We start from the raw sequence: 115,343 nt of genomic DNA, 5'->3' as shown, positions 1-115,343 counted from the left end.
CACGAGGCACAGCCCGCATAGCACGAGCAGCATCAACTGAAACGTCGGCCGGTGGCCGTCGGCCAGCGCGCGCTCGACTTCGATCACATCGGCAGAACGGTGGAGTTCGCTCATCTTTCGCTTCCTGCGGAACGGGGATAAAAAGGCTGGAGCAAGAATTTACGCATAGTAAAACAGATTCTGATTAGTGAAATTAACGTAAACCCTCGATCAGGCATCGATCGCCACACGAATGGCGAAATCCATATCAGTATTTGGTGCATGAAAGAGCGGCTGCCGCTGCTACCATCGAAGCGTGCGGCGCCCGGCCGCGATCCAAGTCCGCTCCCCACCCACGTATTCATGATCCCGCTGACCATTCCCGAACTCGTCGAACGCGCTTCCACTCACCCGTTTCTCGGCGAGCATCTGAGAATGGGCACAGGCCCGCGCAGCGGCGAAGCCATCGCGACTTACGGCGACGTCGAACTCGGCAGCAGCTACGAGCCGATCTTCGACATTTCGGTGCATGCGCTCGCGCAGTCACTGTCGTCGTCGCCGGATAGCGCGGACCGTTTCGGCGATGAACTCGGGGTCCAGGCCGTCACGCAACTGGCCGACGGCACCCCGCTCGACAGCTTCGACCCGTTCGACCACGTGCCCGACGACCAGCAACTGGTCGCGCTCGACCGGATGTCGCGCGCGATGCACGCCGTCAACTTCTTCGGCCCGCAGCGGCACGGCCTGCTGTTTCTGCGCGTGCACGAACGGCTGCTGAAAAGCGTGCGGTACGACCACGGCCGGCATTTCTCGGCTGTGCTGATGTCATTCGGGTTGAATCCGTCGCGAGTCGTGATCGAGTTGCCGCCTGCGGCGGTCGCGCATAAGACGTTTCTTGGTTATCTGACCAAGAGTTATCAGCACTACGGATTCAAGGTGGCCGGCAATCTGCCCAACGCGGGGCAGATCCTGTCCGTGTCGGACATGGCGAGGTTGGACTTCATCAAGATGGACGCCGCTTCGGCGTTGCGCGATTCGATGGTGAAGCCGCTGGTCAGCTATGCGAATCGGCTAAAAATTCCGTTGATCTTCAATCGCGTGGCGACTGAGGCGCAGTTCGATCTGCTGCAGCAATACGATGTGCGATTCGTGCAGGGGCCGTTGTTCGTCGTGCACGCGAACCGGGCGGCTTAAGCTCGCTCTGGGGCCGGCCCCAGACGCCGCGCCAATGCTTTCAGACGCGGCGCGACCAGTTCCCGAAACACGCGCTCCCGCATCGACGACGCCGGGCCGCTGCAGCTCAGCACCAGCAGCCGCCCATCGCGCGGATCGCTGAACGGCACGGCCACGGCATTGACGTCATCGTGCCAGTCGCGAAACGAATAGCAGCAGCCCTCGGTCGCGAACGCGTCGATCTCCGCTTGCGCCTGGACCACCAGTTGCGCGCCTTCGTCGCCCGCTGCCCGCTGCAGTTCGGCGAGCAGCGCGGCGCGCGCGTCGGCGGATTGCACGGCCAGATATGCGCGGCCCATTGAGCTCGTCAGCATCGACAGCTTCGACCCGGATGCGAGCCCGAGCGTGAGCGCCGTCTCGCTGCGAATCGTCTCCAGATAGATCATGTCCAGACCGTCCCGGCAACCGAGCGACACGGCCGCGCCGACCTCGCGCGCGAAGTCGCGCATATGCGGACGCGCGAGTTCGAGCGTGTCGGTGCCGGACAGCAGCGCAAAACCGAGCGACAGCACGCCGGCATCGAGCGCGTACTTGCCGAGCGCCTCGTCGAAGCGCAGGTAGCCGAGCACCGTTAGCGTGTACGCGAGGCGGTTCACCGTCGCCTTCGGCAAGCCCGTGCGCTCGACGAAGTCGCGGTTACCCAGCAGCGTCTCGCCCGGACGGAAGGCGCGCAGGAGATCGAGCCCGCGAGCCAGCGCGACGACGAATTTGCGCTCGTCGACGGGATCGGCGATGCGCTCAGACGCGGACGTTGGGGATGTTATGGATGCAGGTTTCGACATCGGGTGCTAAACTCAGTCGTCGTTTTGCAAAACATTGTTTCGCAGAGCGGAACTCAAGTCAAGCACGAGATCAGCATGCGGCGTTTCGGTGCGCCGCGCTGATCGGTCCAGGAGATACGTCATGGCAGCCGCCGCGCAGTTCAATTGGGAAGACCCGCTGCTCCTCAACCAGCAGCTCACGGAAGAAGAACGCATGGTGCGCGACGCCGCGCACGCCTACGCGCAGGACAAGCTCGCGCCGCGCGTGCTCGAGGCGTTCCGCAACGAGAAAACAGACGCCACGATCTTCCGCGAGATGGGCGAACTCGGCCTGCTCGGCCCGACCATTCCCGAGCAATACGGCGGCCCCGGTCTGAACTACGTGAGCTACGGCTTGATCGCGCGCGAGGTGGAACGCGTGGATTCAGGCTACCGGTCGATGATGTCGGTGCAGTCGTCGCTCGTGATGGTCCCCATCTTCGAATTCGGCTCCGACGCGCAAAAAGACAAATATCTGCCGAAGCTCGCGACGGGCGAGTGGATCGGCTGCTTCGGCCTGACCGAACCGAATCATGGCTCCGACCCGGGCAGCATGGTCACGCGGGCGAAGAAAGTCGACGGCGGCTATTCGCTGTCCGGCTCGAAGATGTGGATCACGAATTCGCCGATCGCGGACGTATTCGTCGTCTGGGCGCAGCTCGAAACGGACGGCAAGGATGAGATTCGCGGTTTCATCCTTGAGAAAGGCTGGAAGGGTTTGAGCGCGCCTGCGATCCACGGCAAGGTGGGCCTGCGTGCGTCGATCACGGGCGAGATCGTTCTCGATGAAGTGTTCGTGCCGGAAGACAATCTGATGCCCGGCGTAAAAGGCTTGCGCGGACCGTTCACCTGTCTGAATTCGGCGCGCTACGGCATTGCATGGGGCGCGCTCGGCGCGGCGGAAGACTGCTGGCACACCGCGCGTCAGTACACGCTCGATCGCAAGCAGTTCGGCCGGCCGCTCGCCGCGAACCAGCTGATCCAGAAGAAACTCGCCGACATGCAGACGGAAATCACGCTCGGCCTGCAAGGCGTACTGCGCCTGGGCCGCATGAAGGACGAAGGCACGGCCGCCGTCGAAATCACGTCGATCATGAAGCGCAATTCGTGCGGCAAGTCGCTCGACATCGCGCGGATGGCGCGCGACATGCTGGGCGGCAACGGCATCTCGGACGAATTCGGCGTCGCGCGGCATCTGGTGAATCTGGAAGTCGTGAACACCTATGAAGGCACGCATGACATTCACGCGTTGATTCTCGGACGCGCACAGACGGGCATTCAGGCGTTCTTCTGACGCCCGGCGATTCGCCGCGAAACTTCGGTAATGCAGTCAGCAAAAAGCCCGCGTTCTCAACGAACGCGGGCTTTTTTGTTCGAGCCGTGCAAGCAGCAGACGCTTACTTGTTCGGTTGCGGCGTCATGCGCAGATACGGACGCAGCGCCTTGTAGCCCTTCGGGAACTTGCGCTTGATCTCTTCTTCGTCCTTCAGCGACGGCACGATCACGACGTCGTCGCCATGCTTCCAGTTGCCGGGCGTGGCGACCTGATAGTTGTCCGTCAGTTGCAGCGAGTCGATCACGCGCAGCACTTCATCGAAGTTGCGGCCCGTGCTGGCGGGATACGTGATGATCAGACGCACCTTCTTCTGCGGATCGATGATGAACAGCGACCGGACCGTCAGCGTAGCGTTCGCGTTCGGATGAATCATGTCGTACAGTTCCGACACCTTGCGGTCGCCGTCGGCGAGAATCGGAAAGCCGACACTCGCGGCCTGCGTCTCGTTGATGTCCTTGATCCACTCGCTGTGCGATTCCTTGCTGTCGACGGACAATGCAATCGTCTTCACGCCGCGCTTGTCGAATTCGCTGGCGAGCTTCGCAGTCAGGCCGAGTTCGGTCGTGCAGACGGGCGTGAAGTCGGCGGGGTGCGAAAACAGCACGCCCCAGCTGTCGCCGAGCCATTCGTGGAACCTGATGCGGCCAATGCTCGACTCCTGCTCGAAATCGGGTGCGACGTCGCCAAGACGTAGACTCATAGTGCAGCTCCTTGAAGTTGTTCGAATGATTTGCCCGTCCAGCCGGACGAGGGGTACAAATTAGAGCATACGGGATCAGGACCTGCACTTCTAACGAACATTGGCTGCAACGCTTATCAGGTTTTGTAATTTTCTTCCGGATGTACGAAACTTAGCGGGACAGATCAACTCCATCAAACGGTGGCGTGTTCTGCAACACGTTGAGCGGGACGGTCCGAAGCGGGCAATATGAAACGCCCGCGACGTTCGGGAACGCTTCATGCAACGGCGTTCGGGCATTGCGCGCTTCGCGCGTAGCCCATGACGCACGGTCAGTCGTAAGGTCCACTGGCTCGCCAGCGGCCGTTTCTTTGGTTTACGATTCACGCGTAGCGTGCACGAAGGGAGCAGTCAATGTCGGAAGTCAACAAGGAGAGATTGATGTCGGATATCAAAACCGTACTCGCAGACGCGGAAGATCTGCTGAAGCAGGCCGCGAGCGCCACCGGCGAACGCGCTTCTGAACTGCGCGAGACGGCGCTCTCGCGTCTCAAGCAGGCGAAGGAAAAGGCAGCCGACGTGCAGGTCGTGGTCGTCGAGAAAGGCAAGAAGGCGGCTCGCGCCACCGACGACTATGTCCACGAACATCCGTGGGCGTCGATCGGCATTGCGGCTGGCGTCGGCGTGCTGGTGGGCCTGCTGATCAATCGCAAGTAACGCACCGACGCGCGTGACAGCGCGCGTGAAGCAGCCAGCCGCGGGAAGGTCAAGCGGCCGGCGCGCTTCGCTGACAGGCGGACGGGCGCATGCGCCCTGTCCGCACCTTCTTCGCGCATCCTCGCGCGCAACACGCTGAAGCCATGATCGATACACAAACGCAGAGCGGGGACCGCGGGCCATTGCGGCGCATTCTCAGTTCGTTCTTTTCGATCCTGCAGACGCGGCTCGAACTGATCGGCATCGAGCTGGCCGAAGAAAAAGACCGGCTGCTGATGGTGCTGTTCATGGGGCTGGCCGCCATGATGCTCGCAACCATGGCGCTGATCGCACTGACTGCGCTGATCGCGATCGCCTTCTGGGACACTTACCGGTGGCAGTCGCTGGCGGGCATCACGATCGTCTATGCCGTCGCGGCGATCGGCTGTGCGTTGCGGGCGCGCAGCGGCTTGCACAACTCGCCGATGATCTTCGAAGCCACGCTCAACGAATTCGAGAAAGACCGCGAGATTTTCCGCAAACGCTGAACGCAGCGCAGCTCTTTTCGCTGTCCATTGCCATCGATCAACCATGAGCCAGGTCCATTCCGAGAACGCATACCGCAGCGGCCGACCGACCGCCAAAGACTTGAGCGCGCCACATCTGCGCGCGTTGCGCAAGGAGTTGCTGATCGTGCGCGCGGACGTCGAGCGCATGGAACTCGCGCAGGCGACGCTCGACCTGCGCACCGCCGTCACGCATTTCAGCTGGCTCAAGTTCATCGTGCCGGGCTTCGCCGGCGCGATGCCTTGGGGACGCCGGCACGGTGCGTCGGCGGGGATCGGCGCACTGCTCAAGGAATACCCGCTGATCAGTTCGATCGCCTCGCTGGTGCTCGCCAAGCCGATCCGCAACACCGTATTCGCCACTGCGAAGCCCGCGCTCAAATGGGGCAGCGTCGGCCTCGCCGCGTGGGAAGCGTTTCGCATCTACCAGCAGGTCAAGCGCGAATCGCGCAAGCCAGGAGCATCGACGGCTGCATCTGGCGACGCCGATATGAGCCCGCCTTGACAGGTCGCGCCCGTTGTCTCGCTTCATCGGCTAACGCGCGCTCCAGCAATCGTCGGGGTCAGCGCTCGCGGCGCTTCTGTTCGACTTCGAGCCTGTGGCATCGAGTATGAAGGTGCCGCACGCATCGCCTGCCATCGGGCCGTTCTCCAAAGGCTGAGCTTCCAGCGCATAGCCGCCGTTCGAATCGTCCGCAGACAGAATACGCAGCCGATACACGGCCCTCCCGCCCTGCGGCGCCTGATCGAGACCGGACGGCAATGGCGCGCCATCCACATGGGCGGCAGACTCCGCGAACTGCGCCGCGCGATAGAGCGCGGACGCTGCGTCCGTTCTGTGCGCTTTCGCGATATGGCCGCGATATGACGGGATCGCGAAGCCAGCAAGCGTCGCCGCGATCGCCAGCGCGACGATCAGCTCGAGTAGCGAAAAAGCGCGACGATGGGTTTTCATTGCAACAGTCATGACTGGATAAGCACTCAAAAAGGGCGCGCCGCAATGCGCCGCCAGTGTTTTTCGATCGTGCCGCCTTCGATCACCAACTCCAGTTGCAGCCACATCTGCGAATCCGCCTTGCGCCCATAACCTCTCGCGGTAATGAGCCAGGCTTGCGCGCCTGCACGGTTCGCCAGTTGCCACTGTTCGATCAGGCATTGCGGCGCGCGAAACGATAAGGTGGTCGGCCACGATGCGAACGGCGCGACTGCACTGGATTCGAAGATCGTTTGCGACTTCCAGCCGACTGGCTCGCCGCCGAAGCCCGGCATGCCCGCGAGCGAACCGTTGACGGCGTTGCGCGCGCACGCCGACAGCGCCGAGTCCGCTGCGTGCAGCGCGATCAGATGGTCGGCCATTCCTGCCGCGTTTCGTGCGCCAGCCACCGATTGCTCGAACCACGCGGCCGAGGTGGCGAGCATCATCGCGGCAATCAGCAGCACGACGGGCAGCGCAATGCCCCGGTCGCGGGGATGCCGGTGCAACCGTCGCCGATGCCTGCATGGCGAAGCGATCACGCTGCATTCCCCTCGTTGTTGCGTATCGCGACGCGCCGCCAGAATGCCCGCCTCCCGCGCGCATCGGCACTGAGCGCGGACACACCATCGCAATCGACATAGCGCGACTGTGACGTCTGCGGCGCGCCTCGAACGAGCACGCACACATCGACGGCGACGACACTCGCCCATTGCGCAGGCAACAGCTGCGCCGCGTCCGTCGCAGACAGTGCGCCCGCAAGCCAATACCGCAAGCGCACGCGCTCGACGCCTTCGACAAGCGGCTGCGACGAACTCGCCTTCCCCGTTCCTTCGCAGTACAGCTCGGGCTCGCCCGTCGAGCCGCTGGTCTTCGCAAAGAAGCGGTTCACGACGGATACGCCCGGCGCATCGGCATCCGTCTTCGCGATGCCCTGCCCAAGACAGTCGGTCGTGAGACCTGCGGTGGACGGCCACGTCGAAACGTTGTCGGCCACGTAGCGCACCGCGACGCCGTCCGAATGCGTTGCAAGCGATTCGCAGGTGAGATTGTCGTCGGCGCCGATCGGCCTGCCGCCCGTGCAGCCGAACAACCCGGGCCGTGCGGCAAACGTGCGCGGCATGTCGGCGGGAACGAAGGCCGCCATCTGCAACTGCTCGCCGATCAATGTCAACGCGGCCATGCCCGCGTCGTGGATCTGCGCTGCGTCGGCGGCCTGCGCGAAGGCGATTCGCTGCGAGCGGTAAAGCGACACCGCGCCCGCTGTCACGATCAGGCCCAGCGCCATCGCTATCGTCATTTCGAGGAGCGTGTGGCCAAAGTCCACGCGTCCGCCGCATGTACGCGTGCAGAGAGCAAGCGACTTCATCGGGAAAACGCCATTGCGACGCATTGAACGCCTTGCGGCACGTCTGCATCGCCGCACGATGCAGGCATGTCGATCATGTCGCCCGGATGCGCCGCCTTGCCCGGCACGCTGTCCCGCCAGGCCCATGTCCCGCGGGCGAAGGAAAGATCGGCGCCGCCACTCGTGCCCGCATCGCCCTGTGGCAACAGGCTCGCGGCACGCGTTCGCCATTGCGAGATTGCCGCATCGTTGCGATTCGGCGCGCGCGCCGCCTCGGCGATCGCATCGGCGACGAGTGCGGCCTGCTCGCGATAAGACCTTGCACGCGCGTCGCGCGCAATCGACAACTGCACGGCAATCAGACCAAGCACGGTGACGGCCGTGACGGTCACCGCGACGAGTACTTCAAGCAGGCTCTGACCGCGCTGCGAGACAAGACGGGCGCGCGTCATGCCGCCGCTCCGCACGCGCCGTCGACAATGCGCGCCCGCCCACCCGCCGCGATGCGGATGCAGCGCCGCCACTCTTTGCCTTGCGTCGCCTTCGATTCGACACGCGGGCCGATATCGAAGCTGCGAAAGCTGCCGTAGGCCTGGCCCGCGGGTGGCGTGAAGGTGAGATTGGTGAGTGCGCCGACGATGCTGACGGGCGCAAGGTCGGGCTGTGCACGCAACGGATAGAAGCCGCCGCCGTGCTCGATCATCACGGCCCACCCACAAGACCAGTCGACGACACCCGTTTTGCACGGCTGCCCCGCCGCGAGACAGTGCCGCGCGGCATCGATCCGGCACACGGTCACGCGCGCGCCGCGCCGCAATGCCTCGCCGCGCGCGTAACTGAGCGTGGACAACAGCGCGCGGGCGCGCGCGTCGACCTGATCGCGCACGCGCCACCCAACGAACGACGGCACCGTCAAAGTCGCGACGATCGCGAGCAATGCGATCACGACAAGCGTTTCGAACAGCGTGAACCCACGGCTCGCGGGCCGCGTATGAGCATTCCGTTTCATCAGCATTCCTCGATTTCCGCCAAGAATGCGACGACTCTAACGATGCCCAACGACGCCCACAATTAGCCGGATGGCCAGGTGGCGGACGCACGAATCCCTGCACGAGAATGTCCGTGCATCAGGTGAATTCGCGGCAGAACTTCAGGGAGAGAAAATGCAGATGCGCGACAAATCAGCGCTTGCGGGAAGGCTTCGCGGGCGCAGCGGGAGCGTTCATCCGGCGAAACTCTTCAATGACGTCCTCGAACTCGGAGACGTCTTCAAAACGCCGGTACACGGAAGCAAAGCGCACGTACGCGATGGTGTCGAGGGCGCGCAGCTCGTTCATCACGAGCTCGCCCAGTTTTTCGCTGCGCACTTCGCGCTCGCCGCTGCCGAGCAACTGATACTCGATGCGCGACGCGGCTGCGTCGATGGCGTCGGCAGCAACTGGACGCTTGCGCAGCGCCAGTTGCATGCTCGCGACGATCTTGCGGCGGTCGAACTCCGTGCGGCTGCCATCCTTCTTGACGACCGAGGGCAACGCCAACTCGACCCGCTCGTACGTCGTGAAACGCTTGTCGCAGGCCGGGCAGCGGCGGCGGCGCCGTATCGCGGCGCCATCTTCGGACACACGCGAGTCGACGACCTGTGTATCGTCATGCCGGCAGAAGGGGCAGCGCATGGCGGCTTAGCGGTAGACCGGGAAGCGCTGGGTCAACTCGGCGACCTGCGCGCGCACGCGTTCGATCGTAGCCGTGTCTTCCGGATTGTCCAGCACGTCGGCGATCAGGTTGCCGACCTGCTCGGCTTCCTTCGTGCCGAAGCCGCGCGTGGTCATGGCGGGCGAACCGAGGCGGATGCCGCTCGTCACGAACGGCTTTTCCGGATCGTTCGGAATCGCGTTCTTGTTCACGGTGATGTGCGCCGCGCCCAGTGCCGCTTCCGCTGCCTTGCCCGTGATCTTCTTGGCGCGCAGGTCGACCAGCATGACGTGGCTTTCCGTGCGGCCCGACACGATGCGCAGACCGCGCTTGACGAGCGTTTCGGCCAGCACGCGCGCGTTGTCGACCACGTGTTGCTGGTACTCCTTGAATTCCGGCGCCAGTGCTTCCTTGAACGCCACGGCCTTGCCCGCGATCACGTGCATCAGCGGTCCACCCTGGATGCCCGGGAAAATGGCCGAGTTGATCTGCTTCTCGAACTCCGCCTTCATCAGGATCACGCCGCCGCGCGGGCCGCGCAGGCTCTTATGCGTGGTGGTCGTGACGAAGTCGGCGAACGGCACCGGGTTCGGGTACACGCCCGCGGCGATCAGACCGGCGTAGTGGGCCATGTCGACCATCAGGTACGCGCCAACCGACTTCGCGATCTTCGACAGGCGCTCGAAGTCGATGCGCAGCGCAAACGCCGACGCGCCCGCGACGATGATCTTCGGCTTGTGCTCCTGGGCCAGCTTCTCTGCGGCGTCGTAGTCGATGTCTTCGGCTTCGTTCAGGCCGTAGCTGACCACGTTGAACCACTTGCCCGACATGTTGACGGGGGAGCCGTGCGTCAGATGGCCGCCGTGCGCGAGGCTCATGCCCATGATCGTGTCGCCCGGCTTGAGCATCGCGAAGAACACGCCCTGGTTGGCCTGCGAGCCCGAGTTCGGCTGGACGTTCGCGGCTTCGGCGCCGAACAGCTGCTTCACGCGGTCGATAGCCAGCTGCTCGACGACGTCGACGTATTCGCAACCGCCGTAGTAGCGCTTGCCGGGGTAGCCTTCGGCGTACTTGTTGGTGAGCTGCGAGCCCTGCGCGGCCATCACGGCCGGGCTCGTGTAGTTTTCCGACGCGATCAGTTCGATGTGCTCTTCCTGACGGCGGTCTTCGTCCTGGATTGCCTTCCAGATTTCCGGATCGACATTGGCGATGGTGCTTTGGGCTTTGTCAAACATGCTGGTTCCGTTAAGTGTGTTCAGGTTGACCGGATCGTGCGCAGGTCGTGTGCCGGGAGCGTATTAGGTACGCAGCACTGCTGGCCACCGCTGATGGTGGGAGCCTTGACGTGGCGTATGAAGGAGGTGCCGCACACGCGAGTCAGGACAACCACCGGCAGCGCAAACGACGGCGCGCGCGAAACATGGCTGCCCAGGCGAACGGCAAAACGGCACCCTGCGCTTCACGGTGGGACGCTCCACCTTGAACCCGTCAGGCTTGACAGCATGGGGTTCTATCGCCAGTCACGCAGGGGTGAGCGCGTTAGTTTATTGGAACCGGGTCGAATAGGCAACCGAGGCAACCGCTCCCGCCAGCGCGCCGCCACGGCAGCCAGAAGCCCCGCCCAGCCACGGCAGCGGCTGCCCGGCAGCCCGCCCGAACGTGCCTTCGCGCGGCGGGGTCATTCTTGCCGCATCGCCGCATTGGAAGTAGGCTTGTGGCCTTTCTTCACCGACCAGGGAACAGCAATGATCGTGTTCGTCACCGGCGCGTCCGCAGGGTTCGGCGCCGCTATCGCCAGGGCTTTCGTCAAGGGCGGCCATCGCGTGGTCGCGACCGCGCGCCGCAAGGACCGCCTGCAGGCACTCGCCGACGAACTCGGCGAGAACCTCCTGCCCTTCGAGCTCGACGTGCGCGACCGCGCAGCTGTCGAAGCCGTCCCCAACGCCCTGCCCGCCGACTTTGCCGCCGTCGACGTGCTCGTCAACAACGCCGGCCTCGCGCTCGGGCTCGAACCCGCGCAACGCGCCGAGCTCGACGACTGGACGACGATGATCGACACCAACTGCACGGGCCTCGTGCAGGTCACGCGCGCCTTCCTGCCGGGAATGATCGAGCGCAGCCGCGGACATGTGTTCAATCTGGGCTCGGTGGCGGGCACGTGGCCGTATCCGGGCGGCAACGTGTACGGCGCGACCAAGGCGTTCGTGCGCCAGTTCAGCCTGAACCTGCGCGCCGACCTGCACGGCACGCCCGTTCGCGTGACGGACATCGAACCGGGCCTGTGCGGCGGCACCGAGTTTTCGAACGTGCGTTTCCGCGGCGACGACGAGAAAGCCGCAGGCGTCTATCAGAACGTCCAGCCGCTCACGGCCGAAGACATCGCCGACTCGATCTACTGGATCGCGACGCGCCCCGCGCACGTCAACATCAATACGATCGAGCTGATGCCCGTTGCGCAGTCGTTTGCCGGCCTGAACATCCACCGCGGCTAGGTTTCGCGGGCGCGCCGCGCCGGCTGGACCGTGCGACACCGGCGCGGCGCCCGTCGTGCAGGCCGAACGCGACCAGGCACGAAAGTGCCCGAAAATGCGGCGCGCTTTTGCGTTCCGGTAAAATGCGCGCCATGAATATGTCTGACAGTCAGTCCGGCGCGGAAATCGGCTTTATCTGGCCGATTCGCGTGTATTACGAAGACACCGACGCCGGCGGTATCGTGTTTTACGCGAACTACCTGAAGTTTTTCGAGCGCGCGCGCACCGAATGGCTGCGCGCGTGCGGCGTCGATCAACGCAAGCTGGCCGATGAAACGGGCGCGCTGTTCGTCGTGCGCAGCACCGCGCTCGACTATCGCGCGCCGGCCCGGCTCGACGACATGCTGCGCATCGTCAGCCGGATCGAGCGGCTTGGCCGCGCATCGGTGGATTTCGCTCAGGAAGCCTGGCGCGACGACACGCTGCTGGCAACGGGCACGATCCGCGTCGGCTGTGTCGACTCGCAATCGATGAAGCCGGCCGCCATTCCTCCGCCGGTCCACGCCGCATTGCGGCGCGAACCGGGTCCCAGCGTGTCAACGGCGAGTATCTGAGCGTCGTTGTTAGCTGGACAGTGAACTCGTAACGGTCACAACAAGACCAAGCATGGTTCGGCGAAGAACCCGCCGAAGCTTCCGGTTTGCCAACAGCATGCCAACCGAACGCTTCGACCCACCTTGCAGCCGGACGCCGCACCCGGGACGTTACAACGAACCTCTATGAACACTACACAAGATCTGTCGATCATTTCCCTCGTTCTCAACGCGAGCCTGCTGGCGCAGGCAGTGATGGCGCTGCTGTTGCTGCTGTCGCTGATGTCGTGGACTTTCATCTTCCGCAAGTGGTTTGCGATTCGCCGCGCGCGGGCGCAGACTGAGCGCTTCGAACGCGATTTCTGGTCGGGCGGCGACCTGCAGGCGCTGTATCAGAGCGCCGCGAACAACCGTCACACGATCGGCGCGCTCGAACGTATTTTCGAGTCGGGCATGCGTGAGTTTCTGAAAGGCAAGGAAAAGCGTCTCAACGATCCGGGCGCGATTCTCGACGGCGCGCGCCGTGCCATGCGCGCCGCCTTCCAGCGCGAAATGGACGTGCTCGAAGCCAACCTCGCGTTCCTCGCATCGGTCGGCTCGGTCAGCCCGTATATCGGTCTGTTCGGCACGGTGTGGGGCATCATGAACGCGTTCCGCGGCCTCGCGAACGTCCAGCAGGCCACCCTCGCGAACGTCGCGCCCGGCATTGCCGAAGCGCTGACGGCAACGGCCATCGGCCTGTTCGCCGCGATCCCCGCCGTGGTCGCCTACAACCGCTACGCGCACGATATCGACCGCCTCGCGATCCGCTTCGAAACCTTCATCGAAGAGTTCTCGAACATCCTGCAACGCCAGGCCCATTAAGGAGTCCACGATGGCCGGTTCAGTCCGTTCCAGCATGCGCGGCAGCCGCTCGCGCCGCGCCATGGCCGACATCAACGTCGTCCCGTACATCGACGTGATGCTCGTGCTGCTCGTGATCTTCATGGTGACGGCCCCGCTGGTGGCGCCGTCTATCGTCAACCTGCCGACTGTCGGCGGCGCCGCGCCGCAGCAGCAGACGCCGCCCGTCGTCGTCAACATCAAGGCGGACGGCAACATGAACGTCAAGTACAAGGACGACGCGGGCGCGACGCAACAGGAGACGATGACGCAGGCCGATCTGCGCAGCTTCGTCACCGACCGTCAGGCCTCGCATCCCGACCAGCCCGTCGTGATCGCCGCCGACAAGACCGTCAAGTATGAAGTCGTGATGAACGTGATGTCCGACCTGAAGGCTCGTGGCGTCAAGCGCGTTGGATTGCTCGTCAAATCGCAATGACCCGCCAGAAAAACGCCTACCCGCTTCGACCGCCGCGCGAGCGCGGCACGTGGCGCGCGTTCGCGCTCGCCGCGCTGATGCACGTGCTGCTGGGGTTCTTCCTGTATCACGGCATCCACTGGCAGAACAGCACGCCCGCGGGCGCCGAAGCCGAATTGTGGACAGAAGTGCCCGACGTGCCGGCGCCGCGTCCCGTCGTGCCGCCGCCCGCGCCCGTGAAGCCCGCGCCGCAGGTCAGCGACGAACAGGCCGATATCGCGCTGCAGGAAAAGAAGCGCAAGCAGCAGGAAGCGCAGCGTCAGGCTGAACTTGCCGAGCAGCAGCGCCAGCAGAAGTTGCAGGCCCAGCAGGAAGCCGAGGCGAAACGCCAGCAGCAGCTCGCCGCCGACCAGGCAGCAGCGGCCGCCGCCGCGAAGCTCAAGCAGCAACAGCAGCAACAGGCCGACAGGCTCAAGCAGCAGCAACTCGCCCAGCAGAAGCAGGAGCAGTTGAAGAAGCAGCAGGAAGAGCAGAAGGAACAGCAAAAGGAACAGGAAGCGAAGCAGGCGCAAGCCGAGGCGCAGGCCAAGGCTGACGCGGCGAAGGCCGCCAAGGCGAAGGCTGCCGCGCAGGCCGCCGAAGCCGCGAAACAGAAGGTCGACGCGGAACGGCGTCAGCGCCTCGCCGCGCTGCAAGGCATGGCGGGCGGCGAAGGCTCGACGGGCAACGGCCTCGCGAAGAGCGGCACGGGCAGCGGCGCGGGCGGCAACGCCGCGTCGCCGGGCTATGCAGAGAAGGTTCAGCGCCGCGTGCGTCCGAACATCATCTGGTCGGGTGATACATCGGGCCTGCAAACGGTCGTCTCCGTGCGCTGCTCGCCGACGGGCACGCTGCTGAGCGCGACCGTCACTCGCAGCAGCGGGAACCAGGCGTGGGACGACGCCGCACTGCGGGCCGTCCAGCGGTCGGATCCGATGCCGCAGGACATCGACGGCAAGACGCCCGGCAGTTTTACGATCACGCTGCGTCCGGCCGCCTGACGCAGGCGTTTCCGTTTCGCACGCTGTCGCGGGTGGACCGGGAACGAAATCTGCGTAGGCCGGTCTGTTTGTAGTCGTGAAGTGTTAGCAATTCGTTTTTGGGGAACCTATACAGAATGAGTTTGATGACCAAGCTAGGCCTGCGAGCGCTCGTCGCATCGTGTCTGATCGCCGCTGGCGGTGCCGCCCATGCACAACTCAACGTCCTCGTGACGGGCGTCGGGTCCACCCAGTTCCCGATCGCCACGGCAAATTTTGCCAACGAGGCCAATTCTCCCCAGCAGATCAGCACGATCGTCCGCCAGGACCTTCAGCGCAGCGGTAAATTCACCAATATCGACGCCGGCAGCGCACCCGTTTCCGAAGGCGATTCCGTCGATCTCGGCGCATGGAAGGCGAAAGGCGCGAACGCGTTCGTCGCGGGCAGTGTCACCAAGCTGCCGAACGGCCAGTACCAGGTGCGCTTCAAGCTGTACGACACCGTCAACCAGCAAAGCCTCGGCGGCCTTGAACTGGTTAGCCCGGAAAGCGGCCTGCGCATGAGCGCGCACAAGGTTGCCGACTACATCTATGCGAAGCTGATGGGCGGCCGCGGCGTGTTCGCGACGCGCCTGTCGTACGTGATCAAGACGGGCAACCGTTATCAGCTGCAGATTTCCGACTCCGACGGCCAGGACGCGCATATCGCCCTCTCCAGCCCCGAGCCGATCATCTCGCCGGCATGGTCGCCGGACGGCACGAAGGTCGCGTACGTATCGTTCGAAAAGAAGAAGCCGATCGTCTACATCCACGACCTGCCCACCGGCCGCCGCGTCGTCGTGTCGGACCAGAAGGGCAACAACAGCGCGCCCGCATGGTCGCCCGATGGCCGCACGCTCGCCGTCGCGCTGTCGCGCACCGGCAACACGCAGATTTTCGCCGTCAATGCGGACGGCAGCGGCCTGCGCCGCCTCACGCAAGGCAGCGCGATCGACACCGAGCCGTCTTACTCTCCTGACGGCCAGTCGATCTACTTCACCAGCGACCGTGGCGGTCAGCCGCAGATCTACAAGATGCCGGCCGGCGGCGAGTCCGCAGGCGGCGCGCAGCGCGTGACCTTCACGGGCAACTACAATACGAGTCCGCGCGTGAGCCCGGACGGCAAGCAGCTCGCATACATCTCGCGCACGGGCGGGGGCTTCAAGCTGTATATCCAGGATCTGCAGTCGGGCGTCGCGACGGCGCTCACCGACACCACACATGACGAATCGCCAAGCTTCGCGGCGAATGGTCAGTACATTCTTTACGCCACTCAGGTGAACGGCCGTGGCGTGTTGGCCGCAGTATCGACCGATGGTCGGACGCGGCAGGTCCTGTCCGTTCAGGGAGGCAGCGTACGCGAGCCTTCCTGGGGCCCGTTTATGCAATAACACACAAGGAGAGTGAAGCATGATGTCCAAACTTCGTATCGCGTTTGCCGTAGGTATGGTCGGTGCACTGGCTGCATGTCATTCGGGCGTCAAGCTCGACGAAAACGCCAACAAGGGTGGCGCGACGGGCGCGCAGCCTAATCCGAACGATGTCGCCACGGTGAACGTCGATCCGTTGAACGATCCGAATAGCCCGCTGGCCAAGCGCAGCATCTATTTCGACTTCGACAGCTACTCGGTCAAGGACGACTACCAGCCGCTGCTGCAGCAACACGCACAGTATCTGAAGAGCCATCCGCAACGTCACGTCCTGATCCAGGGCAACACCGACGAGCGCGGCACGAGCGAATACAACCTGGCACTCGGCCAGAAGCGTGCTGAAGCTGTTCGCCGTTCGCTGTCGCTGCTGGGCGTTCCGGATTCGGAAATGGAAGCTGTGAGCCTCGGCAAGGAAAAGCCGCAAGCTACGGGTCATGACGAAGCATCGTGGGCGCAAAACCGCCGCGCGGACCTCGTCTATCAACAGTAATAGGTGACAAGCCGTATGACGCCCCGTTTCTCCTGGCTGCGCATGGCCGCAGCCGCCTGCGTCGCGGGAACGGCCGTGATGGCCCTGCCCGCGCATGCAGGCATGTTCGACGACGATCAGGCTCGCCAGGCGATTCTCGATCTACGCACCAAGACCGAGAGTCTGTCGAGCCAGTTGTCAGCGGCTCAACGCACGATCCTCGATCAGTCCAACCGTCTCGACCAGCTGAACCAGCAGGTCGCGACGCTGCGCGGGCAGAACGAGGACCTCGCCAACCAGGTCGGCACGTTGCAGAAGCAGCAGAAGGACTACTACACCGACCTCGACGGTCGTCTGAAGAAGTTCGAGCCGCAGCAGCAGACGGTCGACGGCGTCGAGGGCTCCGTGCAGCCGGGTGAAACGGACGCGTTCAACGCGGCTTCGCAGCAGTTCCGCAGCGGCGACTTCAAGAACGCCGCGAACTCGTTCCGCAGCTTTATCGCGAAGTACCCGCAGAGCCCGTATCAGCCCACGGCGCAGTACTGGCTCGGCAACGCGCTCTATGCGCTGCGCGACTACAAGGGCTCGACGGCCGTATGGCAAGGCGTCGTGCAGAAGTATCCGCAGCATCCGCGGGCGCCGGAAGCACTGCTGGCCATCGCGAACAACCAGCTCGAACAAGGTCAGAAGGCCGCCGCGAAGAAGACGCTCGAACAGATCGTCGCGCAGTACGGCGGCTCGGATGTCGCGCAATCGGCGCAAAGCAAGCTTTCGCAGATCAAGTGATGTTTGTGCGTCCGGCATGAGCCGGGCGTCTGCCATGTCGGTGTGCTGAATGCAGTAAAACGCGCAGTGTCGACGCTTGATAACCGATACGCGCGCCTCTCGCCGGAAAGCCCGGGACTTCACCGTTCCGGGCTTTTCTTTTTGGGTGGATCGCTCGTTGGTCGGCCCGCGTCGGTTGACACGTTTTGGCTCGGCCGATATAATTCCGCTTCTCTTTTGGGTCGTTAGCTCAGCTGGTAGAGCAGCGGACTTTTAATCCGTTGGTCACAGGTTCGAATCCCGTACGGCCTACCAAAAGATTTAAGGGCTTAGCTTCGGCTAGGCCCTTTTCTTTTCCCGCGGCCGTTTTGTCATGCCAATCGACTGCCGCCCGCCATTCAGCGCCCCGCCGTCAACGCGTCCGGTCAACGCATTCGCCCTGCCAGCTACCTGCCAGCCGCGTCATTCCGCACGAAAAAATTACCCACTGCGAATTTCATCCCATTAAGACTACGCCAAAATTACGGGATAGATTCAAATGCGGAGCGTCATTTACAGCCAATAAAAAGGCTAATTAAATCCGAATGTCGCCGCCAAACAATATCTTTTAAACCGCTCGTTGCGCCATACCCAACACCTCAATTCCGACGTCAAACCCTTGCCTGGCCTGCACCAGACGCATGCATCGCGATAACCTGCACGCACCGTTTCAGCCATATCCCAATCGAAATTCAAAAAGAATAGTATTTTCCCGACAATAAACCCTTCTCCGTAGTCAATTTCAGCCAATTAATCTGCGTAAGCGAATTGTCTACTGCATAATCCAACCGACCTTCAATCATCAGCGCATCTCTAACCTGAAAAGGGTTGATCCGGTGACCGACAAACTGCTTACGGATTGGAGTACTGCGTCGCTGGGAAAAAGCACGGCGGCCGCTGACAAGCGGACCGTGTTCTACGTGCAGCCGTTGATCGCGCACTACCGGATGGAGGTCGTCGAATCGTTGAACCGGCTCTTTTCGGTCAAGCTTTTTGCCAGTTCGGCCGGGATGGAATCGAACGGCTTTTTGCGGGAGAACCCCGCCTGCGAGGAGTTCGTCGAAACGCAGATCAGCCACTTCTTTTCGCCCGGCATCAACATGCAGCGGGAAGTCGTCGGAAGAATCGTGCGCGAGCGCCCTGCTGCCGTGCTGATGTTCGCGGACATCCGCTATCTGTCGCTCTGGCTCGCGCTGATGGCCGGTCGCGCGATGCGCATTCCCGTCCTGATCCATGGTCAGGGCCTGTACCGGCATGAGGAAGACGTCGGCATGATCCGCGCGCTGTGCTACCGGATCGCCGTCGCGCTGTCGACGCAGTACATCTGCTACACCGACGCGTCCAAGCGTTCGCTGGAAAGCGTCGGTTGTCCTTCAGGGAAACTGATCGTGGCCGATAACTCGCTGACTGTCGAACATACCGTCGATCCCGCCGAAAAGTCGGGCAAGGAGACGGGCATCCTGTTTCTTGGCCGGCTGCGCGACGACTCGAACGTCGGCGCGCTGATCGAGGCCGTCGGCCGTCTGCGCAGCGAGGATCATCAGATCACGCTGCACCTGGTCGGCGGCGGCAAGCACAGCGCGCAGCTCAAGCGCGTGTACGGCGACCGCGACTATGTCATCTGGTACGGACCGGTATTCGACGAAAGCCGCATCGCGGCGATCAGCCGGCTTTGCCGCATCGGCTGCTATCCGGGGGCGGCGGGCCTGAGCGTGGTCCACATGTTCGGGTTGAGCCTGCCGCCGCTCGTTCACGACGAGCTACCGCGGCATATGGGCCCCGAGCCGGGCTATGTCGAAGAAGGCAGCACGGGGTTCTTCTATCCGCGCGAAGGCGGCGTCGATGCGCTCGCTGACACGCTGCGGCGGGTGTGGACGATGTCGCCCGAAATGATGCGCGCGGCGGGCGCCGCCGCCTACTCGAAGTATCAGCAGCTGAATTCGCCGACCCTCGGAAGAAAGCTGGCCGAGATCGTTCGCGCGTCGCTGAAGCCTTGACTGGGCCTTGAACAAAGCCCTCGGCACCTTTTCATCTCGCGTTCCTGGCAAGCCAACCTAAGCCCGCGCGCCGATCACCTGCTGCGCCACGGCCAGATAGCGCTGCGCCGTATCCTGCAGCGTCAAGCCCGCCAGCGACCTCGGCACCTTGGGCTGCGCCAGGGCCCCCAGCAGCGCGGCGGCGTAGGCGGCCGTGTCATCGGTATCGACGAGTTGCACGCAAGGCAGCGTCTTCGCGAACTGGAACGGCGCGATCGTACTCGCGACGACGGGAATCCCCGACGCCAGCGCCTCCAGAAACGCAATGCTGTGCCCTTCCGAGCGCGACGGCATCGCGAACACGTTCGACGCACGCAGTACGCCGCTCACGTCCGTATGCGGACCATCCACACGCACCCGGCCTTCGAGCCCGAGCTTCTTCACCAGATCCTCGATCGCGGCCAGATAAGCCGGGTCTTCGACCACGCCGTACAACTGCAGCCGCACATCCGTCACCTGCGCCGCGACCTCGCGAAACGCATGCACCGTCTGCAGCTGGTTCTTCACGGACGTGTACCGGCCGATCTGCACGATCTGCGGCGGCGCATCGCCCCGGCCCGGCCGGTCGTCGAATGCAAAACGTGACATGTCCACGCCGTTCGGGATCATCGTCAACAGCGGATGCGAGCCGACGCAGTCCGTATAGTCCCGCAAGTTCGCAGGCGAGACGCCGATCACCGCCCGCGCCCGCGACGACAGCACGCGCTCGACATTGCGAAACAGCTTGCGCTCGAAATCGTTGACGGCGGAATGCATCACGTAGATGACGGGCACCTTGCTCGGCAGCGCGCGCGCATAGAACGCGGGGATCGTCGCATGCGCGAACACGACGTCGGGCCGAAAGCGCCGCAGCACGCCCGCCAGATGCATCAGCTTGCCGGGCAGGCTCGGGCGCTTCGTCGGGAACACGCACTCGACGCCGTGGCTCTCCAGCTCGCGCGTGAACGGCGCGAAGTCGGGCCGCTCGGGCAACAGCGCCGTCACGCCGACCACGCTGCCGTCGCGCTGCTGATGGATCGCGAGATCCTTCGCCAGCACTTCCGCGCCCGACAGACGCGGCTCCAGCACGAGATGAAGTATCCGCATCACATCACCCTCGCGGTGCGATAGGTCATCCAGGCAGCCGCCGAACTCAGGCCGAGCGTCATCGCCCAGGCGATACCCGTGACGCCCCAGTAATGCGTCGCCGGCGGCACGCAGGCGAGCAGCACGAACACCTGGATCACCGACGCCTGCGTCGTCGCCTTCGCATCGCCGACGGCCCGCAGATACGACACCAGCACCGCAATGAGCGCGCCGATCGCCATGTTGATCACGAAGATCTTGAAGAGCGGCACGGCGGGCAGCCAGGCCGGGCCGAGTATCAGCGCGAAGAGCCAGTGCGCCGCGAGCCGCAGCACGATCACGACCACCACCAGCCCCAGCGCGATCACGCCGATATAGCGTCTGAAGAGCCGCGCGGCGGCATGCGGATCGGCGCGATGGCGCGCGGCGAAGGTCGGAAACAGGTATTGCGACATCGCGATCGCGGCATCCGCGAGCAGCATCTGCGCGAGCCGCGACGACATCTGATACGCGCCGAGTTGCGCGGGGCCGAGCAGCTTGCCGACCACCACCTTGTCGAACTGGTTGAGGACCAGATTGACGACGCTGCCCGCCCAGATCCAGCGGCTAAAGCCAATGTAATGACCGATACCCGACCAGCGCAGGCGGATAGGCGGACGCGGTTTCATCGTGATCCACGTGAGGGACGTCTTCAGCGACTCGCCGACGATCATCCCGAGCAGCACCGAGTACGCACCCGCGCCCGCCAGCGCGAGCGCCAGCCCGCAACAGCAGTCGACGAACGCCGCCGAAACCTCGATGATCGCGACGTGCTGGAAGCGCCGCTCGCGCTGCACGACGTAATAGGCGGGCGATGCGATGCCGCGCAACAGCGGCAACAACGCGGCCAGTTGCAACAGCAGCAGCGCGCCGCCGAGATGGAACTGGTTGTTCATCAGCGGCGCAATCGCGACGAGGGCCGCGCCGATCACCACGCCGCGTGTCGCCAGCGTGGTCCAGACAGCGCCGAGTTCATCGCGTGTCGGCGCGGCCTGCCCCTGGATGACGGCCTGCGACAGGCCCGTATCCGACATGGCTTCCGCAATCGCGACGGCGAGCAGCGCGACGCTCACGCTGCCGATCGCCTCCGGCCCGAGAATGCGGCCGATCGCGAGAAACTTGACGGCAACGAGCCCGCGCATCAACACCTGCTGCAACAGCACCCATGTCGCCGCGCTCGAACCCAGGCCTGCCCTGAACGAAAACGCCGGTAGCCTCATCGTCCGCAATGTTTTTCTCCAGTGTCGATCAGAGTTAGCGCCTCACCGCCCTCAACCCGTCGGGCATACCATGCGTGCCGCAGACACAACCTGTCCGACAGCTCACGCACGCCGTCCCTCAAGGTAACCCGCCGCACCCGCTCACGGACGCCATCTGCCAGTCAGATTCGGCAACCCTCCCCCTCTGACTGTCCGTTGTCGCCAAACAATTGGCGAAAATGTCGGTTCGCGCCGAAGACGTAATGCTAAGGTGAGCGCAAGGCTGCTCCTTAAATCGCCATGGAACGCGCAACCCATCTCGTGTCCGTTGAAGCCCCCATCGCAGATGCTGCGAGACTCGGCTATGTCGTCATCATCGAGCCCAATTTCACCGGGCACCGGTGGCGCTATGTCGAGTGGATCGCGCAGGCCTGCCTCGAGGCCGGCTATCCCGTGCTCGTCGTCACCGAGAACTCGAACGAAGATCATCGGCTCGCGCGCGAGATCATGTCGGCAAGGCGCGAAGACCTGCAAATCGCCTTCGTCGACACGGAAAGCCGGCGTCACAGCCGCGGCCTGAAACGTTTCAGCTACGCCCGGTTTCATGCCTATTTCAAACTCGCCTACGACTCGGTCAAGCGTGCGGAGCGCGTGCGTCTCGTCGTCGTGCCGTATGTCGATTACTTCTTTCACGCGCTGCCGCTGCTCGGCTCGCCGTTCGGCAAGACGCCGTGGATCGCGATCACGATGCGCGCAACGTTCCATCACCGCAAAGTCGGCGTGCGCACGCCGGGGCGGCCGCTCGTCAATACGCTGAAGTCGCTGCTGTTTCGCCGCGCGGTGCATACGAGAGGCCTGCGCGCGCTGCTGTCGATCGATCCGACATTGCCCGAATGGGTCGGCCGTGCGACGCCGAAGCATGGCGCATCCGTCGAATACGTCGCCGATCCGTTCCCCGATGCGAAGGCCGAAGACCCCCTCGTCGCGCGCGAGCGTCTCGGGCTCGATCCCGCTGGCCGCTATCTGCTCGTCTACGGCTCGATCAGCGAACGCAAGGGCATCTGCGAGCTCGCCGAAGCGCTGGCGGGCATGAAAGACGCGCCGACGCTCCTGCTCGCCGGCGAACAGGACCCGGAAGTGCGCGGCTTCATGCGCGCGTTCATACCCATCCTGAAACCCGCGCCTGTGATCCTCGATCAGTTCATTTCGAACGAGATGGAGCGCGATCTGTTCTCCGCATGCGACGTCGTCTGGCTCGGCTACAAGGGCCACTACGGGATGAGCGGGGTGCTCGTGCAGGCGTATCGCTTCGACAAGCCCGTGATCGCAACGAGTGACGGCCTGATCGGCTGGTTCTGCCGCGGCGGGCAACTCGGGCCGTGTCTCGACGACCTGTCGGCGGCGTCGATCACGCACGCGCTCGGCGAAGTCGCCGCGCAATGGCAGCGTGGCGACAGGCACCAACGTCCCCTCGATCATCTGCTCGCACGCAACACGCTCGGTCAATTCAAGGAAACGCTGCGCCAGACGATCACGGCCGCCATCGAAACGCGCGTCTGATACGGCGCGCAATTTGAGCGGCGATCCCGTTTGTCAGCCTGCGTACGGGCTCACGGCTCAATCCGATGTTTCGCTGCTCACCCGCTCGATCCGTTTCGCGCGCGCGACGCGCGGCAGCAGCACCTGACGCGCCCATTGCGCGCAAGGCCGCTCGATGCGCGCCGCGCTGATCCGCGCGGCCACATAGCTCGCGCCACACGCGAACACGGCGGCAATCATGAAACCGAGCACGGGCACGCGATGGTCGAGTGCATCGAGCGGTGTCTTCAACGCAACGCGCACGACCAGAATCACGACGAAGCTCCAGATGTACAACCCGTAGCTGTTTTGCCCGAACGCGGCGACGATTCGCGCGCCCGGATAGCTGCGCGGCAGTTGCGCGAGCAGCAGCAGCAACGCGGCCGCCGCGCACGCGGCGACTGTCGGCGCGAGCCAGTGCGCAAGACCAAGTCCCGAACCCGTCACGTACAGCAGCGCGAGCAGGACCGCGCAGGCGGCGAGCGTGCACGCGATGCCGAACATCGACAGCTTCACGCCGTCGCGCAACAGAAGCCGCTTGCCATAGCGCGCGAGCATCAGGCCGATGACGAAGCACGGCAGTTGCGTCGGCGGCCAGTAGTAAAGGAACGAGTTGTTTTCGACGGTGCAGACGTCGTCGGCGCAGGCGCCCGCGGTCAGCGCGACGGCGCTGATCACCAGCAGCGCGAGCGAGGCGCGCCACAAGCCGCGCCGCGTGCGCGTGGCGATGAAGATGAGCGGCGCGAACAGATAGAAGCACATCTCCACGCCGATCGACCAGCCGCCCGGCACCACCGTATTCACGGCGCCGGGCACCCAGGCGTGGATAAAGACGAGATTCGCGACGACATCGGCCACGCCATGCGGCGCCGTGACCTGCGTATCGAAGCGACCCGCCAGATGATTGCCGAGCGAATACACAGCAATCGCGACGTAGTAAAGCGGCGCGATGCGAAAGAAGCGCTTGATGTAGAAGCGCCGCGCGATCAGCGAGCGGTCGTCGCCGAAGCGCCTGGTTTCTTCTTCGAGCGTCAGCATGATCGTGACGGCGCTGATGACGAAGAACAGCTGCACGCCGTATTGCCCCATATCCGACACGGCTTGCAGCCACGCAGGCAGCGCGGGCATGAAAAGCGCGAGATGCACGACAATCACGCCGACGATGGCGAACGCGCGGCCGGCGTCGAGCGCGGCGACGCGAGCTTCATCGTGCGACGCGGCCTTGCAGACGGACGCGTTCGCTGCCGTGGCGACCGGGGCTGCGTGCGCGGCAGGATGCGCAGCCCCCGGCGCGCGCGCGCGGGTCCGCTCCACGCAGCGGCTGCCGATGCGGTCAAGCCATGTCAGCGTTCCTGTGAAGCTCACGCAAATCCTCCCCTTGCGAGCCGGATGCTTCGCTCGCCTGCGCGCACGCGACGCGTGCAGCACGCTGCTGCGATGAATGGGCCGGAATCAGGACAGCTGCCCGCCGACGGGCATTTCCTCGCGCACCGATGCGTTGCGCCTGGCCGGAAACAGCGCATTGCGCAGCCGCAGGAACGGGTACTCGACAGCGCGCGTCATCACGTAGCCCGCGATGATCGCGACAGCAGCCTGGGCGGCCAGTGCGACGAACCAGATCGCGGCGGGCGGCAACCCGAGCGCCGTCGCCTTGCGGATCACGATGTCGCCGGGCGCGAGCGCAAGCGAATGCCACAGGTAGATGCCGTACGAGTACACACCGAGCCACGCCACCGCGCGATATACGCGCGAATCGCGCACCTTGCCCGAGTGTTCGAGCATCAGCACGATGAACGCGCAAAAGCCGATTGCCTGAATCGTGTAGCCGATGCTTTCATCGAGCGGCTCATGCTTCGTCGCGAGCACGAGCCATGCGACCAGCACGGCCACCATGGCCAGCAGCCAACCCGTGCGCTTCGCGATGCCTTGATAGATATCGGGCTTCATCCAGTAGATCGCGGCGAGAATCACGCCGTACAGCAGACTGTCGATCCGGTACTGCGTATAGAAGAACGCGGCCTGCAAATCGCCGCCCGCGACTTCGAGGCAACGCGCGATCAGCACGATCACGCAGATCCCGCCGAGCACGCTGACGATCGATCCGGCGCGCATCTTCCAGCGCGCGAACAGCAGCAGCACGGCGGGCAGGAACAGATAGAAGTGCTCTTCGACGGCGAGGCTCCACGTCTGCGCGATCGACGTGCCAAAGTAGTTCTGCAGGTGCGTCAGGTTCTGCCACAGGAATGTGTCCAGCGGATGGCGGCCGGCAATCGAATGAAACAGGATCAGCACGTAGTAAGCAGGCCAGATCTTGAACATCCGCCGCACGATAAAGCGGCGCGCGTCGATGTGACCTGTCTCCGCATATTGCCGCAGCAACAGCCCGCCGACCAGAAAGCCGCTCAGCGTGAAAAACAGATTCACGCCCTCTCGGCCGAAGCTCTTGAGCGGATACTCGATGATCGAGATCAGCGCGCTGCCTGTCTGATTCACATGAAAGTGATAGCCCATTACCGCGATGATCGCGATGCCGCGCACGAAGTCGAGCTCGACCGACCTGCCTCGCATCATCGATTGCGCGCTGCCGAATAGCTTCATGCCTGTTCCCCTTCGACGTCGTTTGCTGGTCTTTGTTTGTGAGCCGCCACGCGGAGAGCCACTGCCTTTCGTAATCATCCGTGCCTTCAGTGCCCGGCGCGTTCGATGCGATCCACGCATGCTTGAACTGGCACTTTGCGCACGATATTCCAACCATGTTGCTTGCTCGGCCGCGCGCCCGTACGCCAAGTTGCTGCCCTTATCGGACAGCCTGGCCGCGCGCACGGAACCGTCCTACCGGACGTTTCTGGCGCATCGTTTGACCCCGCCAGAACCCAGGCGTATTACGCCTGCTCCGGACTTCGCACAAGGCGCTCCATTTATATTCAGACTGAACAGTGGCGTGCGCCGCCCTGCCACGATGAACATATCGCACCGGGAGAGGGAGAATCGTCGATGCGCAACAAGTACGCTACGTTGTGGATCTGGATGTGCTTGTGCCCGCTCGCGCTCGACTACAAGGCACCGGACGCGGACTCGGGCCACGCCGCGCAGATCCTGCTCGTCGCGCCGACTTTCGCAGCCGCGCTCGCGCTGATTTTCATCGCGCCGCGTTTTCGCGACGCGTCGCCGTTGCGCCGCTTCGTCACGCTTTGCCTCGCGCTGAGCGTGCCCGGCAGCCTGATCTCGCAACTCGTCCAAGGCAACGATTTCGGCAACTATCTGCGCGTCGTGTTGCCGTTTCTGCTGTTTCTGCTCGGCTATGCGATGGCGTGCCATCCGTGGCATGAGAACCGCATCGGGCAGATGGAAAAGGCCCTGTTCTGGGCGAATCTGATCTGTCTGGTCTTTACGTTCGTCTTCGGCATTGCGACGGGCGGCGGCATGGGCGGCATCGCCGACGTGCGCTTTCGTATCGTCTCGGTGACGCTGCTCGGGCTGCAAGGCGTGCTGCTGCACGAGTTCGTGCTGGCGCGGCGCTTTTCGCCGTTCATGCTCGCGGTGTTTCTCGGCACGGTGCTCGTCGAGCTGCTGAGCGTGACGCGCAGCCTGCTAGTCGGCACAGTGCTGCTGTTCATGATGGCTGCGTGGATGAGCGCCCCGTCGCTCCGTTATCTGGTGCGCTCGGCCATACGCGCGTTTATCGTGAGCGTCCTGCTCGGCGCGATGGGCGCGCTCGCCGTACTGAGCATGCCGTCCGTCAGCGAACACTGGATGCAGCGCTTCACGGCCGCCTCCAATACGCAGACGGGCAAAGACCCGACGACGATCACGCGTCTTGCCGAAATCAAGGACCAGTTCGACCAGGTCACGTCGTCGACGCAATCGCTGCTGCTTGGCGAGGGGTACGGCCATTACTACCGCTATTCGCCGCAATATTTGCCCGATCTCGCGGGCCAGATCAGCGAAAAGGACTTCTACGCGATCCGCGAATGGGCGGCGGGCCACAACTTCTGGATCTATCAGCTGTTCGCGGGCGGCCTGCTGTTCGGCCTCGCGCTGCCGCTCGCGGTACTGGTGACGCTGGGGCACTGCGCGCTCGCCTACCGGCGATGGCGCGCGAAAAGTCCCGGTGCGCCGCTTTTGCCCGTGTTCGGCCGCTCGATCCTGCTGCTCGCCGCGCTGCCGGCCCAGTCGATCGGCGGCAATCCGCTCGGCCCGCGTTTCTCGGGGCTCGTATTCGGCGTCGCCCTCGGTTTGACGGTCGCGACGTATTGCCGTTTGCATCGGCAGCTGGACGCGAAGACGCGCCTGAAAGTGGCGCCGGTGGGGCCGCCGCCGTCGGCACGCGCGACAGCCGTCGCGCAGAAACCGCCGACCCGACCGCCCGCCCAGCCGCCCCGCCCCGCGCCGTTCGCGTCGGCCGCCGCGCGAGGCGCGCTGAAAGACGCAACAGGGTCAGAACCGTACGACGCAGACCGCACGCGCGATCTGCGTCAGCGAGGCATGCCGGCGTCCGCGTGACGTGCGCTGCGGCGCATGTCGTGCATCACGCGGATTGCCTCGCGCTTCATCGCCCGGCTGCGCCGGTCCTTTTCGCACTACGCCGTGTATTCGCCAATGAAAATTCTTCATCTACTTTCGACAGTCGACCCGCGGGCAGGCGGGCCGACTGAGGGTGTACGACAGAGCGGCGTCGCGATGGCGTCGCTGGGTCACGAGGTCGAGGTCGCGTCGCTCGATGCTGCCGATGCGCCGCATGTGCGCGACTTCCCGTTGCCCGTGCATGCGCTCGGTCCGGGACGAAACTACTACGGCTTCACGGCCGATTTCGTGCCGTGGCTCAGCCGCGAGGCGCAGCGCTTCGATGCCGTGATCGTGCATGGACTGTGGCAATACCATGGCTTCGGCGCATGGCGGGCGCTGCGCGCGTCGAAGGTGCCGTACTACGTGTACACGCACGGCATGCTCGACCCGTATTTCAAGCGCACTTACCCGCTCAAGCATCTGAAGAAGTGGGCTTACTGGCCGTGGGCAGAATATCGCGTGCTGCGCGACGCGGCCGCCGTGATCTTCACGACGGAAGAAGAGCGGCTGCTGGCGCGGCAGTCGTTCTGGCTGTATCGCGCGAACGAACGGGTCGTGCCGTTCGGCACCAACCCGCCGCCGCCGCATGCACAGGCGTTGCGCGAAGCGTTCCTGAGCACGTATCCGGCCCTGCGCGGCAAGCGGATCGTGCTGTTTCTCGGGCGCATCCACGAAAAGAAGGGCTGCGATCTGCTGATTCACGCATTCGCCGACCACGCGCAGCGCGACCCCGAGGCGCATCTGGTGATTGCGGGTCCCGACGCGACGGGCTGGCAGCGGCCGTTGCAGGCGCTCGCGCGCTCTTGCGGGATCGAGGAGCGGATCGCGTGGCCGGGCATGCTGCAGGGCGATCTGAAATGGGGCGCCTTCTATGCGAGCGATGTATTCGCGCTGCCGTCGCATCAGGAGAACTTCGGCGTGGCCGTGGCGGAAGCGTTGGCGTGCGGCCTGCCCGTGCTGCTGTCGGACAAGGTCGGGGTATGGCGCGAAGTGGAGAACGACCACGCGGGCTTCGTATCGAGCGACACGATCAACGGCACGCAGCGCAATCTGCTGAACTGGCATTCGCTCGATGCCGCCGCGAAGGGAAACATGCGCGAGCAGGCGCGCCGGACATTCGAGGCGCGCTTCGGCATCGAGAGCATGATCGATTCGTTGACTGCGCTGCTGCTACCGCAACCTGCCGCCGCACCTCGCGCCGCCGATCAGCAGTCGCCGCAGAATACGCCTGGTGCGATGCCGAGGAAAGTGCCGGCGCAGAGGGAGCCGTCGGTGAATTGAGCGTGCCTTGCGCTTTCGCACATTGCCAGACGTTGCGAAGGCGCCAATGAAAAATCCCGCGATGCGAATCGCGGGATTTTTATCGTTACGTGTGCGTCGTCGCGGGTATCGAAGCCCTCACATCGCCTCATTCCCCCCCGCCCGCACCAGCGACTGCGCGGCGATCGGGAGCTTGCCCAATTCGGCATTCGACACGCCAAACCGCAGGCTCCCCGCCGCGTCGCCGATGGGCAGAACCGTCGCCGTATCGGGCTTGCCCAGCCGCTGCGCGAGATGCTCGCCCAGCCGCAACGCGAGCGCTGAAATGGTGATTGTCGGGAAGTTTGCGCCGACCGTCGGAAACACCGAGCTTCCTGCGACGTACAGATTGCTCACGCCATGCATCTTGCAGTCGCGATCCACCACGCCTTCGCGCGGCGAATCGTGCATCCGCGTCGTGCCCATGTGATGCCATGTGCCTTCGAGCTTCGCCGGCAACGACGCACGGCCCTGCAGCGGCTCGTCGAGTTCGACTTCGGCGACGCCCATCATCTTCAGTTCGTCGGCGAGCAGCTGGAACGTGCGGTCGAACGTGCGCTGTACCAGCTCCGTGAGCCGCCAGTCGACTCTCACGCGCGGCAGGCCCAGCGCATCCTTGCGGTCCGACAGCGTGACGCGGCTGTCGCGGTTCGGCTCCGCTTCGACGATCGCCTGCAGCTTCACGTCCGAGATCAGCGCGCGCAACTGCAGCAGACGCGTGAGACCGAAGCCGACGGTATCGACGGGATGCGCGGCCATCGTCAAATAGTCGTCGCGCGCGACGCGGCCCGGCTGTTCCTTGCGATGCAGCGCCTCGCGGCAGCGGATCAACGCCTCCGATCCCGCACTGCCTTCGCCGAAGAAACGCGAGAAGAACCAGACGCGCGAATTGAGCAGCTTCTCGCGCTTGATGACGTCGTGCGTCAATGCGAACTGCGACGAGATATGCGTGCCGTGCGCCGCAACGGCGGCGTTCTGATAGTGATACTTGATGTCGTACAGCTTGTTGCGCGACCACTCCTTCGTGAACTTGACCGTGCCCGTCATCAGGCGCGGATGGTCCATGAAGAAGCGGCCCACCAGATCGTGTCCGTTGCCGAGTCCCGCTGCCTGCACCTTGTTCGACGCCAGCAGCAGCCGCGCGTTTTCGATGCCGCCCGTCGCCAGCACGAAGACCTTGGCATTCACGCGAATGCGCTTGCCCGTGAGCGTCGCGACATCGACGCCCGTGACTTCGGACGCCTGCGCATCCGTATCGATGTTCACGACGTTCGCATACAGAAACACCCGCACGCGGTCCGAGCGCCGCAATACCTCGCGATACACCTTGCCGAAACGCACGGGCGGGCTGAACTGCGAAATGGTGTCGCGCACGTTGCCCGACATCATCGGATAGCGGCGCACGTCGTGCCGGTTGATCTGCTGCTCCCACCACGCCGGATCGAAATTGTGCGGGCCGAGCTTGAGAAGCGCATGCGTGCGCAGATAGTACGGCGCGAGTTCCTCGAGACCGAACGGCCAGCCGCTATGCGCGACCCAATCCTTCTTGTCGAAGTCCCATGGATCGAGCGGACGGCACCAGCCACCCCAGCAATTGCTGCTGCCGCCCAGGTAGCGGCTGCGGCACCCATCCGCGAAGGTGTACGGAATGCCGACGTTCTCGCCGCGATAGAGATCGCGCGTTTCGTCGTCGGCCTTGTAGCCGCCGCTTTCGAGCACGCAGCAGTCGATGCCGGCGCGTTCCAGTTCCATCGCGAGTGTGATACCCGCGACACCTGCCCCGATGATGCATACCGTCGTCGACACAGCGACGCCCTGCTCGACACTGCGGGTATCGATAAACATCCCCTGCTCCCCAGCTTGTGTTCTGTTCGTACCTTGTACGGCCGCGTCCAGCTTCGTCCGTTCTGGCCCCCCGCCGCGCACGCGAGCCAGGCTCCTCATGCGTCAACGCCCTGTGGGTTTGCACGAGCGGGGCGCTGCGCACGCATACTGCATTCCCGCGCCAGCCAGTGCTTACGTAGGATGATGGCTCCGCGTAAGGCAGTCTATCCGCCAACTTCGCGCTTCCGGCAGACAGAACCATGCATCCTGTGCCAGTTACGAGGGGCGTCCCACATCCGCGTCGAAGCGCTTGCGAATAAAGCGGCAAGGATTGCCGCCATACACGCCTTCCGCGTCGAGCGAGCGGTGCACGACGGATAGCGGAGTCACGACCGCCGAGCGGCCGATCGTCACGCCCATCTGCACGACGCACTTCGACGAGATCCACGCGCCATCCTCGACGACGATGGGCGCGACGCGCAAATCCATGTTTGTTCGCATCTCATGCGAGCCCGCGCTGAGAAAGCTGCCTTGCGATATGCAGACATTGGAGCCGATGTGGATCGGCGCCTGGTTGTAGAGCCACACGTCGACGCCGAACCAGCAGTTGTCGCCCACGGTGAGATTCCATGGCGCCTTCACCCGCACGGGATGCACGAAACGGCAGTTCGCGCCGATCTTCGCGCCGAACAGCCGCAGCAGCGCCACGCGCACCGACGACACGGGCAACAGCTTGTTGTTGATCACACACGCCTCGATGAAGAACCAGATCAGCTCGATCAGAAAGCCGCGCGACGCGACGTAGTTGCCCTTGCCCGCCAGGCTCAGGTCGATCACGCGGCCTGGTGCAGAGGGCGGCGTGTGCGGCGCGGCATGCGGGTCGTTCATGCTCGCTGCCCGGCTGCCCGCGCCCCGACTGTCCGCGGATCGTTCCATCGCGGAGGTGATCGAGTTATCCATGGTTTTCTCCCGTCGATGAACGCGCCTCGAAGTCCGTCCAGCACTTCGGCCCTTGTATCCGCACGGCGCGCCTTGTCCTGATCGATTATCTGGCCCATGCGCGCCGATGGACGGCCGCTGTCCGCGCCGTGCGGAGTTTTGGCGGATCGAAGCAGAGTGTCCGTATCACCATGGCAGCATGGCTTCATGACGTTTGCAGGAGGACGACGACAATGGCTGCTCATCTTCGCTCGCGGCAACGCCCGGCGCGCGTGCACCCGTTGCGCGTCGGATTGCGCTCGCGCGCGCTGCTGCTCGCCGCCGTGCTGGCGTCGGCGCTCGCGTCGATGCCGCACGCGCACGCGCAGGACAACCCGGCGCAAGGCAACGGCCAGAATGCCGCCGCGCCCAAGGGCAACGGCAATGCCAATGGCAATGGCGCGCCGGCCCGCAAGACCGCTGCGCAGCGCACCCAGGACGACGCGCAGCGCCTGCTCGGCGGTCCGTCGACGTCGCTCGGCGGCTACGACCCCGGCGGCGCGACGCCCGACTCGCAACGCGACGCACTGCTCAACAGCGAGCGCATGCGCGTTGCCAAACCGAACACGCAGGCGATGGGCGGCCCCTCCTCCGCAGGTGGTGGCGCGGCGCCTGCGGCTGGAGGCGCGATCCGGCGTCCCGCGCGGGGCGCGGCAGCAGGCGGCGCAGCCGATAACGGCGGCGTGGCGGGTGTCGCGGCACAACGCGCCGCAGCCGTGAATGCCGCCAACGCGGGCGGCGGCACCACGGTGTACAGCAGCCCGTATAGCGAGCGCTCGGGACGGGAAGTATTCAAATCGCCCTGGTAATCAGGCACGACGCGAACCACCGGCAATCAGCCCGACGTCCCAAAAACCGAAGGCCGCATACGAACCGCTGAGAGCGGTTCGCATGCGGCCTTTGATCCATCTCCGCGCAGTTGACGCGCGTCACTCCACTTCCGACTTCTCGACGTGCGCCGGCAAGATGGGCCCGTTCGTCATGGGCGCCGCCGCCGGCTTCGGGCCTGGGACTGCCTCGCCCGTCAGCAGCGCGAGGCGGGTATCGAGCGTGAGCAGCGAGGAAAGCGGCGACAGCATCGTCTCGGCGTAACGCCGGCCCGCCGCGCCAATGGCCGCGCGGCGCGCGCCGTCGCCGGCGAGCTCCGCGATGGCGTCGGCGAGTTCGCCGGTGTCCTCGGGCGGCACGATCATGCCGTTGTTCGCGACGGCTTCATAGAGCGCCGTTCCGGGGCGCGCCATCGCGATCACCGCGCCGCCGCTCGCGAGCATGCCCGTCAGCTTCGACGGCATCACGAGATCGGCGGCATCGCCGCGCTGGGGCAACACGTGGATATCGGCGACATTCAACAGCTCGTTCAGCGACGAGGCCGGTTGCAACGGCAGGAACCGGCAGTTAGGCAAACCCTCGCAACGCTTGAAGAGATCGTCCCGCGCCGCGCCGTTGCCGCAGAACACGAAGGTGATGTCGTCTCGCGCGGCCAGCGCGCGGGCCGCGTCGGCAAGCGTCTCGAGACCCTGTTTCGCGCCCATGTTGCCCGAGTACAGCACGACCGTATTGGCCGCCGGAATGCCGAGCGTCTCGCGGTATTCGCTCACGCGGCCAAGCGGAAAGATGTCGCGCGTGTCGACCCAGTTCGGCAGAAACTCCGTTTTGGCCGCGTCGACGCCCTTGTTGACCGCTCGCTCGACCATCTGGTTCGTGATCGACGACACGACGTCGAAACGCTTCAGGACGAACCGCTCGATCCCGTATGCGATGCGCGCGGCGCGTGTGCTTTTCAGCAGGCCGAGATCGAAGGCGGCATCGACTTCGTAGTCCTGGACATGCAGCCACGCCTTCGCGCCCGTCACGCGCGCGAGCGCCAGCGCGCCCGGCGCACAGGCCATCGTGGGGGCGATCAGCATCACGGCGCCAGGGCGCCAGGCGATTTGCCTCGCAAGCAGCGGCAGCGACGACAGCGCGAACGAAGCGAGATGCAGCATCCGCTTCAGGCCGCTTGGCTTAGGCGGGACCCACAACGGCGCGCGCCAGATGCGCACGCCGCGGATGGTGTCGCGTCGATAGCGCCACATGGAGTAGCCGTTCGCGACCTTCCAGTCCGGATAGTACGGGGGCGCGCACACGACGCGCACTTCGTGGCCGCAGTCGGCCAGCATCTGCGCCATTTCGGCGGTGTACTTGCCTGCGCCCGAAAGCTCAGGCGCGAAATTGAGACCATAGATCAGGATCTTCATGTTTGACTTCCACGACGACTGTCCGTCATGCGGCAGCGCACAGCGCTACGCCCTCCCCGTTCGGCACTCCCGACGCGGCTCGGCACGCTCACGCCGGGGCCGCGCGTTGCTTCGCTCTCAACTCCCCAGCATCAATGCGCAGCCGCGCGCGATATTGGCCGCCGCTGACGGCGGGTCGAAACGCCGGATCACGTCCATGCAGCGTTGCGCCGATGCCTGCGCGTCGGCGAATGCCTCCGTTGCCTTCAGCAGCGTGCGCTGCAGCCCCGCGCCGTCGCCCGCCGTGAACGCATAGCCGCTCACGCCTTCGTGCACGAGTTCGGGCACGCAGCCGCAACTCTCGCTGACGACCACCGGGCAGCCATGCGCCAGCGCCTCGTTGACGACGAGGCCCCACGGTTCGCTGCGGCTCGGCAGCACGAGGCACGTCGCGCCGTAGTATTCGCGCGAGAGCGGTTCGTCCTGCAAGCTGCCGACGAACGTGATCGAGCGGTCCAGGCCCAGCTCGGCGACGCGCTTGCGCAAGTCTCGTTCGAGCGGTCCCGTGCCGACGATACGCAACTGCGGATCGGGCAGACGCTTCGCGATTCCCGCAAACGCGTCGATCAGCGTCGTGATGCCTTTCTCTTCGGACAGCCGCCCGACGAACAGAAACACGGGCGCATTGCCCGCCCGGTACTGCATGCGCTCGGCGAGTGCGCGCTCGGGCGAGAACGTGACGGGCAGCGCGGCCGCCTGACACGGAATGAAAATCTTCTCGCGCTTCGCGCCGAGCGACATCAGATAGTCGCGGCTGCGCTCGCCGAAACCGAAGTAGCCGTCGCAGAGCGCGAAGAACACACGCTTCGGCACCGACGTCAACAGACGTTTCGGGCGATCGCGCGCCGTCGAATCGCAGAACACGGCACGGCGCTTGCCCGTCACCACGCACGCGGCGAGCATCGCCCAGTACTCGGGGCGGTGATAGCCAGGCAGCACGATCAGGTCCGACTTCGCCTTCAGCACTTCCCAGACAAGACGCTTCGTCAGTTGCCAGCGCGGCACGTCCTCGTAGCAGCCGTCGAAAAGCTTGTGCATCGGATAGCGATGAAACGAATAGTCGACGTCCGAAAAGCCGATTCGATCATGTTCCGTGTCCGCGATCTGCACCATCGAGTAGCGGATCGCGCCCGATGCCGAGATGCTGTGCAACGCGGAGAACACGGCGCCCTTGTGCCGTGACCACACAACGTTATGAAAGATCGTGACTGACGCACTCATTTCTTACGGTCCTTATTCGATCGAAACTGTCGTTTCTCCCAGCAAAAAAGAACGGACGTCGCCCTTATCCCGGTCCCGGGCAACGTCCGTCACCAGGAGCGGCTCATCAGGCACGCGCGGCCATCGCGAACGACGGCGCAGCGTATCTTTCCCCTTGCTTCTCTACGAACTTGTCTCCGTACTTCTCCTCATACTTCGCGGCGAATTCGCGATACGTATTCGCGATCCCGTCCGCGAGGCCAATGCTCGCGCGCCAGCCCATCTGCGCCAGCTGCGACACGTCGAGCAGCTTGCGCGGCGTGCCGTCCGGCTTGCTCGCATCGAACTGCAACTGGCCTTCGAAACCCACGACGTCGCAGATCGTCTGCGCGAGTTCGCGAATGCTCAGGTCCTCGCCGACGCCGACGTTGAACACGCCCGTGTTCACATCGTGCTCGAGCACGAACAGCGTCGCGGCGGCCAGATCGTCGACATGCAGGAACTCGCGGCGCGGCGTGCCGCTGCCCCATACGGTCAACGATTCGTCGCCGTGCAGGCGCGCCTCGTGCGCCTTGCGGATCAGCGCGGGCAGCACGTGGCTGTTCTTCAGGTCGTAGTTGTCGTTCGGACCGTAGAGGTTGGTCGGCATCAACGCGACATAGCGCGTGCCGTACTCGCGGTTGTACGCGTCGCACAGCTTGAGACCTGCGATCTTCGCGATCGCATACGCGTCGTTGGTCGGCTCCAGTTCCGAGGTCAGCAGATACGATTCGCGGATCGGCTGCGGACACAGCTTCGGATAGATGCATGACGAGCCGAAGAACACCAGCCGGTCGACGTTCGCGCGATACGCCGCGTGAATCACGTTGGTCTCGATCACGAGGTTCTCGTAGAGAAACTCGCCGGGCTGCGTCGAGTTCGCCAGAATGCCGCCGACGCGTGCTGCCGCGAGCAGCACGACGTCGATCTGCTCGCTCTCGAAGAAGCGGTTGACGGCCGCCTGGTCGGTCAGATCGAGTTCGGCATGCGTGCGCGTGACGAGGTTGCGATAGCCGCTCGCCTCGAGCTTGCGCACGAGCGCCGAGCCGACCATCCCGCGATGCCCTGCGACGAAGATGCGTGCGTTCTTGTCCATGGCGTCACTCGTGATGTTCCAGCGCCTTGAAACCGGCCAGCGTGACGAGCGCATCGCGCCGCGCGATCTGGTAGTCCGACACCACCATTTCCTTCACGAGCGTCTCGAACGAGGTGGTCGGCTGCCAGCCCAGCTTCTGATGGGCCTTCGACGGGTCGCCGAGCAGCGTCTCCACTTCCGTCGGACGGAAGTAGCGCGGATCGACGCGCACGATCACGTCGCCCGGCTGCACGCGCATTTCGCTGCGATTGCGGCGCTCGACATGTTCGACGATGCCCACTTCATGCACGCCCTCGCCTTCGAAGCGCACCGTGATGCCGAGCTCCGCCGCCGCACGCTGCACGAACTCGCGCACGCTGTACTGGACGCCCGTCGCGATCACGAAGTCTTCGGGTGCTTCCTGCTGCAGCATCATCCATTGCATCTCGACGTAGTCGCGCGCATGGCCCCAGTCGCGCAGCGCCGACAGATTGCCGAGATAGAGCTCTTCCTGCAGGCCGACCGCGATGCGCGCGATGGCGCGCGTGATCTTGCGCGTGACGAAGGTTTCGCCGCGCACGGGCGACTCGTGGTTGAACAGAATGCCGTTGCACGCGTAGATGCCATACGCCTCGCGGTAATTGACCGTGGTCCAGTACGCGAACAGCTTCGCGACGGCATACGGGCTGCGCGGATAGAACGGCGTGGTCTCGCGCTGCGGCACTTCCTGCACTAGACCATACAGTTCCGACGTCGATGCCTGATAGAAGCGCGTTTTCTTCTCGAAGCCGCAGATGCGGATCGCTTCGAGCAGACGCAGCGTGCCGAGGCCGTCGGCATTGGCCGTGTATTCCGGCTCTTCGAACGACACGGCGACATGGCTCTGCGCCGCGAGGTTATAGACTTCGTCGGGCTTGACGCGCTGGATGATGCGCGTGAGGCTCGTCGAATCCGTCAGGTCGCCGTGATGCAGTTGCAGGCGCTGGTCCGGGTCGTGCACATCGCGGTAAAGGTGGTCGATCCGGTCGGTGTTGAACAACGACGAGCGACGCTTGATGCCATGCACCTCGTAGCCCTTGTCGATCAGCAGCTCGGCCAGGTATGAGCCGTCCTGGCCGGTAATGCCCGTAATCAAGGCAACCTTTCGAGTCATCGTATTCTCCTAGGTGGAACTGAGCCGGCGCATCGGCGCCTCGCTCCGATCCCGTGCGTTTAGCCTGCGATACTCTCGTAACCGTAATAGCCGCCGCGATAACCCGAGCCGATGAAAGCGCCCGCCTGCGGCACGTCGGTCAACAGCACCCCCTGCAAATCCACGCCGCCATTGCGCAGGCGCTTCGCGGTTTCCGCGAGCTCGCCGACTGGATGGCGACCGTGGCGAATCACCAGCAAAGTTGTCCCCACGTGCTTGCCGATCACGGTCGAATCGGTGACGGCGAGCACGGGTGGTGTATCGATAATGATGAAGTCGTACTGCTTCTTCAGCTCGTCGAGCATCGTTTCGAAACGCTTGCTCATCAGCAGCTCCGAAGGATGCGAGGGCAGCGAGCCCTTGGTGAGCACGTCGAGGCCCGGCAAGACGTCGCGCTGGATCGACGATTGCAGGTCGCCGCCGCGCAGCACGTCAGAAAGACCCGGCTGATGCTGCAGACCGAAGTGCGAGTGCACGTCGCCGCGCCGCATGTCGCCGTCGATCACGAGCGTGCGCTTGGCCGTCGAAGCGACGAGCGCCGACAGGTTCACCGACAGGAACGACTTGCCCGCATCCGGGCGCGAGCCCGTCAGCATCACGACGTTGTTCTGCTTGTCGTCGACGGAGAGCTGCAACGACGTGCGCAGATTGCGCACCCCTTCCACGGCGATATCCTGCGGCGCCTGTTCGGCGAGCACGTGCAAGCCGCGGCGGCGCATCATGACGTCCTGCTGCAGGCGCAACTGCTGCTCGCTGCGCGGCACCACCGCGAACACGGGCACGCCCAGTGCGGCTTCGAGCTCGTCCGGACGTTCGACCCCGCCATACAGCGTCTTGCGCACGAACGCGAACACGATGGCGATAAAGAGACCCGCGCCGAAGCTGATCAGGATCACCAGCACGCGTTTCGGACGCACAGGGTCGTCGGCCGCCTCGGCAAAGTCGACGATGCGTACGTCGCCCACCTGGCCCGCCTTCGCGATGCGCAGTTGCTGCGCGCTGTTGAGCAGGTTCGTGTACAGCTCGGTATCGACGTGCACGTCGCGCAACAGGCGCAACGCTGTCTGCTCGGTGTCGGGCAGCGTCTGCACGCTCTTGCCCATCTTCCCGAGATTGCCTTGCAGCGCGGCGATTTGCGCGTCCAGTGCGGCGACGGCCGGGTGATTCGCGGTAAAGCGTTGCGACATTTCCGCGCGCTGCGTTTGCAGGTCGACGAGTTTGGTCTTGTTATCGACGATCTGCTGCAGCAGCAGCCGGCTTTCTTCGCTCAGATCGACAGTGCCGTGCTGATTGCGGAACGTGTTGTAACGCTGCTCGGCGGCATCGAGTTCCTTGCGCAGCTGCGGCAACTGCTGGTCGAGGAACGCCAGCATGTGCTCGGCTTCCGTCGAACGGCTCTCCACATCCTGGCGGATGAACTCGCGCGCCATGCTGTTCATGATGTCGGCCGTGAGCTTCGGATCGTGACCTTCGAGGCTCGCGCGGATCACGCCCGACTGCAGCGTCGATTCGCCGATATCCATCGCCTTCTGCAGCCGCTCGACGGTGGTCAGCGTCGACCCGCGCGTCAGGTCGTAACGCGTGCCCGGCGCACCCGTCATTTCATCGACGCGCAGCGTAATCGGTCCAGCCGGCGTTTCGCGCACGACGTTCTCGCCGACGCGTCCTTCGAGAATCGCGACGCCGTCGGGATTGTTCAGCACGAAGTCGCCATTCTGGCCGGCGATCAACGTGAAGTCCTTGTCGTACATGTCCTTCGCCGTGTCGAAGCGCGACACCTTGATGCTCTCGTTGCCCCACGCGTAACTCGGCAACTGCAGCGCCGGCGGCAGCTTGATGCCCCACTTGCCGTTCATCAGCGGTGCGAGCAGTCCGCCGACGAAAGGCAAGGTGTGCGGCCGCGCGGCGATGTCGAGGTGCAGCGACTTGACGGTCTCCTCGGTCACGAGCCGCGACTTCATCAACTCGATCTCGGCCGCCGTCGACGGCTTCGTGTCGAACATGCCCGTCAGCGGTTGCAGGCCGTCCTGCTTGTTGTTGTTATCGGCCTTGTCGACCACATGAAACAGCACGTCCGCACGATAGACGGGCGTCGCGATAAATGCATACGCGGTGCCCAGTGCCGTGATGGCCAGCGTGATCATCAGAATGGAGCGCCAGTTCGCGACGATGGCCTGCAGGTAATCCGTCAGATGCATCTCGTCCGAACTGACATCCGTATAACGATTGTCAAAGTTGATAGCCATTTGCTTGATCCATCAAAAACCGACAGTGTCGAAAGCGCTGCATGCTTCACCCCGTTACTGCATCCGCAGACCTGCCGCTTACTTCGCGAGCAACGCGGCCGTCACACCGGCGTTGATTGCCGGCAGCAGCAGCGTCAACACACGGTTAAAGCGCACGAGGCTGTTGTTGTCGACATAGACGACATCCTTCGGCTGCAGCTCGAACTGGTTCGCGAGCAGCATCGAAACGGGCGAGGTCGTGTCGAGGTGATAGATCTCTGGCTTGTCGCTCGTCGAATTGCGGATGACGAAGGTTTGCTTTGCGTCAGCCGTGTTCGGGTTGAAGCTGCCCGCCTGCGACAGCGCCTCCGACAACGAGAGCTTGCCGTCGCGCATCGGCAGAATCGTGGCGGGCTTGTTCACTTCGCCCATCAGATAGATGCCGTTCTCTTCGCGTGCCGGCACGCGCAGCATGTCGCCCGGTTGCAGATAGATCGAGGTTGGCGCGCGGCCGCGCTTGATCAGGTCGGGCACGTTCAGGTCGTAGGTCACGCCGTTGCGCACGAGTTCGAGACGACCCTGGTCCGCGTTCGCTGTGAAGCCGCCCGTGCGGTTAATCGCTTCCGTCAGCGACATGGGGATGTCGTTGATCTGCGCGGGTCCGGGCGCGTGCACTTCGCCGTCCACATACACCTGCGACGAGCGGAACGATGACACACGCACGGTCACTTCAGGCTTCGAATAGACGACGCTCAACTTCTTGTACAACTCTTTCTGCACCGTCGACGCGTCCTTGCCGCCCACATGCAGCGTGCCCGCATACGGGAACTGGATGTTGCCGTCGGCATCGACGAGAAAGCCGAGCCCCGGATCGTTCTTGTTGCCCGATGCCTGCGGCTGTCCGAGCGCGGCGGCCAGCTCGGGGTGATCCCAGACGGTGATCTGCAACACGTCGCCGGGGCCGATCTTGTAGACGGGCGGCTTGTTGCTGAAGAGACCGACCGTCTGCTGGCTCAGATCGGTGGTCTGGCCTTTCATCTTCCGCACAAGCGACAGATTGATATCGGTGATGGGAATCTGGATCTGCTGCTCGGCCTCGGTGCTGTACTCACCGCCCGTATCCGGTAGCGCGGCAGGCGTGATCATCCGTTGTCCGGGTGCGAGACCGCAGGCGGAAAGCAGCAACGTCATCGACAGCACTAACGGCGCGTACACGCCTGTTCGAATGCGGTTCATGGCAGTTCCTCCTAACACGGGAGCTTGGTCCTTTTTCATTGGCTTGCTCCCCGTCTCAATACGCGTTGGTATGAATGAAGCCTTTGACGATCGTGGCGCCGATAATCCGCATATCGAGCCAGAACGTCCAATGCCCCAGGTAATACAGGTCATGCGCGACCCGCCGCTCCATCTTTTCGATGCGATCGGTTTCGCCGCGAAAGCCGTTGATTTGCGCCCAGCCTGTGATACCCGGCTTGATCCGGTAACGATGGATGTAGCCGGCCACGACCTTCTGATACAGATCGTCGTGTTCGAGTGCGTGCGGGCGTGGCCCGACCACGGACATGTCGCCGCGCAGCACGTTGAAGAACTGCGGCAGCTCGTCGAGACTCGTGCGGCGCAGGAACGCACCGACCCGGGTGATGCGCGGATCGCCCTTGGTCGCCTGGCTGACCTTGCCGGCTTCCTCGGTGTGCACGCGCATCGAGCGGAACTTGTAGATCTTGAAGACGCGGCCGTCGGCGCCCTTGCGCTTCTGCCGGAAGAACACCGGGCCGGGCGACGACACCTTCACGGCAATCGCAATCGCGATCAGCAGCGGCGCGAGTCCGATGATGGCGGCCGCGGCGAACACGCGGTCGAACAGGTCCTTCTTGAACAGCGCGCGCGACGACAGCGGCGACGCGACGAGGTTGATCGCGGGCACGCCGAGCAGCTCGATCACGCTACTGGTGTCGAACAGCGCGAGGCTGCGCACGTCCGGCATGAAGCGGATGTTCACGAGATCGTTGCGGAACTCGGTGACGAGGCGAAAGATCGTGCGCTCGTCGGTGAGCGATAGCGCGAGCCATAGTTCGTGGACGTCGTTGGCGCGTACGTAGTCGGCGAACGCCGCCTGCGAATCGAAGCACGTCACCCGCGGGTTGGTGAGCGGCGATTCTTCGGGGTGCGTGTTCAGGACGGCCGTGGCGCGAAAGCCCGTGGCCGGCTGCGATTCGACGCGGCGCAGGATCTGGTCGCAATGGCCGCCGCTGCCGACGATCGCCACCTGATGCAGATTCCAGCCGAGGCGCCGCGCACGGGCCAGCACGGCATGCGCGATCAGCCGCCACGCAATCAGCAGGCCGCCCGCCATCGCCGTCCAGTACGCGAACCAGAGGCGCGACACGATGTCGATCCGGTGCAGCGAATACATCAGCGCGAGCGCGCAGCCCTGCACGACGAGCCACGCGAGCGCCACCTGCCCGGCGAGCGCGAGCTTCGAGCGGCCGCGCCAGGACACGTAGACGCCGAACGCCGGGAACATCGCCAGCGCAAAAGCCGCGGAAAAGAGAACGAACGCGTCGTAGAAGCCGCGCTGTGAAAATTCGTCGAAGCGGATCTGCGATGCGACGATGGCGCCTAGAAGAATCAGCGCCACGTCCGCGACCCGCGCGAAAAAGTCCTGTAAGTCCCGCATATCGGTCACCCTGCCATTCGTCGTTCGTTACCTGCTCTCCGGGTGTTGCGTGGGGTGTTGCCCATCACGCCGCCGCGCGCCTAACTGGCGGCGTGAGTCGGGTCCTGCCCCGTGCCCTGACTCTGGTTCTGGACCTGAAGCGGCCCTGCGCCCTGCAACGGCTTCTGGTCTTGCGCCTGTTCGCAGCGGCCGTACGTGTCGTCGAAGCGCACGATGTCGTCCTCGCCGAGATACGAGCCCGACTGCACCTCGATGATTTCGAGCGGCACCTTGCCCGGGTTCTCCAGCCTGTGGCGCACGCCGAGCGGAATGTAGGTCGATTCGTTTTCGCTCAGCAGGAACTGCTCGTCGCCACGCGTGACGAGCGCCGTGCCGCGCACGACGATCCAGTGTTCGGCGCGGTGGTGGTGCAGCTGCAGCGACAGCTTCGCGCCCGGCGTCACGACGATGCGCTTCACCTGGAAGCGGTCGCCGTGATCGATCGAGTCGTAGAAGCCCCACGGGCGGCGCACCTTGCGATGCGCGTCGGCCTCGGGCGCTTTCTGCGCCTTGATGCGCGCGACCAGCCCCTTCACGTCCTGCACGCGCGAACGGTCGGCGACGAGCACGGCGTCCGCCGTTTCGACGACCACCACATTGGTCGTGCCGACACACGCGACGAGCCGTCCGTCCGAGTGCGCATAGCTCGATACCGCGCCTTCGAACATCACGCGGCCGCGCCCGACGTTGCCGTTCTCGTCCTTCGGCTGCGCGGCCCATACGGCGTCCCACGAACCGAGATCGGACCAGCCCGCGTCGAGCGGCACGACCACGCCCGCCGAGGTCCAGCCCACCGTCGCATTCAGGCGTTCCATCACCGCGTAGTCGATCGAATCGGCGGGCGAGCGCGTGAATGCGTCCGCCGCCGGGCGGAACGTGGTGCCGTCCGTGTGCCCTTGCACGAACGACGCGAGACACGCCGCGTGCATGTCGGGCTGCAACGATTGCAGCGTCGCGAGCCACACGCTCGCGCGCACGATGAAGATGCCGCTGTTCCACCAGTACGTGCCTTGCGCGAGGTATTGCTTCGCGAGTTCGGCGGCGGGCTTTTCGACGAAGCCGTCGATCTCGCGCGCCTCGTCATCGAGCTTCCGGCCGACGCGGATATAACCAAAGCCAGTTTCCGGCGCGCGCGGCGGCACGCCGAGCGTCGCGATCGAGCCGCGCTGCGCATGGCGCGCGGCAACTTCCAGCGCGCGCTGCAATGCGGGCACATCGGCGATCGCATGATCGGACGGCATCACGACGAGAATCGCATCGTCGCCGTTCGCACAGGCGAGCGCTGCCGCCAGCGTGAGCGCCGGGGCGGTGTCGCGCCGCGCGGGCTCGACCACGAGACGCGGCGTGCAGGCGTTGCACGTCAGCTGCTCGGCGATCACGAAGCGATGCTCCTCGCCGCACACGACGATGGGCGAATTCGACACGGTCCAGCCAGCCGGGAAGCCTTCCATCCGATGCACGGTGTCCTGCAACAGCGACTCCGAACCGACGACTCCGATCAGCTGCTTCGGAAAGTTTTCACGCGACATCGGCCACAGGCGCGTGCCCGATCCGCCCGCCAGGATCACCGGCACGATCTGCGTGCACGCTGGCAGCGCGCCGGCGGTTGTCGCCGCATTGGTCGGATTGTTCTGGTCGATCAACATATTTGGATTCCTTAATATCTGCCACTTAACGCCTGGCGTGAGGACCTGGAACACACTTCGGATCTTGGCCGGTGGCTAGATGCCGGCCTCGCGCCGGGTCTTCATCCGGTATTCCGTCGGCGAGACTTTCATCCGCTTGCGGAAGATCTTGGCGAGGCGATCGCCGTTACCCATTCCCGTGCGCCGCGCGATCTTGTCGACAGGCAGTTCGGAATCGGTCAACAGGCTGCAGGTAATCGCGAGCCGTGCGTGCAACAGGTAGTCGGACGGCGTGACGCCCACTTCCATCTTGAAGCGACGCAGGAAATTGCGTTCGCTCATCGCGGCCACCTGGGCCGCGTCCGCGATCGAAATCGAGCGCTGACAATTCTCCTGTAACCAGCGCGCCGCGGCGCGCACCTTGTCCGCGGGACTCTTGCCCGTGCTGTCGCCCAACAGCGACATCAGGCTGTCGCCGGCGTCGGGCATCAGGCGTTCGGCGACGTTGCGCGCGACGTCGATGCCCAGATCGCGCTTGATCAGCATCAGCGCGCTCTTCATCGACTCGAGACGATCGTTCGCTTCGCTGCCGTTACGTTCATCGCGTTCTTCGCGCACGTTGTAGCTGCCGAAGTCGCGTTGCTGCTGAATGCCGTTGATGCATGCCGCTTCGAGCAACGAGCGTCCTTCGCCGATCGGACGCACGGTGCTGGTGTTCGCATGCACGCGCCGCAGCCAGGCAATGAGCCGTTCGTCGCGGGCCGCGGTACGCGCACCCTTGCCGCCCGCGACGAACAATGCATCGAAGCCCATGTAATGACGTGCGTCGAGTCCATCCGTCCAGACGCGAATCGACGACGAGCAGGTAATGTTTCCGCCTGCAGCCGAGAGGAAACTCACGTCATACGTCCAGCTGTGACTGGCGGATGAAGACAGTTCGTTAGCAGCGTGAAAAACTTCCGCGACGATGCCTGCGCCAAGAAGAGAACAGCCGTCGAAAAGCAGAATTGCAATGTGGCGTGTAGCGGCTGCATAGTGCGCGCTGCGCTCAGGCGCTCGCACCCAGCCAACCATTGGAGATTCCAGACTTGCATACGCCATGACTCTTCCCCCTTGACCATTCCGGCGTGGAAAGAACTAGATAAATGCATGCGATGTGCAGTGCATCATACGCATTAAAAAAACAATCCCGGCAGCTACTGACTGAAACTGACGATGTATTGGCGTATTCGGTCCGTTGGATGCTAACCGGCTTTCAGCCCGCATTTAACAATCAGATAAACCGATTATTACGGGCCCGTATTCCACTGCTAATTCGCCATTTCATACGACGAACCCCGCTTACGCCCAAAGCACCGCCAGGCTTGACACAAAGCCTTACAAATTGTTGCAATTACATTTTCTTCATACCAATAAAACAGCAATTTTTTCGGTTTTACATTTAACTGCCGCAATACTTACCCGAACGCATACCTGGTTATCCTCATTCCCAGTCAATTGCCAGTTTGCTAATATGAAATGACAGCCTTATTGATATGATGAAATTGCGCGCACAAGGGCACGAATTAGGAATTATAAGAACGGAAATGCCACGCCAAATAATTTCTTCTATTCCTTTTTGAGTGGCGCCATAAATAAATCAATTAATGTTTCAAACGCGAAACATTGGGCCCCAGTGCGAGGCGCAATGGCGCTAACCAGGTGCAGTCAAACCGCGGTTTTGGCGAGCCATTCAGGTTCATTCGGACACGCGCACACCGCCTTCCGGCGTTGCGGCCCTTATGCGGCGTGACTTTGCTGCATTAGTCGAATCTCGCCACGAACAAGCGTCGCGACGACGCAACATTCGCATCGATCCGCCAGTGAAGTTGCGCCCATGCACTAGGAAACGTCCAATTCCTGCTAACTCACCGGTGTAATCTGGGTCGCTCGATATGCGCGTAACCGGTCATCAATACCGTTTGGGGGAAGAATGACTGATGGCGATAACATTATCGGTAAGAGATGCGCATTGGATTTTTCACCGCATCTTTCACGCAATGCTTCGTTCAGCTTGCGAGCGGCCATGCTACTCGTATCCGTTGCGATAGCGAGCGGCTGTGACAATGCATCGGCCGATAACGAACAGGCTCCTGCTAACTGGACGCATTGCGCGGACGAGCGCGGCAGGTGCAGTTTCAGCGGCACGCGCGACGTCCGTTACGGCAGCGAGTCGCACAATACGGTCAAGTCGCTGACGAACGGCACGCCTTGCGACAACGGAATATTCGGCGACCCCGCGCCTGGCGAACTCAAGCAATGCTGGATCGCGGGCGCACCCGATGCAGCCAGCCCTTCCGCTTCCGCCAAAGCCAAAACTGCATCCACCAACGACACGTCCGACGACAACGGATGGCCGATGAAAGCGCCGCCTCGTGCGAACGATTCTCAAGGACTCCGTTGTAACAAATCGTCCGACGTGGCGGCGGCGAACGCACAGGGCGATCTCATCGACGCGGACACACCCGGAAGCGACGGCACGCGCCTCTTTCCGCTCGACCGTTCGTTCCGGATTGTCATCACGACACGCGCGCCGCGCGACGACAAGCTCGCGTGGAAAGTCCGCGACGCATGGGGCACCGTGCAGGCAAGCGGTACGTATGGCGTCGCGCAAGGCGCGCGTCAGGTGACCTTGAATTGCGAGTCTTCGCTAGCGGGATACTTCGCATTGTCGGCATCGCTGGAGACGGCGCATGGGCAATTGGCGGCGCGCGGCACGCGCCCGCTCGGCATCGCGACCTTCGGCGTGCTGCCCGATGTGTCGGCGAGCGTGCCGCCCGTTCATTACGCGCACGCGGACCTGCATCGCTTCGGCGGCCAGGGCGGCGCGTTCGTCGGACCCGGCCAGCGCTGCTGCGACGGCGACGGCTATCGTCCGCTGTATACGCGGCTGGGCCTCACCTGGGTCAACGACAACCGCAACTGGTACAAGGAAGAACCGGATCGCGCGGACACCTTCAATCCCGCCACGCGACAACTCGCGCCGTTCTTCCGCAAAGGCGACCTGCTGCGGCTGATCCAGCTCGATGGCTTTCCTGGTTGGGCAAGTCCCACGGGCAAGCAGACGCATAGCTATCTGCCGAAGTCGACGGACGCGCTGCGCGAATACATGCAGCGCGTCGGTACTGAATCGAGCCGCGTGCGCAGCACGGTCTTTCCGACCCAATCGAGCAACTACTATCAGGTGACATGGGAGCCCGATCCGGCAGGCGGCCTACCCTGGCGCGACACCGATGCGAATTTCGTCCAACTATATAAGTCCGTGCATGAAGGCATTCATGCGACCGACCCGAACGCTGTCGTGATGGGCCCCACGTTTGGATCGGTGGTTGGCAATATCGAATGGCTCAAGCGTCTCGCGCCGCTCGGTCTGCCCAGGTATCTCGACGGAATCGCCATTCACGGCTACTACGATCCGGGCGGCAACAGCCCGTCGCATCCGCCCGAGCGCCTGATGAACGACAGCAATCCGCAACAGGCGCAATACGCGCTGCCGAACGCGATGCGCGCCCTGCGACGCGTGATGACGGAACAGTACAAGCCAGGCGCGAAGCTGTTCGCAACGGAGACGGGGATCAGCTACGACGTCGGCGAAGAGTACGGCCCGCGCTATCCGCCCAACGATGTGCTGTACGCGCAAGGCGCCGTCGTCGCGCGGACGCATCTGATCCTGCTCGGCGAAGGCGCCGACATGACCTACATCTTCTATTCGAACGACTCGCCCGCTGCGACGCCGGGCTACGGCGTGTTCTTCGACCTCGAACATCCGAAGGGCGCCTTCGGTCCGAGCACGGTCAGCCCGAAGCCGGCCGCCTCCGCGATTGTCGCGATGACGCGGCTGATCGACGGCACGGCTACGCTCGGGCCCGTCAAGCGCACGCCCGCAGGCGTCTACGCGTACGCATTTCAACGCCTGAACAACGGCAAGATCGTCACGGCCGCCTGGACGCACGACAACGCCAGGTGGAACAAGTCGACTCACTTCGATCCGACAGCGGGCGTTGCGTGGCGTCTTCAGGTCGATGCGCCGGGCACGGCAGGCAAGGTCACGGTGTTCGACATGATGGGCAATCCGGCGAGCATCCCGTACGAAGATGGTTACGTGTCGCTCGCGCTGACGGAGACGCCCGTGTATGTGGTGTCGTCGAATGCGGCCGTGATGAAGGCCAACGTCACGACGCCTGCGGGTTATGTCGCGCCATGACCATCGTCATCGCCTTGATCGCGCCGTGACGAAAGCGTGCACAAAACGGCGCATAACCCACGCCCACGCGCCCCATTTCACTTTGGCCATACAAGACGGCATTTAGGCGTCAGACGACAGAACCGCGTTTTATTGCTGCGTCTAGACTCTGTGCAATGCTGCAAGCCGCGCGAAATGCGCGCGTCACGTAGCGCAAACCATCGAGGCCATGACGACGGAGCGGTGGAATGACCGGTTTGGGCTGGATCATGGTGATGGTGGTCGCAATGCTGGCGTCCTGGCTGCTGCTTAGCGTGGGCGTCGCCGTTGCCATCGCCCTTCTGTTCGGTACCGCGTCGCGGCTGTTCGCCAGCGATCACGATCAATAGACAGGCAAGCCGGCCGAGCACGCCGGCCGCCCGTCACACGTGCGAAGCGTGTGACGCGGCATCGTGCTGCATGCCGTTTCGCTGCATCCATTAAACAAGACTACATGACGAGAGAGAGACATGGCCGCCACGTGTGCCGATTATCTCGAAGCAGGCGATTTTCTCCAGGTCGTCAAGATGACACCGCTCGTGTCGATCGACCTGATCGTGTCCGACTACGCGGGGCGAGTGCTCGTCGGGCATCGGCGCAATCGCCCGGCGCTCGGCACCTGGTTCGTGCCGGGCGGGCGCATCTGCAAGAACGAAAGGCTCGACGCGGCGTTCACGCGCATCGTCGACGCGGAACTCGGCATCTCCGGCATGGAGCGCGCGGCCGCGCGTTTCGGCGGTCTGTTCGAACACCTTTATAAAGACAATTTCGCGGGCGCGGAGAAGATCACGACGCACTACGTCGTGATCGCGTACTTCCTGACGCTCGAGAACACGGCGTCTGTCGGGCGCTTCGACCAGCACAGCCGCTATATCTGGCTCACGCCCGAAGCGCTGCTCGCGCGCGACGACGTGCACGAAAACACCAAGGCGTATTTCCGCTGAGTCCGCCGGCAACGTTCGCCGGCGGGCCGTGTCTTTTCACCATGAATGCGGCGCGGTAGTTCGCGCCGCCACGCCGCTTGCGCGCGCCGGAATCAGACCCGGCTCAACAGTTCGCCCAGCTCTTCCTGGACGCCCTCGCCGTTCGCGCCGGGTTCGCCTTGCATACGGCCGCGCAAATAGGCATCGAACGCATCTTTCACCTCGGGATGGCGCAACGCGAACTCGACCGTCGCCTTCAGGTAGCCGAGCTTGCTGCCGCAGTCGAAGCGCTTGCCGTGGTACTGGTACCCGAGGGCCTGTTCCGAGCCGAGCAGCGACTGGATGGCATCCGTGAGCTGGATCTCGCCGCCCGCACCGGCTCGCTGGCGGCGCAGGTGATCGAAGATCGCGGGCATCAGCACGTAGCGGCCCACGACGCCGAGATTCGACGGCGCGTCCTCCGGCGCGGGCTTTTCGACGATGCCCGACATCTTGAAGAGCCGATCGTCCCAACGCTTGCCGTCGATCACGCCATACGAGCGCGATTCCTGCTTGCCGATCTCCTCGACACCGACAATCGAGCAGTGATAGTGATTGAACAGGCTCACCATCTGCGACAGAACGGGCGGCTCGCCGTCGAGCAGGTCGTCGGCGAGCATCACGGCGAACGGCTCGTCGCCGACCAGTTTTTCCGCGCACAGCACCGCGTGGCCGAGCCCGAGCGGCTCCGGCTGGCGCACATAGCAGCATTCGACGTGGCTCGGCTTGATGTTCTGCACCAGTTCCAGCAAAGCGAGCTTGCCGCGCGCGAGCAGTTCGCACTCGACCTCGTAGGACTTGTCGAAATGGTCTTCGATTGCGCGCTTGCTGCGCCCCGTGACAAAGATCATCTCGGTGATGCCCGCCGCGATCGCCTCTTCGACCGCGTACTGGATCAGCGGTTTGTCGACGACGGGCAGCATTTCTTTCGGGCTCGCCTTCGTCGCGGGGAGGAATCGGGTGCCGAGTCCGGCCACGGGAAACACCGCCTTGCGTATGCTAAGCATGCTCGCGCCTCTTTTGAGTGGTTTGATAAGCATCGATACGCCAGCGTATTCCGCGAATATCGAGCCGATCTGCCAACTTCTCGGTATTTTCCGACTCAAACCGCCAGTGCTTAAAAACCTGGGCCTATGATGGACCCAAGGCACGCAGACCTTCATTCTTTCGCCGTCCTCGGCACTGGAGACAGACGATGCGATATGAGCACGCGGTGAGTCGATGGATGGATTCAACCTCGTCGAGCGCAGTCGTCAATGTCGGGCACATGGTCAAACGTATCGGCATTCTCGTTTTTGAACGATTTCCGCTGAGCGACGTGTGTCTGCTCGCTGACGCATTCCGACTCGCCAACGAAGCACAGGCCGATCAATCCGGCCCCGAGGGTGCCAGCATCGAACCCTCCTATTCGATCGTCATGCTGTCCGAAATGGGCGGCAGCGTCGTCAGCAGCTGTTCGCTGCGCGTGTGGACGGAGAGCCTCAATGGACCGCTGCTGAACGGCTTCGATACGCTGTTCATCGTCGGCGGCCCGGGCGCGTCGCGCGCGAAGGCGAACGAGCGTCTCATCCGGCGCCTCCGCGCGATCGCGCCGAAAATCCGCGTCGTCAAGGCGCTCGACGAAGGCCTCGGCGTGCTGGCGGCCGCCGATCTCGCTTTCGAGCGGCGCGGCTGGCGCAGCATGTCGGGCCCAACCGACGACTCCGGCCAACCCGTCGCCCCCGTCGTGAACGACACGCAATGGCACATCGAACCCGGCGCCTCGATCGACGTCGACGCGCCCGTGCGTTCGATCGCGGCGGCGCTCACGGTCATCAAACGCGATCACGGCACGCCGATCGCACGGCTCGTGTCCGAGCGCGCGCTGTCGGGCACGTCGCGGCGCCTCGATGCGATTCTCGACGACGACGAAAAAAAGGGCATCACCCGCAAGATCACGACGGCCGCGCACTGGATCCGCGAGAACTACACGCGTCACATTTCCGTGGCGGAAGCCGCCGAAGTCGCGAAGATGAGCGAGCGCAATTTCCTGCGGCGCTTCAAGGCGCAGGTGGGGCTCACGCCGTCGGAATACCTGCTGCGCGCCCGGCTCGACGCGAGCTGCCTGCTGCTGACGGAGACCGACATGTCGATCGACGGGATCGCACGGCGCTGCGGCGTGCGCAGCGGCGACGGACTCGCGAAGATCTTCCGCAAGCGCCTGTCCATTTCTCCGACCGACTATCGCGCGGCACATCGGCACAGCGTGTCGAAGAGCTGATCCCGGCCGCGCGCCGGTCACCATTCCCGTATTTGGGACGATGCGTTGCGCATCAACGCGGGCATGAGCTAATAACAAAAATAACGTTGGTGGCAGCGGCCAGGCGCCCTTAGGATTCGCCCTTTTGCGCGTTTTGCGCCCAGCCGCATGTCCACCGTTCTCGCGCCCGAAACAGGCGTCGCGCAAGCATCTTCCCGCGCGCACAACAAGCCTGTCATCCGTTCCGCCGCCGATGTCTCGGCACTCGTCAACCAGGGCGCCGCCATTGGCAGCGACGCGCGCATCGTCGTCGCGATCGCGCTCGGCGGCGTGTTTCTCGATGCCTACGATCTCGGCGCCCTCGCCTTCGGCCTCAAGGACGTCGCGCGCGAATTCTCGCTGACGCCTGCCGGCACCGGCTTCGTCGCTTCGGCGATCACGTTCGGCGCGATCGTCGGCGCGTTTCTCGGCGGCTTTCTGACCGACCGCATCGGCCGCTATCGCGTGTTCATGGCCGACATGTTCTTCTTCGTGATCGCCGCGCTCGCCTGCGCGTTCGCGCCGAACGCATGGGTGCTCGGCGGTGCGCGTTTCGTGATGGGCCTCGGCGTCGGTATCGACCTGCCCGTTGCGATGGCGTTTCTCGCCGAGTTCTCGCGGCTGCAAGGCAAAGGCAACAAGGCCTCGCGCGTCGCGATGTGGTGCCCCGTCTGGTATGCCGCAATCAGCGTGTCGTATCTGCTCGTGCTGGCGTTCTATGCGACCTTGCCGGAGAGCCATCAGCCGCTGCTATGGCGTCTGATTCTCGGCTTTGGCGCCGTGCCCGCCATTGTCATCATCCTGATCCGCAGCCGCTATATCAGCGAGTCGCCCGTGTGGGCAGCGAATCAGGGCGACCTGAACGGCGCCGCGCAGATTCTCAAGCGCTCGTACGGCATCGATGCGGAAGTCGCGCAAGACGCCGCGGCCAACGCGAAACAGAGCCATGTGCGCACGGCGTCGTGGAGAAACTACGGCACGCTGCTCAAAGGCGTCTATCTGAAGCGCACGGTGCTCGCGACGGTCATCGCGATCGCGTCGTCGTTCGCGTATAACGCGGTCGCGTTCGGCTTGCCGGTGATCATCTCGAGCTTCCTCGCGCAGTCGATGCTCACCACGATCCTCGCGTCGCTCGTGCTCAATCTCGCGTTCGCGTTCGTCGGCGGCATCATCGCGGTGCGCACGGTGCCGAAGTTCGGCGCATGGAACATGACGGTGCTCGGCTATGCGTGCCAGCTGGTCGCGCTGGTCGGTCTGGCCGTCGTCGGCAAGCCGGCGGGCAGCGCGCAGGTTGCCACCGCGATCGCGATGCTCGCGCTGTTCCTGTTCGGCCAAGGGTTCGGTCCGGGCTCGCACAGCATGACGTTCGCTTCGCTGAGCTATCCGACTTCGCTGCGCGGCGTCGGCGTCGGCTTCAATCAGACGCTGATGCGCGCGAGCTCGACCGTCTCGCTGTTCCTGTTCCCCGTGCTCGCCGCCGCGCTGCATACGCGCGTGTTCTGGATCATCGCCGTCGCACCGCTGTGCGGCCTGATTGCGTTGCTCGCAATTCGTTGGGAGCCGTCGGGCTACGACGTAGACGCGGAAGACTTCGCGCCGGCCGCGTCGCTCGGGCAGTAGCGCGCTTCCGACGCCGGGCGGGACAGCGGGAGATTCGCTGTCGTCGTCAGATCGACAAGGGTCTCCGGGCAACCGGAGACCCTTTTTTACATTTGGCGGCGCAAACGTTGAGAAAACGCATCGCGTGTCGTGCGTCGCCAACGCCTTGTTCTGGAGTCCAGATATTTGCATTTATCGAGATGGAAAGACGTGCAATGATCGCGCCGCCATGCCCAAGTGGTGAACGCACATCGACGTCACCTTGCGAGCGGGCATTCGTAAAAGAACGTTTTCATCTCAAGGTCATGGTCAATTTCCTGCTCGATCTGATTTCGAACCTGATCATCCTCGCCGCGCTGCTGACGGCATGTTGCGTGATCAACTGGATGAGGCCCGATGCGAAAGTGGACGGCTATCTGGTGTTCGTGGTGTTCGTCGCGATAGCACTGCTGTTCGATGCGGCGTTGACCTTTCTGGTGTTCGCCGATTCGCAGGCGCGCTATGGCAAGTTCAGCACCATGCAAGCGTTCATTCCGCGCCTTGCCGCGTACGCGACGGCAAGCGGCATCGCCATCGGCCTGTCGCGCATGCGCAGCCGCAAGGCAGCCGGGCGCGCCGGTGCGCACACCGTGATCCGCACGTCGCCTTCCGCCAATTGACGGCGACGGGCGCAGGCCGTTCCCAGCCGGGAATATCTCTTGCTCACGGCCGCGCCATCGCCTATAACAGTCGATGATTGCAAGCGGCGGCAACAGCGCCGCCGTTTCTCGCATATCGGGCAACCTGCCCGCTCAAGCCGTTCGCCGTACGGATAACAACGTCGTGTAGCACAAGCGATGGACGCGGCGTCCGCCCTGCTGGTCCGCCTCGCGTCCACTGCGCAGTCGCACGCACGCAGTCAGTCATACGAACCGACTCAAGCGAGGGAATCGTGGATATCGAAGCCGTACGCGTCTTTCTGATGACCCGAGGCATCGACTTCGGGACCGAGGTACTCGGTGCAATCGTTCTGTGGATCGTCGGGCGATGGGTCATCGGGCTCGTCATCGGCCTGCTGCGCAAGGTGCTCGCGCGCAACAGCAAGGTCGATCCGACGCTCGCGCACTACCTTGGCTCGATCCTCGGTGGGCTTCTGAACCTGATCCTGATCCTCGCGATCTTGCAGGTGTTCGGCGTGCAGACCACCTCGTTCGCCGCGCTGCTCGCGGGCCTCGGTCTCGCGATCGGCACCGCGTGGGGCGGTCTGCTCGCGCATTTCGCGGCGGGCGTCTTCATGCAGGTGCTGCGACCGTTCAAGGTCGGCGATTTCGTGACGGCGGGCGGCGTGACGGGCACGGTTCAGGAACTCGGCCTGTTCGGCACGACGATCATCACGCCCGACAACGTGCTGACCATCGTCGGCAACAACACGATCTTCTCGGGCGTCATCTCGAACTTCAGCGCGCAGCCGGTGCGGCGTGTCGAGCTGACCGCGAAGGTCGCGAACGGCGTCGATCCCATCGATGCAGCGAACCGGTTGCGGGCCGCCATCACGAAGATTCCGAATGTGTCCGAGAGTCCGCCGCCTGATATCGAAGTGCTGTCGTTCACGCCCGAAGGTCCGCTGCTATGCGTGCGGCCTTACACGCACAACGACAACTACTGGCAGGTGTATTTCGACACGAATCGCGCGATCGTCGATACCTTCCGCGAAGCGGGCTATCCGACGCCGGAAACGCCTGTCGTGCGCCGTGTGGCGTCCTAGCGTTGCCGTTGCGATTGATCGGGCTGACCGATCGGGTCTTGTGCGCAGCAGGCATCGCGTGGGGATGCCTGCTGCTCGCCTTCGTCATTGCCCGGTGTTGTTACCGGCCGAGCGCTCCGGCTGACGCTTGCTGCGCATGATCTTCCACAACGCGCCGAGCGCGACGGGCACGATGGCGGCGCCGATGCCGACCAGCACGATCACATTCAGATACTGGCGGATGAACGGAATATTGCCGAAGAAGAAACCGAGCAGCGTCAGAAGCAGAACCCAGAACAGCGCGCCCGCGACGTTGAAGATCTGGAACCGCTTGACGCTCATCTGCGACGCGCCCGCGACGAACGGCGCAAAGGTCCGCACGACGGGAATGAAACGCGCGAGCACGATGGTCTTGCCGCCGTGGCGCTCGTAGAAGTTGTGTGTCTTGCGCAGCGCCTCGCGATCGAGGAACCGTTCGAGCACGGGTATGTGCGACTCGAACACCTTCGGCCCGATTGCTCGGCCAATCATGTAGTTCACCGTGTTGCCGAGTATGGCCGCCACCAGCAGCAGCACGATCAGCAGCTCGATGTTCATTTCGCCCGTCGCGCAGAACGCGCCGCCGATGAACAGCAGCGAGTCGCCCGGCAGGAACGGCAACACGACGAGGCCCGTTTCGCAGAACACGATGAGGAACAGTACCGCGTAGACCCACGCGCCGTACTGATGGATGAAGACTCCCAGAAACTTGTCGATGTGCAGGACAAGATTGACGAATTGCAGCAGCGTGTCCAAAGGTCGTCCTTTTAAAAGCAGATGGCTGGCATGACGGGGACGGCGGCCCGTCTCGGCGGCGCGGTCCCGTATGGCGCGCCTCGTGCAGGTCACGGCAGTGACGAAGCATCCCGAGGCAGGAAATTGACCGCGCCATGATACCGAAAGTGCCATGACGACCTTAAAAAATGTCGTCCGTTGTCTGCGCGTTCAGACGATCTACGACGAATCGCTATAATTTCGCCATGTCCGCAATCCCCGAATCCTCCGAAACGCGTGCCGACGCGCCCGCCGACGCAGATGATGCGCCGGCTCCCGCGTCCAGCCGCGACGCGAGCGCAACCGAAGCCGCCGTCACGCCTCGTCCGCTGCGCGCGATCCAGCCGTTGCCCGACCAGCTGATCAGCCAGATCGCCGCGGGCGAAGTGGTCGAGCGGCCGGCGTCGGTGGTGAAGGAATTGCTCGAAAATGCGCTCGATGCGGGCGCGAAGACGCTGCGCATCCTGCTCGACGAAGGCGGCGTCAAGCGCATCTCGATCACCGACGACGGCTGCGGCATTCCCGAAAGCGAGCTCGCGCTCGCGCTGATGCGTCACGCGACCAGCAAAATCCGCTCGCTCGCCGAGCTCGAAGCCGTCGCGACGCTCGGGTTTCGCGGCGAAGCGCTGGCGTCGATCGCGTCGGTGTCGGATATGCACATCACGAGCCGCACCGAGAGCGATTCGCACGCGACGCGCATCGACGCGCAGACGGGCGCGCTGTCGCCCGCGGCGGGCACGCGCGGCACGACGATCGAAGTGCGCGAGCTGTACTTCAACACGCCCGCGCGCCGCAAATTCCTCAAGAGCGAACAGACCGAGCTGGGACATTGCCTGGAAATGATCCGGCGCGCGGCGCTTGCGCGGCCCGACGTCGCGATTTCGGTGCTGCATAACGGCCGCGCCGTCGAACACTGGAACGCCAGCGATCCCGCCACGCGCGTCGCGAAGATTCTCGGCGAGACGTTCGCGACCGCGCATCTGCCGCTCGACGAATCGGCGGGACCGCTGGCCGTTTACGGCTGCGCCGGTCTGCCGACCGCGAGCCGCGGACGCGCCGACCAACAGTATTTCTTCGTCAACGGCCGCTTCGTGCGCGACAAGCTGCTCACGCACGCCGTGCGCGCCGCCTATGAAGATGTGCTGCACGGCGACCGTTATCCGTCGTATGTGCTGTTCCTCGATCTGCCGCCCGAGGCCGTCGACGTGAACGTGCATCCGTCGAAGATCGAAGTGCGCTTTCGCGATTCGCGTTCGATTCACCAGTTCGTGTTCCATGCCGTGCAGCGCTCGCTTGCGCGGCACGCGGGCGCATCGCCGGAAACGACGTCGGGCGGGCACGCTGCGCGCATCGAGCCGATGCCTTTTCCGACGCCTGCAGCACCGGCAACGTCCGCGACGCCCGGTTCATTTGGCTCGACGCCGCTCGGCGGCGGTTTCCGCGTCAGCGATGGCGGCAGTTCACAGCCGGGCAACACCTGGCTGCGCCAGGCGCGCATGACGCAAGGCACGCTGCCCGTCGCGCAGCCGCTCGCGCTCTACGACGCGTTGTTCGGCCGCAAGGACACGGGCGCGGGCACGCCGCAAGGCACGACTTCTTTCGAACTGCGCGACGCGGCGGATTCCGTCGGGAATGACGGTGCGTCTGCCAGTTTTGCGGGTTTCACGGGTTTGGCGCCTCAGTCGGCCATCGCACCGCAAAGCTTCGACGCGAACGACGAGCAGCCGCTCGGCTTCGCGCTTGGCCAGATCCACGGCATCTACGTGCTTGCGCAGAACGCGCGCGGACTGGTGATCGTCGACATGCACGCGGCGCACGAGCGGATTCTGTACGAGCAGTTCAAGAACGCGCTCGTGGACCGCGCGATCGCCGTGCAGCCTTTGCTGATTCCTGTTTCGATGCCGGCTGACGGGGTCGAGATCGGCGTCGTCGAAGAGGAGCGCGAGACGCTCGATGCACTCGGCTTCGATCTGGCCGTGCTGTCGCCGACGAGCATCGCGATTCGTGCCGTCCCCGCGTTGCTGAAGGATGCCGATTTGCAGGCGCTGGCGCGCGCGGTGCTGTCCGATCTGCACGCGTACGGCGGCTCGCGCGTGCTGACCGAGCGCCAGCATGAGTTGCTCGGCACGCTCGCCTGCCATCACGCGGTGCGCGCGAACCGGCGCCTCACGCTCGACGAAATGAATGCGCTGCTGCGCCAGATGGAAGCGACCGAGCGCGCGGACCAGTGCAATCATGGGCGGCCGACGTGGTATCAGTTGACGCTTGCCGATCTGGACCGGCTGTTCATGCGCGGACAGTGAGCGGGGCCGTTTTGCACTTCCGCTTACGTTTGTCATCACGCCTGCCATCACGCCTTTCATGACGCAGCACGCACCCCAACCGATCGCCTGCCTGCTCGGCCCGACCGCGTCCGGCAAGACGGCGGCCGCCCTGGCGTTCGCGGCGCGCGCGCCTGTCGAGATCATCAGCGTCGATTCGGCGCTGGTGTATCGCGAGATGGATATCGGCACGGCGAAGCCGTCGGCGGAGGAACGCGCCGTCGCACCTCACCATCTGATCGACATCGTCGATCCCGTTGACGCTTACTCAGCCGCCGATTTCCGCGCCGACGCATTGCGTCTTGTCGGCGAGATTGTTGCGCGCGGCAATGTGCCGCTGCTGGTTGGCGGCACGATGCTGTACTACAAGGCGTTGACGCAGGGTCTGAACGACCTGCCCGCCGCCGATCCCGACGTGCGCGCGACGCTCGACGCGGACGCCGCGCGCGACGGGTGGCCGGCGCTGCATGCGCGCCTCGCGGCTGTCGATGCCGTGACGGCTGCGCGCCTCGCTCCGAACGATTCGCAGCGCATCCAGCGCGCACTTGAAGTGTTCATGGTGACGGGGCAGCCGATGTCGGCCTTGCTGGCCGCGCCCGCGCGCGATGATGATGCCGCACGGCTTTATCGATTCGTTCCGATTGCGCTGGAACCGTCTGACCGGAGTGTGTTGCATGCGCGCATTGCGGCGCGGTTCGATGCGATGCTGGCGGGTGGGTTTGTCGATGAGGTGAAGCGGCTGCGCACGCGCGGGGATTTGCATCCCGGGTTGCCTTCCATGCGGTGTGTCGGGTATAGGCAGGCCTGGGAGTATCTCGATGGTGAGACCGATTACGACACCATGCGGGATAAGGGCGTCTTTGCGACGCGGCAGTTGTGTAAGAGGCAGCTTACGTGGCTGCGGGGGATGTCGGAGCGGGTTGTGGTGGATTGTTGTGCTGTTGATGCTACTTTGCTTGCCTTGCAGGCTATTGAGCGAGTCGTTGGCTGAATTTTTTTCGTCTGCGAGGCGGGGGGGTTTGCTTTGGCTTTGCGCTGGCATCCGCTCTACGTTAGCTTGCTTCAGGCGTCGCCCCTGTGCGGGGCGGCACCTACTTTTCTTTGCCGCCGCAAAGAAAAGTAGGCAAAAGAAAGCGGCTCACACCGCCAATTCTTGACGTTTGCCCACGGGCCCCCAACGGCCCTACGCTTCACACGCCAGTACCGTGGCTGGTGCTCGTTGCCAACGCTTCGAATCAACGCCTCACCCGCTTCACGCACCTGCGTTTCAGCACGCCGCGCCAGACAGTCCGCCGCCGCCCAGGTGGCAAACTGTGTGTCGGCTTTCGCGCCATAAGTGCACCACTCCGGACCGATAGCGCACGCGTCCCACCCGGTAGGAGCGCTATCTCATACAACGCGACAACCTACATACAGTTTGCCACCTGGGCGGCATATACCGTCCGCTGCCGCTTGACCGGGTACGGGTATTTGAAGCGGGTGAGGCGTTGATTCAGCGAGTTGGCAACGCGCACGAATAAGGGCGTTGCCGCGTGAAGCGTGGGGACGTTGGGGGCCCGTGGGCAAACGTCAAGCGCTGGCGGTGTGAGCCGCTTTCTTTTGCCTACTTTTCTTTGCGGCGGCAAAGAAAAGTAGGTGCCGCCCCGCACAGGGGCGACGCCTGAAGCACGCTAACGAATCGCGGATGCCAGCGCAAAGCTCCCCAAAAAAGAACCGCACCGCTAGCACAGCAAAACACCGCCCCCGGATGCCAGCGCAAAATCAACCAAGACCTACAACACCCAACCAAAAGCAAAAACAACAAAACAAAAAAGCCGCCCAACACCCGCCGGACGGCTTCATAAACCCTGCCTGGAAGGCAACTCAAACCACTACAGTCTGCGCCTCGCCTTCCTTGCTATCACGCACGACCCCGATCTTCCAGACCTGCTCGCCAGCAGCGGAAAGCAACCCCGTCGCCTTATCCGCGTCAGCGGCAGAAACAATAACCGCCATCCCGATCCCGCAATTGAACACCCGATGCATCTCCGCATCAGCCACCCCGCCATGCTTCTGCAGCCAGGCGAACAGCGGCGGCAGCGGCCACGCACGATGATCCAGCTCGGCCGTCAGGCCTTCCCTGAGCACGCGCGGAATATTCTCCACGAGCCCGCCGCCCGTGATATGCGCCATGCCCTTCACTTCAAGCTGCTGCATCAACGCCAGCAAAGGCTTCACATAAATATGCGTAGGCGCCATCAGCGCATCAGCAAGCGAACGCCCATCGAAATCGGCATTCAGATCCGGCTGGGCGCGCTCAATGACCTTCCGCACCAGCGAAAAACCATTCGAATGAATACCGCTCGACGCAAGGCCCAGCACCACATCGCCCGGCACGATCTTGCTGCCGTCGATGATCTTGCTCTTTTCCACCGCGCCGACCGCAAAACCCGCCAGGTCGTACTCGCCATCCGGATACATGCCCGGCATTTCAGCCGTTTCGCCGCCGATCAACGCGCAACCAGCCAGCTCGCAGCCCTGCGCGATGCCCTTCACGACCGTCGCGGCCGTGCCGACATCCAGCTTGCCGCACGCAAAGTAGTCGAGGAAAAACAGCGGCTCGGCACCCTGCACCAGAATGTCGTTGACGCTCATCGCGACGAGATCCTGGCCAACTGTGTCATGCTTGTTCAGCTGGAACGCCAGCTTCAGCTTCGTGCCGACGCCGTCCGTGCCCGATACGAGCACCGGCTCCTTGTACTTCTTCGGCACCTCGAACAGTGCGCCGAACCCACCAATGCCGCCCAGCACGCCGTCGCGCAGCGTCTTCTTGGCAAAGGGCTTGATCGCGTCGACCAGGGCGTCGCCCGCGTCGATGTCCACGCCCGCGTCGCGATACGACAAACCTTGGGCCGAATCAGGGGAATTCGGGGCGGATTTCGGTTGATTCATGGGGGGAGAGCTCGAAGGTCGGTAAAATGCGATTTTACCCGATGCCGGCCGCACGGCTGGAATTTGAGACGCCGACACGACACCTGGGAAACCCGCTTTGCAGCAAAACAGTCCGATCCTCACGCCGTATCAGCGCCGCGCCTTTATCTGGCTTGCCATTGCGCTCGCCGTCGGCATTCTGCTCTGGCTGTTGAGTCCCGTGCTCACGCCGTTCCTGCTCGGCGCGATCCTCGCGTATATCCTGCAGCCGGGCGTCGCGTGGATGACCCGCCGGCACGTCCCGCGCGGCATCGCCGCACTGCTGATGATCCTGTTCTTCGCCTTGATCGTCACGCTGCTGGGGCTGCTGGTGCTCGGCGTCATCCAGAAGGAAGTGCCGCAACTCAAGCAGCAGGTGCCGTCGTTCTTCTCGCATCTGCATGGCTGGCTGCAGCCCAAGCTGGCGTTGCTGGGCATCATCGATCCGCTCGATTTCGCGAGCATCCGCGACGTGGTGATGGGCCAGCTCGAAGGCAGCGCGCAGACGGTCGTGCTGTATGCGTGGACCTCGATCCGCACCAGCTCGAACGTGATGCTCACGGTGGTCGGCAACGTCGTGATGGTGCCGCTCGTGCTGTTCTATCTGCTGTACGACTGGAATGCGATGCTCGCGCGCCTGCGCGGCTTCGTCCCGCGACGCTTTTTTTCGAAGACCATTCATCTCGCGCGCGACATGGATCACATGCTGTCGCAGTACCTGCGCGGCCAGTTGCTCGTGATGGGCGTGCTCGCTGTGTTCTACGCGGCCGCGCTGTATGTCGCCGGGTTCGAGATCGCGCTGCCCGTCGGCATCTTCACGGGGCTCGCCGTGTTCATTCCGTATATCGGCTTCGCGACAGGCCTCGCGCTCGCGCTCCTCGCCGCCCTGCTGCAATTCGGCGACTGGTACGGGTTCGGCGCCGTCGCGGTGATCTACGGCGTCGGCCAGATACTCGAAAGTTTCTTCCTGACGCCGCGGCTGGTCGGCGAACGGATCGGCCTGCATCCGCTCGCGGTAATCTTCGCGCTGCTTGCGTTCGGCCAGTTGTTCGGCTTTTTCGGCGTGCTGCTCGCGCTGCCCGTCAGCGCGATACTGTCTGTCGCGTTCCGCGAGTTGCGGCAGAGCTATCTGTCCAGTTCGCTTTACAAGAACTGATCGCTTATCGGTTTGCATATCGGTCACTAACGGCTTATTTATTGTGTCGCGCCAATTGACGCTCGATCTCGGCACCCCGCCGCCATCGACATTCGACAACTTCTTCGCCGGCGCCAACGCCGAGCTGATCACGCGCCTGCGCGAGCTGGACGCGGCGCTCTCGGCCGGCCCGGTCGCGGACCGCACGTTCTACGTCTGGGGCGAGACGGGTAGCGGGCGCACGCATCTGCTGGAGGCGCTCGTGCATGAAGCACCGCCGGGCCACGCGCGCTATGCCGGCCCGCAAAGCAGTCTCGCGGCTTTCGCGTTCGACCCCGCCGTCGCGCTGTATGCAATCGACGACTGTGACCGCCTGTCCGGCGCGCAGCAGATCGCGATGTTCAACCTGTTCAACGAAGTGCGCGCCCATCCGACCAGCGCGCTCGTCGCCGCGGGCAACGCCGCGCCGATGGGCCTCGACGTGCGTGAAGACCTGCGCACGCGGCTCGGCTGGGGCCTCGTGTTCCATGTCGCGCCGCTCGCCGACGACGGCAAGGCGGCCGTTCTGAAGCGCGCGGCGCGCGAGCGCGGCATCAATCTCGCCGACGACGTGCCCGCCTACCTGCTGACCCATTTCCGCCGCGACATGCCAAGTCTGATGGCATTGCTCGATGCGCTCGACCGCTTTTCGCTCGAGCAGAAGCGCGCCGTCACGCTGCCGCTTTTGCGCACCATGCTCGCGTCGCCCGACGGCGCCAGCACTGCGAGCGGCACGGTCGACGCGCCTCGTCGCGCGGCTGCCCAGGCCTCATCATCCGCTTCAAGTAAAATAGTCCCCCATGGCTAACCTCGCTCTCTTCGACCTCGATCACACGCTCATCCCCACCGACAGCGACCACGAATGGGGCCGCTTCATGGTGAAACTCGGCATCGTCGAAGCCGAAAGTTTTGCGCGTGAAAACGATCGCTTCTTTGCCGACTACAGGGCCGGCAAGCTCGACATTCATGCCTATCTGGTCGCGATGCTGACGCCGCTGGCGAAATACCCGCGCTCGCAGCTCAAAACGTGGCACGACCAGTACATGCATGAGGTCATCAAACCCGCCATCGTGCCCGCCGCGATGGAACTGGTGCGCAAGCATCGCGACGCGGGCGACCTGTGCTGCATGGTCACCGCGACCAACGAATTCATCACCGCGCCGATCGCCGAAGTGTTCGGCGTCGAGAAGCTGATCGCGTGCGAAGTGGAGACGGTCGACGGTCACCCCGCATCGGACTACACCGGCTACCCGAAAGGCACGCCGAGCTACCGTGAAGGCAAGATCGTGCGGACGGAAGAATGGCTCGCGTCGATCGGTAAAACATGGTCGGACTTCGAACGCAGCTATTTCTACAGCGATTCGCATAACGACATCCCGCTGCTCGAAAAGGTCACCGACCCGATCGCGACCAACCCGGACGACACGCTACGCGCACATGCCGAAAAGCATGGCTGGCGCATCCTCGAACTCTTTCAACCCTCGTGATCAAGAAACTCATTCGCAAGCTGTTCGGACAGGACGCAGAGCCCGCTGACGAAGTCGCGCCGCCCGCAGAAGCAGACGACTACGCCGTCCCGGAAGAGCGCGCGCACTCCAGCCGCGCAGCCCGTACGTCATCGAAAGGCGCAGCATCGTCGAAAGGCGGGACGCGCCGCAAGCCGGCCCCAGCCGCCGTACCCGAGCCGGACGCGCCCGTCATCATCTCGTCGGAGATTCACGGCATCGACCCGTCGCTGATTTCGCGCAACGCGATCCGCGTGACGGAAGGCCTGCAACAGGCGGGCTTTCGCGCGTTCATCGTGGGCGGCGCCGTGCGCGATCTGCTGCTCGGCATCGCGCCGAAGGACTTCGACGTCGCCACGGACGCCACGCCCGAACAGGTGCAAAAGCTGTTCCGCCGCGCACGCATCATCGGGCGGCGCTTTCAGATCGTGCATGTGCAGTTCGGCCAGGAAATCATCGAGACATCGACCTTCCGCGCGCTCGTGGACGCCCCGCCCGCTGACGCCGACGCCCCGCCGCCGCGCCGCCTGAAGCGCGACGAACTGGACCGTCGCACGCATGCCGTCGATGCAAGCGGCCGCGTGCTGCGCGACAACGTCTGGGGCGAGCAGCACGAAGACGCCACGCGCCGCGACTTCACCGTCAACGCGATGTATTACGATCCCGCGACGCAAACCGTGCTCGACTATCACAACGGCATGGCCGATGTGCGCGCACGCCTGCTGCGCATGATCGGCGACCCGGCAACGCGCTATCGCGAAGACCCGGTGCGTATGCTGCGCGTCGTGCGCTTCGCCGCGAAGCTCGATTTCGATATCGACGAAGCCACCCGCGCGCCCATCACCGAACTCGCCGATCTCATCAACAACGTGCCCGCCGCGCGGCTGTTCGACGAGATGCTCAAGCTGCTGCTGTCGGGCCATGCGCTCGCGTGCCTGCAACGTCTGCGCAAGGAAGGGCTGCATCATGGGCTGTTGCCGCTGCTCGACGTCGTGCTCGAACAGCCGCACGGCGAGAAATTCATCACGCTCGCGCTGAACAACACCGACGCGCGCGTACGCGCCGGCAAGCCGGTTTCGCCAGGCTTCCTGTTCGCCACGCTGCTGTGGCACGACATGCAGCAACGCTGGCAGCAGTACGAGGCAAACGGCGAGTTCCCGGTGCCCGCGCTGCATCGCGCGATGGACGACGTGCTCGACATGCAGACCGAGAAGCTCGCCATTCACAAGCGTTTCTCGTCGGACATGCGCGAGATCTGGGGCCTGCAGCATCGACTGGAAAAGCGCTCGGGCCGCAGCGCGCTGAAGTTGCTGGAACACCAAAGATTTAGAGCGGGGTATGATTTCCTCCTGTTGCGCTGCGAATCGGGCGAACTGGATGAGTCGGTCGGTTCGTGGTGGACGGAGTTCATCGAAGGAGACATCGCCGCGCGCGAAGCACTGCTTGCGCAAGGCGGGAAGGACCGGGCGCCCAGAAAACGACGGCGGCGTAGCAGCAACAGCCGAAACCGCAGCAAACAGGGCGACGGAATGGAGGGCGGCACGGCTTCAGGAAACCGCGCAGCAGACGATGCGAGCCACGACGGCCCGCATGACGACTGACGCATTTCCGGCGCGCGCCGTCGAACGCAAGTTGCAGGAACTGATGCCATGACGGTTGCCTATCTCGGCCTCGGCGCGAATCTCGGGGATGCGCGCCAGACCCTGAAAGACGCGGTGGTGTGCCTGGCACAACAGCACCCCATCACCGTGCTCGCGAAATCGAGCCTTTATCGAACCGCCCCGATCGATGCGAGCGGCGACGATTATCTGAATCTCGTCGTCAAGCTCGACACCACGTTGCCCGTTCGCCATCTGCTCGCGCTGTGTCACAAGATCGAGCATCACTTCGGCCGTGAGCGCCCCTTTCGCAACGCGCCGCGTACGATCGATATCGACATCCTGCTTTACGGCGAACACGCGATCGACGAACCCGATCTGATCGTGCCGCATCCGCGCATGACGGAGCGTGCGTTCGTGCTCGTGCCGCTCGTCGAAATCGAGCCCGCGCTGATCATCCCGCAACGCGGCCGCGCCGATGCGTTTCTGGCTGCCGTCGCCGGGCAGCGTATCGAAAAGATGAAATCCCCGTGCCAGTGCCTCGCGCCCAACCCGGCCGAGGCGATCCGCACGCAAGACGCCAGCACCGATATGCCCAAGGGCGGCTGCCCATGAACTCCCTGCCGATGTCCGCCCCGCCGCTCACCGTCACGGCGCCCGACCTGCGTCCGCCGCACGGCTATCTGACGATCGAAGGACCGATCGGTGTCGGCAAGACGTCGCTGGCGCGCCGGCTCGCGCAACGCTGGTCGATGCACGAACTGCTTGAACGCCCGCAGGACAATCCGTTTCTCGAGCGCTTCTATCGCGACACGTCGCGCTATGCGCTGCCCGCGCAACTGAGCTTCGCGCTGCAGCGCGCGCAGCAGGTGCAGGACGTCAGCGCGCTGCGCACGGCGGGCACGCCGCTCATCACCGATTTCATGACGCAGAAGAACGACATCTTCGCGCGCCTGACGTTACAGGACGACGAGTACCCGCTGTATCGCGCGCTCGCGGCGAAGCTCGATGTGCCCGGTCCGTCGCCAGATCTGATCATCTATCTGCAGGCCAGTCCCGAAGTGCTGTTCTCGCGCATTCAAAAGCGCGCGGTGCCGATGGAACTGCAGATTTCGGACGCGTACCTGCGCTCGCTGTGCGACGCGTACAACGACTTCTTCTATCACTACGACGGCGCGCCCGTTCTCACGGTCAGCGCCGAGCACCTGAATCCGCTCGAATCCGACGCGGACCTTGCATTGCTCGTCGAACGCATCGAAGCGATGCGCGGGCGCAAGGAATTCTTTGTCAAAGGCGGCATGCTATAGCGTCTGGCTGTAGCGTGTAGCCGCATCCCAATGGATCACCCATGACCTATTTGCAGGAGACGAGCCGCAGCGCCGTCACCGTCCCGAAGCTCCAGGCGATGCGTGAAGCGGGTGACAAGATCGTGATGCTCACGTGCTACGACGCAAGCTTCGCGGCGCTGCTCGACCGCGCGGGCGTCGATTCGCTGCTGATCGGCGATTCGCTCGGTAACGTGCTGCAAGGCCAGAGCACGACGCTGCCCGTCACGATCGACGAAATCGCGTATCACACGGCCTGTGTCGCGCGTGCGAAGCCCTCCGCGCTGATCGTCGCCGACATGCCGTTCGGCACCTACGGCACGCCCGCCGATGCATTCACCAATGCCGTCAAGCTGATGCAGTCAGGCGCGCAGATGGTGAAGCTCGAAGGCGGCGAGTGGCTCGCGGACACGGTGCGCTTTCTGGTCGAGCGCTCGGTGCCCGTGTGCGGTCACGTCGGGCTCACGCCGCAATCGGTGCACGCGTTCGGCGGCTTCAAGGTGCAAGGCAAGACGGAAGCGGGCGCGGCCCAGTTGCTGCGCGATTCGCGCGCGATGCAGGACGCGGGCGCGCAACTGCTGGTGATGGAAGCGATGCCGACGCTGCTCGCCGCCGAAGTCACGAAGCAGTTGCGCATCCCGACGATCGGCATCGGCGCGGGCGTCGAGTGCTCGGGTCAGGTGCTGGTGCTGCACGACATGCTCGGCATTTTCCCAGGCAAGCGTCCGCGTTTCGTGAAAGATTTCATGCAGGGACAGCCGAGCATTCTCGCAGCCGTCGAGGCGTATGTGCGCGCCGTCAAGGAACGTACGTTCCCGGGGCCTGAGCACACGTTCTGATTAAGCGTGTTCCTGCTGTGTTGCCGGCTCAACCATTCAAGCAATAATCCGCGCCGGCAACACACCGCGTAGCGCATTACAGAGCATCAGCGCTTGCGCATTCGACACATCTTCCCGGGTCAGCACCCGTTCTCCGGCCTGCATGTCGGGATCGTCCAGCAGCACACCACGCATCACGCCCGGCAACAGGCCCGACGACAACGGCGGCGTCCACCAGCGTCCATCCAGCTTCACGAAAACGTTTGATCGACCGCCCTCGGTCAGCTCGCCGCGTTCGTTGAAGAACAACGTGTCGAACGCATCGTGCGATTCGGCTTCGCGCCAGCCGCGATCGTATTCCGCGCGACGCGTCGTCTTGTGCAACAGCAGCGGATCGGCTGCCTGCATCGTCGCGAAACCGTGATCGGGACCGAGCAGCACGCCGACCACTTCTTCCGTCAACGGCACGAGCGGCACACAGGTGATTTCCGCCGCGCCAGCCTTGTCCAGCGTCAGCCGCATCCGGTGCGGCGCGGCGTTGCGCAGCGCCGCGCATTGCGCGACGAGTTGCGCGCGCAGCCTGTCTTCGTCGAATGCGAAGCCCAGCCACCGGGCGCTATGTTCAAGCCGCGCGAAATGCCGATCGAGATGTCGCACGCCGCCTTCGAGCGTCGCATACATCGTTTCGAACAGTTGAAAACCCGGGTCGGCGTCCGTCAGGAAACGTGCTTTCAATTTGCACTCCGCGTATTCGTCTTGCGCCACGCTATCGAGCACGATGCCCGCGCCAATGCCCATTTCGCCGTGCCGTGCTCCGTCGCGTGCGACGGCGCCAAGCGTCAGCGTGCGGATCGCCACCGACAGACAGAAATCGCCACACTGCTTGCCGACTGTCTCGCCGAGATCCGCATGCGCGTCGAGCCAGCCGATTGCGCCCGTGTACAGCCCGCGCGGGGTGGATTCGAGCTGCTCGATCAACTGCATGGTCTTGTGCTTGGGTGCGCCCGTGATGGAGCCGCACGGAAAGAGCGCACGCAGCACCTCGGCAAACGTCGTGCGCGCCTGCAAGGTCGCCGTCACGGTCGACGTCATCTGCCACAGCGACTGATACGGTTCGATCGAAAACAGCGCGGGCGTTTTCACCGTGCCGGTTTCCGCGATCCGTGACAGATCGTTGCGCAGCAGATCGACGATCATCACGTTTTCCGCGCGGTTCTTCGGGTCGCTCGCAAGGAACTCGGCGGCCGCGCGGTCCTGCTGCGCGTCCGTCGAACGCGGCGCAGTGCCCTTCATTGGCCGCGTGCGCAGCGAAGCGCCCTTCTTCTCGACGAACAGTTCCGGCGAGCACGATACGATCCATCGGTCGTCGGGCAACGCGATCAGCGCGCCGTAATGAACCGACTGCCGCGCGCGCAGCCGCCGGAACAACGCGGCGGGCGTGCCGAACGCGTCGAAGTACAGCCGGTAGGTGTAGTTGATCTGGTAGGAGTCGCCGGCACGCAGCGCGTCGTGAATCGCGCTGATGGCCTGCGTGAACTGCGCTTCGTCGACGCTCGCATGAACGCCGCCGATGCCCGCCACGGAAGGCTCGACGGCCGCGCTGTCGCGAAGCGCGAGCCATGTGTCGACCTCGTCGCGCGACATCTTCCTGCACGTGTCGAACAATAAAAAACGCAGCGTGCCACCGGCACGCTGCGTCTTCTGCTGTAACGCCTGTCCAAATTCGTAATCGGCCAGCACGACGGCGAACAGCCCGCTGTCGATATCGGCCGCAGCCGCCTCGCAGACGGCATCCAGCTGCGCGCGGTCAGTACAAACGTGCTCGCGACGAAACCCCGTGTACAGCCGGCTCGAACGGCGACTCGCAGTCGAGTCGCAGTCGTCCAGCAACGCGAACACGGAGCTTCCTTCGTGAGCCGCTGTTTCCTGAGCCGCCATGCATGCCGCCAACTTCAGAGCGCGTTAATCGAAAAAGCTCTTGACGCGGTCGAACCAGCTCTTGCTCTGCGGGCTGTGACGCGCGCCGCCTTCCACGAGCGACTTCTCGAACTGCTGCAGCAGGTCGCGCTGCGCATCCGTGAGCTTGACGGGCGTTTCCACCTGAACATGCACGTACAGATCGCCCGCGATGCTCGAACGCAAACCCTTGATGCCCTTGCCGCGCAGCCGGAACGTCTTGCCCGACTGCGTGCCCTCCGGCACCGTGAAGCTGGCGCGGCCGGCAAGCGTCGGCACTTCGATCTCGCCGCCCAGCGCCGCCTTCGTGAACGGAATCGGCATCTGGCAATGCAGATCGTCGCCGTCGCGCTCGAACACGGCATGCGCCTTGATGTGAATCTCGACGTACAGATCGCCCGACGGACCACCGTTGATGCCCGGCTCGCCGTTGCCCGCCGAACGGATGCGCATACCGTCGTCGATGCCCGCCGGAATCTTCACTTCCAGCGTCTTGGTTTCCTTGGTCTTGCCCGCGCCGTGGCAGTGCGTGCAAGGCTCGGGAATGTAGGTGCCCGTGCCGTGGCACTTCGGACACGTCTGCTGGATGCTGAAGAAACCTTGCGACATCCGCACCGCGCCGGAGCCGTTACAGGTCGGGCAGGTTTCCGGCTTCGTGCCCGGCTTCGCGCCGGAGCCGTGACAGATCTCGCACGACACCCAGCTCGGCACGCGGATCTGCGTGTCGTAGCCGTGCGCGGCCTGCTCGAGCGTGATTTCCATGCTGTAGCGCAGATCCGCGCCGCGATACACCTGCGGACCGCCGCGGCCGCCGCGCCCACCCGCCGCTGCCTGGCCGAAGATGTCGCCGAAGATATCGCCGAATGCGTCGGCAAAACCGCCGAAACCTTGGGCGCCCGCACCCGCCATGTTCGGATCGACGCCAGCGTGGCCGTACTGGTCGTACGCTGCACGCTTTTGCGAGTCCGACAACATTTCGTAGGCTTCCTTCACCTCTTTGAAATGCTCTTCCGCATCCTTGTTGCCCGGATTGCGGTCAGGGTGGTGCTTCATCGCGAGCTTGCGATAAGCCTTCTTGATTTCGTCGTCGCTCGCGTTCTTTGCAACGCCCAGAATCTCGTAGTAATCCCGTTTCGCCATATCGGTTCAACGCCATCCGCGCAATGCGGCGCGGCGGCTCCTCTTGAATGCTGGAGTCTCGCGACTCGTAAGGCTCTGGCTTCGACCACAATTACGGGTCAAAAGCCGCGCCCTCCATAAAACAAATGTGCCCGGAGAGCCGAAGGGCTCGCCAGGCGCGTGATCGGTTAAGACGCCGTGCAGGCGCTCAACCCTTTGCAGCCGGGCTGCGCATGGATGACATGCGCAGCCTTGCGGTCGGATAGCAACCCGGCTTAGTCCTTCTTCACTTCCTTGAACTCGGCGTCGACGACGTCGTCGGCCTGCTGGCTTTGGCCCGCCGCTGCTTCCGCACCGGCTGCGCCCGCACCTGCCGCGCCCGCTGCACCTTGCGCCTGCATGTCGGCGTACATCTTTTCGCCGAGCTTCTGCGACGCAGTTGCAACCGTCTCGATCTTGGCTTCGATCGCAGCCTTGTCGCTCGAGCCGCTCTTCAGCGTTTCCTCGAGATCCTTCAGCGCGGCTTCGATCTTTTCCTTCTCGCCCGCATCCAGCTTGTCGCCGTACTCGGTGAGCGCCTTCTTCGTGCTATGCACCAGCGCATCGCCCTGGTTGCGGGCGTCGGCCAGTTCACGCAGCTTGTGATCTTCTTCCGCGTTCGCTTCCGCGTCCTTCACCATCTTTTCGATTTCAGCTTCGGACAGCCCCGAGTTCGCCTTGATCGTGATGCGGTTTTCCTTGCCCGTCGCCTTGTCCTTCGCGCCGACGTGCAGAATGCCGTTCGCGTCGATGTCGAAGCTCACTTCGATCTGCGGCACGCCGCGCGGTGCGGGCGGAATCCCTTCCAGGTTGAACTCGCCCAGCAGCTTGTTGCCCGCCGCCATTTCGCGCTCGCCCTGGAACACCTTGATCGTCACGGCCGACTGGTTGTCGTCCGCCGTCGAATACACCTGAGCGTGCTTCGTCGGAATCGTGGTGTTCTTGTTGATCATCTTCGTCATCACGCCGCCGAGCGTTTCAATGCCCAGCGACAGCGGCGTCACGTCCAGCAGCAGCACGTCCTTGCGGTCGCCCGACAGCACCTGGCCTTGAATAGCCGCGCCGACAGCAACGGCTTCGTCCGGGTTCACGTCACGGCGCGGGTCCTTGCCGAAGAACTCCTTCACCTTTTCCTGCACCTTCGGCATACGCGTCTGGCCGCCGACGAGAATCACGTCGTCGATTTCACCGACCTTCACGCCTGCATCCTTGATCGCGACGCGGCACGGTTCGATGGTGCGCTCGATCAGGTCTTCGACCAGCGCTTCCAGCTTGGCGCGCGTGATCTTCAGGTTCAAGTGCTTCGGACCCGATGCGTCCGCCGTGATATACGGCAGGTTGATTTCCGTCTGCTGACCCGACGACAGCTCGATCTTCGCCTTTTCAGCCGCTTCCTTCAGGCGTTGCAGCGCGAGCACGTCCTTCGACAGATCGACGCCTTGCTCTTTCTTGAACTCGCCGATGATGTAGTCGATGATGCGCTGGTCGAAGTCTTCACCGCCGAGGAACGTGTCGCCGTTCGTCGACAGCACTTCGAACTGCATTTCGCCGTCGACGTCCGCGATTTCGATGATCGAAATGTCGAACGTGCCGCCGCCCAGGTCGAACACAGCGATCTTGCGGTCGCCCTTTTCAGCCTTGTCCAGGCCGAAGGCGAGCGCAGCAGCCGTCGGTTCGTTGATGATCCGCTTCACGTCCAGACCGGCGATGCGGCCCGCGTCTTTGGTTGCCTGACGCTGGCTGTCGTTGAAGTACGCCGGGACCGTGATGACGGCTTCCGTGACCGTTTCGCCGAGATAGTCTTCGGCCGTTTTCTTCATCTTGCGCAGCACTTCAGCGGAGATCTGCGACGGCGCGAGCTTTTGACCGTGCGCTTCGACCCAGGCGTCGCCGTTGTCGTGCTTGACGATCTTGTAGGGCATCAGGCCGATGTCCTTCTGCACTTCTTTTTCTTCGAAGCGGCGGCCGATCAGGCGCTTGACCGCGTACAGCGTGTTCTTCGGGTTGGTGACCGATTGACGCTTGGCGGGCGCGCCGACGAGGACTTCGTTGTCGTCCATGTAAGCGATGATCGACGGCGTGGTGCGCGCACCTTCCGAGTTCTCGATCACCTTGACCTGATTGCCTTCCATCAGCGCCACGCACGAATTGGTGGTGCCGAGGTCGATGCCGATGATTTTGCCCATTTTTACTAATCTCCTGACTTTGATCGCTGCGGGCATTGCTGGCTGGCCGATCCGGCCACCGGGCGTCCCGCCCTGAAATTCATCCTGCACTCAACATAAGTGCAGCCGCACCGTTTTCAAGACCCCTAATCCAATGCGGTCATTAAATTTTTCCAATCGGTTTATCCGTCGATTGAGCCCGCCGCCCCTGCGACGGGTGCGTCTGCACCGGTTGCCCCTGCGACGGCCGGGCGGATTTTCGCACGAGCCGCGGCCACGGCCGCTTCGAATTGCGCCAGTCCATGCCAGCCCGTCGCCCTTCCGAGGCGCTTGCCACGGTGAAAAAAGAACCATGACGGCACGCCATGCAGCAGGAAGCGCCGCCCCAGCTCGCGATGCTCGTAGACATTGCTGTGAAACCAGCGCAGGCCGAGCGCACGGATCGCGTCCGGCTGCGAGAGCATTGCCTTCTTCGCGATTTCGCAGTTGAAGCAGTCCAGCCCCCAGAAGAACACCACGGCCAGATCGTCGCCCGCCGACTGGATGCCGGCGTCGAAGGTATCGGCGCTGAGCGCCTGCATGTCGAAAGCCGCGAATGCGGTGCCGTCGACAGGAATGCCGGCCATGACAGCGCGAAGACCGCTTACTTCGGCGCCGCGACCGTGACCAGCGCCGGACGCAGCACGCGGTCGGCGATCACATAGCCTTTTTGCAGCACGGCGACCACGGTGTTCGGCTCCTGGTCGGCCGGGACCATCGAAATGGCCTGATGGCGATGCGGATCGAACTTCTCGCCAACGGGATTCAGAGCAACGACCTTGCCCTTCTCCAGCGCGCCCGTCAGCTGGCGCAGCGTCAGCTCGACACCCTCGCGGACCTTCACGAGATCGTCGGACGAGTGCGCGACGGCAGCTTCGAGGCTGTCGACGACGGGCAGCAGATGTTCGGCAAAGCTCTCGATGGCGAACTTGTGTGCCTTCGCGACGTCTTCCTGACCGCGGCGGCGCACGTTTTCCGTCTCCGCTTTCGCGCGCAGGAAGTTTTCCTGCATTTCAGCCAGCTTCGCCTGCGTTTCGGCCAATGCGGCTTCGACGCCGGACGTTTCGGCTTGCGGTTCGCCGGCAGCTGCGTCCGGCTGTTGCGCCTGAGCCTGCGGCTCGCCCGATGCGGCCTCTGCGGCCTGGCGCGCGGCTTCGTCGGCGGGCGTGGGATTCTGGCTCGTCGGATTCTCTTGCGTGTTTTCCATGTCGCTGAAATTCAAATAGATATGGCCAAAAAACGGCGGCAGTTTAACGGGACTCGCTCGATGAGCGTTGTGCCAATACAACATGCCGGCCGCGCATCAACGGTGCAGGTAAGGGTGCGCACGCCGTATTTCAAGGCTCCCGCGGATGCTTTTTGCACCTTGCAGGGGCCCGGAAATCTGGCGTAACAAGCATGGCGAACGCGGCATCATATTGAGATTGAGCGCACTGCGCGAGTGTCCTAAACTCAACTCAGGCGTCCGAAAAGGCACGTTAACCCTAATCTGACGTACGGCTTACTACCAGCTGAATCGCCCGTTTCCGCTTGCAATCTCCATGGGGGAGTACCGTGAAACTGACCTTCGCTATATCGGTGGTCGCATTGGTACTTATCGCAGGCACCACGACCATCTGCATGTCCGGCGTCGTCAACGAGCACACCACTGAATATGGTGGCGTTCATGCGACGATGGAACAGCTGTTCAACCCTCACGCGAAAATTTGTCGATGACGCGTCTGTCGCGCTTGGTCGGCCGCCCGTGCAATTCGGCGGCCGGCTCGCGATAGGTCTTGCGCCGCTCGTTTTCCTGCTGCCGCTTCTGCTTACCCTCTTCGGTTTCCACGTAAAGCGTCTGCGCGACGCTCGCTGGTCCGCGCACGTCGCACACGCCGAGCACCTGGATCTGCCACACGATCCGTTCGATCTCGATCTCGACCAGATCGCCGACCCGCACATCCTTGGCCGGCTTCACACTTGCGCCGCCGATCCGCACCCGGCCTTTCTCGACGGCATCGGTTGCCAGCGAACGCGTCTTGAAGAAGCGCGCCGCCCACAACCATTTGTCGATGCGCAAGCGAGCGCCCGGTTCGGTGGAAATCTTGTAGTTCATCAGTCCTTCTTCAGGCGTTTCCAGACGCCATGAGCCGATACACGAATGCAGATTGCATGCCGGACGCGGAAAAGTTCAGGCAACAGACGCGCTTTGCGGCGCGCTCACCTGCACCGGCCAGCCTTGCAGGTGCTGCGCGACGATCTCGCCGAGCGCCGCGATCCACGCAGGCGATGCGTTCAGGCAAGGAATGGCGTGAAAAACTTTCCCGCCCGCGTGCACGAATTCGTCACGCACTTCCATGCCGATTTCCTCGATCGTCTCGAGGCAATCCGCCGTGAAACCCGGACAGAATACGTCCGCGCGATGCACGCCCGCCGCGCCCAATTCCTTCAGCGTAGGCGCCGTATAAGGCTGCAGCCATTCGGCCTTGCCGAAGCGCGACTGGAACGTTACGCGGCATTCCACAGTGGTGAGCCCCAGCGCGTGCATCAGCAGCGACGCCGTCTGCTGACATTGCTCGTGATACGGGTCGCCCAGGTCGAGCGTACGCTTGGGCACGCCGTGAAAGCTCAGCACCAGCTTGTCGCCCGCCGCGAAGTCCGGGCGGCCGTGCACATGCCAATAATGGTTCACCTGCGCCGCGAGCGCCGAGATATAGGCGGGATGATCCGCGTACTGGCGCACGGTGCGGATCTCCGGCTGGTTGCGCATCCGCCTGAGCGCAGCGAACGCGTCGTCGAAAGCCGTGGCCGTGGTCGACGACGAATACTGCGGATACATCGGCATCAGCAGGATGCGTTCGGCGCCCGCCAGCTTCAGCTGGTTGAGCATGGCGGGAATGCCGGGCGTGCCGTAACGCATCGCATAGTCGACGATCACCGTGTAGTCGTTCACGTGCAGCAGATGCCGCAGCCCTTCGACCTGCTTTTCCGTATGCACGCGCAACGGCGAGCCTTCAGGCATCCAGACGGCGGCGTACTTCTTCGCCGAGGCGGCGCCGCGAAACGGCAGGATCAGCAGCCGCAGGATGATTTGCCACACGAACGACGGGATCTCGACCACGCGCGGATCGGACAGAAACTGCGCGAGATAGCGCCGCACGGCGCGAGGCGTCGGCGCATCGGGCGTTCCGAGGTTGATCAGCAACACGGCGACACGATGTGCCGCAGCATTCTGCGAGGGCCGCTCGAGGTCGAAGCGCATAGGCAAGAAAAAGAGCCGTGCAGGCGCGCGGCACGTAATGAATCGGGAAGCCCATTATAGCGGGGCGGTCTGCCGCCGATACCTGGCCGTTCGGCCAATTGGCACGGCGAAAAACGCCGCGCATGATGAACACCATGCCGGACTCGGCGCTACCCCTGGCTGAGCGTCATCGAAAGCAGTCGCGCGGTGATGTCGACAATGGGAATCACGCGGTTGTAGGCCATGCGCGTCGGGCCGATCACGCCGAGCGTGCCGACAATCTTGCCGTTCACCTCGTACGGCGCGGTCACCACGCTCATTTCCTCGATCGGGACGAGGTTCGACTCGCCGCCAATGAAAATCTGCACGCCTTGCGCGTGGCTCGACACGTCGAGCAACTGAAGGAGACTCGTCTTTTGATCGAATACATCGAACAGCTTGCGCAGCCGCGCCATGTCCGACGAAAGGTCGGCCACTTCGAGCAGATTGCGCTCGCCGGAAATCAGCACGGTTTCGCCCGTATCCGTGACGTCCGTGCTCGCGGTGACGGCCGCGTGCATCAGCGTGGTCATGTCGCCGCGCAGTTCGTCGATTTCCTCGCGCAGACGCAGGCGCACCTCGTCGAACGACAGGCCCGCGAAGTGCGCGTTGATGTAATTGGAGGCTTCCGTGAGCTGCGACGGCGAGAAATCGCGCTGCGTCGCCATGATGCGGTTCTGCACGTCGCCTTCCGGCGTCACGATGATCAGCAGGATGCGCTTGTCGGACAGGCGCAGAAATTCGATCTGCTTGAACACATGGCTGCGGCGCGGCGTCAGGATCACGCCCGCGAACTGCGACAGGTTGGACAGCACGCTCGCGGCGGCCGCGACCACTTTCTGCGGCTCGCCCGGCTGCAGCGTGGTCTTCACTGCGCGCATCACGGCGTCTTCGTCGGCGGCCGACTCGACGGTGAGCATGGTGTCGACGAAAAGCCGGTAGCCGCGCGGCGTTGGAATGCGTCCCGCCGACGTATGCGGACTGATGACGAGCCCCAGTTCCTCGAGATCGGACATCACGTTGCGGATCGTCGCCGGGCTGAGTTCGAGCCCCGAGTACCGCGAAAGCGTGCGCGAGCCGACCGGCTGACCTTCGGCGATATACCGCTCGATCAGCGTTTTCAGAAGGGTTTGTGCTCGAGGATCTAGCATGGCGAAAAATTTTAGCGTAACCACCGGATGGCGGCGAGCGCGCGGCGGCACGAGGCGCGGCGGCTCGACAGCCTTGCGCGCCCTGCGCGGCACCCCGCCCACGCTGAAGCCACATCGCATGAGTCCGGACAGTCGTCACGTCTGTCATGAGGACTTCACCATTCTAACGATAATCCGGCGAAGGCTGGCCGGCATCGCGCGGCCGTCGCGCGTCAGCCCCCACGGGCGTGCCGCCGCGTTCCACGGTTCTTTTCAGGTCCCACCTATGGTGTAATGCCGGCATGCAAGCTAACAGCCAGTTCAAGACCGTCGCGCTCATCGGGCGCAGCAATACGCCGGGCATCGGGGAACCGCTGACCGCGCTCGCCGCGTGCATCGGCAAGCTCGGTCTCGACGTCGTGTTCGAGGCGGAAACCGCCCAGGAAATCGGCGTGACGCAATGGCCTGCGCTGCGTCCGGCGGAGATCGGCGCGCGCGCGGACGTTGCCATCGTGCTCGGCGGCGACGGCACGATGCTCGGCATCGGCCGCCAGCTGGCGCCATACCGGACGCCCCTGATCGGCATCAACCACGGGCGGCTCGGCTTCATCACCGACATCCCGTTCACCGACATGCGCGAGATCATCCCGCAGATGCTGTCGGGCACCTTCGAGCGCGAAGAGCGCACGCTGCTCGAATCGAGGATCATGCGCGACGGCCAGCCCATCTACCACGCGCTCGCGTTCAACGACGTCGTCGTGAACCGCTCGGGCTTTTCGGGTATGGCGGAACTGCGTGTGTCCGTGGATGGCCGCTTCATGTACAACCAGCGCTCGGACGGGCTGATCGTCGCGACGCCGACGGGCTCGACGGCTTATGCGCTGTCGTCGCAAGGGCCGATTCTGCACCCGCAGCTGCAGGGGCTCGTGCTCGTGCCGATCGCTCCGCATGCGTTGTCGAACCGCCCTATCGTGATCCCGGACGACTCCAAGGTCAGCATCCAGATCATCTCGGGCCGCGACGTCAATGTGAACTTCGACATGCAGTCGTTCACCGCGCTGGAACTGAACGACACGATCGACGTGCGACGCTCGCGCCATACCGTGCCCTTCCTGCATCCTGTCGGCTACAGCTATTACGCGACGCTGCGCAAGAAGCTGCACTGGAACGAATATCCGTCGCACGAAGACGATCCACGCGACTGAATATCTGCCAGCGCGGCCTGCTGCAAGTCCGAGCGTAACGACAACACACCACACCAACTCACGCCAGCCACGCCACACAGACGAGCCATGCTCCGCCACCTCTCGATACGCGACTTCGTCATCGTCGCCGCGCTCGACCTTGAATTCGACAGCGGCTTCACAGTCTTTTCCGGCGAAACGGGTGCCGGCAAATCCATTCTCATCGACGCGCTGGCGCTGGCGCTCGGCGCACGCGCCGACGCGAGCGTCGTGCGCAACGGCGAGGCGCGCGCGGACATCACGGCCGAATTCGACACGCATCCGCTGGTCGACGCGTGGCTCGACGAACAGGCGCTCTCCGCCAGCGAGACGGAGCACGGCAACACGGTGATGCTGCGCCGCGTGGTGGACGGCAACGGCCGCTCGCGCGCGTTCATCAACGGCACGGCGGCGACGCTCACGCAACTGCGCGAAGTCGGCGAAATGCTCGTCGATATTCACGGCCAGCACGCGCATCAACTGCTGATGCGGCCCGACGCGCAGCGCGAGCTGTTCGACACGCATGCCGGGCTGCTCGACACGAAGGCCGCCGTCACCCGCGCATGGCGTAGCTGGCGCGACGCGGCGCAGGCCGTCGAGACCGCGCAGAGCAAGGACCGCGAACTGCAACTCGAACGCGAGCGTCTGGCATGGCAGCTCGCGGAACTCGACAAGCTCTCGCCGCAGCCCGGCGAGTGGGAAGAAGTCAACGTCGAGCACCGGCGGCTGTCGCATTCGGCGAATCTGATCGACGGTGTGCAGGGTGCGCTGTCGGCGCTGTCCGAATCGGACGAGGCGATGCTCGGTCATTTGTCGTCCGTCATCTCGAAGGTGCGCGATCTCGCCGGGATCGATCCGGCGCTGAACGACGCCCTCGCCGCGCTCGAACCCGCCGAAATCCAGTTACAGGAAGCGGCGTATTCCCTGAGCCACTACGCGCAGCGGCTGGAACTCGATCCCGACAGGCTCGCCCAGGTCGAGAAGCGCCTCGACGCGCTGCACTCGGCGGCCCGCAAATTCCGGCTGCAACCAGAAACATTGCCCCAGGAACACGAAGAGCGCCGCGCGCAACTCGCGAAACTCGACGCCGCCGCCGACCTCGACGCGCTGCGCGCCGCCGAGGCAAAGGCGAAAGACGCGTATCTCGCCGACGCCAAGGTGCTGTCGAAGGCCCGCGCGAAAGCCGCGAAGGCGCTGGGCGCCGCAGTGACGACGGGCATGCAGGAACTGTCGATGGCAGGCGGCAGCTTCGAAGTCGCGCTGGTGCCGCTGCCCGACGGCGGCGCGCATGGCATGGAGCAGGTCGAATTCCGCGTCGCCGGCCATGCGGGCGTGCCGTTGCGGCCGCTGGCGAAGGTGGCCTCTGGCGGCGAACTGGCGCGTATCAGTCTCGCGCTCTCGGTGATCGCAAGCGCGGCCAGCCCGACGCCGACGCTGATTTTCGACGAAGTGGACACGGGAATCGGCGGCGGTGTCGCGGAAGTGGTCGGGCGCCTGTTGCATCAGCTCGGCGAGCAGCGCCAGGTGCTGTGCGTGACGCACCTGCCGCAGGTCGCGGCGCGCGGCGATCATCACTTCCAGGTCGCAAAGAGCAGCAAGGGCAAGAACGGCACGGTCAGCACGGTGACGTCGCTGGACAAGTCGAGCCGTATCGAGGAAGTCGCGCGCATGCTGGGCGGCCTGGAAATCACGGCCACCACGCGCAAGCACGCCAAGGAAATGCTCACCACGGCGTAAAGCGCCCGCCAGTCATGGCACGGCGCGGGCTTCAACGCCCGCGCCGCTGCGCAGCGTCAGCCAAACACCCGCCGCCACAGCCGCAGCACGGCCTCGCGTTCGTTCTCGACGGTGTGCGGCTCGACGCGCGCCTTCTCCATGCCGTCGAGCCGCAGCTTGTGCTGCAGCTTCCGGTAGGTCCGGTACGCCGCGCCCACGGTGTCGGCTTCCTCGCCGCTCATCAGGCCGAAGCGCGACACCTCGCGCAGCAGCGCGATATTGCCGGTATTGCGGATCAGCTCGGGATCGCGCGCCGCATGCAGCAGCACCCAGTACTGCACGGCGAACTCGATGTCGACCATGCCGCCGCGATCGTGCTTCAGATCGAACAGTTCGGTCCGGTTCGGATGGCCATCCTCGACGCGCCGCCGCATGTCGACGATCTCGGCGGCAAGCGTCGCGGCGTCGCGTGGCGTGGTCAGCACCTGTTCGCGGATCGCCTCGAACTGCGCGCCGACGGCGGGGTCTCCCGCGCAGTAACGGGCGCGCGTCAGCGCCTGGTGTTCCCAGACCCACGCCGTGTTGGCGGCATCGCCCTCGCGCAGCTGATAGCGGCGGAACGCGTCGAGATCGGTCACGAGCAGGCCCGATTCGCCGTTCGGGCGCAACCGCAAGTCGACGTCGAACAGCGTGCCCGCACCCGTCGCCGTGGTAAGCCACGTGATCAGCCGGCGCGTGAAGGTTGCGTAGATGTCGGATGCGTTGTCGTCCGGATCGTCGTACAGAAAGATCAGGTCGAGGTCCGACGCGTAGCCAAGCTCCTTTCCGCCCAGCTTGCCGTACGCGATGATCGCAAAGCGCGGCACCTCCCGATGGCGCTTGGCCAACTGGTTCCAGACGGCCTCGATGGTCACGTCGAGCACGGCATCCGCGAGTTCCGACAAACGGTCGCTGACATGCTCGACGCTCAGCTTGCCGGCCAGATCGATCAGCAGGATGCGGAACACTTCGGCCTGATGCGCATGACGCAGCAAATCCATCTGCTGCTCGACGCCGTCGGCGGCCGCGAGCCGCGTGCGCAGCGTGCGCTTGAACTCCGGCCAGTCGAACGGGCTCGCCATCGCTTCGTCGTCGAGCAGTTCGTCGAGCAATTGCGGGTGGCGGATCAGATAGCCCGCCGCCCAGCGCGACGCGCCCAGCACCGACAGCACGCGGTGCAGCGCCTGCGGATATTCAGTCAGCAGCGCAAGATAGGCGCCGCGCCGCCCGATGGCTTCGAGCAGATCGAACAGCCGCACCAGAATATCGCCGCGCCGCTCGGCCGGTTCCAGCGTGTTGGCAGCCTCGAGCGCGCGCTGCGCGACGATGTCGAAGCGCTGGCGGCTGCGCTCCGCGAGACCTGCATAGCGCGACGACTGCCACACGGCCTTCAGGCGCGCGAGCAACTCGGTGGGGTGTTCGATGCCGAGTTCGACGAGCCGCGCCGCGAGCGCCTCGTCGGCGCTGTCGTCGGCGAGCGCGCTGCTCCACACCCACACGGCCGCGCCGTCTTCGCGCGCGCCGCAACCGCCTTGCCCGCTCACCTTGTCGGCGAATATCTGGTCGAACTGCTGCTCGACCAGTTCGCGGTGCGCTTCGAGCTTCGTCATCAGCGACGCGTAATCGTCGAAACCCATCGCCTGCGCGAGATGCGCGCGTTCGACGGGATCGACGGGCATCGCGTGGGTTTGCGCATCGTTTCTGTATTGCAGACGGTGCTCGAGGGCACGCAGAAAGAGATACGCGCCCGTCAGATCCGCGCACACGCCGGGCGAAATGAGACCGCGCGCCGCCGCGTGGCGCAGCACGACGAGCGTCGGCCGCACGCGAAAGCCCGCGTCCTGGCCGCCGCGTATCAACTGGAACACCTGCGCGCTGAACTCGATTTCGCGAATGCCGCCGCGGCCGAGCTTGATGTCGTCGGCCTTGTCGGGGCGCATCGACGCGCGCCGCTGCGCCTCCTGGCGAATCTGCAGGTGCAGCGAGCGAATCGCGCTGATCACGCCGAAGTCCAGGTAGCGCCGGTAGATGAACGGCTTCACGATCGCGTCGAGCTGCTTCGACAGCCGGCGCGCCGAATCGCTCGCATGCTCGGACACGAGCCGGCCCTTGATCCACGCGTAGCGCTCCCACTCGCGGCCCTGCACGTAGAAATACTCTTCGAGCATGCCGAGGCTGCACACGAGCGGCCCCGAGTCGCCGTTCGGCCGCAGCCGCATGTCGACGCGAAACACATAGCCGTCCGCCGTCACCTCGGCGAGCGCGGCGATCAGCCGTTTGCCGAGGCGTGTGAAGAAGTCCTGGGTGGCGATGGGCGAGCGCTGGCCGCCCGTCGTCTCGCCGTCGTCCTCATAGACGAAGATCAGATCGATATCCGACGATACATTCAACTCGCGCCCGCCCAGCTTGCCCATGCCGACCACGCCCAGCGACAGCCGCTCGCCCTGCGAGCCCCGCGGCTCGCCGTAGAGCGCTTCGAGATCGGCGCTGACCACGGCCATTGCGCGCTGGACCGTCGCTTCGGCGAGATCGGTCATCGTGCCCGTCACTTCGGCCACGTCGGCCGCGCCGGACAGGTCGCGCTCCATCACGGCGCAGAACACTTCCGCGCGAAGCTGGCGCAGCGCCTTTTTCAGCGCGTCTTCGGAAAGTGGCGCATCGGGCGTCGCGCGCAGAGCGTCCGTCAGCGTGTCGAGACGCCCGTCGATCCGCTCACGGCTGATGGGCGCCGCCGCCAGCGCCGCGACGCGCGACGCGAGACCGTCGTGCGCCGCGTACGCACGCGACGCGTAATGCGAATAGCTGGAACTCAACAGGGATGGTTCGGTCATCAAAGGTCTGGCTCGCTGGTTGCTTGGGTTCCTGCCTCGGGCCGTCGCAGCCGGAGCTCGCTCGAGCTGCCGACACCCCGTGTGGCCTTGTCCACACTGGCCGTACCTTAAGTCCGTGGCCGTTGGCCCGTGTGATACATTTCGTGGTTAGACCGCAAAACTAACATACGCCTACCCCGTCGCAGCATGTCCGAGCGAAACTCATCCGCCGACCCGCACGAAGCTGGACGCGTCAAGCCCGTAGGCGGGCACGATCACGCAGTGCTGCGACACACGCTGCGGGTCGTGCTTGGCATCGCGCTGCTCCTGTATTTCGTTGTCGTGCTGGCCATTCTTGGCCTGCGCTACATCGTGCTGCCGCACGCGGATTCGTTCCGGCCAAAAATCGAGGCCGCTGTCTCGGAAAAAATTCACGCCCAGCTCAGGATCGGCAAGATCGCGCCGCACTGGACGGGCTTCCAGCCCGGCCTTGAAGTCACCGACATCACCATCACCGACCGCGACGGCAAAGTCGCGCTGAACATTCCGCATGCGAGCGCAACGGTGTCGTGGTCATCCGTCTGGAAGTTCGCGCCAATCCTGTCGAGCGTGATCGTCGACAAGCCGGATCTGCTGATCGAGCGCGAGACGGACGGCTCGCTGACCGTGGCGGGCGTGATGGTGCCGACCACGCATTCCGGCAACGACACCTTCAGCACGTGGCTGCTGCGCCAGGAAGCGATGATCCTGCGCGGCGGCACGCTGCGCTGGCATGACGCGCGCCGCGACGCGCCCGAGATCGCGCTGCATGACATCCGCCTCGCGATCCTCAGCGACGGCTACGATCACCGGCTCGCGCTGCAGGCGCCGCCCAACGGCAAGCTGCTGTTCGGCCCGCTCGACTTTCGCGCGCACTTCCGGCACGCGCGCCTCGCGGCGATGGGCAAGCCGATCAACTGGACGGGCGAAGCCTACATATCGGCAGGCCCCGTCGATCTGCCGACGCTCGCCCGCTACATGGACTTCCCGATCGAAACCTACGCGGGCCGCGTCGACAACGCGATCTGGCTGCAATTCACGCAGGGCCGCGTGCGCTCGGCCTCGGGCGAACTGTCGGGCACCAACATCGCGCTGCGCGTGAAGCCGACGCAGCCGAAGCTCGACGTGCCTGTCGCGAGCTTTTCGTGGGCTGTCGCGCACGACGGCGACGACTGGACCCTCGACCTGAACAACCTGCGCGCCGAACTCGGCCAGCCGCCGCTCGACGACGGCACGCCCGTTGCGCGCATCCTCGCGCTGCACACGCTGTCGAGCCGCTACCGGATGCCGAGCGTCCAGCACGGCCAGCTGATCAGCATTTCGGGCGATCGCGTCGATCTCGGCGTGCTCGCGGAATTCAGCCGTGCGCTGCCGCTGCCCAGGCGCCTGCTGAACAACCTCGTGCGCTTCAACCCGCGCGGGCTGGTCGCGAATTACACGATCGAGGTCGAGCGCGGCAAGCCCGATTCGGGCGAGGCCGCCTCCGAGCATCACGAGCCGGGCGCGGAACCCATCGTGCGGTATCGCTTCAAGGGCGATCTGCAGGGCATCAGCGTCGCCGCGCAGGAGCCGCCGCCGGGGCTGACCGCGAGGAACCACCCGCGCGCGGGTGTTCCGGGCGTCGAGAATCTGTGGGGCTCCGTCGACGCCGACGAAAAGCACGGCTCGATTGCCATCGATACCGCCAACGCGGCCCTCACGCTGCCCGGCGTGTTCGACGACCCGCGCCTCACGTTCGACCATCTGAGCGGCAAAGGCACGTGGACGATCGCGTCCGCGATCGAGCCGGGGCAGCGGCACAAGGCATTCAAGGTCGACGTGACGGAGCTGAAGGTTTCGAATGCCGATACGGCCGCAAAGGCGACGGCAAGCTACTCGAACGTCGGCAGCGGGCGCGGCTCGCTCGACCTGAAGGCCGACTTCGAGCGCGCGCAGGTCACGCGCATCACGCGCTATCTGCCGACCAGCATCAGCGAAAAACTGCGCGTCTATCTGACCCACGGCTTGCAGGCGGGTGTGTCACGCGGCGGCACGATCGAAATTCACGGCAACCTTGAGAAATTCCCCTACTCGCGCGACCCGAGCGCGGGCGTGTTCAGAATCGTCGCGCCGTTCAAGGGCGGCCGCTTCGATCCGTCGCCGTATCCACCGCGCACGCTGAAGAACGGCGCGCCGAATGTGTGGCCCGCGCTGGACGGCATCGACGGCACCTTCCAGCTGAAAGAGAAATTGTTGCGCTTCGACGTCGACCGCGCGCATTACAAGGGCGTCGCCATGCGCAAGGTGACGGGCAAGATCGACGACCTCGGCAACCGCGCATCGAGCCTCGTCATCACGGGCGACGGGTACGGGCCGCTCGCCGACATGCTCGACTACGTGAATAACAGCGCGCTCGGCGGGATGGCGAAACACGAGACGGAAAAGATTCATGCCGATGGCCCAGCCGCGCTCGCGCTCAAGCTGACCGTGCCGCGCAACCCGCCCACGCCGCCGGGCGTCCCGCCGCCGAAAGTGCGTGTCGCGGTGGAAGGCTCGCTCGCGTTCGAGAACGATCGGCTTGCCGTGGACAACGTCCCGCCGCTGTCGCAACTGCGCGGCAAAGTGCGCTTCACCGAGCGCACCGCGCAGGTCGACGGGCTGACGGGGCAGTTCATGGGCGGCGAGGTGCGCGCGAAAGGCGGGCTGAACGACAACGGCACCTATGCCCTCAATCTGTCCGGCCAGCTCGCCGTCGATGCCGCGCGCGGCCTGAACCTGCGCGGCCTGCCCGCGCAGGTGCTGACGCGGATGAACGGCAGCGCGCCCTATGACATCAAGGTGCGCGGCGCGAAGGGCCAGTTGCCCGACGTCGCCGTCCACTCGGACCTCACCGGGCTCGCGCTCAATTTCCCCGCGCCGTTCAACAAGCCGGTCGGCACGCCGATGCCGCTCGATTTCACGTTCCGGCCGACATCCGGAAACACTGGCGGCAACGACAGCGCGACCAGCAACGGGCTGCAACGCGCCGATCTGACCTTCGGCCCGATCGCGGCGACCTATCTGCTGCGCCGCGCGCCGGGCCAGCCGCCCGAAGTCGTGCGCGGCGCGGTCGGCGTGAACCGGACGGCGGAGTTGCCGTCGGAAGGCGTGATCGCCGCCGTGGACATCGACGCGCTCGACGCCGACGCGTGGCGCGCCCTCTTCCTGCAGATGCGCAAGGCCAATGAAGGCGTCGCGCCCGTGCCGCCCAGCGCGACGGCCGCGCAGTTCATGCCGAACCGCTTCGCGATCCACATCGGCACGCTGACGCTGCTCAAGCGTCACTGGGAAAGCGTGGTGGTCGGCGCGTCGCATGACGACCGCCAGTGGCAGGCGAATATCGCGTCCAATCAGGTCTCGGGCCACGTGTCGTGGTTGCCGGGCGCGAAGCCGGGATCGCCGGGCACACTACAGGCGCGGCTCGCGCGGCTCGTGATTCCGTCGGCGACCGAGAACGATCTGCTCGGCCCCGCGATCAACCAGCCCGCGCAAAACATCCCGTCGATCGATCTCGTCGTCAACGAGCTGATCGTGCGCGAGCGCAACATCGGCAAGCTGGAAGTCAATGCGCACAACTTCGAGGACAACGGCACGCCCGTCTGGCAGCTCGACTCGCTCGCGATCACCAACCCGGCCGCCGTGCTGAACGCGACGGCGAACTGGCGCACGGGCCGTAATTACGGCCCGAACCAGGACGACGACGCCGAGCGGAGCACCGAGCTCGATTTCAAACTGGACATCAAGGACGCGGGGCTGCTGCTCGAACGCGCCGGCCTGCCGCGCACGCTGAAGGCGGGCGAAGGGTCGCTGACGGGCAAACTCGGCTGGCGCGGCGGCCCGACCAAGCCCGACTATCCGACGCTCAACGGCAATCTCGCCGTCGATCTGCGGCACGGGCAGATTCTCAAGGTCGATCCGGGCGTCGCGAAGCTGCTCGGCGTGCTGAGCCTGCAAAGCCTCGCGCGCTATGCGTCGATGAATTTCCGCGACGTGATCGGCGAAGGACTGCCGTTCGAGCATGTGACGGGCACCGCGCAGGTCGTGAACGGCATCGGCTCTACGAACAACTTCGAACTGGTGACGGCGCCCGCGCGCGCCGAAATGAAAGGCACCGTCGATATGACGACCGAAACTCAGAACCTGAGCGTGCATATCGTGCCGACCGTCAGCGCGGGGGCGGGCGTCGTCGCGGCGGCCATCATCAATCCGCTGCTCGGCCTTGCCGCGCTGGTCGGTGACATTGCGTTGTCGCACTCGATCGAACACGCATTCGCGCGCGATTACTCGATCACGGGTTCGTGGGCCAAACCGCACGTCGAGCGGGTCCATGGAGATAGCGGTAATATGAACGCGCCGGCCGCTATCGCGACGCCGAACTGAGGGCCGAAGCGCGGTTCCTGACCCTGGCGATGTCCGGCGCGCCCTGTGCGTCGGCCGCGAACGCTGGCGTCCGCTGTCCGTACTGCCCATTGCAGGAGTCTTTCGAACGCCTATGAGCGACCTGAACACGCAGTCCGCGAAGTCCTTTTCCCACGCTGATCCTTTCCGCGTCGCCGCGCTGCAGATGGTGAGCACGCCGGAGCGCGACCGCAATCTCGCCGATGCCGACCGCCTGATCGCGCTAGCCGCCGCCGACGGCGCGCAGCTCGTCCTGCTGCCCGAGTACTTCTGCTTCATGGGCTACAAGGATACCGACAAGCTCACCGCGCGCGAGCCCTATGGCGACGGCCCGATCCAGCGCTTTCTCGCCGACGCCGCGCGCCGACACAAGGTCTGGGTGATCGGCGGCACGCTGCCTTTGACGGCGCCCGAAGAAACGCGCGTGCTGAACACGACGCTCGTGTTCGATCCACAGGGCAACGAAGCCGCGCGCTACGACAAGATTCACCTGTTCAACTTCGAGAAAGGCGAGGAATCGTTCGACGAGGCCCGCACGATCCGCCCCGGCGACACCGTCCGCACGTTCGACGCGCCGTTCGGGCGCGTGGGCCTGTCGGTCTGCTACGATCTACGCTTTCCGGAGCTGTACCGGCGCATGGGCGACTGCGCGCTGATCGTCGTGCCGTCCGCCTTCACGTACACGACGGGCCGCGCGCACTGGGAAACGCTGCTGCGCGCGCGGGCCGTCGAGAACCAGTGCTACGTGCTCGCTGCCGCGCAGGGCGGCAAGCATGAGAACGGCCGACGCACCTGGGGCCACACCATGCTGATCGACCCGTGGGGCGAAATCATCGACGTGCGCGACGAAGGCGCGGGCGTCGTCGCGGGCAATATCGAGCGCTCACGTATCGACGAAGTCCGGCAGAGTTTGCCGGCCTGGCGTCACCGCGTGCTCGGCTGATTACGTTTGACATGAACCGCACGCATTGAAAGTGCTGCCGACGTCACCCATCTGACTGGCATGCACCCACCGAATACCCTGAATCGAGCGAACTTCGCATGAACATCATCGAACCCAGCATCCGTAATCTCGCGACTGCCAAAGACGTGCTCCTCACGCCGTACGGCCTCGACGAAGCCGTGCTGACGCGCACCCTCGCCGAAATCTTCACGCATCGCGTCGACTACGCGGACCTCTATTTCCAGGCCACGCGCAGCGAAGCGTGGAGTCTCGAGGAAGGCATCGTCAAATCGGGCAGCTTCAGCATCGACCAGGGCGTCGGCGTGCGCGCCGTGTCGGGCGACCGCACGGCGTTCGCGTATTCGGACGACCTGTCGCCCGAAGCGATCCGCCAGGCCGCGATCGCCACCCGCGCGATCGCGAAAGCGGGCGGCGGCAAGCAGAAGATCAAGGCGGCATCGACACTGACGGGCGTGTCAGGGCGCGATCTGTATCTGCCGTCCGATCCGCTGGATTCGCTCGATGCCACCGCGAAGGTCAAGCTGCTCGAACGCATCGAACAGATGGCGCGCGGCCGCGATCCGCGCATCACGCAGGTGATGGCGGGCCTCGCCGGCGAATACGACGTCGTGCTGGTCGCACGCAGCGACGGTGCGCTGGCCGCGGACATCCGTCCGCTCGTGCGCGTGTCGGTGACGGTGATCGCCGAACAGAACGGCCGCCGCGAGATCGGCAGCGGCGGCGGCGGCGGGCGCTACGACTATGGCTATTTCACGGACGAACTGCTGTCGAAGTACGTCGACGACGCCGTGCACGCGGCTTTGGTGAACCTCGACGCGCGTCCCGCCCCTGCCGGCGCGATGACGGTCGTGCTCGGACCGGGCTGGCCCGGCGTGCTGCTGCACGAAGCGATCGGCCACGGTCTGGAAGGCGACTTCAACCGCAAAGGCTCGTCGGCGTTCGCCGGGCGCATCGGCGAACAGGTTGCGGCGAAGGGCGTGACGGTGGTCGACGACGGCACGCTGCCGAACCGCCGCGGCTCGCTCAACATCGACGACGAAGGCAACCCGACGCAGTGCACGACGTTGATCGAAGACGGCATCCTGAAGGGCTATATCCAGGACACGCTGAACGCGCGCCTCATGAAAATGCCCGTGACGGGCAACGCGCGTCGCGAATCGTACGCCGCGCTGCCGATGCCGCGCATGACCAATACGTACATGCTCAACGGCGACAAGGACCCGCAGGAAATCATCGCGTCCGTCAAAAACGGTCTGTATGCGGTGAACTTTGGCGGCGGGCAGGTCGACATCACGAACGGCAAGTTTGTGTTCTCGGCGTCCGAGGCGTACATGATCGAAAACGGCAAGATCACGTATCCCGTCAAAGGCGCGACGCTGATCGGCAGCGGCCCGGAGTCGCTCAAGTTTGTGAGCATGATCGGCAACGACATGTCGCTGGATACGGGCGTCGGCGTTTGCGGCAAGGAAGGCCAGAGCGTGCCCGTCGGCGTCGGTCAGCCTACGCTGCGCATCGACAAGATGACGGTCGGCGGCACGGTGTGATTTTGGATTTCCCGCACGTTCAGCGCATCAAAATGGCAAAACGTGCGGATTTCCCGCATTTTTGGCACCCGTAGCTTGCCAAACAAGCAAACCTCGGGTTATAAAGCCAATCAACCTTTTTGACGAGCCATCCCTTTTTCGCCATGTCCGCCAAGTTTTATTTTTACTTTTTTTGGGCATCTCAGACCGCTGGCGGATCGAGAGGGGTGTGAACGTACATAGGCACCTGAAATTCCCGAAAAAACCGCCAGCGAGTCTGGCGGTTTTTTTTCGTCCCTAACAATTTTGACTTTGACCTTTTTAGCCTGCTGATCTGTTCGTTGCGGCGCCGTCGTTGAATCGCTGACCGCTCGAACCGCGCTACTGAACGAACGAGGAGAACCCCATGCCCCCGCACAATACCGACGATGTCCGCATTCGCGAATTGAAAGAACTGACGCCGCCCGCCCACCTGATCCGCGAATTCCCGTGCGACGAGAAGGTGTCGGACCTGATCTTCAATGCGCGCCAGTCGATGCATCGAATCCTGCACGGCATGGACGACCGTCTGATCGTCATCATCGGGCCGTGCTCGATTCACGATCCGAAAGCCGCGATGGAATACGCGGGCCGCCTGATCGAGCAGCGCAAGCGCTTCGCTGGCGAACTGGAAATCGTGATGCGCGTGTACTTCGAGAAGCCGCGCACGACAGTGGGCTGGAAGGGCCTCATCAACGACCCGTACATGGACAACAGCTTCAAGATCAACGACGGCCTGCGCACCGCGCGCGAGCTGCTGATGAAGATCAACGAACTGGGTCTGCCCGCCGGCACCGAATACCTCGACATGATCAGCCCGCAGTACATCGCCGATCTGATCTCGTGGGGCGCGATCGGCGCGCGCACGACGGAGTCCCAGGTGCATCGTGAACTCGCGTCGGGCCTGTCGTGCCCCGTCGGCTTCAAGAACGGCACCGACGGCAACGTGAAGATCGCCGTCGACGCGATCAAGGCGGCATCGCAGCCGCACCATTTCCTGTCAGTGACGAAGGGTGGCCACTCGGCGATCGTCTCGACGGCAGGCAATGAGGACTGCCACATCATCCTGCGCGGCGGCAAGACGACCAACTACGACGCCGACAGCGTGAACGCCGCGTGCAGCGACATCGGTAAGGCCGGCCTTGCAGCGCGCCTGATGATCGATGCGAGCCACGCAAACAGTTCGAAGAAGCACGAGAACCAGATTCCCGTGTGCGCGGATATCGGCCGCCAGATCGCGGCGGGCGACGAGCGCATCGTCGGCGTGATGGTCGAATCGCATCTCGTCGCGGGCCGTCAGGACCTGCAGGAAGGCTGCGAGCTGACTTACGGCCAGAGCGTCACGGATGCGTGTATCGGCTGGGACGACAGCATCGGCGTGCTGGAAGGTCTCGCGGATGCCGTCAAGCAGCGGCGTATTGCACGCGGCAGCGGCAACTGAAACACCGCGCCTCCCTGTTCTGCACATCGCGCCCGGCTCATGCCGGGCTTTTTTTTGGCCATTCGGCCGAATCGAATTTCCCCCTCCCTTTCGGTACCTTCAAATCTCGTTCCGGTGTTCGCCTGTATTGAACGCCGGAGAATTTGGGTATAAAATTTTGTACACGAAAGGAACTCATGGAGCTGGAAAAAGAGATTCGCTGGGTCGGCTCCAGCTACAACGATCTGCTCGCGTTCCCGGATGAATCGCGCCGCCAGGCTGGCTTTCAGCTCGCCAAGGTGCAGGCCGGGCTCGATCCGGACAACTGGAAGCCGTTTGATATCGTCGGCGCGGGCACGCGCGAAATTCGCGTCACCGAACAGCAAGGCGCTTTTCGCGTGATGTACGTCGCCAAGTTTGTCGAAGCCGTTTATGTGCTGCACTGCTTCAACAAGAAGACGCAGGCTACCAGCCGGCATGACAGGGAAATCGCCGAGGCGCGCTACCGCGCCGTGGCCAATGTGAGGAAAGTATGAAGACCATCGACACCAAGGTCCGTCACGTAACAAAACCGGGCGCGAATCTGTTTCTCGAACTCGGCTTCCCCGCAGAAGAAGCGAAGCGCCTGCATGCCGCGTCGCAGAAGCAGATCAACGACACGCGGCTGCTCAAGGAGCAATTGATGGCCGAGCTGTCCACGTGGATCGAACAGCATCATCTGAAGCAGTCTGAAGCTGCGGAAATCCTCATGGTCTCGCGGCCGCGCGTGTCGGATGTCGTCAACAAGAAGACGGCCAAATTCACTATTGATACGCTCGTCGAAATGATGAGCCGTATCGGTAAGCCGGTGACGCTCGCGGTCGGCTGAGCGGCCGGGCTCGCGTCCTTACGCGCCGAACCGCTATTCGCCGCGCTGCGTGTCCGGCTTGTTCGCGCTGCGGTCATGCCGCCATAGCACGTCGCTGCCGCCGTCCACGCGGTTCAGCACACGTGCCAGCACGAACAGCAGATCGGACAGCCGGTTCACATACCGGCGCGGCGCATCGTTGATCGTCTCGACAGCGCCGAGCGCGACGATCGCGCGTTCCGCACGCCGGCAAACCGTGCGGCACACGTGCGCAAGCGAAGCGGCGCGCGTGCCTGCCGGCAAAATGAACTCCTTGAGCGGCGGCAGCGTCGCGTTGTATTGGGCAAGCCACGCATCGAGTTGCGCGAGATGGGCATCGGCAATCATCGAATGGCCCGGAATGCATAGCTCGCCGCCCAGATCGAACAGATCGTGCTGGATCGACGTGAGGGCGGCGCGGACATCGTCGGGCAGGGTTTCGCACAGCAGCACGCCGATGTTCGAGTTCAATTCGTCGACGTCGCCGATTGCGGCAATGCGTGCGTCGTCCTTGCGCACACGCTTGCCGTCGCCAAGACCTGTGGTGCCGTCGTCGCCCGTGCGCGTCGCGATCTTGCTCAAGCGGTTGCCCATGATGTCCATGTCCTCATAATGTTCCGCGATGCGTCCGTGCGGATATATCGCAGCACGCGGTCAAGCTTCCGTCCATTATAAGGATGATGGGGCTAAACCCTTGCCGCCCCGCTGCAAGCATGACGCCGCGCCAACGGTCGATGGGCGTAAAATGGGCATCAACCATCAGAATATTCGCCAACAGGAGACGCAGGTGAACCATCCCGTGCCGCCCGCCACCGTGCGCCGCCCCTTTCCTCCTGAACTTCTTACTGCCCTCAAGGCGGCATTCGGCGAACGCGTATCCACGTCCGAAGCCGTCCGAACCCATCACGGCCGCGACGAGTCGCCGTTCGATCCGCAACTGCCCGACGCCGTCGTGTTCGCGCACAGCACCGAAGACGTGCAGCGCATCGTCAAGCTGTGCGGTCAGTACGACGTGCCCATCATTCCGTATGGCAACGGTTCGTCGCTCGAAGGCCATCTGCTCGCGGTACAAGGCGGCGTGTCGATCGATCTTTCGGGCATGAACCGCGTACTGTCGATCAACGCGGAAGATCTGACCGTCACCGTCGAGCCCGGCATTTCGCGCAAACAGTTGAATGAAGCGTTGCGCGACACGGGCCTGTTCTTCCCGATCGACCCCGGCGCCGATGCGAGCATCGGCGGGATGTCGGCGACGCGCGCGTCCGGCACCAATGCCGTGCGCTACGGCACGATGCGGGAAAACGTACTGGGCCTGACCGTCGTGCTCGCGGACGGCCGCGTGACCCAGACGGGCACGCGCGCGCGCAAGTCGTCGGCGGGCTATGACCTTACGCGCCTGTTCGTCGGCTCGGAGGGCACGCTCGGCGTCATCACCGAAATCACCGTGCGTCTGTATCCGCAGCCCGAAGCGGTATCGGCGGCTGTCTGCACGTTCCCCTCAATGGGCGACGCCGTGCGCGCCGTGATCGAAACCATCCAGCTCGGCGTGCCGATCGCGCGCGTCGAGTTCGTCGATTCCCTCGCCGTCCGCTCGATCAACCGTCATTCGAACCTGACGCTGCGCGAAGCGCCCACGCTGTTCTTCGAATTTCACGGCACGCAGGCCGGCGTGAAGGAACAAGCCGAGCTGGTGCAGGAGATCGCCGCGCAGAACAGCGGCGAAGGCTTCGAGTGGGCGACGCGCCCGGAAGACCGCAGCCGTCTGTGGAACGCCCGTCACAACGCGTACTTTGCGATGCTGCAACTCAAGCCCGGCAGCCGCGCCGTCACCACCGACGTTTGCGTGCCCATCTCGCGGCTTGCCGAATGCGTGGTCGAAACGGAAGAGGATTTGAAAGCCTCGCCGCTGCCTTGCCCGATCGTCGGACACGTCGGCGACGGCAATTTTCACGTCGCCATGCTGATCGACCCGAACAAGCCGGAAGAGCTGGAGGAAGCGGAGCGCCTGAATCATCGCATCGTGCAGCGCGCGCTGCGCATGGATGGCACTTGCACGGGCGAACATGGCGTGGGTTTGCACAAGATGGGTTTTCTGGTCGAAGAACATGGCCCCGTCGCCGTGGACGTGATGCGCTCGATCAAGCATTCGCTCGACCCGCGCAACCTGATGAATCCGGGCAAGATCTTTACGTGGGCCTAGGCCGGGCGTAACCGTAAAGCAGGCTGCGCAGCGCAACGGTGCGCGCGCGGCCGTCGATGGAGGAGACATTCCATGAACGCACCCGGCGAGCTGTCCGCCGAACTGTCGCCCGAGATGCTCGCGCAACGTCAGCGCGAAGTCGTGCAGGCCTTGATGGCCGTACTCCCTACGCATTGCCTTTTGTATCGCGAGGAAGACACGGTTGCGTACGAGTGCGACGGTCTGGCCGCGTACCGGCGCCTGCCACTGGCCGTCGCGTTGCCCGAAACGGAATCGCAGGTGCAGCGCATCGTGCAGATCTGCCACAGGCTGAATGTGCCGATCGTGCCGCGCGGCGCGGGCACGAGCCTGTCGGGCGGCGCGATGCCGATCCGGCATGGCGTCGTCGTGTCGCTCGCGCGCTTTCGCAAGATCATCGAAGTCGATCCGTACGCCCGCACGGCAACCGTGCAGCCGGGCGTACGCAACCTGTCGATCTCGGAAGCGGCCGCGCCTTATGGGCTCTACTATGCGCCCGACCCTTCGTCGCAGATCGCCTGCACGATCGGCGGCAACGTCGCCGAAAACTCCGGCGGCGTGCACTGCCTGAAGTACGGACTGACCGTGCATAACGTCATGCGCGTGCGTGCCGTCACGATGGAAGGCGAAATCGTCGAGTTCGGCTCGCTCAGCCCGGACGCGCCGGGTCTCGATCTGCTCGCTGTCGTGATCGGCAGCGAAGGCATGTTCGCGATCGTCACGGAAGTCACGGTCAAGCTGATTCCCAAGCCGCAGGCCGCGCAGGTCATCATGGCGAGTTTCGACGACGTCGTGAAAGGCGGCGATGCCGTCGCGGGCATCGTCGCCGCAGGCATCATCCCCGCCGGTCTCGAGATGATGGACAAGCCGGCCACGCGCGCCGTCGAGGAATTCGTGCAGGCGGGCTACGACCTCGACGCAGCCGCCATCCTGCTGTGCGAATCGGACGGCACGCCTGAAGAAGTGAGCGAGGAAATCGTCCGGATGACGGCCGTATTGCGTGAGCATGGCGCAACACGCATCCAGATTTCGCGCACGGAAGCTGAGCGGCTGCGCTTCTGGTCGGGTCGCAAAAATGCATTCCCGGCTGCCGGCCGCATTTCGCCCGACTACTACTGCATGGACGGCACCGTGCCGCGCCGCAGCATCGGGCCGCTGCTCGCGCGCATCGAAGCGATGGAAAAGAAGTACAACCTGCGCTGTATCAACGTGTTCCATGCGGGCGACGGCAACATGCATCCACTGATCCTGTTCAACGGCAACGATCTCGACGAGTGGCACCGCGCCGAGGCGTTCGGCTGCGACATTCTCGAAACATGCGTCGAGCTGGGTGGCACGGTGACGGGCGAACATGGCGTGGGCATCGAGAAAATCAATTCGATGTGCGTGCAGTTTTCGCCGGAAGAACGCGATGCGTTCCATGCAGTCAAGCGCGCCTTCGATCCCGCCTGCCTGCTCAACCCCGACAAGGGTATCCCGACGCGCGCCCGCTGTGCCGAGTACGGCAAGATGCATGTGCGCGGGGGCTTGCTGCCCCACCCCGACCTGCCTCGTTTTTGAGCACTTTCTTGCACGGCCCGACCATGCACGCCGATCAACCGACATAACGCATAAGCGCAGCAGTCCGTTTCATACGGGTCCGAACCGGGTTGCGAGCGCGGCTTGCCTCGGTACAATCGAAAGCACTACAACGAAGCAACGCACCATGAAAGAGGACGACATCGTCGCCGCGTGGTCGGAACGGGTTCGCACGGCGACGGCCGCGCAGCAGCCGATTCGCATCCGTGGCGGTGGCACGAAGGACTGGTACGGCCAGTCATTGCAGGGTGAGGTCCTCGACACGCGCGCGCATCGCGGCATCATCGCCTACGATCCGGCCGAGCTGGTCATCACCGCGCGCGCCGGCACGCCGCTCCTCGAAATCGAAGCGGCGCTCGCCGAACACGACCAGATGCTCGCGTTCGAGCCGCCTCACTTCGGCCCCCAAGCCACGCTTGGCGGCTGCATCGCGGCTGGCATCGCCGGTCCGCGCCGTCATTCGGCGGGCGCGGCGCGCGACTTCGTGCTCGGCGCCGTCGTCATGAACGGCCAGGGCCAGGTGCTGACGTTCGGCGGGCAGGTCGTGAAAAACGTCGCCGGTTACGACGTGTCGCGTCTGATGGCAGGCTCTCTAGGAACGCTCGGGCTGATTCTCGAATTGTCCGTCAAGGTGCTGCCGCGCCCGAAGGCCGAAGCGACGCTCAAGTTCGACATGAACGGCACCGATGCCGTCCGCAAGCTCAACGAATGGGGCGGCCGCCCGCTTCCCATCACGGGCAGCGCGTGGCGACACGGCACGCTCGCCGTGCGGCTGGGCGGCGCAGAGGCGGCCGTCAAGTCGGCGCGCACGTCGCTGGGCGGCGAAGTGGTCGACGCCGTCGAGGCCGAACGCTTCTGGGCGGGCCTGCGCGAACAGACCGATCCGTTTTTCGCGGCGATCGCGCCGAAGTCCGCGCTCTGGCGCCTCGCCCTGCCGACCATCACCGAGCCGCTGCAGCTGCCCGGAGCGCAACTGATGGAATGGGGTGGCGCGCAACGCTGGTGGATCACCGACGCTGACGCGCAGACCGTGCGCATCAGCGCGAAACAGGCGGGCGGCCATGCGACGATCTTCCGCACCGGCCTCGGCTACGACCGCGGCGCAGGCGTGTTCACGCCGCTGCCCGCACCGCTGATGAAAATCCATCGCGGCCTGAAAGCTGCCTTCGACCCGGCCCGCATCTTCAACCGCGGCCGGTTGTACTCCGACTTCTGAGCGCCTGATGCAAACCAATCTCGCCGACTTCATGCGCAACACGCCGGACGGTGAAGAAGCCGACGCCATCCTGCGTAAATGCGTGCATTGCGGCTTTTGCACGGCCACCTGCCCGACCTATCAGCTGCTTGGCGACGAGCTCGACGGTCCGCGCGGGCGCATCTATCTGATCAAGCAGATGGTGGAAGGCACGCCCGTCACGCGCAGCACGCAGCTGCATCTGGACCGCTGCCTGACCTGCCGCAACTGCGAATCGACCTGCCCTTCCGGCGTGCAATACGGGAAGCTGGTCGAGATAGGCCGCAAGCTCACCGAAGAGAAAGTGCCCCGCCCGTTCGGCCAGCGCCTGATGCGCCGGATGCTGGCGAGCTTCGTGCCGAACAGCACGCTGTTCACGCCCGCGATGCGGCTTGGCCAGCACTTCCGTCCGTTGCTGCCGAAGAAACTCCGCGACAAGGTGCCGCAACGGCAACGTCAGCTCGAATGGCCGACGGCCACGCATCCGCGCAAGATGTTGATGCTGGCGGGCTGCGTGCAGCCTTCGATGATGCCGAACGTCAACATTGCGACGGCGCGCGTGCTGGACGCGCTCGGCATTCAGACCGTGATTGCACCGGAAGCGGGCTGTTGCGGCGCGATCCGCCTGCACCTCGGCTACAACGACGAGGCGCTCGACGACGTACGGCAGAACATCGACGCGTGGTGGCCGTATGTCGAACAAGGCGCTGAAGCGATCGTGATGAATGCGTCCGGCTGCGGCGCGACGGTCAAGGAATACGCGCACCTGATGCGCAACGACGCCGTCTATGCGGAAAAGGCGAAACGCATTGTTGAACTGACACGCGACATCAGTGAAATCCTGCCGGACTTCGAAGAAGCGCTGACGCCGCTTACGCGCCGCCGCGCCATTCATACGGTTGCGTATCACCCGCCCTGCACGCTGCAACACGGCCAGCAGATCCGCGGCAAGGTCGAGCACCTGCTGAGCGCGCTCGGCATCGACGTCAGGCTGCCCGCCGACAGCCATCTGTGTTGCGGCTCCGCTGGTACCTATTCGCTCACTCAGCCCGCGCTTTCGTACGCATTGCGCAACCAGAAGCTGGAAAAGCTGAAGGCACAGGAGCCACAGATCATCGTGTCTGCGAATGTGGGTTGCATTGCGCATCTGCAAAGCGGCACCTCCACGCCTGTCGTGCATTGGGTCGAACTCGTCGAGCACATGCTCGCGTCCTGATCGACAGCATCGGTGACGGACGGATTGCGCGCAACCTGGCCGTTCGGCCAGGTCGTGACGTGCGGGCGGCGTCCGTATAATTCGATACGTCGCCCCTTGAACCGGTACTCAACGTTTCATGCCCGCTCTCGCTCACAATCTCGACGCCGTGCATCAGCGCATCGCCCTCGCCGCGCAGGTCGCGGGCCGCGATCCGCGTTCCGTTGCGCTGCTGGCCGTCTCCAAGACGTTCCCCGCTGAAGACGTTCGCGCCGCGCATGCCGCGGGTCAACGCGCGTTCGGTGAAAACTACGTGCAAGAAGCGCTGACGAAAATCGAGGCGCTGTCCGATCTGCGCGCATCGCTTGTTTGGCATTTCATCGGCCCGCTGCAATCGAACAAGACGCGTCCCGTCGCCGAAAACTTCGACTGGGTGCATTCCGTCGACCGGCTGAAAATCGCGCAGCGTTTGTCGGAGCAGCGGCCCGATGCGCTGCCGCCGCTCAATGTGTGCTTGCAGGTGAACATCAGCGGCGAGGCATCGAAGAGCGGCGTGCTGCCGGACCAAGCCATCGAGGTCGCACGCCAGATCGCCGCGCTGCCCCGGCTGCGGCTGCGCGGCCTGATGGCGATTCCCGAACCGGCGGGCGACGTCGAGCAGCAACGCGTGCCGCATCGGGCGTTGCGCGAGCTGTTCGACAAACTGCGCGCGGAAGGTCTCGAACTCGACACGCTGTCGATGGGCATGTCAGGCGATCTCGAAGCTGCCGTGCTCGAAGGCGCGACCATCGTGCGCATCGGCACCGCGATCTTCGGCGCCCGCGATTACTCTCACTGAACTTCTGAACATCATGAAAATTGCCTTCATCGGCGGCGGCAACATGGCCGCTGCACTCATCGGCGGTCTGATCAAGCGTGGCGTTACGCCGTCGGATATCCGCGCAATCGATCCCAACGAAGACGCGCGCAAGCGCAGCGAGCAGCAATTCGACATCGGCACGAGCGCGTCGGTGGACGCATCGCTGCAATCATTCGATGCCATCGTGCTCGCCGTGAAGCCGCAGATCGTCAAAGACGTCGCCGCTGCGCTTGCGCCGCACCTGTCGGCGTCGCAACTCGTCATCAGCATCGTCGCGGGCATTCGCGGCGCGGACCTCGGGCGCTGGCTCGGCGGGCACGCACGTCTCGTGCGCACCATGCCGAACACGCCCGCCCTGATCGGCATGGGCGTGACCGGACTGGTCGCGATGGAAGGCGTCGATGCGGCGGGACGCGAACTGGCCTCGCAGGTGCTCGGCGCGGTCGGCCAAACGGTGTGGTTCGACGACGAAGCAAAGATCGACGCCGTCACCGCGATCTCCGGCAGCGGCCCCGCCTACGTGTTCTATTTCATCGAGGCGATGCAGGAAGCAGCGCGCCAGCTCGGCATGGACGAAGAGCAAGGCCGCGCGCTGGCCGTCGCGACGTTCACGGGCGCGGCGCAACTCGCAGCGCAGTCGGGCGAGCCGGCCAGCGTGCTGCGCGAGCGGGTAACGTCGAAGGGCGGCACGACGGCCGCCGCGCTCGCTGCGTTCGACGCGCAGGGCGTGAAGGATGCAATCGTGCGCGGCGCACTGGCTGCGGACGCGCGCGCGCGCGAAATGGGCGAGGAATTCGGCAAGCAGTGAAGTCGCTTGCCTCTGTGGCACGGCGTGACGAAGCGGCAATGCGCGCGCTTCGTCACGCCGGACAATAACGTCTAGAACGCCTTTGCCGCGTAATGCGCGGCAATGCCCGCGAACAGCGCGCCGCCGAGCCAGTTGTTGTGCCGGAACGCCGCGAAGCACGGCATGCGTTCACGGTTCTTGATCAGCGTGTAGTGATAGACGGCACAACCCGCCGCCGCGACAAGACCGATCCAGTACAGCACGCCGAAGCCGAGTGCAACGCCGATGCCGACGTAGATACCGAGCGTCGCCGCGTAGCAGAGCATGATTGCGAGCACGTCGAAGCGGCCGAACGTCAGTGCAGACGTGCGGATGCCAATCTTGATGTCGTCGTCGCGATCCACCATCGCGTATTCGGTGTCGTACGCGACCGACCAGAACACGTTCGCCACCAGCATCACCCACGCGAGCAGCGGCACCTGGTTCTGGATGGCGGCGAACGCCATCGGAATGCCGAAGCCGAACGCGATGCCCAGATACGCCTGTGGAATCGCAAAGAAGCGCTTCGTGAACGGATACGTGCCCGCGACGAACAGCGCGGCCACCGACAATTCCTTCGTCAGCGCATTGAGCGGCAGGATCAACAGGAACGCGATCAGCGAAAGCCCCGCTGCCAGCGCCACGGCTTCCCATGCCTTGATCTTGCCTGAGGTGATCGGCCGGTTCTCAGTGCGCTTCACATAGCGATCGAAGTCGCGATCCGCGTAGTCGTTGATCGCGCAGCCGGCCGAGCGCATCAGTATCGTGCCGAGCGCGAAGATCACCAGCAAGGACGGCGACGGATGACCGTCCGACGCGATCCACAACGCGTTGAGGGTCGGCCACAGCAGCAGCAGGCTGCCGATCGGCTTGTCCATGCGGACAAGGCGCAGAAAGAGCGGGAGTCGGGCGAACATGGCGGTGCGCGAAGATACGATTCCCGTATTTTAGAGCAGCGCGCGCGACCGCCCCGTTCGAACACGCAGGCACAAAACAAAAGCCCGTCGGGCTCTGACCCGCCGGGCTTTGCTTGTCACATTCTGCGGCGCGGCGGCAAGCGCTTCGAACCAGCGCCTGCGTTACGCCGCGATAGCGTTACGCCAGCATCGAACGCAGCATCCACGCGTTCTTTTCGTGCGTCTGCATGCGTTGGGTCAGCAGGTCGGCCGTCGGCTCGTCGTGAGCCGCGTCCGTCACCGGGAAGATCGCGCGCGCGGTGCGCACCACCGATTCCTGGCCTTCCACCAACTGGCGGATCATGTCTTCCGCGGCGGGCACGCCGTCCGCTTCAGCGATCGACGACAGCTTCGCGAACTCCTTGTAGCTGCCCGGCGCCGCGACGCCCAGCGCGCGGATACGCTCGGCGATCAGATCGACAGCCAAGGCCAATTCCGTGTACTGCGTTTCGAACATCAGATGCAGCGTGTTGAACATCGGACCCGTGACGTTCCAATGGAAGTTGTGCGTCTTCAGATAAAGCGTGTAAGTGTCGGCGAGAAGGCGCGAGAGACCTTCTGCGATTTTCTTGCGATCCTTGTCGCTGATACCAATATTGACGTGCTGTACGGCTTCTTTCTTGGCCATGATGACTCCTTTTAAGAGTGATACGAACCGGTCTGCATGCCCGGAACTGCGCGTGTGCAATCGTTCAACGCTCGAACGCCCGCCAGTTTATCGTAGAACCGACAACCATTCGCGAGACCCAACACCGCGCCGCTCATGCCTTCCAGCCCTCGCACGGCCATGCGCGATTCGTCATCCGTGCACTGCGTGGACCAGACTTGCGACGATCGTCACATAGCCGCTTGCGAGGATCGCGAAACCCACGAGCTTCTGGAACAGCACCGGGCCGTTCACCTGTTGCGCGGCGCTTCGCGTGTCGCCAGCGTTGGCTGGCTGAAAACCGACTGCATTCATCACCATCTGAACCATGATCTTTCTCCCTGTGGACGACAGCCCCCGGCCATCGTCCACGACGTGAAACGTTACTTCGCGTTCGCTTGCGCGAGCGCCTCGATTGCGGCAATCACGCCGTCCGCGTACGCCGGGTCGATCTTGCGGAAGTGCTCGACCTGCCGCGCGACGATATCGGCGGGCACGCCTTCGATGGCCCGCGCGATGTTGCTAAACAGGCGTGCACGCTGCGCATCGTCGAAAATCCGGAACAGCGCGGCTGGCTGGCTGTAGTAGTCGTCGTCCTCACGATGGTTGTAGTGATCGACATTGCCTGCCGCGAGCGGCGGCTCGATCGCGTTACGGTCCTGCGCGAAGTCGCCGAAACGGTTCGGCTCGTAGTTCACGTTGCCGCCAAGATTGCCGTCCACACGCATGCCGCCGTCGCGATGGAACGAGCGCACGTTCGGCGCACGTGACGCGTTGACGGGAATCAGATGGTGATTCACGCCAAGGCGATAGCGTTGCGTGTCGCCGTACGAGAACAGACGCCCTTGCAACAGACGGTCCGGCGAGAAGCCGATGCCCGGCACGACATTCGCCGGCGTGAACGCCGCCTGCTCGACATCCGAGAAGTAGTTCTGCGCGTTGCGGTTCAGTTCGATCACGCCGACGTCGATCAGCGGGTAATCCTTGTGCGGCCACACCTTCGTGACATCGAACGGGTTGTAGCGGTACTGCGCTGCGTCCGCTTCCGGCATCACCTGGATCTGAAAGCGCCACTTGGGGAAGTTGCCCTCGTCGATCGATCCGACCAGGTCACGCTGCCCGCTTTCACGATCGCGCGCGACCACTTGCGCGGCCTCCTGGTCGGTGTAGTTCTCGACGCCCTGCATCGACTTGAAGTGGAACTTTACCCAGAAGCGCTCGTTGTCCGCGTTGATGAACGAGTACGTGTGCGAGCCGAAGCCGTGCATCTGCCGATAATTCTTCGGAATGCCGCGATCGCTCATGAGGATCGTCACCTGATGCAACGACTCCGGATGATACGAAAAGAAGTCCCACGCGTTCGTCGCGCTGCGCATGTTCGTGTACGGATCGCGCTTTTGCGTGTGGATGAAATCCGGAAACTTCAACGGATCGCGAATGAAGAACACGGGCGTGTTGTTGCCCACCACGTCCCAGTTGCCCTCTTCCGTGTAGAACTTGATCGAGAAGCCGCGCACGTCGCGCTCGGCGTCGGCGGCGCCACGCTCGCCCGCCACCGTCGAAAAGCGCATGAACAGCGGCGTTTCCTTGCCGACTTGCGCAAACACCTTCGCCTTCGTGTAGCGCGAGATGTCGTGCGTCACCTTGAGCGTGCCGAACGCGCCCGAGCCCTTCGCGTGAACGCGGCGCTCGGGAATAACTTCACGGTCGAAGTGCGCGAGCTTTTCGATCAGCCACACGTCCTGCAGCGCGACGGGGCCGCGCGGGCCAGCCGTCAGCGAGTTCTGGTTATCGGCAACGGGTGCGCCCGAGGCGGTGGTGAGGTTGCGTTCAGACATAGTTATTCTCCGGGTGATCCTTAGGAATGCGGTCCTGCTGATTCGGTTCTGGCGACTTCGAATGGGAAATAAACGTGGGGCGCGCGATCAGGCGGACAGTGCGCGATCGACGAGCAGCGAGAACGCGATGGTCCTGAAGCCCGGCGTGTTGCTGCCGCTCGATGCCGCATGCTGCGGCGATGGGGAAACAGACTTGAACAGCGATGACGTGGATGGCTGCATGATTTCCTCCGTTTGTAGTGGCAGGTCGCTGCGACCCATGGAGGAGATCTTATTGAAAACTATCGAAAACAGCGATTTGATTAATTTTATGTATTCGATAGGTGCCGCCTCATGCAGAAGGCGGCGGGCGACGCAGCGGCAGCATCGGCTGCCCGTGCGTCGCCGCAAAGGCAGTAACTCAGTTGACTGCGGCGGGCAAATCGAGCTTCTTCACGCCCGGCAGATCGCAAGCCGAAATGGCGTCGCAGATCGCGTCGATGGCGGGCATCCGCGTGAAACTCTTGCGCCACGCCAGCACGACGCGGCGGTCCGGCACCGGCTCATCGAACGGCACGTAGCTGAGCAGCCCGGAATCGACACCGCCCGCGTGCGGCTTCACCTCGTGCACCGACATGCGCGGCAGCACGGTAATGCCCACGCCGCTCGCGACCATATGCCGGATCGTTTCCAGCGACGACCCTTCGAAGGTCTTCTGGATGCCGTCCGCGTTCTGCGAGAAGCGCATCAGTTCGGGGCACACGCCGAGCACGTGATCGCGGAAGCAATGCCCGCTGCCGAGCAGCAGCATGGTTTCCTGCTTGAGATCGCTCGGGTCGATCTTGTTGCGCGACTCCCACGCGTGACCCGACGGCAGCGCGACGACGAACGGCTCGTCGTACAGCGGGCGCAGCATCAGGCCCGTTTCGGGAAACGGCAGCGCCATGATCGCGACGTCGATCTCGCCTTGCTTGAGCAGTTCGATCAGCTTGAGCGTGTAGTTTTCCTGCAGCATCAGCGGCATCTGCGGGACGCGCTTGATCATCTGCTTGACTAGCGTGGGCAGCAGGTACGGTCCAATCGTGTAGATGACGCCCAGGCGCAGCGGCCCGACCAGCGGGTCCTTGCCCTGCTTGGCGATTTCCTTGATGGCGAGGGTCTGTTCGAGCACGCGTTGCGCCTGCGTGACGATCTGTTCGCCGATCGGCGTGACGCTGACTTCGCTCGTGCCGCGCTCGAAAATCTGCACGTTCAGCTCGTCTTCGAGCTTCTTGATTGCGACGGATAACGTCGGCTGGCTCACAAAACACGCTTCTGCAGCGCGGCCGAAGTGGCGCTCGCGCGCCACCGCGACGATATATTTCAGTTCGGTGAGGGTCATTGGGGGACCAATCAGGGCGATAGATTCGATAGGTTTCTGTTATACACCTATAGGGCCAATTCGCCAACCTTCTAGCCGGAGTCAGCCGTTGTGCGGCGCGCAAGCGCTTCCGGCCGCACCCTTCATCACGCTTTCAGATACTGTTCGCGCGTGTTCAGCCAGCGCAAAAGATGCTGCGTCACGACGTTCGGATACTGCTGGAGCAATGTCGCAGCCGCTTCGCGCGCCGGCTCGATCAGCCAGCCGTCGTTTTCCAGATCGGCGAAGCGCAGCATCGCAGCGCCCGACTGCCGCGCGCCGAGAAACTCGCCCGGCCCGCGAATTTCGAGATCGCGTCGGGCGATTTCGAAGCCGTCGGTGGTCTCGCGCATGGTCTGCAGCCGCGCGCGGGCTGTCATCGACAGCGGCCCGGTGTACAGCAGCACGCACACGGATGCCGCGCTGCCGCGCCCCACTCGCCCGCGCAACTGGTGCAACTGCGCGAGGCCGAAGCGCTCCGCGTGCTCGATCACCATCAGCGACGCATTCGGCACGTCGACGCCCACTTCGATCACCGTCGTCGCGACCAGCAACTGCACTTCGTTGCGGCTGAACGCGTCCATCACGGTGGCTTTCTCGGCGGGCGTGAGGCGCCCGTGCACCAGCCCGACCTTCAGTTCCGGCAGCGCGGCGACCAGCGTCTCGTAAGTTTCGACGGCCGTCTGCAATTGCAGCGTCTCGCTTTCCTCGATCAGCGGACACACCCAGTACACCTGGCGGCCGGTGAGCGCCGCCTCGCGCACGCGGCCAATCACTTCTTCGCGCCGCGCGTCGGAGACGAGCTTGGTCAGGATCGGCGTGCGGCCGGGCGGCAGTTCGTCGATCGTCGACACGTCGAGGTCCGCGTAGTAAGTCATCGCGAGCGTGCGCGGAATCGGCGTCGCCGACATCATCAACTGGTGCGGCTGGAAATCGCGCGCGCCGTCCGCGGCATTGTGCGCCTTCGCGCGCAGCGCGAGCCGTTGCTCGACGCCGAAGCGATGCTGTTCGTCGACGATCACGAGGCCCAGGCGCGCGAATTCGACCGCGTCCTGAATGATCGCGTGGGTGCCGATCACGAGTTGCGCGGTGCCCAGCGCGGCTGCTTCGATCGCGCTGCGCTTTTCCTTGGTCTTCAGACTGCCCGCGAGCCACGCGACCGATACGCCGAGCGGCTCCAGCCAGCCGCGCAATTTGCGCGCATGCTGCTCGGCGAGGATTTCGGTCGGCGCCATCATCGCGGCCTGATAACCGGCGTCGATGGCCTGCGCGGCGGCCAGCGCCGCGACGACCGTCTTGCCGCTGCCGACATCGCCTTGCAACAGGCGCTGCATCGGATGCGGCTGCGTCAGGTCCTGCGCGATTTCCGCGCACACGCGCTGCTGGGCGTTGGTCAGCGCGAACGGCAGGGTCTTCAATAAACGCGTCACCAGCGACGCCTCATCGGTCGGCTCGCGGCGCGGCATGGCGGGCGCGGCGCGCGTGCGGCGCTCCTCGTGCGCGCGCTTGAGCGACAGTTGCTGCGCGAGCAGTTCCTCGAACTTGATGCGCGTCCACGCGGGATGCGTGCCGTCGATCAGCGCCGTCTCGTCCGAATGCGAATCCGGATGATGCAGCGTGCGCACGGCGTCCATCAGTTGCGGAACATCCAGCGGCCGCAGATATTGCCGCTCGACAGGTTCCGGCAGCAATTCGGGCAGCGACGTGCGCGCCAGCGCATTGTCGATCGCCTTGCGCAGATACGCCTGCGAGACGCCCGCCGTGCTCGGATAGACGGGCGTGAGCGCCTGCGGCAGCGGCGTGTCTTCATCGACGACGCGCACGGCCGGATGCACCATCTCCATGCCGAAGAAGCCGCCGCGCACGTCGCCGCGCACGCGCAGGCGCACGCCGATCGACATCTGCTTGACCTGCGAGCCGTAGAAATTGAGGAAGCGCAGGATCAGTTCGTCGCCCGCGTCGTCGCGCATCTTCACCAGCAACTGACGACGCGGCCGGTACGCGATCTCGTTGTCGTACACCACGCCTTCCGTCTGCGCGATGCCGCCCGGCAGCAACTCGCCGATCGGCGTCAGCGAGGTCTCGTCCTCGTAGCGCATGGGCAGATGCAGCACCAGATCGATATCGCGCGTGAGGCCCAGCTTGGCGAGCTTGTCGGCCGTTTTGGCGAGCGTGGGCTTTTTCGCGGCGGCGGGCTTTTTCGCGCCTTCCGCAGCAGGCGCGCCGGGCGCCTGGGTCACGTCCGCATCCGCCTTGCTCCGCGCGGCGCGGCGCTTCTTCGGGGCGCTGGCGTCGTCGGTTTCGGCAGGTGAACGGGTGTCGGACAAAGGCATGAGTCGCTTCGCAAGTACAATATCGGCTTCAGAAGTTTTACGGCCAGTGCGCGTGAGTGATGCGCGCACGCAGGACCGCTGCGGCAATGTCCCGCAATCATAGCCGCTCGACGGGCGCTGTCGTAGACGCTGTTGAATCAGCCACGCGTTCGTCCGGGGGCAATCCCGTCAAGTTCCGCATCAAGCCAGTCCGCATGTTCACGCTTTCCGATTTCGATTTCGACCTGCCGCCCGAGTTGATTGCGCAAGTCGCGTTGCCCCAGCGCAGTGCGAGCCGCCTGCTCGAAGTGAACGGGCAAACTTCGCCCGCGACGCTCGCCGATCGCCGTTTTGCCGACCTGCCCGACTGCATCGAGTCCGGCGATCTGCTCGTCTTCAACGATACCAAGGTTCTGAAGGCGCGCTTCATCGGCCAGAAGGCCAGCGGCGGCAAGATCGAAGTGCTGATCGAGCGGCTGACGGGCGAGCGCACCGCGCTCGCGCAGATCCGCGCGAGCAAAAGCCCGGGCGCGGGCACCGTGCTGCGCCTCGCCGACGCCTTCGACGTCACCGTCGGCGAACGCGTCGAGCCGTTCTACACGCTGCACTTCCCCGACGACTGCCTGACGCTGATCGAGCAGTTCGGCCGCCTGCCGTTGCCGCCGTATATCGAGCACGACCCCGACGCGTTCGATGAAACGCGCTACCAGACGGTCTACGCCCAAAATCCGGGCGCGGTCGCGGCGCCGACGGCCGGCCTGCATTTCGACGATTCGATCTTTGCGCGCCTCGACGCGAAGGGCGTCGAGCGCGCGACGCTCACGCTGCACGTCGGCGCGGGCACGTTCCAGCCGGTGCGCGTCGAGAATATCGCCGAGCACAAGATGCATAGCGAGTGGTATCAGTTGCCGCAGTCGCTGGTCGACAGGATCGCGGCGACCAAGGCGCGCGGCAACCGCGTGATCGCGGTCGGCACGACGTCGATGCGCGCGCTGGAAGCCGCCGCGCGCGACGCCGACGCCGCTGGCCAGCCGCTCGCCGCGACGAGCGCCGAGACGGATATCTTCATCACGCCGGGCTATCGGTTCCGCGTGGTCGACCGGCTGGTGACGAATTTCCACCTGCCGAAGTCGACGCTGCTGATGCTGGTGTCGGCGTTTGCGGGCATCGAGACGATCCGCGCGGCGTACCGGCATGCCATCGACGAGCGATACCGGTTTTTCAGCTACGGCGACGCAATGCTGCTTACGCGCAACGACGACGCGCTTAACGCATAATCCATCACCCGCCGCCGGACACCTTCCGGCGGCGTTCTTCAATTGCGCCGGACTGTTTTTCGGTTGCACGGGAGTACCAGACGATGACCGACGGTCATAACAACGCTGCACGCGCCGATCACGGCGCCTACCTTGGCGATCACGTTCGCCCCGACAACGGCCTCAAATTCGAGCTGCTCAAGACCGACGGCCAGGCGCGCCGCGGCCGTCTGACGCTGAACCACGGCGTAATCGAAACGCCGATCTTCATGCCCGTCGGCACGTACGGCACCGTCAAGGCGATCCAGCCGCGCGAGCTCGAAGAAATCCGCGCGCAGATCATCCTCGGCAACACTTTCCATCTGTGGCTGCGCCCCGGACTGGAAACGATCGCGGCGCACGGCGGCCTGCACGGATTCATGGGCTGGAAGCGGCCGATTCTCACGGATTCCGGCGGCTTCCAGGTGTTTTCGCTCGGCGACCTGCGCAAGATCACGGAAGACGGCGTGACGTTCGCGTCGCCGATCAACGGCGACAAGCTGTTCCTGTCGCCGGAAGTGTCGATGCAGATCCAGAAGGTGCTGAACTCGGACGTCGTGATGCAGTTCGATGAATGCACGCCCTACGCGACCAACGGCGTGCCCACGTCGCACCAGGACGCCGCCGATTCGATGCGCATGTCGATGCGCTGGGCAAAACGCTCGATCGACGAATTCAACCGGCTCGGCAATCCGAACGCGCTGTTCGGCATCGTTCAGGGCGGCATGTTCGAAGACCTGCGCGACGAATCGCTCGCGGGGCTGGCGGAGATCGGCTTTCACGGCCTCGCGATCGGCGGGTTGTCCGTCGGCGAGCCGAAGGAAGACATGATGCGCGTGCTGAACCATATCGGCCCGAAGCTGCCCGCCGACAAGCCGCACTACCTGATGGGCGTCGGCACGCCGGAAGACCTCGTGGCGGGCGTTTCAGCGGGCGTCGACATGTTCGACTGCGTGATGCCGACCCGCAACGCGCGCAACGGCTGGCTCTTCACGCGTTTCGGCGACATCAAGATCCGCAACGCCACGCACAAGAACTCGCTGCGTCCGCTCGACGAGCAATGCGGCTGCTACACGTGCCGCAACTTCACGCGCGGCTATCTGCACCATCTGCATCGCGTCGGCGAGATTCTCGGCGCGCAACTGAACACGATCCACAACCTGCACTACTACCTCGAACTGATGCAGGAAATGCGCGACGCCATCGACGCCCAGATGTTCGACGAGTTCAGAAAGGTGTTTCACGAAAACCGGGCGCGCGGAACGGAGCAGGGTTAAACGCGGCATCGGGCGGCGCGTAAAAACCGTTCTCCCACATAGCGCGTCAGACATTACAATTAACTTTCGGAATATCGGCAAAGCCCCTTGACAAGCCGTCAGGAAAACCCGTTCCGGGTGCCGTCCCGTAAATGGCCAGTGGTAGAATAACCGGCTGATTTTTTTGATTGTTATAACGGAGAGACCAACGTGTCGTTCATTACCGATGCCTTCGCGCAAGGCAGTGCAGCAGGTGGCGCCGAATCGAGCCTGATGAGCTTCCTGCCGCTGATTCTGATGTTCGCGGTGCTGTATTTCATCATGATTCGCCCGCAAATGAAGCGCCAGAAGGAACACCGCAACATGCTCGCCGCGATGGCGAAGGGCGATGAAGTGGTGACGAACGGCGGCATCGTCGGCAAGGTGACCAAGGTCGGCGAAGCCTACGTTGGCGTCGAAATCGCAGAAGGGACGGAAATCACGGTGCAGAAGTCGTCGGTGACGACCATTCTGCCGAAGGGCACCCTGAAGTCGCTGTAAGGCCTGCTCTCTCGCGTCCGGCGCGGCCTCGCGTCGATCGAAGCAAACCGCGCATGGTTCTGCTCGCCGCGCTCATCGCCGGACGCATCGCTTTCAAGCCAACCTCCCGTTGGACCACCCCATGAATCGTTATCCCCTCTGGAAGTATGTCGTGATGCTGGTGGCGCTCGTCATCGGCCTCGTGTACACGCTGCCCAATTTCTTCGGCGAAGCGCCGGCGGTGCAGGTGTCGAGCGGCAAGGCAACGGTGAAGCTCGATTCGACCACGCTGTCGCAGGTCGAAGGCGCGCTCGCCTCCAGCCAGATCAAGCCGGACGACGTCACGTTCGACAACTCCGCGACGAACGCGAACATCCGCGTGCGTCTGAAAGACACCGACACCCAGCTGCGCGTGAAGGATCTGCTGCAAAAGGCGCTCAATAGCGACCCGAGCGATCCGCAGTACATCGTCGCGCTGAATCTGCAGAGTGCGTCGCCGCGCTGGCTGACCGCGCTGCACGCACTGCCCATGTACCTCGGTCTCGATCTGCGCGGCGGCGTGCACTTCCTGCTGCAGGTCGACATGGCAGGCGCGCTGAACAAGAAGCTGGATTCGGACGCATCGGATGCGCGCACGCTGCTGCGCGACAAGGGCATCCGCGATGGCGGCGTGAACCGCGTCGGTCAGTCGGTGGTCATCAACTTCGCGGACCAGGACGTCGCGGAAAACGCCCGCAAGCAACTGGTGACAGGCGTCTCCGAACTCCAGTGGGCGACCCAGCCGAACCCGGCGGGCGGCTTCCAGGCGGTGGGCACGTTCACGCCGGCCGTGCAGAAAACGGTCGAGGACGCAGCGCTCAAGCAGAACATCACGACGCTGCATAACCGCGTCAACGAACTCGGCGTGGCCGAGCCGGTGATCCAGCAGCAAGGTTCCGACCGCATCGTCGTCGAACTGCCGGGCGTGCAGGACACGGCGAAGGCGAAGGACATCATCGGCCGCACAGCGACGCTCGAAGCGCGTCTTGCCGATCCGAACGGCCTGCATCCGAATCCGAACGACCCGGTTCCGGCAGGCGACGAACTCTTCACGCAAGGCAACGCCGCGCCCGTGCTGCTGCGCAAGGCCGTGATCTTCACGGGCGACCGCATCATCGACGCGTCGGCGGGCTTCGACGAGCATCAGCGTCCGTCCGTCAACATCCGTCTCGACTCGGCGGGCGGCCGCGCGGTGCGCAGCGTCTCGCGCGACAACATCGGCAAGCCGATGGCGATGGTGCTGTTCGAAAAGGGCAAGGGCGAAGTGCTGACGGTCGCGACGATCCAGTCGGAACTGGGCGATCGTTTCCAGATCACGGGCCAGCCCACGCCGCAAGCCGCAACCGATCTCGCGCTGCTGCTGCGCGCCGGCTCGCTCGCCGCGCCGATGGACATCATCGAAGAACGCACCATCGGCCCAAGCCTCGGCGCGGACAACATCAAGAAGGGCTTCCACTCGGTGGTGTGGGGCTTCGCGGCAATCGCCGTGTTCATGATCGCGTACTACATGCTGTTCGGCTTGATCTCGATGATCGCGCTGTCGGTGAACCTGCTGCTGCTGATCGCGATTCTGTCGATGCTGCAGGCCACGCTGACATTGCCGGGCATCGCCGCTATCGCGCTCGCGCTCGGTATGGCGATCGACGCAAACGTGCTGATCAACGAGCGCGTGCGTGAAGAGCTGCGCAACGGCGCGCCGCCGCAACTGGCCATCCAGAGCGGCTACGCGCATGCGTGGGCGACGATTCTCGACTCGAACGTGACGACGCTGATCGCCGGTCTCGCGCTGCTCGCGTTCGGCTCAGGTCCCGTGCGCGGCTTTGCCGTCGTGCACTGTATCGGCATCATGACGTCGATGTTCTCGGCCGTGTTCTTCTCGCGCGGTCTCGTGAACCTCTGGTACGGCGGCAAGAAAAAGCTGCAAACGCTTGCGATCGGCCAGGTGTGGAAGCCCGCTGCCGCCGAGGGCGCAACGGCTTATCTCGACAACGCGGACACGCAGACCGACACGGCTCGCGCGATCGCCGCGGCAACGGCGCCCAAGGCGAAGCCGAAGGCCAAGGCGCCCGCCGGCGCCGCGAAAGCCCAGACTGCCAAGCCGACGCTGCGCAACCGCAATGCGCCGGGTGGCACGAACAAACCGGGTTCATCCCGCTGAGTCCCGGAGAAGAGAACATGGAATTTTTCCGCATCCGCAAAGACATTCCGTTCATGCAGCGCGCGTTGATCTTCAACGCGATCTCGCTGCTGACGTTCATCGCCGCCGTGTTTTTCCTGCTGCATCGCGGGCTGCATCTGTCCGTTGAATTCACGGGCGGCACGGTCATCGAAGTGCAGTATCCGGGCGCCGTGCCGCTCGAACCCGTGCGCGACACGCTGACCAAAATCGGCTACGCCGACGCTCAGGTGCAGAACTTCGGCACCTCGCGCGACGTGCTGATCCGTCTGCCGTTGAAGCAAGGCCTGAGCTCGGCGCAACAGAGCGACCAGGTGATGGCCGCGCTGACGGGCCAGGATTCGAACGCGAAGCTGCAGCGTGTCGAGTTCGTCGGCCCGCAGGTCGGCAAGGAGCTCGCCACCGACGGCCTGCTCGCGCTCGCGTGCGTGGTCGCGGGCATCGTGATCTATCTGTCGTTCCGCTTCGAGTGGAAGTACGCGGTCGCCGGTGTGATCGCAAACTTGCACGACGTCGTGATCATTCTCGGCTTCTTCGCGTTCTTCCAGTGGGAGTTCTCGCTGTCGGTGCTGGCCGCCGTGCTTGCCGTGCTGGGCTATTCGGTGAACGAATCCGTGGTTATCTTCGACCGGATTCGCGAAACCTTCCGCCGCGAACGCAAGATGAGCGTGATCGAAGTCATCAACCACGCCATCACGAGCACGATGTCGCGTACGATCATCACGCACGGCTGTACGCAGATGATGGTGCTGTCGATGTTCCTGTTCGGCGGCCCGACGCTGCACTACTTCGCACTGGCGCTGACGGTTGGCATTCTGTTCGGTATCTACTCGTCGGTGTTCGTCGCGGCGGCGCTCGCCATGTGGTTGGGCGTCAAGCGTGAAGACCTGATCAAGGACAAGAAGGAACGCCACGATCCGAATGATCCGAACGCAGGCGCGCAGGTTTGATCGAAAGCGTCTGATACTTCGGAAGCAAGGTAAAAACAAAGGCCGGTTCGATGATGAACCGGCCTTTGTCGTTTGCAGCGCCTGCGCTAACGCGTAACCCGCTTCACCGGAAGCCCAACTTGCGACGCGCCGCGATCAGCGCGATCACGCTCAACACGGCGGCGAACATCAGATAGAAGCTCGGCGCGACTTTCGAGCCAGTTGCCTGGATCAGCCATGCAATGATGAACGGCCCGAAACCGCCGAAAATCGTCACCGCGATGTTATAGGCGAGCGACATGCCCGTCGTGCGCGTCTGGACCGGGAAGATTTCCGACAGCAGTCCCGGCAGCGAGCCGAAGTAAGCGGTCATCAGGAAGCCGAACACGATCTGCATGGCGATCAGCGTGCCGAAGGTCGGATGCGCGACGAGATAGCTGAACGCCGGACAGATCAGCACGAACAGCAACACGGCGGGCACGAGCATGATGCGCACGCGTCCGTGACGGTCGGACAGATGCCCGACGACCGGCGAGCACACCAGCTGGATCACGCCCACCAGCGCAATCGCCGCGAATGCCACCGATGGCGCGAGACCCAGCTGCTTGATCGCGAAAGTCGGCATGAACAGCACGAGATACGTCGATACCGTGCCGAGCACGACGATACCCATGCCGATGAACAGACGCAGTTTCTGGCTCGCGAAGGTATCGCGAATCGGCGTGGTGGTGGTTTCGGCGGCGAGGAACTCGGGGGTTTCGTCGAGCTTCGTGCGGATGTACCACGCGACGGGCCCGATCAGCAGACCGAAGAAGAACGGCACGCGCCAGCCCCAGGACGCCATCTGTTCCGGCGACAACCCGCCTGTCAGGACCATGCCGAACAGTGCGGCGAGCAGCGTCGTCAGGCCCTGGCTCGCGATCTGCCAGCTGGCGAAATAGCCGCGCCGCCCCGGCACGTGTTCGGCGAGAAAGGCGGTTGCGCTGCCGAATTCGCCGCCCGCCGAGAAGCCTTGCATCAACCGCGCGACGACGAGAATCAGCGGGGCTGCGAGTCCGATCGACTGATACGTCGGCAGCACGGCGATGATCAGCGTGCCGATCATCATCAGCAGGATAGAGAGCGTGAGCGCGGCCTTGCGCCCTGCCCGGTCGGCGTAGGCGCCGAGCACGATCGCTCCCAGCGGCCGCATGAAGAATGACACACCGAATGTGCCGAGCGTTAGCAGTAGCGAGACGGTGTCGTTGCCGGCTGGAAAGAACAGCTTTGAAATGACGACGGCGAAGAAGCCATAGACGACGAGGTCGAACCATTCCAGGGCGTTGCCGATCGACGCGGCGACCACCGTGCGCCATGTGTCGGGGCGGGTTTGCGCGGTGCTCGCGGCTAGTGTTGAACTCATTGTGGATCTCCAGGTGCGCGCGATAGTCGTTGTCGTGGTGATTGGCGTGGGACGCCCGGTCCTTTCATTTTGCCGGTTCGATGCGCGCGCAACCGATCCGGCGTGGTTGTTCAATATGTACCGGAAAAATTAAGTCTGCACGAGGGGGAGAAGTGCCAGGGGTTTGGTTTGGTTTGGTTTGGTTTGGTTTGGTTTGGTTTGGTTTGGTTTGGTTTGGTTT

The 115,343-nt window shown here is 64.1% G+C and carries 100 protein-coding genes, 1 tRNA gene and 1 riboswitch (1 of these 102 running past the window's edge); of the genes, 55 read left to right on the top strand and 46 right to left on the bottom strand.

Going from position 1 to position 115,343, the window contains the following annotated elements:
• On the bottom strand, positions 1-114 hold the 5' portion of the coding sequence (locus KFO72_RS09650) for an MFS transporter (RefSeq protein WP_060599737.1). Its footprint begins 1,245 nt before the window's first position; 114 of the gene's 1,359 nt are visible here — the first part of the coding sequence; it begins with the start codon at positions 112-114; its stop codon lies beyond the left edge, outside the window.
• A gap of 228 nt (positions 115-342) precedes the next feature.
• Between KFO72_RS09650 and KFO72_RS09645 the strand changes: the two genes are divergently transcribed.
• The gene (locus KFO72_RS09645; protein ID WP_054928892.1) at positions 343-1,173 is read left to right on the top strand and encodes an EAL domain-containing protein; all 831 of its coding nucleotides are present in this window, start codon (positions 343-345) and stop codon (positions 1,171-1,173) included.
• Here the strand turns inward: KFO72_RS09645 and KFO72_RS09640 are convergent.
• Positions 1,170-1,994 (bottom strand): IclR family transcriptional regulator, encoded by an 825-nt coding sequence (locus KFO72_RS09640; RefSeq protein WP_225031960.1) that lies wholly within the window; start codon positions 1,992-1,994, stop codon positions 1,170-1,172. The genes KFO72_RS09645 and KFO72_RS09640 overlap by 4 nt on opposite strands.
• A gap of 121 nt (positions 1,995-2,115) precedes the next feature.
• Here KFO72_RS09640 and KFO72_RS09635 point away from each other — a divergent pair, with 121 nt between their 5' ends.
• Positions 2,116-3,306 (top strand): acyl-CoA dehydrogenase, encoded by a 1,191-nt coding sequence (locus KFO72_RS09635; protein ID WP_054928848.1) that lies wholly within the window; start codon positions 2,116-2,118, stop codon positions 3,304-3,306.
• A gap of 103 nt (positions 3,307-3,409) precedes the next feature.
• Here KFO72_RS09635 and KFO72_RS09630 read toward each other — a convergent pair whose 3' ends face one another.
• Positions 3,410-4,048 (bottom strand): peroxiredoxin, encoded by a 639-nt coding sequence (locus KFO72_RS09630; protein WP_054928849.1) that lies wholly within the window; start codon positions 4,046-4,048, stop codon positions 3,410-3,412.
• A gap of 393 nt (positions 4,049-4,441) precedes the next feature.
• Here KFO72_RS09630 and KFO72_RS09625 point away from each other — a divergent pair, with 393 nt between their 5' ends.
• The 3 genes from KFO72_RS09625 to KFO72_RS09615 all read left to right on the top strand — a co-directional run bounded on the left by KFO72_RS09625 (position 4,442) and on the right by KFO72_RS09615 (position 5,794).
• Positions 4,442-4,744, top strand: coding sequence for a DUF883 family protein (locus tag KFO72_RS09625; RefSeq protein ID WP_007584918.1), 303 nt, complete (start codon positions 4,442-4,444; stop codon positions 4,742-4,744).
• A 143-nt stretch (positions 4,745-4,887) separates the two neighbouring features.
• Complete coding sequence (locus tag KFO72_RS09620; protein WP_054928893.1) at positions 4,888-5,271, top strand: phage holin family protein; 384 nt, start codon at positions 4,888-4,890, stop codon at positions 5,269-5,271.
• 43 nt (positions 5,272-5,314) lie between these two features.
• Positions 5,315-5,794: a DUF3318 domain-containing protein gene (locus KFO72_RS09615; protein ID WP_225031959.1), complete on the top strand. Its 480-nt coding sequence runs from the start codon at positions 5,315-5,317 to the stop codon at positions 5,792-5,794.
• A gap of 30 nt (positions 5,795-5,824) precedes the next feature.
• Here KFO72_RS09615 and KFO72_RS09610 read toward each other — a convergent pair whose 3' ends face one another.
• The 7 genes from KFO72_RS09610 to glyA all read right to left on the bottom strand — a co-directional run bounded on the left by KFO72_RS09610 (position 5,825) and on the right by glyA (position 10,537).
• Positions 5,825-6,244 (bottom strand): type IV pilin protein, encoded by a 420-nt coding sequence (locus KFO72_RS09610; RefSeq protein ID WP_060599735.1) that lies wholly within the window; start codon positions 6,242-6,244, stop codon positions 5,825-5,827.
• A 26-nt stretch (positions 6,245-6,270) separates the two neighbouring features.
• Positions 6,271-6,771, bottom strand: coding sequence for a hypothetical protein (locus KFO72_RS09605; RefSeq protein ID WP_225031958.1), 501 nt, complete (start codon positions 6,769-6,771; stop codon positions 6,271-6,273).
• A gap of 29 nt (positions 6,772-6,800) precedes the next feature.
• On the bottom strand, positions 6,801-7,631 hold the full coding sequence (locus KFO72_RS09600; protein ID WP_060599734.1) for a PilW family protein: 831 nt from the start codon (positions 7,629-7,631) through the stop codon (positions 6,801-6,803).
• The gene (locus tag KFO72_RS09595) at positions 7,628-8,062 is read right to left on the bottom strand and encodes a prepilin-type N-terminal cleavage/methylation domain-containing protein (protein WP_225031957.1); all 435 of its coding nucleotides are present in this window, start codon (positions 8,060-8,062) and stop codon (positions 7,628-7,630) included. The genes KFO72_RS09600 and KFO72_RS09595 overlap by 4 nt, the downstream gene beginning before the upstream one ends.
• Positions 8,059-8,619, bottom strand: coding sequence for a GspH/FimT family pseudopilin (locus tag KFO72_RS09590; RefSeq protein WP_224100354.1), 561 nt, complete (start codon positions 8,617-8,619; stop codon positions 8,059-8,061). The genes KFO72_RS09595 and KFO72_RS09590 overlap by 4 nt, the downstream gene beginning before the upstream one ends.
• 172 nt (positions 8,620-8,791) lie before the next feature.
• Positions 8,792-9,283 carry a transcriptional regulator NrdR gene (gene nrdR, locus KFO72_RS09585; RefSeq protein ID WP_036002968.1) on the bottom strand — a complete coding sequence of 164 codons (492 nt, stop codon included), beginning with the start codon at positions 9,281-9,283 and terminating at the stop codon, positions 8,792-8,794.
• Positions 9,284-9,289: 6 nt separating this feature from the next.
• The gene (gene glyA / locus KFO72_RS09580; RefSeq protein ID WP_036002965.1) at positions 9,290-10,537 is read right to left on the bottom strand and encodes a serine hydroxymethyltransferase; all 1,248 of its coding nucleotides are present in this window, start codon (positions 10,535-10,537) and stop codon (positions 9,290-9,292) included.
• Positions 10,538-10,721: 184 nt separating this feature from the next.
• Positions 10,722-10,836, bottom strand: a riboswitch (ZMP/ZTP riboswitch).
• A 211-nt stretch (positions 10,837-11,047) separates the two neighbouring features.
• On the opposite strand from glyA, the gene ydfG reads away from it, so the two are divergent.
• The 10 genes from ydfG to KFO72_RS09530 all read left to right on the top strand — a co-directional run bounded on the left by ydfG (position 11,048) and on the right by KFO72_RS09530 (position 19,424).
• A complete protein-coding gene (ydfG, locus tag KFO72_RS09575) occupies positions 11,048-11,794 on the top strand; it encodes a bifunctional NADP-dependent 3-hydroxy acid dehydrogenase/3-hydroxypropionate dehydrogenase YdfG (RefSeq protein ID WP_060599732.1) in 747 nt (248 codons plus the stop codon).
• Positions 11,795-11,916: 122 nt separating this feature from the next.
• Positions 11,917-12,387: a tol-pal system-associated acyl-CoA thioesterase gene (ybgC, locus tag KFO72_RS09570; protein WP_225031956.1), complete on the top strand. Its 471-nt coding sequence runs from the start codon at positions 11,917-11,919 to the stop codon at positions 12,385-12,387.
• Between the two features lie 165 nt (positions 12,388-12,552).
• Positions 12,553-13,230, top strand: coding sequence for a protein TolQ (gene tolQ / locus KFO72_RS09565; protein ID WP_007584943.1), 678 nt, complete (start codon positions 12,553-12,555; stop codon positions 13,228-13,230).
• 10 nt (positions 13,231-13,240) lie between these two features.
• Entirely contained in the window at positions 13,241-13,687 is a 447-nt protein-coding gene (tolR, locus tag KFO72_RS09560; protein ID WP_036002958.1) for a protein TolR, read from the top strand.
• Positions 13,684-14,706, top strand: coding sequence for a cell envelope integrity protein TolA (gene tolA / locus KFO72_RS09555; RefSeq protein ID WP_054928857.1), 1,023 nt, complete (start codon positions 13,684-13,686; stop codon positions 14,704-14,706). The genes tolR and tolA overlap by 4 nt, the downstream gene beginning before the upstream one ends.
• Before the next feature lie 116 nt (positions 14,707-14,822).
• The gene (gene tolB, locus KFO72_RS09550; RefSeq protein ID WP_054928858.1) at positions 14,823-16,115 is read left to right on the top strand and encodes a Tol-Pal system beta propeller repeat protein TolB; all 1,293 of its coding nucleotides are present in this window, start codon (positions 14,823-14,825) and stop codon (positions 16,113-16,115) included.
• A 19-nt stretch (positions 16,116-16,134) separates the two neighbouring features.
• On the top strand, positions 16,135-16,644 hold the full coding sequence (gene pal / locus KFO72_RS09545) for a peptidoglycan-associated lipoprotein Pal (RefSeq protein WP_007584951.1): 510 nt from the start codon (positions 16,135-16,137) through the stop codon (positions 16,642-16,644).
• Between the two features lie 15 nt (positions 16,645-16,659).
• Positions 16,660-17,409 carry a tol-pal system protein YbgF gene (ybgF, locus tag KFO72_RS09540; RefSeq protein ID WP_054928859.1) on the top strand — a complete coding sequence of 250 codons (750 nt, stop codon included), beginning with the start codon at positions 16,660-16,662 and terminating at the stop codon, positions 17,407-17,409.
• A 218-nt stretch (positions 17,410-17,627) separates the two neighbouring features.
• Positions 17,628-17,703: transfer RNA gene (locus KFO72_RS09535), tRNA-Lys, on the top strand.
• Between the two features lie 560 nt (positions 17,704-18,263).
• Complete coding sequence (locus tag KFO72_RS09530; protein WP_054928860.1) at positions 18,264-19,424, top strand: glycosyltransferase; 1,161 nt, start codon at positions 18,264-18,266, stop codon at positions 19,422-19,424.
• Between the two features lie 57 nt (positions 19,425-19,481).
• Here the strand turns inward: KFO72_RS09530 and KFO72_RS09525 are convergent, their stop codons facing one another.
• Together KFO72_RS09525 and KFO72_RS09520 are read right to left on the bottom strand one after the other, a co-directional pair.
• Positions 19,482-20,549, bottom strand: coding sequence for a glycosyltransferase (locus KFO72_RS09525; protein WP_225031955.1), 1,068 nt, complete (start codon positions 20,547-20,549; stop codon positions 19,482-19,484).
• The gene (locus tag KFO72_RS09520) at positions 20,549-21,796 is read right to left on the bottom strand and encodes an oligosaccharide flippase family protein (protein ID WP_054928862.1); all 1,248 of its coding nucleotides are present in this window, start codon (positions 21,794-21,796) and stop codon (positions 20,549-20,551) included. The genes KFO72_RS09525 and KFO72_RS09520 overlap by 1 nt, the downstream gene beginning before the upstream one ends.
• Positions 21,797-22,066: 270 nt before the next feature.
• On the opposite strand from KFO72_RS09520, the gene KFO72_RS09515 reads away from it, so the two are divergent.
• Positions 22,067-23,326 (top strand): glycosyltransferase, encoded by a 1,260-nt coding sequence (locus KFO72_RS09515; protein ID WP_054928863.1) that lies wholly within the window; start codon positions 22,067-22,069, stop codon positions 23,324-23,326.
• Positions 23,327-23,383: 57 nt separating this feature from the next.
• Here KFO72_RS09515 and KFO72_RS09510 read toward each other — a convergent pair whose 3' ends face one another.
• Positions 23,384-24,709 carry an acyltransferase family protein gene (locus KFO72_RS09510; protein WP_225031954.1) on the bottom strand — a complete coding sequence of 442 codons (1,326 nt, stop codon included), beginning with the start codon at positions 24,707-24,709 and terminating at the stop codon, positions 23,384-23,386.
• Between the two features lie 87 nt (positions 24,710-24,796).
• A complete protein-coding gene (locus KFO72_RS09505) occupies positions 24,797-25,942 on the bottom strand; it encodes an acyltransferase family protein (RefSeq protein WP_054928865.1) in 1,146 nt (381 codons plus the stop codon).
• Between the two features lie 396 nt (positions 25,943-26,338).
• Here KFO72_RS09505 and KFO72_RS09500 point away from each other — a divergent pair, with 396 nt between their 5' ends.
• Both KFO72_RS09500 and KFO72_RS09495 read left to right on the top strand, forming a co-directional pair.
• Positions 26,339-27,847: an O-antigen ligase family protein gene (locus tag KFO72_RS09500; RefSeq protein WP_060599728.1), complete on the top strand. Its 1,509-nt coding sequence runs from the start codon at positions 26,339-26,341 to the stop codon at positions 27,845-27,847.
• A 96-nt stretch (positions 27,848-27,943) separates the two neighbouring features.
• Positions 27,944-29,191 carry a glycosyltransferase gene (locus KFO72_RS09495; protein WP_082433719.1) on the top strand — a complete coding sequence of 416 codons (1,248 nt, stop codon included), beginning with the start codon at positions 27,944-27,946 and terminating at the stop codon, positions 29,189-29,191.
• 117 nt (positions 29,192-29,308) lie between these two features.
• On the opposite strand, the gene KFO72_RS09490 is transcribed toward KFO72_RS09495, so the two are convergent.
• Both KFO72_RS09490 and KFO72_RS09485 read right to left on the bottom strand, forming a co-directional pair.
• On the bottom strand, positions 29,309-31,054 hold the full coding sequence (locus KFO72_RS09490; protein WP_060599726.1) for an FAD-dependent oxidoreductase: 1,746 nt from the start codon (positions 31,052-31,054) through the stop codon (positions 29,309-29,311).
• Positions 31,055-31,309: 255 nt separating this feature from the next.
• On the bottom strand, positions 31,310-31,921 hold the full coding sequence (locus tag KFO72_RS09485) for a DapH/DapD/GlmU-related protein (protein ID WP_224100364.1): 612 nt from the start codon (positions 31,919-31,921) through the stop codon (positions 31,310-31,312).
• Positions 31,922-32,205: 284 nt separating this feature from the next.
• On the opposite strand from KFO72_RS09485, the gene KFO72_RS09480 reads away from it, so the two are divergent.
• Positions 32,206-32,820 carry a hypothetical protein gene (locus KFO72_RS09480; RefSeq protein WP_225031953.1) on the top strand — a complete coding sequence of 205 codons (615 nt, stop codon included), beginning with the start codon at positions 32,206-32,208 and terminating at the stop codon, positions 32,818-32,820.
• Between the two features lie 120 nt (positions 32,821-32,940).
• On the opposite strand, the gene KFO72_RS09475 is transcribed toward KFO72_RS09480, so the two are convergent.
• The 9 genes from KFO72_RS09475 to KFO72_RS09435 all read right to left on the bottom strand — a co-directional run bounded on the left by KFO72_RS09475 (position 32,941) and on the right by KFO72_RS09435 (position 45,460).
• Positions 32,941-34,248, bottom strand: coding sequence for a glycosyltransferase WbuB (locus tag KFO72_RS09475; RefSeq protein ID WP_225031952.1), 1,308 nt, complete (start codon positions 34,246-34,248; stop codon positions 32,941-32,943).
• Between the two features lie 117 nt (positions 34,249-34,365).
• Positions 34,366-35,508, bottom strand: coding sequence for a glycosyltransferase family 4 protein (locus KFO72_RS09470; RefSeq protein ID WP_054928871.1), 1,143 nt, complete (start codon positions 35,506-35,508; stop codon positions 34,366-34,368).
• 106 nt (positions 35,509-35,614) lie between these two features.
• Positions 35,615-36,622: a GDP-L-fucose synthase family protein gene (locus KFO72_RS09465; protein ID WP_054928872.1), complete on the bottom strand. Its 1,008-nt coding sequence runs from the start codon at positions 36,620-36,622 to the stop codon at positions 35,615-35,617.
• A gap of 4 nt (positions 36,623-36,626) precedes the next feature.
• On the bottom strand, positions 36,627-37,754 hold the full coding sequence (gene gmd / locus KFO72_RS09460) for a GDP-mannose 4,6-dehydratase (protein ID WP_054928873.1): 1,128 nt from the start codon (positions 37,752-37,754) through the stop codon (positions 36,627-36,629).
• 59 nt (positions 37,755-37,813) lie between these two features.
• The gene (locus tag KFO72_RS09455) at positions 37,814-40,039 is read right to left on the bottom strand and encodes a polysaccharide biosynthesis tyrosine autokinase (protein ID WP_054928874.1); all 2,226 of its coding nucleotides are present in this window, start codon (positions 40,037-40,039) and stop codon (positions 37,814-37,816) included.
• A gap of 78 nt (positions 40,040-40,117) precedes the next feature.
• Positions 40,118-41,254, bottom strand: a complete 1,137-nt coding sequence (locus KFO72_RS09450; protein ID WP_225031951.1) for a polysaccharide biosynthesis/export family protein — start codon at positions 41,252-41,254, stop codon at positions 40,118-40,120.
• A 55-nt stretch (positions 41,255-41,309) separates the two neighbouring features.
• Positions 41,310-42,695 (bottom strand): undecaprenyl-phosphate glucose phosphotransferase, encoded by a 1,386-nt coding sequence (locus KFO72_RS09445; protein ID WP_054928876.1) that lies wholly within the window; start codon positions 42,693-42,695, stop codon positions 41,310-41,312.
• A gap of 80 nt (positions 42,696-42,775) precedes the next feature.
• Positions 42,776-44,380 carry a mannose-1-phosphate guanylyltransferase/mannose-6-phosphate isomerase gene (locus KFO72_RS09440; protein ID WP_225031950.1) on the bottom strand — a complete coding sequence of 535 codons (1,605 nt, stop codon included), beginning with the start codon at positions 44,378-44,380 and terminating at the stop codon, positions 42,776-42,778.
• A 75-nt stretch (positions 44,381-44,455) separates the two neighbouring features.
• Complete coding sequence (locus KFO72_RS09435; RefSeq protein ID WP_054928878.1) at positions 44,456-45,460, bottom strand: GlxA family transcriptional regulator; 1,005 nt, start codon at positions 45,458-45,460, stop codon at positions 44,456-44,458.
• Positions 45,461-46,424: 964 nt separating this feature from the next.
• On the opposite strand from KFO72_RS09435, the gene KFO72_RS09430 reads away from it, so the two are divergent.
• The 3 genes from KFO72_RS09430 to KFO72_RS09420 all read left to right on the top strand — a co-directional run bounded on the left by KFO72_RS09430 (position 46,425) and on the right by KFO72_RS09420 (position 49,564).
• Positions 46,425-48,602, top strand: coding sequence for a hypothetical protein (locus tag KFO72_RS09430; protein ID WP_225031949.1), 2,178 nt, complete (start codon positions 46,425-46,427; stop codon positions 48,600-48,602).
• Positions 48,603-48,829: 227 nt separating this feature from the next.
• The gene (locus KFO72_RS09425; RefSeq protein ID WP_167352341.1) at positions 48,830-48,970 is read left to right on the top strand and encodes a hypothetical protein; all 141 of its coding nucleotides are present in this window, start codon (positions 48,830-48,832) and stop codon (positions 48,968-48,970) included.
• A 120-nt stretch (positions 48,971-49,090) separates the two neighbouring features.
• Positions 49,091-49,564: a GDP-mannose mannosyl hydrolase gene (locus tag KFO72_RS09420; RefSeq protein ID WP_036002891.1), complete on the top strand. Its 474-nt coding sequence runs from the start codon at positions 49,091-49,093 to the stop codon at positions 49,562-49,564.
• Positions 49,565-49,656: 92 nt separating this feature from the next.
• Here KFO72_RS09420 and galU read toward each other — a convergent pair whose 3' ends face one another.
• On the bottom strand, positions 49,657-50,589 hold the full coding sequence (gene galU, locus KFO72_RS09415) for a UTP--glucose-1-phosphate uridylyltransferase GalU (RefSeq protein WP_225031948.1): 933 nt from the start codon (positions 50,587-50,589) through the stop codon (positions 49,657-49,659).
• Between the two features lie 218 nt (positions 50,590-50,807).
• Here galU and KFO72_RS09410 point away from each other — a divergent pair, with 218 nt between their 5' ends.
• The 4 genes from KFO72_RS09410 (at position 50,808) to KFO72_RS09395 (ending at position 55,203) form a co-directional block, all read left to right on the top strand.
• The gene (locus KFO72_RS09410; protein ID WP_225031947.1) at positions 50,808-51,842 is read left to right on the top strand and encodes a GlxA family transcriptional regulator; all 1,035 of its coding nucleotides are present in this window, start codon (positions 50,808-50,810) and stop codon (positions 51,840-51,842) included.
• A gap of 147 nt (positions 51,843-51,989) precedes the next feature.
• A complete protein-coding gene (locus KFO72_RS09405) occupies positions 51,990-53,480 on the top strand; it encodes an MFS transporter (RefSeq protein ID WP_054928883.1) in 1,491 nt (496 codons plus the stop codon).
• A 284-nt stretch (positions 53,481-53,764) separates the two neighbouring features.
• The gene (locus tag KFO72_RS09400) at positions 53,765-54,118 is read left to right on the top strand and encodes a hypothetical protein (protein ID WP_060599719.1); all 354 of its coding nucleotides are present in this window, start codon (positions 53,765-53,767) and stop codon (positions 54,116-54,118) included.
• Between the two features lie 272 nt (positions 54,119-54,390).
• A complete protein-coding gene (locus KFO72_RS09395) occupies positions 54,391-55,203 on the top strand; it encodes a mechanosensitive ion channel family protein (RefSeq protein ID WP_054928885.1) in 813 nt (270 codons plus the stop codon).
• An 84-nt stretch (positions 55,204-55,287) separates the two neighbouring features.
• On the opposite strand, the gene KFO72_RS09390 is transcribed toward KFO72_RS09395, so the two are convergent.
• Positions 55,288-55,977, bottom strand: a complete 690-nt coding sequence (locus tag KFO72_RS09390) for a DedA family protein (RefSeq protein WP_054928886.1) — start codon at positions 55,975-55,977, stop codon at positions 55,288-55,290.
• A 224-nt stretch (positions 55,978-56,201) separates the two neighbouring features.
• Between KFO72_RS09390 and mutL the strand changes: the two genes are divergently transcribed.
• Positions 56,202-58,298, top strand: coding sequence for a DNA mismatch repair endonuclease MutL (gene mutL / locus KFO72_RS09385; protein WP_225031946.1), 2,097 nt, complete (start codon positions 56,202-56,204; stop codon positions 58,296-58,298).
• A gap of 58 nt (positions 58,299-58,356) precedes the next feature.
• Positions 58,357-59,307: a tRNA (adenosine(37)-N6)-dimethylallyltransferase MiaA gene (gene miaA, locus KFO72_RS09380; RefSeq protein WP_225031945.1), complete on the top strand. Its 951-nt coding sequence runs from the start codon at positions 58,357-58,359 to the stop codon at positions 59,305-59,307.
• Between the two features lie 872 nt (positions 59,308-60,179).
• Here miaA and purM read toward each other — a convergent pair.
• Entirely contained in the window at positions 60,180-61,247 is a 1,068-nt protein-coding gene (gene purM, locus KFO72_RS09375; protein WP_054928896.1) for a phosphoribosylformylglycinamidine cyclo-ligase, read from the bottom strand.
• A gap of 97 nt (positions 61,248-61,344) precedes the next feature.
• On the opposite strand from purM, the gene KFO72_RS09370 reads away from it, so the two are divergent.
• Genes KFO72_RS09370 through panB form a run of 7 tightly spaced genes read left to right on the top strand, consistent with a single transcriptional unit; the run spans position 61,345 to position 67,706 of the window.
• On the top strand, positions 61,345-62,421 hold the full coding sequence (locus tag KFO72_RS09370; RefSeq protein ID WP_054928897.1) for an AI-2E family transporter: 1,077 nt from the start codon (positions 61,345-61,347) through the stop codon (positions 62,419-62,421).
• 43 nt (positions 62,422-62,464) lie between these two features.
• A complete protein-coding gene (gene hda / locus KFO72_RS09365) occupies positions 62,465-63,247 on the top strand; it encodes a DnaA regulatory inactivator Hda (protein WP_224102024.1) in 783 nt (260 codons plus the stop codon).
• Positions 63,240-63,926: an HAD family hydrolase gene (locus KFO72_RS09360; protein ID WP_054928899.1), complete on the top strand. Its 687-nt coding sequence runs from the start codon at positions 63,240-63,242 to the stop codon at positions 63,924-63,926. The genes hda and KFO72_RS09360 overlap by 8 nt, the downstream gene beginning before the upstream one ends.
• The gene (gene pcnB, locus KFO72_RS09355; RefSeq protein WP_062915753.1) at positions 63,923-65,545 is read left to right on the top strand and encodes a polynucleotide adenylyltransferase PcnB; all 1,623 of its coding nucleotides are present in this window, start codon (positions 63,923-63,925) and stop codon (positions 65,543-65,545) included. Before KFO72_RS09360 ends, pcnB begins: the two co-directional genes overlap by 4 nt.
• 48 nt (positions 65,546-65,593) lie before the next feature.
• The gene (gene folK / locus KFO72_RS09350) at positions 65,594-66,157 is read left to right on the top strand and encodes a 2-amino-4-hydroxy-6-hydroxymethyldihydropteridine diphosphokinase (protein ID WP_225031944.1); all 564 of its coding nucleotides are present in this window, start codon (positions 65,594-65,596) and stop codon (positions 66,155-66,157) included.
• A gap of 11 nt (positions 66,158-66,168) precedes the next feature.
• Positions 66,169-66,849, top strand: coding sequence for a deoxynucleoside kinase (locus KFO72_RS09345; RefSeq protein ID WP_225031963.1), 681 nt, complete (start codon positions 66,169-66,171; stop codon positions 66,847-66,849).
• A gap of 41 nt (positions 66,850-66,890) precedes the next feature.
• On the top strand, positions 66,891-67,706 hold the full coding sequence (gene panB, locus KFO72_RS09340; RefSeq protein ID WP_054928902.1) for a 3-methyl-2-oxobutanoate hydroxymethyltransferase: 816 nt from the start codon (positions 66,891-66,893) through the stop codon (positions 67,704-67,706).
• 36 nt (positions 67,707-67,742) lie between these two features.
• Here the strand turns inward: panB and pabB are convergent, their stop codons facing one another.
• The 5 genes from pabB to grpE form a co-directional block, all read right to left on the bottom strand.
• On the bottom strand, positions 67,743-69,623 hold the full coding sequence (gene pabB, locus KFO72_RS09335; protein ID WP_225031943.1) for an aminodeoxychorismate synthase component I: 1,881 nt from the start codon (positions 69,621-69,623) through the stop codon (positions 67,743-67,745).
• A gap of 24 nt (positions 69,624-69,647) precedes the next feature.
• Entirely contained in the window at positions 69,648-70,781 is a 1,134-nt protein-coding gene (gene dnaJ, locus KFO72_RS09330; RefSeq protein WP_036002840.1) for a molecular chaperone DnaJ, read from the bottom strand.
• A 254-nt stretch (positions 70,782-71,035) separates the two neighbouring features.
• Complete coding sequence (gene dnaK / locus KFO72_RS09325) at positions 71,036-72,985, bottom strand: molecular chaperone DnaK (RefSeq protein WP_060599712.1); 1,950 nt, start codon at positions 72,983-72,985, stop codon at positions 71,036-71,038.
• A 161-nt stretch (positions 72,986-73,146) separates the two neighbouring features.
• Positions 73,147-73,590, bottom strand: a complete 444-nt coding sequence (locus KFO72_RS09320; protein WP_054928904.1) for a thioredoxin family protein — start codon at positions 73,588-73,590, stop codon at positions 73,147-73,149.
• A gap of 17 nt (positions 73,591-73,607) precedes the next feature.
• A complete protein-coding gene (grpE, locus tag KFO72_RS09315) occupies positions 73,608-74,210 on the bottom strand; it encodes a nucleotide exchange factor GrpE (RefSeq protein WP_062915755.1) in 603 nt (200 codons plus the stop codon).
• Positions 74,211-74,557: 347 nt separating this feature from the next.
• Between grpE and KFO72_RS09310 the strand changes: the two genes are divergently transcribed.
• A complete protein-coding gene (locus KFO72_RS09310; protein ID WP_165489460.1) occupies positions 74,558-74,719 on the top strand; it encodes a hypothetical protein in 162 nt (53 codons plus the stop codon).
• On the opposite strand, the gene KFO72_RS09305 is transcribed toward KFO72_RS09310, so the two are convergent.
• The 3 genes from KFO72_RS09305 to hrcA form a co-directional block, all read right to left on the bottom strand.
• Positions 74,691-75,098, bottom strand: a complete 408-nt coding sequence (locus KFO72_RS09305) for an RNA-binding S4 domain-containing protein (RefSeq protein WP_054928906.1) — start codon at positions 75,096-75,098, stop codon at positions 74,691-74,693. The genes KFO72_RS09310 and KFO72_RS09305 overlap by 29 nt on opposite strands.
• A gap of 75 nt (positions 75,099-75,173) precedes the next feature.
• Complete coding sequence (hemH, locus tag KFO72_RS09300) at positions 75,174-76,244, bottom strand: ferrochelatase (protein ID WP_224102034.1); 1,071 nt, start codon at positions 76,242-76,244, stop codon at positions 75,174-75,176.
• A gap of 149 nt (positions 76,245-76,393) precedes the next feature.
• On the bottom strand, positions 76,394-77,413 hold the full coding sequence (gene hrcA / locus KFO72_RS09295) for a heat-inducible transcriptional repressor HrcA (protein WP_036002823.1): 1,020 nt from the start codon (positions 77,411-77,413) through the stop codon (positions 76,394-76,396).
• A 281-nt stretch (positions 77,414-77,694) separates the two neighbouring features.
• On the opposite strand from hrcA, the gene KFO72_RS09290 reads away from it, so the two are divergent.
• On the top strand, positions 77,695-78,597 hold the full coding sequence (locus KFO72_RS09290; protein ID WP_054928908.1) for an NAD kinase: 903 nt from the start codon (positions 77,695-77,697) through the stop codon (positions 78,595-78,597).
• Between the two features lie 87 nt (positions 78,598-78,684).
• Positions 78,685-80,352: a DNA repair protein RecN gene (gene recN, locus KFO72_RS09285; RefSeq protein ID WP_225031942.1), complete on the top strand. Its 1,668-nt coding sequence runs from the start codon at positions 78,685-78,687 to the stop codon at positions 80,350-80,352.
• 56 nt (positions 80,353-80,408) lie between these two features.
• On the opposite strand, the gene glnE is transcribed toward recN, so the two are convergent.
• Complete coding sequence (gene glnE, locus KFO72_RS09280) at positions 80,409-83,201, bottom strand: bifunctional [glutamate--ammonia ligase]-adenylyl-L-tyrosine phosphorylase/[glutamate--ammonia-ligase] adenylyltransferase (protein ID WP_253074230.1); 2,793 nt, start codon at positions 83,199-83,201, stop codon at positions 80,409-80,411.
• A gap of 186 nt (positions 83,202-83,387) precedes the next feature.
• Here glnE and KFO72_RS09275 point away from each other — a divergent pair, with 186 nt between their 5' ends.
• From KFO72_RS09275 to KFO72_RS09250, 6 genes are all read left to right on the top strand, one after another.
• Complete coding sequence (locus tag KFO72_RS09275) at positions 83,388-87,617, top strand: YhdP family protein (protein ID WP_225031941.1); 4,230 nt, start codon at positions 83,388-83,390, stop codon at positions 87,615-87,617.
• Between the two features lie 112 nt (positions 87,618-87,729).
• Positions 87,730-88,578, top strand: a complete 849-nt coding sequence (locus KFO72_RS09270; protein WP_225031940.1) for a carbon-nitrogen hydrolase family protein — start codon at positions 87,730-87,732, stop codon at positions 88,576-88,578.
• Positions 88,579-88,676: 98 nt separating this feature from the next.
• The gene (gene tldD / locus KFO72_RS09265; RefSeq protein ID WP_225031939.1) at positions 88,677-90,143 is read left to right on the top strand and encodes a metalloprotease TldD; all 1,467 of its coding nucleotides are present in this window, start codon (positions 88,677-88,679) and stop codon (positions 90,141-90,143) included.
• 385 nt (positions 90,144-90,528) lie between these two features.
• The gene (aroG, locus tag KFO72_RS09260) at positions 90,529-91,602 is read left to right on the top strand and encodes a 3-deoxy-7-phosphoheptulonate synthase AroG (protein ID WP_054928914.1); all 1,074 of its coding nucleotides are present in this window, start codon (positions 90,529-90,531) and stop codon (positions 91,600-91,602) included.
• 176 nt (positions 91,603-91,778) lie between these two features.
• Positions 91,779-92,117, top strand: a complete 339-nt coding sequence (locus tag KFO72_RS09255; protein ID WP_054928915.1) for a type II toxin-antitoxin system RelE/ParE family toxin — start codon at positions 91,779-91,781, stop codon at positions 92,115-92,117.
• Positions 92,114-92,449, top strand: coding sequence for a helix-turn-helix domain-containing protein (locus KFO72_RS09250; protein WP_036002795.1), 336 nt, complete (start codon positions 92,114-92,116; stop codon positions 92,447-92,449). Before KFO72_RS09255 ends, KFO72_RS09250 begins: the two co-directional genes overlap by 4 nt.
• A gap of 33 nt (positions 92,450-92,482) precedes the next feature.
• On the opposite strand, the gene KFO72_RS09245 is transcribed toward KFO72_RS09250, so the two are convergent.
• Positions 92,483-93,061, bottom strand: a complete 579-nt coding sequence (locus tag KFO72_RS09245) for a cob(I)yrinic acid a,c-diamide adenosyltransferase (RefSeq protein WP_054928929.1) — start codon at positions 93,059-93,061, stop codon at positions 92,483-92,485.
• Between the two features lie 193 nt (positions 93,062-93,254).
• Here KFO72_RS09245 and KFO72_RS09240 point away from each other — a divergent pair, with 193 nt between their 5' ends.
• The 6 genes from KFO72_RS09240 to proC all read left to right on the top strand — a co-directional run bounded on the left by KFO72_RS09240 (position 93,255) and on the right by proC (position 100,359).
• Complete coding sequence (locus KFO72_RS09240) at positions 93,255-94,667, top strand: FAD-binding oxidoreductase (protein WP_107203222.1); 1,413 nt, start codon at positions 93,255-93,257, stop codon at positions 94,665-94,667.
• Positions 94,668-94,739: 72 nt separating this feature from the next.
• Positions 94,740-96,245: an FAD-linked oxidase C-terminal domain-containing protein gene (locus KFO72_RS09235; protein ID WP_225031938.1), complete on the top strand. Its 1,506-nt coding sequence runs from the start codon at positions 94,740-94,742 to the stop codon at positions 96,243-96,245.
• Positions 96,246-96,390: 145 nt separating this feature from the next.
• Positions 96,391-97,479: a glycolate oxidase subunit GlcE gene (gene glcE / locus KFO72_RS09230; RefSeq protein WP_060599706.1), complete on the top strand. Its 1,089-nt coding sequence runs from the start codon at positions 96,391-96,393 to the stop codon at positions 97,477-97,479.
• Between the two features lie 7 nt (positions 97,480-97,486).
• Entirely contained in the window at positions 97,487-98,713 is a 1,227-nt protein-coding gene (gene glcF, locus KFO72_RS09225) for a glycolate oxidase subunit GlcF (RefSeq protein WP_054928917.1), read from the top strand.
• 118 nt (positions 98,714-98,831) lie between these two features.
• A complete protein-coding gene (locus tag KFO72_RS09220; protein WP_060599705.1) occupies positions 98,832-99,530 on the top strand; it encodes a YggS family pyridoxal phosphate-dependent enzyme in 699 nt (232 codons plus the stop codon).
• A gap of 13 nt (positions 99,531-99,543) precedes the next feature.
• On the top strand, positions 99,544-100,359 hold the full coding sequence (gene proC, locus KFO72_RS09215; RefSeq protein WP_054928919.1) for a pyrroline-5-carboxylate reductase: 816 nt from the start codon (positions 99,544-99,546) through the stop codon (positions 100,357-100,359).
• Between the two features lie 71 nt (positions 100,360-100,430).
• Here proC and ubiA read toward each other — a convergent pair whose 3' ends face one another.
• The 7 genes from ubiA to recG form a co-directional block, all read right to left on the bottom strand.
• Positions 100,431-101,294, bottom strand: coding sequence for a 4-hydroxybenzoate octaprenyltransferase (ubiA, locus tag KFO72_RS09210; protein ID WP_225031937.1), 864 nt, complete (start codon positions 101,292-101,294; stop codon positions 100,431-100,433).
• Positions 101,295-101,472: 178 nt separating this feature from the next.
• Complete coding sequence (locus KFO72_RS09205) at positions 101,473-101,961, bottom strand: Dps family protein (RefSeq protein ID WP_007578627.1); 489 nt, start codon at positions 101,959-101,961, stop codon at positions 101,473-101,475.
• A gap of 171 nt (positions 101,962-102,132) precedes the next feature.
• On the bottom strand, positions 102,133-102,309 hold the full coding sequence (locus KFO72_RS09200; protein WP_225031936.1) for a hypothetical protein: 177 nt from the start codon (positions 102,307-102,309) through the stop codon (positions 102,133-102,135).
• Positions 102,310-102,362: 53 nt separating this feature from the next.
• Complete coding sequence (locus KFO72_RS09195; RefSeq protein WP_225031935.1) at positions 102,363-103,817, bottom strand: catalase; 1,455 nt, start codon at positions 103,815-103,817, stop codon at positions 102,363-102,365.
• Between the two features lie 87 nt (positions 103,818-103,904).
• A complete protein-coding gene (locus KFO72_RS42035) occupies positions 103,905-104,039 on the bottom strand; it encodes a hypothetical protein (RefSeq protein WP_263627345.1) in 135 nt (44 codons plus the stop codon).
• 178 nt (positions 104,040-104,217) lie between these two features.
• A complete protein-coding gene (locus KFO72_RS09190; protein ID WP_054928922.1) occupies positions 104,218-105,177 on the bottom strand; it encodes a LysR substrate-binding domain-containing protein in 960 nt (319 codons plus the stop codon).
• Between the two features lie 125 nt (positions 105,178-105,302).
• On the bottom strand, positions 105,303-107,528 hold the full coding sequence (gene recG, locus KFO72_RS09185; RefSeq protein ID WP_225031934.1) for an ATP-dependent DNA helicase RecG: 2,226 nt from the start codon (positions 107,526-107,528) through the stop codon (positions 105,303-105,305).
• Between the two features lie 194 nt (positions 107,529-107,722).
• Here recG and queA point away from each other — a divergent pair, with 194 nt between their 5' ends.
• From queA to secF, 5 genes are all read left to right on the top strand, one after another.
• Entirely contained in the window at positions 107,723-108,784 is a 1,062-nt protein-coding gene (gene queA / locus KFO72_RS09180; RefSeq protein ID WP_054928924.1) for a tRNA preQ1(34) S-adenosylmethionine ribosyltransferase-isomerase QueA, read from the top strand.
• An 83-nt stretch (positions 108,785-108,867) separates the two neighbouring features.
• Complete coding sequence (gene tgt, locus KFO72_RS09175; protein WP_225031933.1) at positions 108,868-110,079, top strand: tRNA guanosine(34) transglycosylase Tgt; 1,212 nt, start codon at positions 108,868-108,870, stop codon at positions 110,077-110,079.
• Positions 110,080-110,268: 189 nt separating this feature from the next.
• Positions 110,269-110,598 (top strand): preprotein translocase subunit YajC, encoded by a 330-nt coding sequence (gene yajC / locus KFO72_RS09170; protein WP_054928926.1) that lies wholly within the window; start codon positions 110,269-110,271, stop codon positions 110,596-110,598.
• Between the two features lie 121 nt (positions 110,599-110,719).
• Entirely contained in the window at positions 110,720-112,774 is a 2,055-nt protein-coding gene (gene secD, locus KFO72_RS09165; protein WP_225031932.1) for a protein translocase subunit SecD, read from the top strand.
• A gap of 17 nt (positions 112,775-112,791) precedes the next feature.
• Complete coding sequence (gene secF, locus KFO72_RS09160) at positions 112,792-113,742, top strand: protein translocase subunit SecF (protein WP_036002752.1); 951 nt, start codon at positions 112,792-112,794, stop codon at positions 113,740-113,742.
• 103 nt (positions 113,743-113,845) lie between these two features.
• Here the strand turns inward: secF and KFO72_RS09155 are convergent, their stop codons facing one another.
• The gene (locus tag KFO72_RS09155) at positions 113,846-115,123 is read right to left on the bottom strand and encodes an MFS transporter (protein ID WP_054928928.1); all 1,278 of its coding nucleotides are present in this window, start codon (positions 115,121-115,123) and stop codon (positions 113,846-113,848) included.
• Between the last annotated feature and the right edge of the window lie 220 nt (positions 115,124-115,343).

Source organism: Paraburkholderia sp. XV (assembly GCF_020177535.1).
In the GTDB taxonomy this organism is placed as follows: Bacteria; Pseudomonadota; Gammaproteobacteria; order Burkholderiales; family Burkholderiaceae; genus Paraburkholderia; species Paraburkholderia caribensis.
Note: the sequence above shows the minus strand (reverse complement) of the source record. Positions and strands in the feature narration are given on the sequence as shown.

Bases quoted from the DNA above. Each gene is read 5' to 3' on its own strand.
- recN (WP_225031942.1), top strand. From the start codon at position 78,685: ATGCTCCGCCACCTCTCGATACGCGACTTCGTCATCGTCGCCGCGCTC.
- KFO72_RS09360 (WP_054928899.1), top strand. From the start codon at position 63,240: ATGGCTAACCTCGCTCTCTTCGACCTCGATCACACGCTCATCCCCACC.
- KFO72_RS09600 (WP_060599734.1), bottom strand. From the start codon at position 7,631: ATGAAGTCGCTTGCTCTCTGCACGCGTACATGCGGCGGACGCGTGGAC.
- KFO72_RS09405 (WP_054928883.1), top strand. From the start codon at position 51,990: ATGTCCACCGTTCTCGCGCCCGAAACAGGCGTCGCGCAAGCATCTTCC.
- KFO72_RS09525 (WP_225031955.1), bottom strand. From the start codon at position 20,549: ATGCGGATACTTCATCTCGTGCTGGAGCCGCGTCTGTCGGGCGCGGAA.
- KFO72_RS09345 (WP_225031963.1), top strand. From the start codon at position 66,169: ATGTCCGCCCCGCCGCTCACCGTCACGGCGCCCGACCTGCGTCCGCCG.
- ybgF (WP_054928859.1), top strand. From the start codon at position 16,660: ATGACGCCCCGTTTCTCCTGGCTGCGCATGGCCGCAGCCGCCTGCGTC.
- KFO72_RS09245 (WP_054928929.1), bottom strand. From the start codon at position 93,061: ATGGGCAACCGCTTGAGCAAGATCGCGACGCGCACGGGCGACGACGGC.
- aroG (WP_054928914.1), top strand. From the start codon at position 90,529: ATGCCCCCGCACAATACCGACGATGTCCGCATTCGCGAATTGAAAGAA.
- dnaJ (WP_036002840.1), bottom strand. From the start codon at position 70,781: ATGGCGAAACGGGATTACTACGAGATTCTGGGCGTTGCAAAGAACGCG.
- KFO72_RS09635 (WP_054928848.1), top strand. From the start codon at position 2,116: ATGGCAGCCGCCGCGCAGTTCAATTGGGAAGACCCGCTGCTCCTCAAC.
- glcE (WP_060599706.1), top strand. From the start codon at position 96,391: ATGAAAGAGGACGACATCGTCGCCGCGTGGTCGGAACGGGTTCGCACG.
- KFO72_RS09270 (WP_225031940.1), top strand. From the start codon at position 87,730: ATGAGCGACCTGAACACGCAGTCCGCGAAGTCCTTTTCCCACGCTGAT.
- tolR (WP_036002958.1), top strand. From the start codon at position 13,241: ATGGCCGGTTCAGTCCGTTCCAGCATGCGCGGCAGCCGCTCGCGCCGC.
- KFO72_RS09200 (WP_225031936.1), bottom strand. From the start codon at position 102,309: ATGGTTCAGATGGTGATGAATGCAGTCGGTTTTCAGCCAGCCAACGCT.
- glcF (WP_054928917.1), top strand. From the start codon at position 97,487: ATGCAAACCAATCTCGCCGACTTCATGCGCAACACGCCGGACGGTGAA.
- KFO72_RS09410 (WP_225031947.1), top strand. From the start codon at position 50,808: ATGGATTCAACCTCGTCGAGCGCAGTCGTCAATGTCGGGCACATGGTC.
- KFO72_RS09435 (WP_054928878.1), bottom strand. From the start codon at position 45,460: ATGGCGTATGCAAGTCTGGAATCTCCAATGGTTGGCTGGGTGCGAGCG.
- KFO72_RS09420 (WP_036002891.1), top strand. From the start codon at position 49,091: ATGGCCGCCACGTGTGCCGATTATCTCGAAGCAGGCGATTTTCTCCAG.
- KFO72_RS09480 (WP_225031953.1), top strand. From the start codon at position 32,206: ATGGCTGCTCATCTTCGCTCGCGGCAACGCCCGGCGCGCGTGCACCCG.
- tolB (WP_054928858.1), top strand. From the start codon at position 14,823: ATGAGTTTGATGACCAAGCTAGGCCTGCGAGCGCTCGTCGCATCGTGT.
- KFO72_RS09595 (WP_225031957.1), bottom strand. From the start codon at position 8,062: ATGACGCGCGCCCGTCTTGTCTCGCAGCGCGGTCAGAGCCTGCTTGAA.
- KFO72_RS09455 (WP_054928874.1), bottom strand. From the start codon at position 40,039: ATGGCTATCAACTTTGACAATCGTTATACGGATGTCAGTTCGGACGAG.
- KFO72_RS09485 (WP_224100364.1), bottom strand. From the start codon at position 31,921: ATGAACGACCCGCATGCCGCGCCGCACACGCCGCCCTCTGCACCAGGC.
- KFO72_RS09400 (WP_060599719.1), top strand. From the start codon at position 53,765: ATGGTCAATTTCCTGCTCGATCTGATTTCGAACCTGATCATCCTCGCC.
- tolQ (WP_007584943.1), top strand. From the start codon at position 12,553: ATGAACACTACACAAGATCTGTCGATCATTTCCCTCGTTCTCAACGCG.
- KFO72_RS09220 (WP_060599705.1), top strand. From the start codon at position 98,832: ATGCCCGCTCTCGCTCACAATCTCGACGCCGTGCATCAGCGCATCGCC.
- grpE (WP_062915755.1), bottom strand. From the start codon at position 74,210: ATGGAAAACACGCAAGAGAATCCGACGAGCCAGAATCCCACGCCCGCC.
- folK (WP_225031944.1), top strand. From the start codon at position 65,594: ATGACGGTTGCCTATCTCGGCCTCGGCGCGAATCTCGGGGATGCGCGC.
- KFO72_RS09305 (WP_054928906.1), bottom strand. From the start codon at position 75,098: ATGAACTACAAGATTTCCACCGAACCGGGCGCTCGCTTGCGCATCGAC.
- KFO72_RS09620 (WP_054928893.1), top strand. From the start codon at position 4,888: ATGATCGATACACAAACGCAGAGCGGGGACCGCGGGCCATTGCGGCGC.
- hrcA (WP_036002823.1), bottom strand. From the start codon at position 77,413: ATGCTAGATCCTCGAGCACAAACCCTTCTGAAAACGCTGATCGAGCGG.
- KFO72_RS09195 (WP_225031935.1), bottom strand. From the start codon at position 103,817: ATGTCTGAACGCAACCTCACCACCGCCTCGGGCGCACCCGTTGCCGAT.
- KFO72_RS09320 (WP_054928904.1), bottom strand. From the start codon at position 73,590: ATGGCCGGCATTCCTGTCGACGGCACCGCATTCGCGGCTTTCGACATG.
- ubiA (WP_225031937.1), bottom strand. From the start codon at position 101,294: ATGTTCGCCCGACTCCCGCTCTTTCTGCGCCTTGTCCGCATGGACAAG.
- pabB (WP_225031943.1), bottom strand. From the start codon at position 69,623: ATGGCGGCTCAGGAAACAGCGGCTCACGAAGGAAGCTCCGTGTTCGCG.
- pal (WP_007584951.1), top strand. From the start codon at position 16,135: ATGATGTCCAAACTTCGTATCGCGTTTGCCGTAGGTATGGTCGGTGCA.
- KFO72_RS09290 (WP_054928908.1), top strand. From the start codon at position 77,695: ATGCAAGCTAACAGCCAGTTCAAGACCGTCGCGCTCATCGGGCGCAGC.
- KFO72_RS09430 (WP_225031949.1), top strand. From the start codon at position 46,425: ATGCTACTCGTATCCGTTGCGATAGCGAGCGGCTGTGACAATGCATCG.
- galU (WP_225031948.1), bottom strand. From the start codon at position 50,589: ATGCTTAGCATACGCAAGGCGGTGTTTCCCGTGGCCGGACTCGGCACC.
- KFO72_RS09470 (WP_054928871.1), bottom strand. From the start codon at position 35,508: ATGAGTGCGTCAGTCACGATCTTTCATAACGTTGTGTGGTCACGGCAC.
- secD (WP_225031932.1), top strand. From the start codon at position 110,720: ATGAATCGTTATCCCCTCTGGAAGTATGTCGTGATGCTGGTGGCGCTC.
- purM (WP_054928896.1), bottom strand. From the start codon at position 61,247: ATGAATCAACCGAAATCCGCCCCGAATTCCCCTGATTCGGCCCAAGGT.
- tldD (WP_225031939.1), top strand. From the start codon at position 88,677: ATGAACATCATCGAACCCAGCATCCGTAATCTCGCGACTGCCAAAGAC.
- KFO72_RS09465 (WP_054928872.1), bottom strand. From the start codon at position 36,622: ATGGACAAGAACGCACGCATCTTCGTCGCAGGGCATCGCGGGATGGTC.
- KFO72_RS09250 (WP_036002795.1), top strand. From the start codon at position 92,114: ATGAAGACCATCGACACCAAGGTCCGTCACGTAACAAAACCGGGCGCG.
- KFO72_RS09615 (WP_225031959.1), top strand. From the start codon at position 5,315: ATGAGCCAGGTCCATTCCGAGAACGCATACCGCAGCGGCCGACCGACC.
- hemH (WP_224102034.1), bottom strand. From the start codon at position 76,244: ATGCGCTTCGACCTCGAGCGGCCCTCGCAGAATGCTGCGGCACATCGT.
- proC (WP_054928919.1), top strand. From the start codon at position 99,544: ATGAAAATTGCCTTCATCGGCGGCGGCAACATGGCCGCTGCACTCATC.
- recG (WP_225031934.1), bottom strand. From the start codon at position 107,528: ATGCCTTTGTCCGACACCCGTTCACCTGCCGAAACCGACGACGCCAGC.
- ybgC (WP_225031956.1), top strand. From the start codon at position 11,917: ATGCGCGCCATGAATATGTCTGACAGTCAGTCCGGCGCGGAAATCGGC.
- KFO72_RS09640 (WP_225031960.1), bottom strand. From the start codon at position 1,994: ATGTCGAAACCTGCATCCATAACATCCCCAACGTCCGCGTCTGAGCGC.
- KFO72_RS09155 (WP_054928928.1), bottom strand. From the start codon at position 115,123: ATGAGTTCAACACTAGCCGCGAGCACCGCGCAAACCCGCCCCGACACA.
- KFO72_RS09505 (WP_054928865.1), bottom strand. From the start codon at position 25,942: ATGAAGCTATTCGGCAGCGCGCAATCGATGATGCGAGGCAGGTCGGTC.
- KFO72_RS09500 (WP_060599728.1), top strand. From the start codon at position 26,339: ATGCGCAACAAGTACGCTACGTTGTGGATCTGGATGTGCTTGTGCCCG.
- panB (WP_054928902.1), top strand. From the start codon at position 66,891: ATGACCTATTTGCAGGAGACGAGCCGCAGCGCCGTCACCGTCCCGAAG.
- KFO72_RS09275 (WP_225031941.1), top strand. From the start codon at position 83,388: ATGTCCGAGCGAAACTCATCCGCCGACCCGCACGAAGCTGGACGCGTC.
- KFO72_RS09630 (WP_054928849.1), bottom strand. From the start codon at position 4,048: ATGAGTCTACGTCTTGGCGACGTCGCACCCGATTTCGAGCAGGAGTCG.
- queA (WP_054928924.1), top strand. From the start codon at position 107,723: ATGTTCACGCTTTCCGATTTCGATTTCGACCTGCCGCCCGAGTTGATT.
- glnE (WP_253074230.1), bottom strand. From the start codon at position 83,201: ATGACCGAACCATCCCTGTTGAGTTCCAGCTATTCGCATTACGCGTCG.
- gmd (WP_054928873.1), bottom strand. From the start codon at position 37,754: ATGACTCGAAAGGTTGCCTTGATTACGGGCATTACCGGCCAGGACGGC.
- nrdR (WP_036002968.1), bottom strand. From the start codon at position 9,283: ATGCGCTGCCCCTTCTGCCGGCATGACGATACACAGGTCGTCGACTCG.
- KFO72_RS09450 (WP_225031951.1), bottom strand. From the start codon at position 41,254: ATGAACCGCATTCGAACAGGCGTGTACGCGCCGTTAGTGCTGTCGATG.
- KFO72_RS42035 (WP_263627345.1), bottom strand. From the start codon at position 104,039: ATGCAGCCATCCACGTCATCGCTGTTCAAGTCTGTTTCCCCATCGCCG.
- secF (WP_036002752.1), top strand. From the start codon at position 112,792: ATGGAATTTTTCCGCATCCGCAAAGACATTCCGTTCATGCAGCGCGCG.
- KFO72_RS09625 (WP_007584918.1), top strand. From the start codon at position 4,442: ATGTCGGAAGTCAACAAGGAGAGATTGATGTCGGATATCAAAACCGTA.
- KFO72_RS09190 (WP_054928922.1), bottom strand. From the start codon at position 105,177: ATGACCCTCACCGAACTGAAATATATCGTCGCGGTGGCGCGCGAGCGC.
- miaA (WP_225031945.1), top strand. From the start codon at position 58,357: ATGACGCAGCACGCACCCCAACCGATCGCCTGCCTGCTCGGCCCGACC.
- glyA (WP_036002965.1), bottom strand. From the start codon at position 10,537: ATGTTTGACAAAGCCCAAAGCACCATCGCCAATGTCGATCCGGAAATC.
- dnaK (WP_060599712.1), bottom strand. From the start codon at position 72,985: ATGGGCAAAATCATCGGCATCGACCTCGGCACCACCAATTCGTGCGTG.
- KFO72_RS09515 (WP_054928863.1), top strand. From the start codon at position 22,067: ATGGAACGCGCAACCCATCTCGTGTCCGTTGAAGCCCCCATCGCAGAT.
- KFO72_RS09255 (WP_054928915.1), top strand. From the start codon at position 91,779: ATGGAGCTGGAAAAAGAGATTCGCTGGGTCGGCTCCAGCTACAACGAT.
- mutL (WP_225031946.1), top strand. From the start codon at position 56,202: ATGTCCGCAATCCCCGAATCCTCCGAAACGCGTGCCGACGCGCCCGCC.
- KFO72_RS09495 (WP_082433719.1), top strand. From the start codon at position 27,944: ATGAAAATTCTTCATCTACTTTCGACAGTCGACCCGCGGGCAGGCGGG.
- KFO72_RS09445 (WP_054928876.1), bottom strand. From the start codon at position 42,695: ATGCGGGACTTACAGGACTTTTTCGCGCGGGTCGCGGACGTGGCGCTG.
- KFO72_RS09490 (WP_060599726.1), bottom strand. From the start codon at position 31,054: ATGTTTATCGATACCCGCAGTGTCGAGCAGGGCGTCGCTGTGTCGACG.
- KFO72_RS09610 (WP_060599735.1), bottom strand. From the start codon at position 6,244: ATGAAAACCCATCGTCGCGCTTTTTCGCTACTCGAGCTGATCGTCGCG.
- KFO72_RS09645 (WP_054928892.1), top strand. From the start codon at position 343: ATGATCCCGCTGACCATTCCCGAACTCGTCGAACGCGCTTCCACTCAC.
- tolA (WP_054928857.1), top strand. From the start codon at position 13,684: ATGACCCGCCAGAAAAACGCCTACCCGCTTCGACCGCCGCGCGAGCGC.
- KFO72_RS09425 (WP_167352341.1), top strand. From the start codon at position 48,830: ATGACCGGTTTGGGCTGGATCATGGTGATGGTGGTCGCAATGCTGGCG.
- KFO72_RS09475 (WP_225031952.1), bottom strand. From the start codon at position 34,248: ATGAAGATCCTGATCTATGGTCTCAATTTCGCGCCTGAGCTTTCGGGC.
- KFO72_RS09440 (WP_225031950.1), bottom strand. From the start codon at position 44,380: ATGTTGATCGACCAGAACAATCCGACCAATGCGGCGACAACCGCCGGC.
- KFO72_RS09590 (WP_224100354.1), bottom strand. From the start codon at position 8,619: ATGAAACGGAATGCTCATACGCGGCCCGCGAGCCGTGGGTTCACGCTG.
- KFO72_RS09235 (WP_225031938.1), top strand. From the start codon at position 94,740: ATGAACGCACCCGGCGAGCTGTCCGCCGAACTGTCGCCCGAGATGCTC.
- KFO72_RS09205 (WP_007578627.1), bottom strand. From the start codon at position 101,961: ATGGCCAAGAAAGAAGCCGTACAGCACGTCAATATTGGTATCAGCGAC.
- tgt (WP_225031933.1), top strand. From the start codon at position 108,868: ATGACCGACGGTCATAACAACGCTGCACGCGCCGATCACGGCGCCTAC.
- ydfG (WP_060599732.1), top strand. From the start codon at position 11,048: ATGATCGTGTTCGTCACCGGCGCGTCCGCAGGGTTCGGCGCCGCTATC.